The organism is Caldanaerobacter subterraneus subsp. tengcongensis MB4 (assembly GCF_000007085.1).
GTDB classification, from domain to species: domain Bacteria; phylum Bacillota; class Thermoanaerobacteria; order Thermoanaerobacterales; family Thermoanaerobacteraceae; genus Thermoanaerobacter; species Thermoanaerobacter subterraneus.
Genome location: NC_003869.1, coordinates 1,298,598 through 1,413,940, shown reverse-complemented (window position 1 = coordinate 1,413,940; position 115,343 = coordinate 1,298,598). Strand labels below are relative to the sequence as shown.

The following is a 115,343-nucleotide window of genomic DNA, read 5'->3' as shown; positions in this document are numbered from 1 at the left end:
CAGAAAAAATAAGGGAAGGGCTTTTGAAGGTGTCGAAAGAGAAAAAGGCCTTAGAAAATTTAAAGGAAAGACAGTTTTCTGAATATCTTTATCTACTAAATCTCGAACAGTCAAGAGTGATAGATGAGCATGTGAGCTACAAAGTTGCTAAATCCTATTAGGAGGACATTTCCATGCAAAATGAGCAGGTTCAGGAGAAAAAAAGGTCGAAAGCAAAATGGGTGATAATTCTAGCACTGATTTTGGTCATAATTTTGTCTTCTGTTCTGGTGTACTTCAATATAGGCGGGAGTCAAGTTTTCTTGACAAAGCAAATATCAAAAATTCCTCTCTTAAAAGGGATAGTTTCTCCTCCTAAAACAGAAGACAAAGATGCAGTGATTGCAAAGTTAAATGAGGAACTGAAGAAAAAAGAAGCTACTATTTCTAACTACGAAGAAAAGATAAAAGAGCAAAACGCTCAGATAGAAGAGCTCAAAAAGCAAATTGAGGAACTGCAGAATGAAAAATTAACCTTAAAACAGCAGTTTGAAAGCAGGCAAAACAGTTTGAAAGACATAGCCACGTACTATCAGAACATGGACCCTCAAAATGCTGCCCAAATTTTAAACAACATGTCAGATGAAGAAGTGATTAAAATACTGACTTCTATGAACAAAGACAGCGCATCAAAAATAATGGAGGCACTAAAGCCTGAAAAGGCTGCAAAAATAACAAATATGCTCTTAAAGAGTGCCACAATGGTGCCTTAGAAAGGAGGTGAAAAATTGAGTGAGCAGGTCGTAGTCCAGGAATTGCTCCCTTTTTTAAAAGCAGTTGACAGTAAGATGGCAAAAGGAGGTGAAAATGGGAAGGAAAAAGTAAGCTTTTTAGACCTTCTCTTAAGTGAACTCACTGAAACAAGAGAGGGAAATATAAAAGAAAATCCCCTGAATCTAAAAAAAGAAGAATTCCTCTCTCAAAAAAATGGGCTAAAAAATGTAGAAATTTTTCAAGAAAAAGTAAAAGAAGATAAGGATATAATGGAGGATTTAAACAATTTTATTCCAGCATTAATGCAGACTATAACTTTGAGTTTAGAGACGATTTCAAGTGAAAAAGGTGCATCAGACTTTGAAAAGGTCAGAGAAAAATTAGAAGTTGCTCTACAAGGTTTTATAAAAGAAAGGAATTTTACTTTTAAAGAGATTGCAAAGAAAATAAGCGATTTTTTGAAGGAGAATTTCAACATTGAACTTTCTCCAGAAGTGATTGAACGCCATATAAAGCTTGCGAAGGTAAAAGACTTGGACAAGCCTTTTTTACAGGATTTGAATCAAAAGGATTTTGCAGAGGAAAATGTTCAAAAGAATCAGGATAAAACTTCGCAATTAAAAATTGACAAAGAAGCTTTCATTGCTGCAAAGGAGGCAAAAGAAGAAAAGACAGAGAAAAAAAGTTTTGATGTAAAACAGGAATTTGTTTTTTTCAAAAATGAGGGCAAGCCTGTTAGCAATTTAACCTACAATTCCATCAAAAAATCTAATGATCCTGTTGACAGACTCTTTCGTCAGATAGTAGATAATGTATTTGTGGCAAAAGAAAAAGGGGCTTCATCTGTGACTGTCAATCTAAAACCGGAGATACTCGGCAAACTTCAAATCAGCTTAAAATCAATTGATGGCAATATAGTAGCTACAATCGTTACAGAAAGCGAGAAGACAAAGCACCAAATTGAATCAAATCTTTCTCTGCTGCAGGCTCAGCTGGATTTAAAAGGGATAAAAATTGAAAGTGTGAATGTAGCAGTAGATAAAAATTTTCAATTTACACCTCAGTACACTGGCGAAGGAAACTATCAGGGAAGTTTTTATGGAGAAAATGAAAACCTGCGCTATTTCCACCATTACGGAAGTAAAAAGTATTTGCCAAGTGAAGAGCTAGACCTTACTTCTCAAAATTATTATTTCAAAGATGGCCATCTTGACCTGATGGCATAGAAAGGAGAGGCTTTAAAGTGAATGTAAATACAAACTACAGTGTACTGCCTCCTTCCAATCAGAATAAAGTCACTACAAAAAGCAAGTTAGGAAAAGATGATTTTCTGATGCTTCTTGTGACTCAGCTAAAAAATCAGGACCCTTTAAATCCTGTAGATGACAAGGAGTTTCTTGCACAGCTTGCGCAGTTTTCTGCTTTAGAGCAAATGCAGAATTTGAATGAAAGTTTTAACTCTGTAAAAGCTATAGCGCTTATAGGCAAAAACGTGTACGCTACTATAAATGACGGGAATGGAAATTACAAAGAAGTTTTTGGAAAAGTTGATGCTGTGTACAGAGAAAATGGGCAGTACTTTCTCAAAGTAAAAGGCTTAGATATACCTTTGGACGCTGTGAGAGCTGTCACTGAGTGAGGTGATACTTTGAAAGTCCATTTTAATTCGCTGAATGGACCTTCTATACAGAAGCCCCAGCCTTCTTACGGGGAAGCTTTTAAACAGGTTTTTGAAGAAAAGCTTGCAGAAATTAAATTTTCAAAACATTCCCTTCTAAGGATGGAAGCGAGGAATGTAAAGATTACACCTGATGAGTACAAAAAGCTTTTAGAGGCTGTTGAAAAAGCCAGCAGTAAAGGGATAAAGGATTCGCTGATAATAATGGATAATAAAGCTTTTGTGGTGAATTTGAAATCTAGGACAGTCATAACTGCTATGGACGAGAGCATGTTAAAAAATAGCGTTTTTACAAACATAGACGGCGCTGTGATAATATAAGCCGGACCTTAACAGGGGGCTTATCCGCTTTCGACTGACAGAGAAAGCGGGCAGCGCTTAAAATAAAAGGAGGAGAGAGAATGTTAAGGTCAATGTATTCTGCCATTTCAGGTTTACAGGCTCATCAGGCAAGGTTGGATGTTATTGGAAATAATATAGCCAATGTAAATACAGTGGGGTATAAGGCAAGCAGGATGACTTTTAAAGAGATATTCAGCCAGACCATAAAAGGAGCTTCGGCTCCTCAAGGAAATGGCGGAGGAACAAACCCTCAGCAAATTGGTCTGGGAGTTGCCATAGCTTCTATTGATACTTTATTTACAAGAGGAGGAGCCCAGAGAACTGACAACCCAACAGATTTGTCAATTGACGGAAATGGATTTTTCATAGTTTCAAATGGGGAATCAATTCTTTACACGAGGGCGGGAAATTTTAGTTTTGACTCTAATGGAGACTTGGTAACTCCTGATGGATATAAAGTTTTAGGATGGATGTCAACTGATGGCAAGACAGTGAACACTGACACCGGGAATTTGGTTCCGATAAGCCTTAAAAACTGGTTTGGGATGGAGCCTTCTACCACTACTCAATTAGAAATAGGCGGAAATTTGAATGCTTCTACTGGAATAGGTCAGAGCATAAGCTACAACATAATCGTCTATGACACACAAGGTGGAAGCCATGTGGCTACAATAACTTTCACAAGGCAAGACCCCAATACCTGGAACTGGAGTGTATCTTCTCAAGACCCGTATATTTCTTCTGTCTCTGTCGCTGGTTCAACGGCAATCACTTTTGGAGCTGATGGAAAGATAGCTCCTAATACGCAGGCTACCGGAACTTTAACCTTTAACATGAACACAGCAGTTACAAATGCTCAGATTGGCCCTGTCAATATTGACCTTTCAAAGCTTACAATGTTCTCAACAGAAACAGATTTGAGAGAATTAAGCAAAAATGGCAATGAGGCAGGGTCTTTGCAGAGCATCAACATTGACAAGTACGGGGTTGTATCCGGTATATATTCAAACGGCAGAAGACAGGTAATAGGGCAGATAGCTCTTGCTGACTTCCAGAACCCCATGGGTTTAGAAAAAGTAGGAAATACGATGTTTATAAATACAGTTAACTCAGGAGAACCCATGATAGGAGCAGCAGGAAGTGGAACCAGAGGCAGCATAAACCCAGGGACTTTAGAGATGTCAAATGTCAACTTGGCTAATGAATTTGTAGACATGATTACAACTCAGAGAGGTTTTCAGGCTAATGCTAAGGTTATAACCGTCTCCGATGAAATGCTGCAGGATTTAGTGAATATGAAGAGATAAAGTTTAGCCTGCTGGGGGTACCCCCGGCAGGCTTGATGGAGGAAAAACATGATTTATGTGACAAGGCTCAATGATGAAGAGTTTGTCGTGAATGCAGACCTCATTGAATTTATAGAAAAGACGCCAGATACAGTTATAAGCCTTACTACAGGCAAAAAGATCGTAGTAAAAGAGACGCCAGAAGAGGTCATAGAAAGAGTAATCCAATACAAAAGAAAAATTTTTGCAATAGAAAGAGGTAAAGAGGTGTTAGAATGAATACAAAGACGATTCTTATAGTAGTAATAGCGATGGTTTTATCCTTTGGCGCAGCTTTTGTGTACTTCAACAATTTTGCTCACCCGAATAAAACGCCGGAAGTCACCTATTACAATTATTCTCCAGGTGGAGAATTCATAACAAATTTAAAAGGAGACGGCAAGTTTATAAAAGTGGTGGTAGAACTTCAAGTGACAGACCCTAAAGTGTTAAAAAAGCTGGAGGAAAATACACCCCAGATCAGAGATGCTATAATTCAGATCTTAAGGAGTAAAACAGCACAGGAGGTAGAAGGACCCCAAGGGCAAGAAATGCTTAAAAATGACATAAAAAATGAGATAAACAAAATAATAGGCGAAGGAAAAGTAGTTAATGTGTACTTTAACGACTTTATCGTGCAGTAGGGAGGAGGGGGTCTTTTGGCAGAGATACTTTCACAGAGTGAAATAGATGAGCTTTTAAAGGCTTTTAGTCAAGGGGAAGTAAAAGACCTAGAGAAAGTAGAAGAGAAAAAGACAAAAAAAATTCGATCCTACGATTTCAGACGGCCCAACAAATTTTCAAAAGAACAGCTCAGAACCTTACAGATGATTTTTGAAAATTTTTCAAGGTCTCTCACGTCTTTTCTATCGGGCTATTTGAGGACCATTGTGAATGTGGCTGTTGTATCTGTGGACCAGCTTACATATTACGAATTCAGCAATTCTTTAAACAATCCTGTGTTCATCGCTATAATTGACGCATCCCCTCTGGAAGGGCCATTCCTCTTAGAACTTAACAACAATACCACTTACGCCATATTGGATAGGCTCTTAGGAGGGATGGGCAAAGGAGAATTTTTAGACAGAGATTATACAGAAATAGAAGTCAATTTGCTCACCAAAATTGTAAAGCAGATACTGCCTTTGTTAGAAGAGCCTTGGAGCAATATAATTGACCTCACTCCTTCCCTGATGAGAGTGGAGACCAATTCTCAGTTTGCGCAGATCATTTCGCCAAATGAGACAGTGGCTTTATGCACGCTTTCAATAAAGATCAACGAGACAGAGGGAATGATGAATTTTTGCATGCCTCATCTGACGCTGGAGCCAATTGTGCCAAAACTTACAACTAAGTTTTGGTTTTCGAGCATGAAAAAAGAAGAAAAAGTGAATCCCGAACTTATAAAAGAGAAGATTGACAAGACTTACATTCCTTTGACAGTGCAATTGGGAAGCACAACCGTCACGGTAGGAGACCTTTTAAAGTTTGAAGTAGGAGATGTGATAATGCTGGATAAAAGATACAACGAACCTGTAGAGGTGATAATAGATAAAAAAGTAAAATTTAAAGGAATACCTGGAATTAAAAGTAAGCGATACAGCGTCAAAATAACAGAAGTTATTTACAAAGGAGATGAAGAAAGTAAATGAGTTCTTGTCGCAAGAGGAAATAAACGCTCTCTTAAAAGGGCTCCAAGAAGAAACACAGGAAAAAAAAGAACTGACTGATGAAGAAAAGGACATATTGGGGGAAATAGGAAATATAAGCTTTGGTACATCTGCTACTACTTTGTATACTCTTTTGAGGAACAAAGTTACCATCACAACTCCGAAGGTTTCCGTGCTCTCATGGGACCAGTTAAAAGAAGAATTCAACATACCTTATGTTGGAGTACAAGTAGAGTACACAGAAGGATTAAAAGGGTATAACCTTCTTATTTTGAAAAAAGAAGATGCGTTAAAAATCACTGACCTCATGATGGGAGGAGATGGTAAAGTAGAAGAAGGAGAGATAACAGACCTTCACTTAAGCGCTGTCGGTGAAGCAATGAATCAAATGATTGGTTCAGCTGCTACATCTCTTTCAACTCTTTTGAACAAGAAGATAAACATATCTCCTCCGAAGGCCTTTATAGTGGATTTTTCAACAGCTTTGCCGGAGGATGTAGCATTTCCTCAAGGAGATGTTGTCAGAGTTGCTTTTAAGATGGAAGTGGGAGATATAATTGACAGCGAAATAATGCAGCTTATACCTTTTGACTTTGCTAAAGAGCTTGTTAAGAGCGTTCTTCAACAGGCTACTACTTCTACTTCACCGCCTGCAGAAGTTAAAGAGATGAAAAAAGAAAGCAAAGGAGAATCTGAAGAGAAAATGGCTAGTGAAAAGGCCATTAAAAAGGAAGAAAAGGTAAATGTAAGTCCTGTAATTTTCCAGAATTTTGATGAAGAGCCTCAGCAGGAGGCGAAAGGAGAGAGTAAGAATTTGGATTTGATACTGGACGTGCCCCTTACTATCACTGTTGAGCTTGGCAAAACTAAAAAGTTAATAAAAGATATACTAGAACTGACAGAGGGTTCTATAATAGAGCTTGACAAACTGGCAGGAGAGCCTGTAGATATACTGGCAAACGGCAAGTACATTGCCAAAGGAGAAGTAGTGGTGATTGATGAAAATTTTGGGGTGCGGATTACAGACATTGTTCATCCGGGCAAGAGAATTGGCAATATAGAATAAAAGACAAGGAGGAATCATTGTGAGCAAAATATTGATTGTCGACGATGCTGCTTTTATGAGGATGATGATAAAAGATATAATTTCAAAGAACAATCTTGGAAGTGTCATAGAGGCTGAAAATGGGGCAGTAGCAGTGGAAAAGTACGTCCAAGAAAAGCCTGATCTGGTCATAATGGATATAACCATGCCGGAAATGGATGGCATTCAGGCAGTAAAAGAAATTCGCGCTAAAGACCCAAATGCGAAGATAATAATGTGTTCTGCTATGGGACAGCAGGCAATGGTCATAGAAGCCATACAGGCAGGCGCAAAAGACTTTATTGTGAAGCCTTTCCAACCGGATAGAGTGGTAGAAGCCATCAGAAAATTGTTAAAGTGAGGCGTTTAAAGTGCCCTACTGGATTCAGCTTATATGGTATCTTGTTGCGTTTTTTCTTGTGATTGGTGCCGCTTTCTATATAACTCGTTTTATCGGACAAAGCTCCATAAAGCTAGGTCGCAGTTCAAACTTAGAGGTCATAGATTTTATCTCTTTAGGGAGAGAAAAAGGGCTTTATATTATAAAAGTGGGCAATAGATTCATGCTAATAGGAGTGACTAATAGCAACATAACTTATTTAGCCGAGATAGAGAGAGAACATGTAAAAATAGAAAAACCAAAGAACTTTGCATCTGAACTAAACTTTTCTCTAGAAAGATTTAGAAACCTTTTTAAAAAAGATGGTGATAAATGATGGATTTAAGTAATTTGGTGTCCTCTGTTACTTCTCCTTCTAATTTATCTACGAGTTTGCAAATTGTACTTTTGCTCACAGTTTTGACCCTTGCACCTTCTATACTCATAATGATGACCTCTTTTACGAGAATAGTCATTGTGCTGGCCTTCTTGAGAAATGCTTTAGGGCTTCAGCAGATGCCGCCTAATCAGGTGTTGATTGGGTTGGCTTTGTTCCTCACCTTTTACATAATGGCACCTGTTGGATATGACATAAACAACAATGCCATAAAACCCTATGTGGAAGGTCAAATAAACCAGTATGAAGCTTATCAGAGAGCAATCAAACCCCTAAAAAACTTTATGTTAAGGCAGACAAGGCAAAATGACCTTGCGCTTTTTGTGAATCTCGCAAAGATTAAAGTAGACAAGGTAGAAGACCTCCCCATGAGAGTTGTAATACCTGCTTTTATAATAAGCGAGTTGAAGACAGCTTTTGAGATAGGATTTATAATCTACATCCCGTTTTTAGTAATAGATATAATTGTTGCCAGTGTGCTCATGTCAATGGGAATGTTCATGTTGCCACCTGTTTTGATATCTCTGCCATTTAAAGTGCTTCTTTTCATTCTTGTAGATGGGTGGAATTTGGTAGTTAAGTCTCTCATTTTAGGTTTTAGATAAGGGGATGAAAAAATGTCAAGTAGTATGGCGGTTGACCTTGGAAGAGAGGCTTTATCTGTTGCCTTGACAGTGGCAACTCCTATGCTGGCAGTAGCCCTTGGAGTTGGACTTCTTATAAGCATTTTTCAAGCAACAACGCAAATTCAGGAGCAGACTTTGTCTTTTGTGCCAAAAATCGTAGCTGTGCTTTTAAGTTTGATACTGTTTGGACCTTGGATGCTTACTACCCTTGTAAATTACACACAGCGCCTGTTTCTCAATATAAATAACTTCATAAAGTGATGTGCTATGGATGCGATGAGCTATATTTTGCAGAATGTACAGGTTTTTATATTACTTTTTGTAAGGATGCTAGGAATTTTTATACTCGCTCCTTTTTTTGGGACAAAGCATGTTCCAACTGTTTTTAAAATAGGTTTGGGTTTTTTTGCATCTCTCATAGTGTTTGATGTAATGCCACCTGTTTCTATATCCATAGACAATGTTTTAACATATTTTTTGCTAGTGATTTCTGAATTTTTAGTGGGACTTACAATAGGGCTTGCCTCCATGATATCTTTTAGCGCGGTGTATTTAGCAGGTCAGCTCATAGATTATCAGCTTGGCTTTGGGCTTGTAAACATTCTGGACATTCACAGTGAAGCACAGGTGCCACTCATGGGCAATTTTATATACATCATGACAATTTTGATATTCATGCTGATGAATGGACATTATCTTCTTTTTACCTTTTTAGCAAAGAGCACCGAAATAATACCTATTGGGAAAATTTATTTCGATTTATCAGGAATGTTACAGGTCTTAACTAAAATGGTATCAGACATGTTTGCGATAGGCTTTAGAATAAGCGCTCCTATAATTTTAACCACTGTTTTGACAGATTTAGTTTTGGGGATAATTTCCCGGACCATCCCGCAGCTTAACGTATTTATGGTGGGAATGCCTGCCAAAGTTTTTGTAGGGATTTTTACACTGATTATTATGTTGCCAATGTACCTTACCATAGTGGATTTTATATTCAACGGCATGAATGCAGATATTTTCAGGCTGATGAAATTAATGACAAGGTGATGACTTTGAGCAAAATAAATCTGCAGCTTTTTGCTGGGGAGAAGACGGAACCAGCTACTCCAAAGAGAAGGCAGGAGGCTAGAAAAAAAGGACAGGTTTTTCAAAGCAGGGAGATAACCTCTGCCCTTGTCGTTGTGACAGGATTTTTAATGATAAATTTGTTTTTGCAGAGTTTCCTAGGTAGAGTGGGAAACCTTTTGAAGTTTCTTCTTATCACGTATTCTGGGGCGAATGACGATGTGTTTAACACAGCAGGGATATGGAAAATTTTCTATTATGTGGTAAATCAGATAGTTTTAATCTCGGTACCTGTTATACTGGCAATTTTTGCAGTATCTCTCATATCCACTTACTTTCAAGTTGGGTTTGTGTTTACTGCAGAGCCTTTGACTTTAAAGTTTGAAAGGCTAAACCCTGTAGAGGGATTTAAAAGGATATTCTCAAGAAGAGCTTTAGTGGAACTTTTGAAATCTGTAGCAAAAGTGGTCGTGTTATTTTACATAATGTATTCTTTCTTAGCTTCCCAGTACAAAGGAATACCGATGCTTCTCGATATGTCTGTTCAGGACCTTTTGAGGTATACTTCAAACATTCTCTTCGGTATTACTATAAGAATTGGAATTGTGCTAATAGTTTTAGGAGTTATTGATTACTTTTTCCAGTGGAGGGAGTATGAAAACAGTCTCAAAATGAGCAAAGAGGATATAAAGGAAGAATTTAAAGAAACAGAGGGGAATCCGCAGATAAAAGCAGAAATACGCAAAAAGCAAAGACAGATATCCACTCGAAGGATGATGCAGGACTTAAAAAAAGCGGATGTTGTCATCACAAACCCTACTCACTTTGCGGTTGCTTTGATGTATGACAGCGAGGTAAACGACGCTCCTGTAGTTGTAGCAAAAGGAAAGGATTTGTTGGCTTTAAAGATAAAGGAAGAAGCAGAAAAGCTTGATATACCTATTGTAGAAAATAAGCCTCTTGCCCAAGCCCTGTACAACTCTACAGAAGTAGGACAGATGATTCCGCCTGAACTTTATCAAGCAGTAGCAGAAGTGCTGGCGTACGTGTACAGCCTACGGGGAGAATAAGGAGGGATATTTTGAAAGCCTCTGAACTTACAATAGCTCTTTTTGTAGTTGGAATAGTTTTTCTTGTAATAATTCCTGTTCCTCCTCTTGTAATGGACTTTTTGCTGATATTCAATATTACTCTGTCCATCATAATCCTTTTGACCACTATGTACGTAAAAGACTCTCTGGACTTTTACGTGTTTCCTTCGATACTTTTAGTGACTACTCTTATAAGGCTTGCTCTAAACATATCTAGTACAAGGCTTATACTGACTCACGCTTACGCAGGAGGAGTCATACAGGCGTTTGGAAGTTTTGTAATAGGCGGAAATCCCGTTGTAGGTTTCATAATCTTTCTCATCATTGCGATTGTTCAGTTCATAGTCATAACAAAAGGTGCTGAGAGAGTGTCAGAGGTAGCGGCACGCTTTACACTAGATGCCATGCCTGGAAAGCAAATGGCTATTGATGCTGATTTAAATGCCGGCCTCATAACAGAAAGAGAAGCTTTAGAGAGAAGAAAACAAATACAGCAGGAAGCAAAGTTTTACGGGGCTATGGATGGTGCGAGTAAATTTGTCAGGGGAGATGCTATAGTTTCAATAATCGTAATAATTATCAACATTGTCGGTGGCTTCATAATTGGAATGGCAATGAAGGGCATGGATGCAAATACTGCTCTTCACACTTACACCCTTCTCACTGTGGGAGAAGGGCTTGTGAATCAAATACCTGCGCTTTTAATCTCTACCGCGACAGGCATAATTGTGACACGCGCTTCTTCAGAGTTTAATTTGGGTGAGGACATAGTGAGGCAGATTTTCAGTGAACCTCGCATTTTAAAAATGGCTTCTTTATTGCTTTTTGCCCTAGTTCTGGTACCACTTTTGCCAAAATTGCCTCTCATTTTGATGGGCAGCTTGTTTGCGTACCTGGGATTTGCTACTACAAAGAGAGTGGAAATAAAGGAAGAGGAGCAGGAAGAGAGCATAAGGGAATTAGAAAGTATAAGAGACCCCAAAAAGGTGTACGAACTTTTGCAGATTGACCCCATTGAACTTGAATTTGGATATGAACTCATTCCCCTTGCAAGCGGAGAACTGCTGGACAGGATTGTGATGATAAGGCGGCAAATTGCTTTAGAACTAGGCATTGTAGTTCCAATGATACGCTTGAGGGACAATATACAGTTAAAGCCAAATGAATATGTGATAAAAATTAAGGGAAATGAAATAGCCCGCGGTAAAGTTTATGTAGACAGGTATATGGCGATGACAGCAGGTGAAATTGAAGAGGACGTAGAAGGAATAAGAGAAAGAGAGCCTGCTTTTGGTCTTCCGGCTATTTGGGTTGATGAAAATGAAAGGTCAAAGGTGGAAGCAAGAGGGTATACAGTGGTAGATGTGCCTACTGTGATAGCTACCCACTTGACGCACATCATAAAACAGCATGCTCATGAACTTTTGGGGAGGCAGGAAGTGCAAAACCTCATTGACAATATAAAGTCAACGCATCCTACGCTGGTGGAAGAGCTTATACCCAAAATTATGACAGTTGGAGAAGTGCAAAAAGTGCTTTCAAACCTTTTAAGAGAGGGAATTCCCATAAGAGACCTTGTGACTATTTTGGAGACTCTGGCAGATTATGCTCCTATTGCAAAAGACACAGATGTATTAACAGAGTATGTGAGACAAGCCCTTGCCCGCACTATTTCCAATAGATATGCTTCAGGCGGCAGAATTGAAGTTATAACCCTAGACCCTGCAGTGGAACAGATAATATCTTCTAGCATCACTCAGACTGAACACGGGTCTTACCTTGCAATTGAACCTTCAACTGCTCAAAGAATTTTAAGGAATATACAGGAAGTTTCAAAAAACGTGAGCTTAAGAGGGATACAGCCGGTGATTCTTACAGCTCCTGTCACAAGGTTTTACTTAAGAAAACTGGTGGAACAAATTTCTCCGGACATTGTTGTGCTGTCTTACAATGAGCTTTTGCCTAATATAGAAGTAATTTCTGTGGGGACGGTGAAACTGGGTGAAAATTAAAAAATACATAGCCGATGACTTTCAAGAGGCTTTAAAGATGATAAAGGCGGAAATGGGGAGCAATGCTGTAATCCTTCATCAGCACAGGATAAGGGAAAGGGGAATAAAAGGGCTTTTTAAGAAGAGCAAAGTAGAGGTGGTGGCTGCTGTAGAAGATAATCCTTACAATTTTCCCAAGGAAGTGATTACAAAAAGCGATATAAATGAACTTAAGAATCTGATAAAGACGATAGCTACGAATAAGAGCAGTGAAATTTCTGAAAATGGTGTAAAGTCTATCACTTTAAAGCTTGTGGAATATGGCATTGAAAAAGAGTTATCACAGCTTTTGGGAGAAGGAATTGATAAATTGGACGATGTAGGAAAAGAAGTTTTGAAAAAGAGGATAAAAGCCTTCTTGGGAGCCCCTCAGCCACTTGATAGCGAAAGAAGTAAAAAGGTGCTCTTCATAGGGCCTACTGGAGTGGGGAAAACTACGACCGTCGCTAAAATTGCCTCTCATCTTATTTTGAACGAGGGGAAAAAAGTGATGCTTGTGACAGCGGATGTCTTTAGAATTGCTGCTGTGGACCAACTTAAGAGTTATGGAGATATTTTAGGGGTTCCTGTAAAAGTTGTGGGCAATATATTTGAATTTCACAAACTTCAGCCCGAATTTGAAGATTATGATGTGGTTTTGATAGATACTGCTGGGAGAAGTCATAAAGACGAAAAGAGGATAAACGAACTTAAGACCTTTGTAAAATACGCTGAATGCGATGAAATTTTCCTCTGCTTAAGCGCTACTACCAGGTCTCAAGACTTAAAAGAAGTTATAAATAGATACGACTTTGCAGGCAATTACAAGTTGATATTCACAAAACTTGATGAAACAGACAACTACAGTTCTATATTAAATGCCGTGTATTACTCTGGGCGACCAATTTCTTATTTTACAAACGGGCAAATAGTACCTGATGACTTGATGTTAGCGGATGGGGAAATCATCTTTTCTAACATAGTAAAGGGGAATTGAAATGATGGACCAGGCTGAAAGTTTAAGAAGATTGGTTTCCCAAAAGAAAGGCATAAAAAAAAGCCGAGTTATAACTATAAGTGGCGGAAAAGGAGGGATAGGCAAAACCTGTATTTCTGTAAATTTATCTCTGGCCTTGAAAAAGCTTGGTTACAATGTGACAATAATTGACGCTGATTTAGGTTTTTCAAATGTGGAAATTGAGCTGGGAGTCACTTCTAAATACACCCTCTTTGATGTACTCTACAATAACAAAATGATAACTGAGGTGATAAGTGAAGGACCATTGGGGGTAAAATACATTTCTTCTGGTGGAGATTTTACCTTAATTGACGAAGGAGTGGATTTAACACTTTTTCTCAGCAACATTAAAATTTTAGACTATTATTCCGATTTTATTATTATAGATACCGGTGCAGGACTTAACAAGGTAGTACACCAGTTTCTGCAAGCTGCAGATGAAATTGTGTTAATAGTTACTCCTGAACCTACTTCTATAATGGATGCCTATACACTCATTAAACATTCGTTAGTAGGCGAAAAGAAAAAGATAAATGTGCTCATTAACAAGGTAAAAAGTTTTGAAGAATACAGAAAAATTTATAAAAGATTTGAAACTGTAGTCAATAACTATCTGGGGGTTTCTCTAAACGACCTAGGATATTTGGAAATTGACGAAAAGATGACAGAGTGCATAATTGAGCAGACTCCTATCGTGATTAAGTATCACAATGGCAAAACTGCGAAGCAGCTAATTCAAATTGCAGCTAAATTAGCCAATCAATCTCCTCCCGAAGAACCGCAAGGGTTGTGGGGGATTTTTACAAAACTTTTAAAACAGAGATAAGAGGGAGAATATAGATGAACCAGGTGAATTTACAACCAGGGCAGAAGATTAAGATAGGCCTAAATGAAGGAAAGACCATGTATTCTTCTCAAGTGCAGGATGTGTCAAAAGACGGCACCCTTTTAGTTGATACTCCTGTTTACAGTGGACATCTCGTGCCAATTAGAGTAGGTTCCATCGTGCAGGTTATTTACTTCACAAAACAGGGATTATTCATCTTTTACGCGAAAGTGTTAAATAGATTTTCAGGAAAGCTCCCCCTTTTAGAGATCATGCCTATAAGTGGCGTGGAGAGATTGCAGAGGAGAAAGTACTTTAGGCTGGAAAAAGTAATACCTTTCACCTACAGAATAAGGGGTGAAGAAGAGAAGGAGTACAAAGGTGTAATACAGGATATAAGCGGGGGAGGATTGAGGTGCCGGGTAGATAAGAAATTAGAAATAGGCACTATTATAGATTGCAGCTTTACTTTAGATGAAGAAATACAGGTTTCTGGAAAGGTAGTGAGATACGAAGAGTCCATGGAAGAGGGGTATGAGGTGGGAGTGTGTTACGTAGACATTGAAGAGAGAATGAGAGAAAAGATAATCCGCTACATCTTCGAAGAACAGAGAAAAATAAGGCAAAAAGGGATTGAATAAGATATGAAGAATAAATGCATTGTGCTCATTGGGTCTTCTACGGGGGGGCCAAGAGCTTTAGAGTATCTGCTTTCAAGTTTACCTGAAAATATAGGGGTACCTTTTATAGTGGTTCAGCACATGCCTCAAAAATTTACAAGTCTTATGGCAGAAAGACTTGATATAAAGTGCAAGATAAAAGTGAAAGAGGCGGAAGACGGAGAGGTAGTAAGAAGCGATGTGGCGTATATTACTCCAGGAGATAAACACCTTCTTCTTGTAAAAGAAGGGGATGAAGTCAAAATAAAACTTTTGGAACAGTTTGACTCTATTTACAAGCCTTCAATAGATGCTACTTTTATTAGCGCATCAAAGCTTGATTCCTGCATAATAGCTGTAATACTCACAGGGATGGGAAGTGATGGCTCAAAGGGAATCAGATTTTTAAAAGAGAAAAAAGCTTTCATAATCTCTCAGGATGTTGAATCTTCTATTGCAAAAGGAATGCCGTATAGTGCCATCAAAACAGGGCTGGTAGACAAAATTCTACCGCTAGATAAAATTCCACAGGAGATAATAGAGAAAGTGAGGGAGTTTTATGGAAACCAATCAATATATTGAGATATTTATAGAAGAGTCACAGGAACACATAGAAAATTTAAACAGCAACTTGCTCCTTTTAGAAAAAGACCCTCAGAACAAGGGAGTAATTGATGAAATCTTCAGGTCTGCCCATACCTTAAAAGGAATGGCAGCTACTATGGGCTTTGAAAACATGAATAAGTTAGCCCACAAGATGGAAGATGTGCTTCAAGAAGTAAAGAACGGTAAACTGTCCATTACCAGCTCTATAATGGATATACTTTTTAAAAGCGTAGATGTTTTAGGTGAAATGCTAAACTCCATATCTCAAACAGGAGAAGATTTTCCGGCAGACGACGTGATATTCTTGCTTTCGGGCATAAAGAAAATGCCGGGAAATGAAGAAAAGGCTATTACCTATAGTGGCAGTCTTTCTATTAACGAATACGAGGAAGATATAATAAGAGAAGCCTATAAAGAAAATTACAAGGCTTTTAAAATAACTGTGCATATAGACAAAGGCTGCATGATGAAGTCTGCAAGGGCTTTTGTGATATTTAACAACCTCGATAAAATGGGAGACATAATAAATTCTTTTCCTCCTGTTGAGGATATAGAGGATGAAAAATTTGATTATAGCTTCACACTCCATTTTCTCACAAAAGAAGAAAAGGAAAAGTTAGAAGAAATGCTCCTTGCCATTCCTGAAGTAGAAAGAGTAGAGATAGAGGAAATAAATGTGACTCCTTCCAAGGAGGAAACAGAAGACACTCAGATTTTAGAAGCTGCTAAGAAGACGATAAGCCAGAATAAAACTTCAAAAAGCGTCAGGGTAGATATAGACAGACTCGACAATCTCATGAATTTGGTCAGCGAACTGATAATCATAAAGACCAGGTTAGAAGGGCTGGAAGCTGATAACAAAAATCCAGAAACAGCAAATGCAATTGAATACTTGGAGAGAATTACTACCAGCTTGCACGATGCAGTTATGAAGGTGAGGATGGTACCTGTAGAGAGGGTATTTAATAGATTCCCGAGGATGGTAAGAGACCTCTCCCACGAGTTAGGGAAAAAAATTACACTCAATATGTATGGCCAGGAAACTGAGGTAGACAGGACTGTAATAGATGAAATTGGGGACCCTCTTGTTCACCTAATAAGAAATTCCATTGATCACGGAATAGAGCCGCCGGAGGAGAGGATAAAAAAGGGCAAGCCTGAGGTGGGCACAATCAATTTAAAAGCCTATCACGAAGGAAATAACGTCATAATCGAAGTGAGCGATGATGGAAGAGGAATTGACATTGAAAAGGTGAAAGAAAAAGCCATAGAAAGAGGACTTTACACTCAAGAGCAAATTGCTAGTCTTTCGAAGGACAAGATATTTGAAATTTTATTTAAACCCGGCTTTAGCACAGCAGACAAAGTAACTGACATTTCTGGAAGAGGCGTAGGATTAGATGTTGTAAAAAATAAGATTGAATCTTTGAATGGAACGATTGAGGTGTTCTCAGAGCCAGATAAAGGAACAAAATTTGTTATAAAGCTTCCTTTGACTTTGGCTATAATACAGGCTCTATTGGTGAAAGTAGGAGATGAAAAGTTTGCAATTCCTCTAAATTCAATCTCCGAAATAGTCCACAAAAAAGAGGATGAAGTGAGAAATGTCCAAGGAAAGGAAATAGTTCTCTACAGGGGTCGAGTCATTCCAATAATTCGATTAAACGAAATACTTCAGACGAAAAAAGTGGAATCAAATGGAAATTTAATTTGCGTGATAATCAAGAAAGGAGAAAATCTGGCCTGCTGCACAGTGGACGACTTAATTGGACAGCAGGAGATAGTCATAAAGCCTTTAGGCAAATACTTATCCAACGTAAAGGTAATTGCAGGAGCAACTATATTAGGTGACGGACAGGTAGCGCTTATTGTGGACGCCAATAATTTATTCTGAATAGGAGGGAAGAATTTTGAGCCTATTTGTTGTGGCAAAGATTGAAGATGAAGAATACGCCATAGGAATTGAAAAGGTGCAGACTATAGAGAAGATTTTGCCCATAACAAGGGTACCTCAGACTGAAAATTATGTGAAAGGAGTTATCAACTTAAGAGGAGAAATCATACCCGTAATATCCCTGAGGCTAAAACTGGGGCTTCCAGAGAAAGAGTACGATGAAGATACGAGAATAGTGGTTTTGAAGGATTACGATATGGCTGTAGGACTTATTGTGGATAACGCCAATGAAGTTGTAGAGATAAGGGAAGAGGATATAGACAGGCTTTCTTTTAGTGAAGGAGAGGAGGAGTATTCGAAATTTGTCAGCACAGTCGGTAAGATTAAAGACAGGGTGCTTTTGATACTGGATTTGAACAAACTTTTGGGAGTCGGGATGTGAGAAATGTGGATATAAACAGGTTGAATGAGATATACTTGGATGTACTAAAAGAGCTGGGCAACATCGGAGCTGGAAACGCCATAACTGCTCTTTCTACAATGATAGGCAAAAAGGTAGACATGAAAGTACCTACTGTAAAGATATTGGAGCTTGTAGAAGTCCCAGACATATTTGGGTCACCTGATACCGTGATAGTCGGGATATATTTTGGTTTGGACGGAGATGTGAAAGGGAACATACTCTTTACCTTAGACCTTGATAGCGCATCTTCTCTTATATGGAATTTAATGGGGATTGAAGCGAAAGAGGAATTTGACGAGCTTGAAAAGTCTGCGCTAGAAGAGATTGGAAACATAATGGCTGGGAGCTATGTAGCATCACTTTCTACTCTTACCTCTCTCAATATGAAAATCTCACCGCCTGCTTTGAGCATAGACATGGCAGGAGCAATTTTGAGCGTCCCTGCAATACAGTACGGCGAAATTTCTGACAAGATTTTATTCATAGAAACTCAGTTTGTAGAAGGAGAAAGGTTAATAAGAGGAGATTTTTTCCTGATACCTGATATAAACTCTTTTGATTTAATACTAAAAGCGCTTGGAGTTGAAGTAAATGGAGAGCAAAATTCTTAGGGTTGGAATGGCGGATGCAAAAGTCACAAAGAGCCCGGGCATTTTGACTACAATTGGGCTGGGGTCCTGTGTGGGGATTGTGCTTTACGACCCTATCGCAAAAGTTGCAGGACTTGTTCACATAATGTTGCCTTACAGCAATAAAATATCTGACAATTCTAATAAGCTGAAATTTGCTGATACTGGAATAGAGATTTTGATTGAAGAGATGTTGAAGGAAGGAGCTAATCCGAAAAGGTTGATAAGCAAGTTAGCTGGAGGCGCGCAAATGTTTTCTTCAAAGATAAATTCTGACATCATGAACATAGGGGAAAGGAATGTAATCGCTACAAAGGAAGTGCTCAAAAAGCTCGGCATACCTATTGTAGCTGAGGATACAGGTGGAAATTACGGAAGGACTATAGAATTTTATTCTGAAGACGGCAGACTTTTAGTAAAGACTATAGGCCATGGAGTCAAGTACATTTAAAATAAAAAACTGGGGGAATTCATATGTCAGTAGTGGAGGAGGATGTTTGGAAAGTTTACAACCTTCAAAAAGACCCTGATGCGAGAAATGAGATTATTGTCAAATACCTTCCTTTGGTAAAACATATAGTGAAAAAGCTTGTAATATCAGATATCGCCCAGTCAGAGTATGAAGACCTTATCCACCAAGGGATTTTAGGACTCATAGATGCTATTGAAAAGTATCAGCCTGACAAAGGGGTAAAATTTGAGACATACGCTACTTTGAGGATAAGAGGCGAAATAATAGATTACCTGAGAAAAAGGGACTGGATGCCGAGGAGTTTGAAGAAAAAGTACAAGAAAATTGAAGAGACGGTAGAGAAGCTTCAGCAAAGGTACAACAGAGAGCCTACAGTGGAAGAAATTACAGAAGCTTGTGGATTAGAGGAAGAAGACGTGCTAAAGACTTTGAGCTACATAAATGTCTCAAACATTAATTCCCTTGAAGAAGCCATTGAGAATAATTTAAAGATTCACTCTATTTCAGAGATAGACCTGAAAAATCCTGAAGAGGAGCTTCTTTACAAAGAACTAAAGAAAAAGCTCGCCCATGCGATTGAGAAGCTTTCTGAAAAAGAAAGACTGGTAATTACTCTGTACTACTATGAAGACTTAAACTACAAGGATATAAGCAAGATACTCAATTTGACGGAGTCGCGCATTTCTCAAATTCATTCCAAAGCTATAAAAAAGATAAGGGAGATGCTGGGCGAGTACTTTTAAATGGGGGCTTTGAAATGGATGAAAAAAGGTATAGGGTGTTAGTAGAGGTTTCAAAGGACAAGCAGCAGGCTTACATTTCTCTAATTGAAGACCCCAATGGGATCAGCGCAACAAAAGAAGAAATTCTGAAGGAACTATCTAAGCACAGAATAACCTATGGGGTAAAACTGAATATTGTAGAAGAAATTTGTAAGAATCCCCAGAATGCGAAGTACGTTTTAATTGCGGAAGGGAAAAAGCCTGTAAATGGAGAAGACGGGAAAATAGCGTTTGAAGTGGACATTCACTCTGCTGCTATCCCTAAAATATTAGAGGATGGGACAGTGGATTACAAAAACCTCAACCTCTTCAAAAATGTAAAAAAAGGGCAAGTGATAGCGAGGAGAATTCCTCCCACCGAAGGAGAGCCTGGGGTGAATGTTTTTGGAGAACTCGTGCCTGCCATTAAAGGGAAAGATGTACGCCTTCCCTTAGGCAAAAACACTTACGTAGAAGGAGACACTTTGGTGGCAGCAGTAGATGGACACATTGTGGCAGTAAACAACAAAGTAGAAGTTCGCACCCTTCTTGAAGTAAAAGAAGTAGATACTTCTGTAGGGAATATAAAAACTGTCGCCAGTGTAAAAATTACTGGAAATGTGAAGTCGGGGTTTGTTGTTGAAAGCGAAGGCAATATTGAGATTTTTGGGGTAGTAGAAGCTGCCACTATAATTGCCAAAGGAAATATAAATATTCACAAAGGCATTCAAGGAGGAGGAAAAGCAAAAATTCTCGCGGAGGGGAACATAACCTCTCGCTATTTTCAAAACTGCAGCGTAGAGGCTGGGGGAGACGTTTTTGGAGAAGCGATAATCTACTCGGACGTAAAGGCAGGAGGAAGTGTGAAACTTCTAGGCAATAAAAGCCAAATTATCGGGAGCAGGGTGGTGGCAGGGAGAGAAATTTTTGCTGCAAACATAGGTTCAAAAATGGGAACGTATACGGAACTTCAAGTGGGGGTATTGCCCCAAAAGCGGTTAAAGATCGCAGAGCTCACATACCAGATAGAACAGAACAGATCTGCGATTGAAAAACTTGAGAAAATAATAAACTATCTGGAAAAGTTTGAAAAACTTCCTCCTGACAAAGAAGAGGTGTATCAAAAGGCAAAGAAATCCCTTGAGGAGCTAACTTCTGTCAACCATCATCTAGAAGAAGAACTAAGACTTTTAAACGAGGAGATAAAAACTTCTAGCTCTGGGATAGTAAAAGTCCTCGATACTATTTTTCCAGGAACTAAGCTTGTCATTGACGATGCAGTGCTAAAAATTAGAGAACCTATCAAATACGCCATGTTTGTAAAAAAAGAAGAAGAAGTAAAATTCTTCCCTTTAAAGTGAGGAGATAAAAATGGCTGGAGGTAATCCTATTGATTTAAAATCCATATTGCCTCGGACAGTAGAAGTGGGGAACTTAAGACAGGTAGACCTTCAAAGGCCTGATGTGTATTCCCACCAGTTGTCTCTTTCTGCAAGCAAAGAAAACGAAGTAAAAAAATCAAAGACCAATGAGTTGGAGAAGTCAGAAAAAGCCTACATAAAAGAAAAGGGCTTTCAGGGCAAGGAAGACAGGCAAAAGGAGAAAAAGAAGGATAAACAAAAAAATGTGGGACATATTGATATTAAAGTGTGATACGGATATTGACATTTGGGAGAATATATAATATAGTATTCATTGGCAGTCATCACACACGCCTGAGGATTGCAAAAAGGGTGCCCGTGAAAAGGGTCTTTTTGCAAGATGAATCGGGCGGAGGAATAACCATTCAGGAGGTGTATTTATGTCAATAGTTTCAATGAAGCAGTTATTGGAAGCAGGAGTTCACTTCGGTCACCAGACAAGAAGATGGAACCCCAAAATGGCCCCTTATATTTTTACGGAGAGAAATGGAATTTATATCATCGACTTACAGCAAACAGTAGAAAAATTGGAGCAGGCTTATGAGTTTGTGAAAAAACTGGTGATGGACGGGGGTACCATACTTTTTGTCGGGACTAAAAAACAGGCTCAGGAGTCCATAAAAGAAGAAGCAGAAAGATGCGGCATGTTTTATGTAAATCAGAGATGGCTGGGCGGGACTTTGACTAACTTCAAAACGATTAAAACCCGAATTCAGCGTTTAAAAGAGCTCAAAAGAATGGAGGAAGACGGCACTTTTGAAGTGCTTCCTAAAAAGGAAGTAATCAGGCTTAGAAAAGAAAAAGAGAGATTGCAGAAGTTTTTAGGCGGAATTGAAAATATGGAGTCTCTGCCTTCTGCTTTATTCATCGTCGATCCAAAGAAGGAAGCTATAGCAGTATCTGAAGCTAGAGCTCTTGAAATTCCTATAGTTGCCATTGTGGACACCAACTGCGACCCTGAGCTTATAGACTATCCAATACCAGGAAACGATGATGCTATAAGAGCAGTAAAATTAATTACTTCTAAAATTGCTGATGCTGTTTTAGAAGGCAAGCAGGGCGAGCAGTTTGAAGCAGCTGAAGAATAAAATACTCTTTTGGTGGTAGGGAAGCTTCCTTACCACTAAATTTATACTAAAAAGCACAAGGAGGTACTTCTTGCATGATATCTGCACAAGCTGTAAAAGAGCTGAGAGAGAGAACCGGCGCTGGAATGATGGATTGCAAAAACGCCTTGATTGAAGCAAATGGAGATATAGAAAAAGCTATAGATATTCTAAGAGAAAAAGGGCTGGCTGCAGCAGCTAAGAAAGCGGGCAGAACTGCAAATGAAGGTTTGGTAGAAGCCTACATACATGGGGGCGGCAGAATTGGCGTGCTTGTAGAAGTGAACTGTGAGACAGATTTTGTGGCAAATACAGAGGAATTTAGAAATTTTGTGAAAGAGATTTGCATGCAAATTGCTGCTGCAAATCCGAAGTACATCTCGAAAGAAGATGTGCCTCAAGAAGTATTGGAAAAAGAAAAAGAGATCTTAAGAGCTCAAGCTTTAAATGAAGGAAAACCTGCCAATGTGATTGACAGAATAGTGGAAGGGCGATTGGAAAAATTCTATAAAGAAAATTGCCTTCTCGAGCAAGAGTACATCAGAGACCCTGAGAAAACTGTAAAAGATTTATTGAACGAGATGATAGCAAAGCTTGGGGAGAATATTGTAATAAGGAGATTTGCAAGGTTTGAGAGAGGAGAAGGCATAGAGAAATAAAGGGACACTGATGTGTCCCCTTTTTATAGAAATTTCGAAATTTCAGAAGGATTTTTTGAAATTGTATAGAAACTTATATAAGAATGGGGTGTTATTGTGTCATCAGTAGTGTATAAAAGAGTAGTTCTGAAAATCTCAGGGGAGGCCTTGGCCGGAGATAAGGAATTTGGAATAGACTTTAATGTAGTAAATAGAATTGCAGACGAGATAAAAGAAGTGAGAGACTTAGGAGTACAAATTGGTCTCGTGGTAGGAGGCGGAAACATCTGGCGGGGCAGAGACGCTGTAGGGATGGACAGAACTACTGCAGACCACATGGGGATGCTTGCAACTGTCATAAACGCTCTGGCTCTACAGGATGCTTTAGAACAAAGGGGCGTACCTACAAGAGTGCAGACGGCAATAGAGATGAGGGCCATTGCAGAACCTTATATCCGCAGAAGAGCCATAAGACACCTGGAAAAAGGGCGAGTAGTCATATTTGCAGCAGGCACAGGTAATCCCTTTTTCTCGACAGACACTGCTGCTTCATTAAGAGCTGCTGAAATAGATGCAGAAGTAATACTGCTTGCTAAAAAGGTGGACGGCGTTTATGACAAAGACCCTCTAAAGCACAAAGATGCTGTAAAGTTTAAAGAATTAAGTTATCTGGACGTGTTAAACAAAGGATTGGGAGTCATGGATTCTACTGCAACTTCCCTCTGCATGGACAATAAAATCCCCATCATAGTGTTTGACCTGACCACATATGGAAACATTAAGAAAGTGGTAATGGGAAATGATATCGGTACGATTGTGAAGGAGGGTTAACATGAGCGATTATTTGAAAGACAGTGAAGAGAGGATGAAGAAAACTTTAAACGTCTTAAAAAGCGAACTTGCGGCAATACGTGCTGGAAGAGCGAATCCGGCCCTTTTAGACCGCATTACTGTGAATTACTACGGAACTCCTACTCCTTTAAACAGACTGGCTACCATTACTGCGCCTGAGCCGAGGGTATTGGTAGTTCAACCGTGGGATGTATCTCAGATAGGAGAGATAGAAAAAGCCATACAGAAATCTGACCTAGGAATTAACCCTGTTTCTGACGGAAAAGTGCTAAGACTGGTCCTTCCAGAGCTTACAGAAGAGAGAAGAAAAGAGCTTGTAAAGCTGGTCCACAAAAAAGCTGAAGAAGCCAGAATTGCTGTAAGGCAGATAAGAAGAGATGCCAATGACCTTGTCAAAAAAATGGAAAAAGATGGAGAAATATCAGAAGACGAGAGAAAGAGAAGGGAAGAAGAAATTCAGAAACTCACAGATAAATACATCAAGGAAATAGACAAAATGGTAGAGGCTAAAGAAAAGGAGATAATGGAAATTTGAAGTATTACGACTTGATTGGAAGAGACCTTGAAGAGGTTCTTGATGCATTGTTCGGAAAAAAATGCAAAGTAGTAGAGACAAAATCAATTTTCAGGTATGAAGGAAAAACATTAAAGGCTGTGCGAATTAAAGAAAAGGGTGAATTTGTCGAAATTACCGTGATTCGCATATAATCCCCCTCTTTAGAGGGGGTCCTTGTCCAAATGAGGAGGAAAATTTATGATTTTTTTTAATGAAGAAAAACTTATAAAAAAGTTGGACAAAACCCGGTTGCCACAGCACGTAGGCATTATAATGGATGGAAATGGAAGATGGGCTCAGAAGAGAGGAATGCCTAGGGTTTACGGGCATAAAGCGGGAGTAAATGCAGTAAGAGAAGTTATAAGGTCCTGCAGAGAGCTTGGAATAAAGTACCTCACTTTGTACGCTTTTTCTACAGAAAATTGGAAGAGACCTAAAGAAGAAGTGGACTTTTTAATGGACCTCTTGGTAGAGTATCTCTCTAAAGAAGTTGATGAACTCAATAAAAACAATGTAGTAGTAAAGTTCATTGGAGACATATCTAGATTGCCAGAAAAATGCCAGATTGAAATAGAAAAGGCTCAAAAACTCACAGAAAAAAATACCGGTCTTGTGGTCAACATCGCTTTAAATTACGGAGGAAGGGATGAAATTGTAAAAGCTACCCAAAATATATGCAAAAAAGTGCTCAATCGCGAGTTATCACCAGAAGACATAACAGAAGATACTATAACTCAGCACCTTTACACTGCATCTCAGCCAGACCCCGACCTCATCATACGTACTAGCGGGGAAAAAAGACTTAGCAATTTTTTACTATGGCAGTCGGCTTATTCAGAGTTGTGGTTTACCGAGGTCCTCTGGCCTGATTTTAAAAAAAGGCATTTGATTGAAGCTTTGCTTTATTATCAAACTCGGAAAAGAAGGTTTGGGGGAGTTTAAATATGTTAAAAACTCGAATAATAAGCGCTCTGGTAGGACTGCCCCTTCTATTTTTAGTCTTAATAAAAGGGGGGGCTCTTTTAACTTTTTCACTGGTAGCTTTAAGCATTCTGGGGTTAAATGAGTTTTACAATGCTACCAAAAACATAGGAATTAGGCCTTTTAAAATATTTGGATATTTGTCTGCTATTTTTTTGTATTTAATTTTTGACAAGATAAAATTTGCTGAAATAGACCTCTTTGTGGCCCTTTCTATGCTGTTGTTTTTGCTTTTTTTAACTAATAAAAAATACACTTTAAAAGACTATGCAGTGACTTTGATGGGGATTGTGTACATACCTCTGCTATTTTTGTACATACAGAAAATAAGATGTCTCCCTCACGGCCTTTATACTGTTTGGCTTGTATTTATTGTGTCATGGATTACAGATACTTTTGCCTATTTCACAGGAAAGTTTTTGGGAAATCATAAATTAGCTCCTGATCTAAGCCCAAAAAAGACAGTTGAAGGGGCAATAGGGGGGCTTTTAGGTTCTACTTTAGCAAGCTTTTTATTTGTATGGATTTTTCCTCAGACAAATATGACTCCTTATGAAGCCCTTATTGTGGGAAGTTTTGGCAGTCTAATTGCCCAGGCAGGGGATTTAGTAGCTTCCTTTATAAAGAGAAATTGCTACATAAAAGATTTTGGCAATGTGATTCCCGGCCATGGGGGGATTTTAGATAGATTTGATAGCATATTATTCGCTTCGCCCTTCGTATATTTTATTTTCAAGTACTTTTTGTAAAGAGGGATAAGTATGAAGAAACTCATAATACTAGGTTCTACTGGATCGATTGGTAGACAAACTTTGGACGTAGTGAGAAGTTTAAAAGAAGAGTTTGAAATTGTAGGGCTTACAGGATATAACAATGTGTCTTTGCTCTCAAAACAGATAAAAGAGTTTAGACCCAAGGTAGTAGCAGTAAAAGACGAGGAAAAAGCAAGAAAGCTAAGAGAAAATTTAGATGAACCGATAGAGGTTTTGACAGGTAAAGAAGGGCTCAAAGAGATTGTGAAATACGAGGCTGACATGGTGGTAGTTGCGGTAGAGGGCATTGCAGGCCTTATACCTACAGTTGAAGCTATAAAATTGGGGAAAAACATAGCTTTAGCAAATAAAGAGGTTTTAGTTACTGCAGGAGAAATAGTAATGGGGCTTGTCAAAGAAAAGAAAATTGAATTTTTGCCTGTAGACAGTGAACATTCTGCTATTTTGCAGTGCCTTAAAGGAAATAATAAGAGAGAAGTTTCAAATCTCATTTTAACTGCTTCTGGAGGACCTTTCAGAGGAAAGAAAAAGAAGGATTTGGTAAATGTTACAGTAGAAGAGGCTTTGAAACATCCCAACTGGAAGATGGGGAAAAAAATAACAATAGATTCTGCTACCTTGATGAACAAAGGTTTTGAAGTTATAGAAGCCAGATGGCTCTTTGACATGCCTTTAGATAAGATAAAAGTGGTAATACATCCTCAAAGCATAATTCATTCGATGGTGGAATATGTAGATGGAAGTGTCATAGCTCAGCTTTCTGTGCCAGACATGAGGATTGCGATCCAGTACGCCTTGAATTACCCTGACAGAAAATATGTGGAAGGTGTAAAATTTTTAGATTTCTATGCATTAGGCCAGCTGACATTTGAAGAGCCTGATTTTGAAACTTTTAAATGTCTTTCTCTGGCGTATCATGCGGCAGAATGTGGCGGAACGATGACTGCTGTTTTAAATGCGGCAGATGAAGTAGCAGTGTCTTTATTTTTGCAGAACAAAATAAATTTTTTAGAAATTGCAGAGATTATAGAAGAAGCTTTAGAGAATCATAAAAATATACAAAACCCTACTTTGGATGATATAATAAGTGTAGACCTTGAAACGAGAGAAAGGATAATGAGAAAGTATTTGAGGTGATAGGAGTTGACTATAATTTTAAGCATCATAGTCTTGAGTGTTCTAGTGATGTTTCACGAGTTTGGTCACTTTATAGTAGCAAAACTTTCTGGAGCAAGAGTAAACGAATTTTCAATAGGATTTGGTCCAAGGCTTTTTAAAAAGAAATACGGTGAAACTGAATATTCTTTTAGAGCGCTTCTTTTCGGAGGATATGTGGCACTGGAGGGAGAGGATGAGAAGTCTTCTGACCCGAGAGCCATAATAAACAAGCCCTGGCCTGTAAGGCTTGCAGTATTTGCAGCAGGACCTTTAATGAACATACTGCTGGCTTTTTTGCTTTTGTTTATAGTATTCTTCTACATCGGGAGCCCTGTTCCTAAAGTGCAAACAGTGATGGAAGGTTACCCTGCAGAAAAGGCTGGCATATTGCCGGGAGATAAAATTTTGATGATAAACGATATAAAGATAAACTCCTGGGAACAGTTAGAAAAAGCCATAAGTTCAAGCAATGGGAAAACTCTTGTGATGGAAATTGAAAGGGACAATAAAATAATAAAAAAGGAAGTCACTCCTGTATTTGATAAAAAAGCTTCTAAAGTGATGATTGGGATAGTTCCAGCCTACGAAAGGTCTTTTTTGCTTGCTGTTAAAACCGCTGTTGATAGAACCATTTATTTCTCCAAGTTAATAGTTTTGTCACTGGCAATGTTAATTTCTGGAAAAGTATCTGTGAACGAAATAATGGGACCGGTGGGAATCGTCCAGGCAGTAGGAACTGTAGCTAAGACAGGCATGATAAACTTATTAGCTTTTTCTGCTTTGATAAGTGTAAATCTGGGGCTTTTCAACCTCTTGCCTTTTCCTGCTTTGGACGGCGGAAGAATTCTATTTGTGCTGGCAGAAGCTGTAAGGGGCAAGCCACTGCCACCGGAAAAAGAAGGTTATATCCATTACTTAGGCTTCTTGCTGTTGATCGCTTTGCTCATATTTGCTACTTACAGGGATATAATGCGAATTTTCTAAATTAGGTGATAAAGATGAGGAAATTGACCCGCGAAATCAAGATAGGAAATAAGAAAATAGGAGGGAATAACCCGATCCTCGTTCAGTCAATGACAAACACTGATACTCACGATGTGGAAAAGACGGTAGAGCAGATAAAGAGGCTGGAAGAAGAAGGATGTGATATAATAAGGGTAGCTGTACCAGATGAAAAGGCTGCTTACTCTATAAAAGAAATAAAAAAGCATATAAATATCCCTTTGGTGGCAGACATACACTTTGACTACAGATTGGCTATTAAATCTATAGAAAATGGCGCTGATAAAATACGAATAAATCCCGGAAATATCGGAAGGGAAGAAAATATAAAAAAAGTAGTAGAAGCTGCAAAGGAAAGGGGTATACCTATACGGATAGGAGTAAATGCAGGGTCTTTAGAAAAGGAGATATTAAATAAATACGGCGGTATAACCCCTGAAGCGGTAGTAGAGAGCGCTTTAAAAAGTGTGCGCCTTTTAGAAAAACTTGGCTTTTACGATATAGTGATTTCTTTAAAAACTTCCAATGTGCCCCTTACAATAGAAGCATATAAATTAGCTTCTTCCAAGGTGGACTATCCACTCCACCTTGGAATTACAGAAGCTGGAACTTTGGAAAGCGGAACTATTAAATCAGCGATCGGCATAGGCACTCTTCTTTACATGGGAATAGGGGATACAATAAGGGTTTCTTTGACAGGCGATCCCGTGCACGAAGTTAGGGTAGGAAGACAGATTTTGCGCGCTTTAGGACTGCTCAAAGAAGGGGTAGAGGTCATTTCATGCCCTACCTGTGGCAGGACAAAAATAGATGTCATTAAATTAGCTACTGAGGTTGAAAGAAGAACATCTCATATAAAAAAACCTCTTAAAGTGGCTGTCATGGGCTGTGTGGTAAATGGACCTGGAGAAGCAAAAGAAGCAGACATTGGAATTGCAGGAGGAGATAGAGAAGGGGTTATATTCAAAAAAGGAAAGATATACAAGATAGTTAAAGAAGAACACCTTTTAGAAGAACTTCTCAAAGAAATTGAGAAGATGGTCAAGGAGGAATAAAAATAATGATTTCTGTCATCGTGCCTGCTTACAATGAAGGGAAAAACATTGGAAGAGTACTTTCTGTCCTTGAGAAAATTGATGTGATAGACGAAATTATTGTGGTAAATGACGGTTCAACGGATAACACAGAAGAGGAAGCGAAGAAATATAAAGTTAAAGTGATAAATCTAGAAAAAAATCAAGGCAAGGGAAAAGCGCTAAAAGAAGGAGTTTTAAATGCAAAAGGAGATATAATAGTCATGCTGGATGCAGATTTAATAGGCTTTACTGAAAAGCACTTCTATTCCCTTGTCATGCCTGTAGTAAAAGACGAGGCGGATATGACTGTGGGCATTTTTTCAGGGGGCAGGAAGTCAACTGACTTAGCTCAGAAGATAGCACCCTTTCTCTCTGGGCAGAGGGCCATAAAAAAGAAATTTTTAGAAGATATAAAAGAGATGGAAATCAGCAAATTTGGTGTAGAAGTTGCTTTGAACAGATATGCCAAAAAAAATAATTTAAGAGTTGTGACCGTTCCACTAGAAAACATGACTCACGTAATGAAGGAGGAAAAATTGGGATTTGTAAAAGGATTTGCTGCCAGAATGAAGATGTACTTTGAAATATTGAGAATGTGGGTTTAGAAAGAGGGATAGAACATGGTTCCAGCGACTTTCTTGGAAAACATGCAAATAAAAAAAGTAAGAGTTGAAAAAAAGAGCCGAAAACTCACTGTGGTTGTCTCCTCTTTCTCATCAAATGCACAAAAGCTCTCAGAATTTCAGTCTTTTTTGGAGGAAAGCTTTCCTTCTCTAAAGGAGATAAAGATTGTGGTGGAAAGCCCTTCTTTATCAACAGTAGAAGAGGTTTTGGAAAACTGGGAGAAAGTAGTATTAGAGCTTAGCGAAGAGTACCCTTCTTCCTTAAGTTTTTTAAAGACCTGTGATGTCGCAAAAGAGGGACAGAATAGGATAACTGTAAAGGCTCCAACTTACGCAATTTACGAAATGGCTAAAAGCAGCAAATTAGATTTTGCAATAAGAGAATTTTTAAGGAACAGGTATGAACTTAATTTAGATGTAGAACTTATTTTTTCAGAAGAAGGGGAAGAAATTGCAGAAAAAATAATCGAAGAAGACATAAAAGCAATTGAGGAAGTTATCCAAAAAGATGAGAAGTCTAAAAAGGAGAAGAGTAGGTCTGAAGAAAATAGAGTTCTCCTTGGCAAAGAAATGAAAGCTAAACCTATCTCTATTAAGGATGTAAGTGCAGAAACCGATGAGGTAGTGATTGAAGGAGAAATATTTTCTATTGATTTTAAAGAGTTGAAGTCAAAAGTTCTCATGGTGTTTGACATTACAGATTATACTAGTTCAATACTTGTCAAAACCTTTTTGACAGAAGAAAAATATGAAATTTTGAAAGATGAAATAGATGTAGGAACTTTTGTCAGGTTAAGAGGAAATGTGATATACGATAAGTACGAAGGAGACCTTGTAATTGATTTGAAAGACTTAGAGCTCATTCCTCCAAAAAAGAGAATGGATTTGTCCGAAGAAAAGAGAGTGGAGCTTCACCTTCACACCCAGATGAGCACTTTAGATGCCGTCCCTTCTGCTACTGAAGTGATAAAGAGAGCGGCAGAATGGGGACACAAGGCTGTTGCAATAACAGACCACGCAGTGGTTCAAGCTTTTCCAGAGGCAATGGAAGCATCTCGAGAGTATGGGGTTAAGGTTATATACGGAATGGAAGGGTATATGGTGGATGACGGAATACCAATTGTCACTGGAGAATCCGAAGCTAGTTTGGAAGGCGAATTTGTGGTATTTGATATCGAAACCACAGGCCTTTCAAACATAAATGACGAGATAATAGAGATTGGTGCTGTCAAGATCAAAAACAAGAAAATAGTAGATACTTTTGAAACTTTTGTAAATCCTCAAATACCCATTTCTTCTTTCATCACAAAACTCACAGGAATCGATGAATCAATGGTTAAAGATGCTCCTTTAATAGAAGAGGTGTTGCCTAAATTTTTGGAATTTGCAAAAGGAGCAGTTCTGGTAGCACACAATGCCAATTTTGATGTGTCCTTTATTAAATCAAAGGCTAAGAAACTAGGTTTGACTGTTGAAAACACTGTCTTAGATACGCTTGAGTTGAGCAGGCATCTGTACCAAGATCTTAAAAATTACAAACTCGACACTCTTGCTGAATTTTTTGAAGTAAAGCTTTTGCATCACCACAGGGCCGTGGAAGACGCGAAGGCTACAGCAGAAATTTTCATTAAGATGCTAGAAAAGCTGCAAGAAATAGGCATAAAGAGTGTAAGCGAAATCAACTCGGTTTTGATGGAAAGGGAAGTGGACGTAAAAAAATTGCCTGTATACCATGTGACAATTTTGGTAAAGGACCAGAAGGGTTTAAGGAATTTATACGAGATAATATCTAGGTCAAACCTGGAGTTTTTCCACCGCACCCCCAGAATACCAAAGAGTCTGTTGGTGAAAATGAGAGAAGGGCTGATCATAGGGTCTGCCTGTGAGCAGGGAGAAGTGTTCAGAGCCTTGGTTTCTAACTTGGAGGAAAAGAAGCTCGAAGATATAATCAACTTTTACGACTATTTGGAAATTCAGCCTGTGGGGAACAACGAATTTTTGATTGAAAGAGGAGAGGTAAGAAGCGTAGAAGAACTTAAAGAAATAAACAGAAAGATATACGAACTTGGGAAAAAGTACAACAAGCTGGTAGTAGCAACAGGAGATGTGCATTTTTTAGACCCGTGGGACGATGTGTACAGAAAAATATTAATGGCGGGCAAAGGGTATAAGGATGCGGACAGACAGCCTCCTCTTTACTTTAGGACAACTGAAGAAATGCTTATGGAGTTTGAATATCTAGGAGAAGAAGCTGCCAGAGAGGTAGTCATTGAAAATCCAAATAAAATTGCGGAAATTGTGGAAGATGTAAAGCCTATTCCTGAGGGAACTTTTCCGCCTGTCATCGAAGGGGCAGAAGAAGAATTAAGAAGGATTACCCTTGAAAAAGCTCATGAGATATACGGTGACCCATTGCCTCCAATTGTGCAGGAAAGGCTTGACAGAGAGCTAAACGCCATAATAAACAACGGTTACGCTGTAATGTACGTAATAGCTCAGAAGCTAGTATCAAAGTCGCTGCAGGATGGATATTTGGTTGGTTCAAGAGGCTCTGTAGGGTCTTCTCTGGTAGCTACTATGAGCGGCATTACAGAGGTAAATCCGCTGCCTCCTCATTACGTGTGTCCAAAATGCAAACACTCAGAGTTTGTGACGGACGGGTCTTTTGGCTGCGGAGTTGACATGCCTGACAAGTACTGCCCTAACTGCGGCACTTTGATGAAAAAAGACGGCTTTGACATACCTTTTGAAGTGTTTATGGGCTTTGAAGGAGATAAGGAGCCGGATATAGACCTAAACTTTTCTGGAGAATATCAGCCCATAGCTCACAGGTACACTGAAGAACTTTTTGGAAAAGGCCATGTTTTCAGGGCAGGTACTATTGGAACGCTGGCGGATAAGACTGCTTACGGATATGTGAAAAAATACTTTGAAGAGAGGAATTTAACTGTACACAAGTCAGAAATAAAAAGGCTGACAATGGGATGTACAGGCATAAAGAGAACCACAGGACAGCATCCCGGAGGAGTCATGGTGGTTCCAAAGGACAAAAGCATTTACGACTTTACTCCAATTCAAAGGCCTGCAGATGCGGAAGATACCGATGTCATAACTACCCATTTTGATTACCATTCTTTGAGTGGAAAGCTTCTAAAATTGGACATACTGGGGCATGATGACCCTACTGTAATAAGGATGCTGGAGGATTTGACAGGTGTAAATGCCAGAAAAATACCTCTGGACGACAAAAAGACCATGAGCCTTTTTACAAGCGTAGAAGCTTTGGGAATAGACCCTGAGGAACTTGGCACTCCCGTTGGAACGCTAGGGCTTCCTGAGTTTGGAACAAAGTTTGTGAGACAGATGCTAATTGAGACCCGTCCCACAACTTTTGATGAGCTTGTCAGGATAAGTGGGCTTTCTCATGGAACAGATGTATGGTTAAATAATGCGCAGGATATAATAAGAGAAGGGATCGCTACTTTAAAGGAAGTAATTGCTGCAAGAGACGACATAATGCTTTACTTAATAAGCAAAGGAATGGATAAAAAGCTTTCCTTTAAGATAATGGAAAATGTTAGAAAAGGAAAAGGCGTTACACAGGAAGAAATTGAAGAGATGAAAAAACACGGCGTGCCCGACTGGTTTATACAGTCCTGCCAGAAGATAAAATACATGTTCCCAAAAGCTCACGCTGTAGCCTATGTGATCATGGCATTTAGAATTGCGTATTTTAAGGTGTATTATCCTGAAGCTTTCTATGCTACCTATTTTACTGTGAGAGCAGATGACTTTAACTTAGACATAGTTTTAGGGGGCAAAGAGAGCATAAAAAGGGCAATAAAAGAAATTGAAGCGAAGGGCAACAACGCTACACCAAAAGAGAAAAACTTGTTGACAGTATTAGAGGTAGCACTTGAGATGTACTTAAGGGGCATCAAATTCACAAATGTGGACCTATACAGGTCCGATGCCGAGAAGTTTTTAATTACAGAAGAAGGACTTTTGCCTCCACTAAATTCTCTTGAAGGAGTGGGAATACAGGCCGCAAAGGCAATTGCCCAGGAGAGAGAAAATGGCAAATTTATATCCATTGAAGATTTCAGGAACCGAACCAGGGTAAGTAAAACTGTTATTGAAATATTAAAACAGTATGGATGTTTAGAAGATTTGCCAGAATCTAATCAATTAAGTTTATTTTGATATTGCTTTACCAAAAGGTGTATGGTATAATTAGTATGGCAACCTAGAGGACTTTAAAAAGAGTGGGAGTTTCCCACTCTTTAGTTTATATTTAAGGAGGATCGGAGATGTCTAGGATTGAGGAAATTACAAAAGAATTGGTGATGCCAATATTGGAAGAGAATAATTTTGAACTGGTGGATGTGGAGTATAAAAAAGAAGGCAAGCACTGGTATTTGAGGGTGTATATAGACAAAGAAGGCGGGATAACGCTTGATGACTGTCAGCTGGTGAGCGAGTACTTAAGCGATAGATTGGATGAGGTAGACCCGATAGATCACAGCTATATTTTGGAAGTATCCTCGCCAGGGCTTGACAGGCCCTTAAAGACTCCTCGAGATTTTAAGAGAAACCTCGGGAAAGAAGTTGAAGTATCTCTTTACCAGCCCATTGACAAGAGAAAAAAATTTACAGGAGAGCTCCTTGAGTTCACAGGAGATAAAATAATCCTTCTATGTGAAGGAGAGAAGAGGGAGTTTGAAATGAAGAATGTAAGGCTTGTTAAACCTGTGATAAAGTTTTAAAATTAAGGAGGGAGAGTAAGCGCAATGAATGCAGAATTTATTGAGGCATTGAATTCAATATGCGAAGAAAAAGGAATACCTAAAGAGACTATGTTTGAGGCTATAGAGGCGGCTTTGGTTTCTGCCTACAGAAAAAATTACGGAACAGCCCAAAACGTGAAGATTGTAATGGACAGAGAGACAGGAGATGTTAAGGTATATGCCCAAAAGACTGTGGTGGAAGAAGTAAAAAATGACCTTTTGGAAATAAGCTTAGAAGATGCGAGGAAGATAAATAAAAAATACCAGATTGGTGATATTGTAGATATAGAAGTGACTCCCAAAAACTTTGGCAGGATTGCGGCACAGAACGCAAAACAGGTGGTAATACAGAGGATAAGGGAAGCAGAAAGAAATGTGATTTATGAAGAGTTCCTGGCAAAAGAGACAGAAGTAGTAACTGGGATTGTGACAAGAGCAGCAAAAAATAACGTGCTCATCAATCTAGGAAGGGTGGAGGCGATACTTACTCCTTCAGAGCAAATTCCGGGAGAAACTTTTTCACCTGGAGACAGGATAAAGGTGTACATCGTAGAAGTAAAAAAAACCACAAAAGGACCTCAAATCATAATCTCTCGGTCTCATCCTGGGCTGGTTAAAAGGCTTTTTGAACTAGAATCGCCCGAGATTCAGCAGGGTATAGTTGAAATAAGGAGCATTGCGAGAGAACCAGGTTCCCGCACAAAAATGGCTGTGTTCAGCAGAGACCCCAATGTAGACCCTATTGGAGCCTGTGTAGGCTACAAAGGTTCTAGAGTTCAGGCTGTTGTCAATGAATTAAAAGGAGAAAAGATAGACATTGTGAAGTGGAGTTCAAAACCTCAGGAGTTTATCATGAATGCACTAAGCCCTGCAAAAGCTATAAGCGTGGAGATTGTAGATGAGAAAGAAAAAGTGGCAAGGGTAATTGTACCAGATTATCAGCTCTCTTTGGCAATAGGTAAAGAGGGGCAGAATGCGCGGCTAGCAGCGAAGCTCACTGGATGGAAGATAGATATAAAAAGCGAGTCGATGGTCAAAAGTTGAGTGAGGTGGAAAAATGAAAGTAAAAAAAGTTCCGATGAGAATGTGCCTTGGCTGCCAAGAGATGAAGCCTAAAAAAGAGCTTATACGGATAGTAAGACGCGCACAGGACTTTTTAGTTCAAATAGACCCAACAGGTAAAGTGGCAGGAAGAGGTGCCTATATATGCAGGGATGTAAACTGCCTTGAAAAGGCTTTTAAGCATAAAAGGCTTGAGAAGGCGCTGGAAGTCCCTATATCACAAGAAATATACGAACAATTGAAGAGGGAGATAATGGATGAGGAATGACAGATTTCACTCTATACTCGGTTTGGCAAAAAAGGCGGGTAAATTGGTTTCAGGCAGTTACAGTGTAGAAAAATATTTAAAAACCAGAAAAGTTTTTTTGGTGGTCATAGCTGAAGATTTTTCTAAAAGAAGTTCAGAAAAATTTATTAAACTATGTGAGGACAAAAAAGTCCCCTATCTTGTCTATTCGAACAAACAGGATTTAGGTAGAGCGATAGGAAGAGAAATAGTCGGAATCATAGCTATTACTGATGAAGGATTTATGAAACTACTCAAGGAGGCGGCAAAGGGGGAAAATTATGGAGGTGAATAATATGTCCAAAACAAGGGTATACGAATTAGCAAAAGAACTTAATATTTCCAGCAAAGATCTTCTCTCCAAATTGAGTGATTTAGACATAAAAGTAAAAAACCACATGAGCACTTTGGAGGACGAAGAAGTAGAATTAATAAAAGACCTGCTTGCAGAAAAACCTAAGGAAGAGAAGCAAAAAGATCAAAAAAATCATGAACAGGAGGCACAGGACAAAGAAGAAAAGGAAATAGAGGAAGACTCTTTTTATGAGGACAGAGAAGAGAAAAGAGCTTACAAAAAGAGTTTTAAAAAGGGCGGCAAAAAGAACAAGAAGCTGCAGAAAAAATTTGTCTCAGAAGAAAGCGCTAAAGAAGATGAAATTAAAATAATAACAATTCCTGAATTTCTCACCGTCAAAGAATTGGCTGAAAAAATGAAAGTAAATCCTACTGAAATAATAAAGAAATTGATAGCACAGGGAATAATGGTTACTGTAAACCAGCAAATAGACTTTGAAACAGCTTCAAAAATAGCGGAAGAGTACGGTTTCCTGGTGGATAAGGAAGAGGTTAAAGATGAACTGGAAGCCATATTTGAGGATACACCTGATAGAGAAGAGGATTTGAAACCTCGTCCTCCTATAGTTACAGTGATGGGGCACGTAGACCACGGAAAGACTTCTCTGCTTGATGCCATCAGAAAGACAAATGTAACTATGAAAGAGATGGGCGGAATTACGCAGCACATAGGAGCTTCTGTGGTGGAGATAAACGACAAAAAGGTAGTATTTCTAGATACTCCTGGTCACGAGGCTTTTACTGCGATGAGAGCGAGAGGCGCTAGTGTCACTGACATAGTTGTGCTGGTAGTGGCTGCTGACGATGGAGTGATGCCGCAGACAATTGAAGCCATCAACCACGTAAAAGCAGCAAATGTGCCTCTGATTGTGGCTATAAATAAGATTGATTTGCCTACAGCCAATCCAGATAGGGTAAAAACAGAGCTCAGTGAACTGGGACTTGTGCCAGAAGAATGGGGAGGAAACACAATCTGTGTTCCCGTCTCTGCTAAAAAGAATATAGGAATTGACGACCTTTTAGAGATGATACTGCTGGTAGCAGAAATGGAAGACCTAAAAGCAAATCCCAACAAACCAGCCCGTGGAACTGTAATAGAGGCAAAACTGGAAAAAGGGAAAGGGCCAGTGGCTACAGTAATAGTCCAGAATGGAACACTTCAGGTGGGAGATGCTGTAATTGCAGGAACTACTTATGGAAAAGTAAGAGCGATGTTTGACGACAAAGGAAGAAAGATTAAAAAAGCTGGTCCTTCTATGCCTGTAGAAATTTTGGGCTTTTCCGAAGTGCCAGAGGCTGGAGATAAATTTGTAGTGGTGGAAAATGAGAAAAAAGCGAGAGAACTTGCAGAGAAAAGAAGAGAGGTTCAAAGAGAGTTAGAACTCAAGAAAAAGCAGAAAGTCTCTCTGGAAGACCTCTTCAGACAGATACAGGAAGGTACTGTAAAGGAGCTTAATGTGATCATAAAAGCTGATGTGCAAGGTTCTGTAGAGGCATTGAGAAAGTCATTGGAGGAACTGAGCAATGAAGAAGTCAGAATAAGAGTCATACACGGAGCAGTAGGAGCCATCACCGAGACAGATGTAATGCTGGCTTCGGCTTCAAATGCAATAATAATAGGATTCAACGTAAGGCCTGAGACAAACGCAAAAGCGCTTGCAGAAAAAGAGAAAGTAGAGATAAAGCTTTATAGAATAATATACGATGCTATTGAGGATGTAAAAGCAGCAATGAAGGGAATGTTAGAACCCAAGTACAAAGAAGTAGAGCTGGGAAGAGCTGAAGTAAGAGCTGTATTCAAGATACCTGGTGTGGGAAATGTCGCAGGTTGTTATGTTCTAAATGGTAAAATAGCAAGAAATGCAGATGTGAGAATAGTAAGAGATGGCATAGTCATATATGAAGGCAAAATAGCTTCTTTAAAGCGGTTTAAAGACGACGTGAGAGAAGTACAGCAGGGATTTGAATGCGGAATAGGCATTGAGAAGTTCAATGACATAAAAGAGGGAGATATCATAGAAGCATACACAATGGAAGAAATCCCTCGTTAAGAAGAAAGGATGAGAAAAATGCAGTACAGAAGCCATAGGTTATCCGAGGAATTGAAAAAAGAGATAAGCAAAATGATATTGGAAGAAATAAAAGACCCGAGAATTAAAGCTATGGTCAGCATAACGGATATAGAAGTGACTAAAGATTTACGATATGCAAAAGTGTATGTAAGCATATATGGCAGTGAAGAAGAAAAGAGAGAAACTTTTGAAGGATTAAAAAGCGCAGCTGGATACATCAGGCACGAAATAGGCCGCAGAATAAAGATGAGATATACCCCGGAAATAATATTTGAACTGGATCACTCTATAGAATACGGCGCAAAAATTTCAGAAATTTTAAAAGAACTGAACAAACAAGAGGGTGATGACAATTGATACTGATAGACGTAGTTAACGAAATAAAAAAGGCAGAAAGCGTAATTCTCCTTACACATGTAGCACCTGATGGAGATGCTATAGGGTCTGTCACTGGAATGTACAAAGTCTTAAAAAAGATGGGCAAGGACGTATCTGCTTTTATAGACGACCAGCTGCCAGAGATGTACAGCTTCGTCCCAAATGTAGACAAGATATCCCGCCCTTTTGACAAAAAAGCAGACTTAGTGTTGATATTTGACTGTGCCGATGAAGAAAGGTTAGGGTCTTCAAAAGAATTCCTTGACAAAGGACCTATCACAGTCAATATTGACCATCATATTTCCAATACCCTTTACGCAAAGTTAAATTACGTAGACACAAACGCAGCTGCTACTGCCGAAATAGCTTATCAATTGGTGAAACTTCTCGGTATAGACTTTGATGAAGAGATAGCTACAAGTTTTTACACTGCTATTTTAACTGATACAGGTGGTTTTACTTATGAGAGCACCACTTCTATGACTCATCACATAGCAGGAGACTTGATAAACAATGGGGCAAGGTTTAGAGAAGTGGCAGAAAAAGTCTTTAATTCCCTCAAGTTCAACAAAGCGAAACTTTTAGGGAAAGCTTTAAACAGCCTTACTTTGTACAAAGATGGCCTGGTTTCATATATGGAGATTTTGAAAAAGGATTTTGAAGAGACAGGAACAGATTTATCTCATTTAGAAAACATAGTAAGCTATGGAAGAAACATTGAAGGAGTGGAAGTAGCAGTGCTCCTTGTAGAAAAAGAGGGTGAAGTGAAAGTAAGCTTAAGGTCAAAGGAAAGAGTAGATGTAAACAAAATCGCCAGCACTTTTGGAGGAGGAGGGCATGTAAGGGCCTCTGGCTGTACAATAGAGGGGACTATCGAAGAAGCAAAAGAGAAAATTCTTAAAGAAGTCTTTAAGGAGTTAGAAAAATGAGTGTGGACGGCGTTTTAAATGTGCTAAAACCTCCTGGCATGACTTCTCACGATGTGGTGGATTTTATAAGAAAAATTTACGGTATAAAGAAAGTGGGCCACACAGGAACTCTTGATCCAGATGCAGCTGGAGTTTTACCTGTATGCATGGGAAGAGCTACTAAGTTCACTTCTTACCTGATGGAACATGACAAAAGGTACAGATTTGAAATAACTTTTGGTTTTTCTACTGATACCCTAGATAAAAGTGGCAAAATCGTTGAAAGTGGCCCTGTTCCCTTATTTACTTTGGAAAAATTACAGGAAGTTTTAAGCCAGTTTAAAGGGGAAATACAACAGATACCACCCATTTATTCTGCAAAAAAAGTAAAAGGAAAGAAGCTCTATGAATATGCGAGAAAAGGCGAAGAAGTGGAAATTCCACCCATAAAAGTGACAGTTTATGAGTTAGAATTAATAAAATACGATGCTCCGCACCATCTGCTGTTAGATGTAAAGTGTTCCAAAGGCACTTATGTAAGAGCTCTTGTGAGAGATATATGCAAGAAACTTGAAGTTCCAGGCCACATGTCTTTTCTCATAAGGACAGAGGTCGGAGACTTTGACATTGAATCTTCATATACGCTGGAGGAGATAAAGGAGGGAAAGGCAGAAGTACAGCCCGTAGATAAGTTTATAAAATTTCCTTCCGTGGAACTTGATGAAGTTTCTTCCAATAAAATTTTAAATGGCCAATTTATCAGAAATACTTACAATGTTGAAAATTCTTTAGTAAAGTTGTATGATAATCATGGAATTTTTATAGGAATTGGAGTGGCAGAAGGGGAAAAAATACGACCAAAAAGACTTTTCTAAGGGGGAAAGAATTTTGATAATACTTGACGAAACCAATTTCTCAGCTAATCTAGAAGAAAAAGTGATAGCTCTTGGAAATTTTGATGGAGTACACATTGGCCATCAAAAGCTCATTGAGGATGCAGTTTCCATAGCCAGAGATAAAAAACTTAAAAGCGCTGTATTCACTTTCAAACAGCATACTTCTAAAATCTTAGAACCTGACAAAGCTCCTGAACTAATTACTACTTTGTCACAAAAGATAGAAGTTTTAAAGTCATTTTCGCTGGACTACGGGATTTTTTTTGATTTTACAAAAGAACTTTCCCTCCTCTCTCCTGAAAGGTTTATAAAAGATATTCTAGTGGATAGTTTAAAAATGAAAGTAGCTGTGGTAGGCCCTAACTACCGCTTTGGGCATAAAGGCTTAGGAGATGTAGAAATGCTCAAGAAGTATTCTTTTATTTGTTCTTATGAGGTACATGTAGTGCCTAAAGTGACTTATGGAGGGATTACAGTTAGCAGCAGCCTCATAAGGGAGCTTATAAAGGAAGGGAATATTGAAAAGGCCAATGTGCTTTTAAACCGCTATTTTTCAATTGAAGGGAAAATTGTAAAAGGAAAGGGAATGGGAAGAATTTTGGGATTCCCTACAGCTAACGTAGAAGTCCCTGAAGAAGTGGTCTTGCCAAAAAGAGGGGTATATGTCACAAGAGCAAAAATAAAAGGAAATAATTTTATTTCTGTGACAAATGTCGGATTTAAGCCGACTTTCGGCGAAACAAGATTATCAGTTGAAACTCATATTCTCGATTTCGAAGGATATATCTATGGGGAAGGTATAGAAATTGAGTTTATAAAAAGGATAAGAGATGAGATTAAATTTGAAAGTCTACAGGCCTTAAAAGAGCAAGTCCTTAAAGATATAGAATATGCAAAAAGCTTTAAAAATATTTTACAACAAAAACATTATGTGATAAAATAAAATAGCGAATTTACCTTATGCTCAGATTATCCGCACCTCCGGCGGTATTCTGTGCATAGGGCGTATTCTAGAAAATGGAGGTGAGAACGTGCTGGACAAAGAAAAGAAAGCAGAAATAATCAATAAATTCAAGCTGCATGAGACAGATACTGGTTCACCCGAGGTTCAGATTGCCCTTTTGACGGAGAGAATAAACAGGTTGACAGAGCATCTTCAGGTGCACAAAAAGGACCACCATTCAAGAAGAGGTCTTCTTAAAATGGTAGGCCAGAGAAGGGCGCTCTTAAACTACCTGATGAAGAAAGACATAAACAGGTACCGCGCTATAATTGAAAAATTAGACCTCAGAAAATAGAGCGACTTTTTCGCTCTATTTTCTGATAAAAATTTACAAATGAAAGGAGGAAAATGAGGAAGGTATGGAAGAACGAACTTTTGAAATGGAACTAGCAGGCAGGAAGCTTGTAGTCCAGACCGGGAAAGTGGCACAGCAGGCCAATGGAGCAGCATGGGTGAAATACGGCGATACAGTTGTGCTGGTTACTGCCTGTGCTTCAAAAGAGCCGAGAGAAGGAATTGACTTTTTCCCCTTGACGGTTGAATACGAAGAGAGATTGTATTCCATTGGGAAAATTCCCGGCGGTTTTATCAAAAGAGAGGGGAAGCCCAGCGAAAAAGCTATTTTATCAGCTCGGTTAATAGATAGACCTATAAGGCCTCTATTCCCAGAAGGATACAGAAATGACGTGCAGGTCATAGCTACTGTGTTATCAGTGGACCCTGATGCGCAGCCAGAAATTGTAGCTATGATAGGTTCTTCTGTTGCGCTCTCTATATCCGACATACCCTTTAACGGCCCCACAGGTTCTGTGGCAGTAGGCCTGGTGGACGGAAAGTTTGTCATAAATCCCACCTATGAGCAGAGAGAAAAGAGCTTAATGCACTTAGTAGTTTCTGGAACAAAAGATGCAATTGTAATGGTGGAAGCTGGAGCGAAAGAAGTGCCTGAGGAGACAATACTTGATGCGATAGTGTATGCTCATCAATATATAAAACAGATTGTAGAATTTATAGAAGGGATTGTAAAAGAAGTAGGAGTTCCTAAGGCAGAAGTCGTACTGCACGAAATTGACAAGGAGCTGGAGGAAAAAGTAAGAGCATATGCTACAGAGAAAATATATAACGCTTTAAGAACTCCTGAAAAGAAAGAGAGAAATGACAACTTAGACAAGGTAGAACAGGAAGTACTTGAGCACTTTAAAGATGAGTACCCCGATAATCTAGCAGATATTGACGAAGTCCTCTACAAAATAATGAAAGAACAGATGAGAAAGATGATAAAGGAAGAAAAGATAAGGGTAGATGGAAGAGGGCTTGACGATATAAGGCCGATATGGTGCGAAGTAGGAGTACTGCCAAGAACTCACGGTTCTGCTATTTTTACAAGAGGACAAACTCAAGTGCTCACAGTAGCTACTCTTGGAGCAATAGGTGATATACAGATTTTAGAAGGAATTGGAGATGAAGAATTCAAGCGTTACATGCACCATTACAACTTCCCACCCTATAGTGTAGGAGAAGTAAGGCCACTGAGAGGCCCTGGAAGAAGGGAAATTGGACACGGAGCCTTGGCAGAAAGGGCACTAGAACCAGTAATTCCTTCTGAAGAAGAATTCCCATACACAATACGCTTAGTGTCTGAAGTATTGAGCTCTAACGGTTCTACATCACAGGCGAGTGTGTGCGGAAGCACTTTGGCTTTGATGGACGCGGGAGTGCCAATCAAAGCACCGGTTGCTGGAATTGCAATGGGACTCATAAAAGAAGAAGATGAAGTACTAATTCTGACTGATATACAGGGAATTGAGGACTTCCTCGGAGACATGGACTTTAAAGTAGCTGGAACAGAAAAAGGCGTAACTGCTATTCAGATGGATATCAAAATACCTGGCATTGATAGAGATATCCTGCAAATGGCTTTGGAAAAGGCAAGGAAGGCGAGACTATACGTGCTCCAAAAGATGCTGGAAGTCATAAAAGAACCGAGGAAAGAACTCTCCAAGTATGCTCCTAGAGTAGTGAGAATGGTAGTCAACCCTGAAAAGATAAGAGATATCATAGGCCCTGCAGGAAAGACTATCACAAAGATCATATCTGAGACAGGTGTCAAAATCGACATAGAAGAAGACGGTCGACTGTATATAACAGCTCCTAACCTTGAGGCCGGCGAAAGAGCTAAACAGATGATTGAAGCTATAACAAAGGACATAGAAGTTGGGGGAATCTATTTAGGAAAAGTGTTGAGAATCGCGCCTTTTGGAGCTTTTGTAGAGATCGCCCCAGGTAAAGAAGGATTAGTTCACATTTCTAACTTGTCCAAAAAGAGAGTCCGCCGGGTAGAAGACGTAGTAAAAGTGGGAGACAATATATTGGTTAAGGTAACAGAAATTGACAAACTCGGAAGAATTGTATTGTCTCGCAAAGACGCTATGCCTGATGAAGAAGAAAGTGATAACAGGAAAAGTGATAATAGAAAAAAGTAAAGGCATAAACCGCCCCCACGGTTTATGTTTTTTATTTTTTAGTAATATAAACGCCGCCTGGCTGAATAAAATTAGAATGAGAATACCAGACAGGTGGTGTTATAATGAAAATCTTTTATATAAAATACCCTAGCAAGAAAACTGTATGGCTTCTTGCAATTGCGGCTTTGCTCGCATTGATACTTTTAATTTTCGCTCTCATGAAAACTGTCTCTGTATTTAACACCAATGAGCCCATATACAGAGGCGATACAAAAGAAAAGAAAATAGCTTTTGCCTGCAATGTAGCGTGGGGAGATGAGTACATACCCAAAATGCTGGATATTTTTGAAAAAAACGATGTACATATAACATTTTTTTTTGAAGGAAAATGGGCAGAGAAAAATCCTGATGTAGTAAAGGAAATTTATAAAAAAGGGCATGAAATAGGAAGCCACGGTTATTCTCACATCAAGTATACTAGTTTGTCAAAAGAGGATTGTGAAAAGGATATAAAAAAGAGCGAAGAAGCTTTGGAGAAAATAACTGGGGAAAAGCCTACTCTCTTTGCACCCCCTTATGGCGACTTCAACGAACAAGTAGTGAAAATTGCGGAAGAACTGGGATACAAAGTGATTTTATGGAGTTTAGATACCATAGACTGGAGCAATCCATCTCCACAAACCATTGTAGAAAGGGTAATGAATAAGTGCCACAATGGAGCTATTGTGCTCATGCATCCTACAAAAAACACTGTGGAAGCACTTCCTGAAATAATAAAACAGTTGAAAGAAAAGGGTTTTAAAATAACTAAAGTTTCAGAGGTGATTGTAGACAAAAAATAAATTTGCTATAATAATAGTAAATTTTTTAAGACAGAGGGGATGAAGTTGTATCAACAGAAGATGATAGCTGGAGTGAAAGTTGCAAGTTGCAAAATACCTTATGCTCATTCAGTTTACGTAGGTATTTGGATAAAAGCAGGCTCAATGTACGAAACCAAAAACATAAATGGTATATCTCACTTTATAGAACACCTTGTGTTTAAAGGGTCTAACTTGCGAAGCGCAAGGCAGATAGCTGAAGAGATGGACAGCATAGGTGGACAGCTAAACGGCTTTACTGAAAAAGAAGACACTTGCTTTTATATAAAAGTTTTAAATAGCCATATAAAAAAAGGCATTGACATTCTCTTTGACATGGTTTTTAATCCTGCGTTTTGCGAAGAAGACATTTATAAAGAAAAACAGGTGGTCTTTGAAGAAATATTGACAGAACTTGATTCACCTGAAGACGTAGCTTACAACCTGCTTGCCAAAACAGCCTGGAGAGGACATTCTCTATCCCTGCCCGTGCTGGGAACATTTACTACAATTAAGAATTTGAGCAAAAACCATATACTAGAATACTATGAGAGGCACTACACTAAAGACAACATAGTAGTATCTATAGCGGGAAATTTTGACGATGAAATATTTGAAGTGTTGGAAGGCTATCTTTCAAAAATTAAGCCAACTACTTCTAATTTTTCTCTTATCCCTCCCTTATGGCACAAAGATGTCTCTCTTTACGAAAAAGATTTTGAGCAGGTTAACCTCTGCATCGGCCTCCCTGGAATACCCTATGATTTAAAGAAGGTATATGCTCTTGCAATTGCAAACAATGCTTTTGGTGGGGGCATGAGTTCAAGACTTTTTCAAAAAATAAGAGAAGACAAGGGCTTAGTCTATTCCATCTATTCATACCCTGCAACTTATCCGACCGGAGGAATGTTTACAATTTTTGCAAGTATGACTCCGAGCAATTTTAGAAAAGTCTATGACTTGATAATAAAAGAAATTGAAGAAATTTCAAAAAAAGGCCTTACTAAAGAGGAATTTGACAAGTTTAAAGAACAACTCAAAATAAATATCTTGATGGACCAAGACAGCATAAGCACCAGAATGAGCAGTATAGGAAAATCCCTTCTACTTTTTGATAAAGTGCATCTTATTGAGGATGTTTTGAAGATAGTGGAGGAAATATCTTTTGAGGAAGTAAACCAGCTGGCAAAAGAGATAATAAGGCCAGAAGAAATGACTGTATCTGTCGTGGGTAAACTTAATAAAAAAGATAAAAGGTGGTTGGAAAATGTCAATAGTGCTTAAGATAAAGAGAACAGAAGATGCAAAAGATTTACCTTTACCCGCTTATATGAGCGAAGGAGCTGCGGGAATGGACTTATACGCCAATGTAAAGGGTGAGGTAACTATCAATCCAGGTGAAGTAGAACTCATACCTACAGGAATACAGATTGAACTTCCTCCGAATTATGAAGCGCAGATAAGGCCTAGAAGCGGTCTGGCCTTAAATTACGGTATAACCTTATTAAACACTCCGGGAACTGTGGATTCTGATTACAGAGGAGAAATTAAACTGATTGTCATAAACCTCGGTAAACAGCCTGTCACAATTAAAAGAGGTCAAAGAATTGCTCAAATGGTGATAAACCAAGTAGTAAGGCCTAAAATAATAGAAGTAGAAGAACTTTCAGAGACAGAGAGGATGGACAGAGGATTTGGCCATACAGGGGTATAAGGGGGGGAATGTCTGTGAGACTGAGTGAGTTTGGTAGTAAAGAGATTGTAAATATTGTAGACGGCAAGCGCTGGGGCTTGGTGGAAGATTCCGATTTGATAATCGATGAAGATACGGGGAAAATTCATTCAATAGTGCTTTACGAGCCAGGAGGATTTTTTAGAGGAAGGGGAAATTATATAGAAATTCCCTGGGACGCTATAAAGAGAATAGGGGATGACATGATCATAGTTGAGTTCGAAGGGAAGCCAAGAAAATTTTATTAAAGTACTTTTCTTTGGTGCCGTAGTAAAGTATAATAGTAACTGATACTAAAAAAGAAAGGATGAGACTGTGAAAATATTGGTGCAAAAGTTTGGAGGAACATCTGTGTCTTCAGAAGAAAAAAGAGAGAAAGCTGTTTCAAAAGTAATAGAAGCAGTAAAAAATGGCTATAACGTGGTAGTAGTAGTGTCTGCTATGGGGAGAAACGGCGACCCTTATGCCACAGATACTTTAATAAACATGGCAAAATCAATTTACAGTGATATTCCAAAAAGAGAACTTGACTTAATAATGAACTGCGGTGAAATAATATCTAGTGTGCTTTTCGCTGCAACTCTGTCCAATAAAGGATATAAAGCAAAAGCTTTGACAGGAGGACAAGCTGGAATCATAACGGACGATAATTTTGGAAATGCAGAGGTCATAAATGTAGATCCTTCTAGAATTTTAGAAGTTTTAAGAGAAGGAATAATCCCTGTAGTAGCAGGCTTTCAAGGAATCACGCAAAAAGGAGAGCTCACTACATTGGGGCGCGGTGGAAGTGACACTACAGCAGCGCTTTTAGGAGTGGCTTTAAAAGCAGAAGCTGTAGAGATATACACTGATGTAGATGGGATAATGACAGCAGACCCAAGAATTGTATCAACTGCTCATATCATAGATAAAATAAGCTACAATGAAGTTTTTCAATTCGCTGAACAAGGGGCAAAAGTAGTCCACCCGCGAGCTGTGGAAATAGCCATGAGGGGAAATATCCCTTTAATTATAAAAAATACTATGTCAGACAGCGGCGGGACTATCATAACTAATTACAGTGATGCCTACGACAGCATATATGAAGTAGACAAATTGGTAACGGGCATTGCCAATATGAACAACAGGGTCCAGATTACAATTGAAAGTACAGAAAATGTCCAGGATATATTTGAGAAGATAGGAGAAGAAAAAATTAGCATCGACTTGATAAGCATATTCCCTGACAAACAGGTGTTTACTATATCTGAAGCTGATTTTGAAAAACTTAGAAGGCTTTTTGAAAAATACGGGGTGAAATACTCCTACAGGACAAATTGCGCAAAAGTTTCTATCATAGGCAACAGAATAAGAGGAGTGCCAGGTGTCATGGCTAGAGTCATCAAAGCATTATCTAAGCGCAATATTGAAATATATCAGACAGCAGACTCACACAATACCATCTCTTGTCTGGTAAGTCAGGATAAGGTAGAAGAGGCCATAAGAGTTCTCCACGACGAATTTAGCCTGTAAATATGCATACTCTCCTTCTTTTTTTTTTATACTAATATCTAGGAGAGTGATGCAGATGAAATTTGTAAACGAGGAAGGAACAGAACAACCACAAGCCCTTCCACCAGTGCAGGAGAATATAAAAAACCTAGGTCAGACTAATCTACCTAATTTTGAGAGCAATATTCACTGCCTAACTATAATAGGACAGATAGAGGGACACATGATTTTACCTCCTCAAAACAAGACTACCAAATACGAACACATAATTCCCCAGCTAGTGGCAATAGAAGAAAACCCTAGTATAAAAGGGGTTCTTGTACTTTTGAACACTGTGGGAGGAGATGTTGAAGCAGGACTGGCTATAGCAGAAATGATTGCAAGCCTTTCCAAACCTACAGTTTCAATCGTCCTAGGAGGAGGACACAGCATAGGAGTTCCTCTGGCTGTTTCTGCAAATTACTCCTACATAGTTCCAAGTGCTACCATGACAATCCACCCCATAAGGATGACAGGACTTGTAGTAGGGGTCCCTCAAACTTTTGATTACTTTAACAAAATGCAGGACAGAATAGTGGAATTCATTGTGAGAAATTCAAAAATAAAAAGAGAAACTTTTATGAGTTTAATGCTAAAAACAGGAGAACTCGCCAATGACATTGGGACAATCCTCGTAGGTAAAGAAGCTGTCGATTATGGCTTAATAGACGAAATTGGGGGCATAAAAGAAGCTTTGAAAAAGCTTCACAAACTGATTGAAGAAAGAGAAAAGAAAGGGGATAATTAAAAGATGCTGTACACTATAATCCCCTATGAATTAATTTTTGAAAAAAGAGAGGATGTACCAGTAAGTTATATTGAACTAAAAATGGGTAACAAACAGCTTTTAGTGGAAAGAGTTTCAGAAGGCAAATACCTCATACGGCAGATGTACTCTACCAATCCTTTTGATTACCTTGATAAAAATTATTCGCCAGGAAGTATCATAACCTTATAGATGAGTTTTTACATGCTCATCTATCAGACTGTTGACAAAATATCGGGAACCCGTTATTATGAGAAGGGTTCCTTGTTTTTTTAACGGTACAAAGCAAAAGAGGAGAGGAGAAGAAAGATGTTATCAAAGAAAGAGGATGCAAGACATCAAATAGAATTTGTAAGCATAGATCAATTAGTACCACAAGACCACCTTTTAAGAAAGATAGAAAAAGTCATAGACTTTAGCTTCATATACGATTTAGTAAAAGACAAATATTCCGAGGGTCACGGCAGACCAAGCATAGACCCAGTAGTACTCATAAAAATACTTTTCATTCAATATCTTTTTGGCATACCATCGATGAGGAGGACAATAGCAGAAATAAAAACAAATGTAGCGTATAGATGGTTTTTAGGGTATGGGCTGACAGAAGAAATACCTCATTTTTCAACATTTAGTCAGAACTACATAAGAAGATTCAAAGGGACAGACATATTTGAGAAAATATTTACGAAGATTTTAGAAGAAGCAATAAAACATGGGCTAGTAAATGCAGAGGAAGTATTCATAGATTCAACCCATGTAAAAGCAAGTGCCAACAAGAAGAAATACACCAAAGAAATAGTAGAACAAGAAGCCAGGACTTATCAAGAAAAACTAGAAGAAGAAATAAACAAAGATAGAGAAGCTCATGGCAAAAAGCCATTAAAGAAAATCAAGAAGATAAAGACGAAAGAAGTGAAAGTAAGCAAAACAGACCCAGATAGCGGAATGTTAAACAAAAACGGAAAAGAAAAAATCTTTGCATATTCTTTTCATACAGCCTGCGATAAAAATGGATTTGTATTAGGAGTAAAAGTAACAGCAGCAAATGTACACGACAGTGTGATGTTTCAAGAAGTATTAGAAGAAGTTGAAAAGAGGGTAAGAAAACCGAAAGCAATAGCAGTAGATGCAGGCTATAAAAATCCGTACATATTAAAGACAATATTTGATAGACAAATAATACCAGCAGTACCATACACAAGGCCAAAAACAAAAGATGGTTTCATGAAAAAACATGAATTTGTTTATGATGAATACTATGACTGTTACATATGCCCGCAGAATGAAATATTAACATATGTTACAACCAACAGAGAAGGATATAGAGAATACAAATCAAACCCAGAAAAATGTAAAAACTGTCCTCTAAGAGAAAAGTGTACCCAAAGTAAAGACTACACAAAGAGGATATTCAGGCACATATGGGAAGGATATGTAGAAGAAGCAGAACACCTAAGGCATACACCTTACTGTAAAGAAGTATATGAGAGAAGGAAAGAGACAATAGAGAGAGTATTTGCAGATTTAAAGGAGAAGCATGGTTTGCGATGGACGACGTTAAGAGGGAAGGAAAAATTGTCCATGCAAGCGATGCTTGTTTTTGCTGCCATGAATTTAAAGAAAATGGCCTTATGGTTATGGAGGAAGGGCAAAGGGCCCTTTGACATTTCAAAACTTTATCCATTATTTGGAGTTTTAAAGAAAATTTTATCCAGATATATACAGCCCCTGCTTTCGGTACTAAGAAAACAGGGGCTAAAATTTTGCTTTGTCAACAAACTGATAGATGAGTTTTTACATGCTCATCTATTTTTTTGTTGCTATTTTGTATAATTAATACTAAAATTTTTATAGGGAGAGAAATTGCTAGTTAGGTGATAAGAGATGATAGATAAAAAGCAAAAGCCGGTGAAAGAAGAAATTGTGGGAATAATTTTTCTAGCCTTTACTCTTATTTCTTTTTTAAGCCTCTATACTGACTCAACAGGAATAATTGGCAAACACATAGGAATTTTTTTAAAAGGCTTTTTCGGGACAGGTTCCTATGTAATCTCTGCCCTGCTTTTGGTATTTGCCTTGATGTTTTTATTTACAAACAAAAACTTTATAAAGCTTCATCGTTCGATGGCTCTTTTAGGGTTATTCCTCATGTTTATAAGTTTAAATCAACTGTACTATTTTCCTGTGCTGACTGATTTTAAGGACTATCTTTCTGTAGCATATATAAGTGGAATTAACAACACAGGCGGAGGAATAATCGGCAGCCTGATAGTGTATTTTCTTGTTAAAATGGTAGGCATAATTGGAAGCTATATATTATTAATATCCTTTACTGCCATTTTTATAGTCCTCATAACAGATATTTCTCTTGTCAGTTTGATAAAGAGCTCTTATGACAAGTTAAAAGACCGCAAGAAGGTTTCAGCAAAAAACAAACTTCAAGACAAAATGGCAGAAAAAAAGGCAGAAGAGGTAGAATCTACTGAAGAATTAGTTGAAGTCGAGAAGAAGGAAAGAATTGATGTTCCAATTGAGATAGTAGAACAAGTTGAAGAGGAAAGAAAAGTTTACGAAAAAGCTTTTTTAGAAAAGGAAGAAGGGGAATACACGCCTCCCCCCATTACTCTTTTAAAGGAGGCAATTCCTTCTCCTAAAATAAAGAACGAGGTACTTTTAGAAAAAGCTAAAAAGATAGAGGAGACCTTAAGAAACTTCGGCATAGAAGCTAAAGTAGTTCAGGTAACCAAAGGACCTGCTATCACCCGCTTTGAACTTCAGCCCAGCGCAGGAGTTAAAGTAAGCCGAATTGTGAGTTTGACAGATGACTTGGCCTTAAGCCTAGCTGCTCCTTCTGTAAGAATAGAAGCTCCTATACCTGGCAAGTCTGCAATTGGAATAGAAGTTCCAAATGAAAAGATAACTCCTGTATATCTAAGAGAAGTAATTGACAGCAAAAAGTTCAGAAGCTTTAAATCAGAACTTGCCATCGGCTTAGGAAAGGATATTGCCGGCAATATCGTGATAGCCGACCTTGCCAAGATGCCCCATCTTTTAATTGCAGGAGCAACTGGCTCAGGTAAGAGTGTTTGCATAAATTCTCTGATAGTGAGTCTTCTTTACAAAGCTTCTCCTAAACAAGTTAAAATGATACTAATTGACCCAAAGGTAGTAGAACTTAATATCTATAATGGCATACCTCATCTTTTAACTCCTGTAGTTACAGACCCTAAAAAAGCAGCAGGGGTTTTGAACTGGGCAGTGCAGGAGATGATAAGGAGGTACAGTCTTTTTGCAGACCACGGAGTGAGAGATATAGAGAGCTACAATGAAAAGTACAAAGAAGAAAGGCTATATAAAATAGTCATAATCATAGATGAGCTCTCAGACTTGATGATGGTATCTCCTGCCGAGGTTGAAGAGTATATATTTAGACTCGCTCAAATGGCAAGAGCTGCTGGAATACACTTGGTCATTGCTACTCAGAGGCCCTCTGTTGATGTCATAACAGGAGTAATAAAGGCAAACATTCCTTCTAGAATTTCCTTTGCTGTTTCATCACAGATTGACTCGAGGACTATTCTAGACATGACAGGGGCCGAAAAACTGCTGGGGAAAGGAGATATGCTTTTTGACCCTATCGGAGCTTCTAAACCTATAAGGGTACAGGGAGCTTTCATCTCGGAAGAGGAAGTAGAAGCAGTTGTGAACTTTTTGAAAGAAAACTATAGCTCTCATTATGAAGAAATAAAAGTTGAAGAAAAAACAAATGGGAAAAATCTCGATGAAGAAGAGGACGAACTCTTGGAAGATGCAGTCTCTGTAATCTTGGAGACAGGTCAAGCTTCTATTTCCCTCCTCCAGAGAAAGTTAAGAATAGGATACGCTAGAGCTGCAAGAATTATAGACCAGCTTGAGCAAAAAGGAATAATAAGCGGATACGACGGAGCAAAACCGAGGCAAATTATACTGCCCAGAGAAGAAATACAAAAGATTCTAGAAAGGAAGTCGGTATGAGAAACGTTGGAATTATCTCATTAGGGTGCCCGAAAAACAGCGTTGACTCAGAAAAAATGCTAGCTTTACTGAAAGAAAAGGGGTACAATATAGTAAATGATGAAAAAAAGGCTGATGTCATAATAATAAATACTTGTGCCTTTATTGAAGATGCCAAAAAAGAATCTATCGAATATATAATCCAAATGGGGGAGCTTAAGAAGAAGAGATTAAAATATCTAATTGCTACTGGATGCCTCTCTGAAAGGTACAATAAAGAACTTATAAAAGAATTGCCTGAATTAGACGCAGTTATAGGAACAGGAGATTTTACGCAAATTGTAGATGTGATTGAAGAAGTAAAAAAAGGAAAAAAAGTTTTAAAATATGGACATCCAGACCTTTTAAACGACGAAGGAATCCCACGAATTCTTACCACTCCCCCTTATTACGCTTATTTGAAGATTGCAGAAGGCTGCAGCAACGCCTGCTCTTTCTGCATAATTCCCAAACTAAGGGGAAAATACAAGAGCCGAAAAATGGAAAATATTATTGAAGAGGCTCAAGAACTTGCTAGAAAAGGTGTTAAAGAGCTTATCATCATTGCACAGGATACAACAAAATATGGCATTGACCTTTACAAAAAGTTAATGCTTCCTCAACTTTTAAGAGAATTATCTAAAATAGAAGAACTAAAATGGATTAGATTGCTTTATGCCTATCCTGATAGCGTGACTGATGAATTGATAGAAGAGATAAAAAACAATCAAAAGATAGTAAAATATATAGACATCCCTTTGCAGCACTCTAGTGAATCTGTATTAAAAAGAATGAACAGAGGTACAACAAGGCGTAAAATAGAAGAAGTCATATCAAAACTACGAAGTATACCAGGAATGGTTATGAGGACTACTTTTATGGTAGGATTTCCAGGAGAAACAGAGGAAGAGTTTGAAGACTTGAAAAACTTCATAAAGGAAAAAAGGTTTGAGAGAGTAGGAGTTTTTACTTACTCTAGAGAAGAAGGAACCAAGTCCTATTACATGAAGCCACAGATAAGAAAAAAGGTTAAGTTAAAGCGACAAGAAGAACTTATGGAAATTCAAAAGCAAATTTCCTACGAATTCAATATGTCAAAAATAGGAACTAAGTTAGAGGTTTTAATTGAGGGATTTGAAGATGGGGTGTATTACGGAAGAAGTTACATGGATGCTCCAGAGATTGACGGTCTTGTATATGTGAGAAGCGACAAAAAACTCTTTCCAGGCGATTTTGTTACAGTAACAGTAGTAGATGCGTTTGAATACGACCTTGTGGGGGAATATTGATGAACCTAGCTAATAAACTGACTATGTCGCGACTTTTTTTAATACCCGTCTTTATGGTATTTATGCTGGTAAAAATTCCGTATGGAGATTTCATAGCTGCTTCTATTTTTGCCATTGGGGCTTTAACTGACAAGTTGGACGGGTATATTGCAAGAAAATATAAACAAATAACAAACTTTGGCAAATTTATGGACCCTTTGGTTGACAAAATAATGGTCACTTCTGCTCTAATTGCCTTAGTTCAGATGGGAAGGATTGAAAGCTGGATAGTCATAGTCATAATTGCAAGAGAGTTTCTAATCACTGGCATAAGGACAGTCGCTGCAGACAAAGGAATTGTAATAGCAGCAAGTAACTACGGAAAATACAAGACGACTTCTCAGATGATTGCAGTTATCGCTTTGATGCTGAACAATTATCCTTTTAGCCTTGTCAACTTCCCATTTGACAAGATAATGGTGTATATAGCGCTAATTTTGACAATTTACTCGGGTGTGGACTACATTGTAAAATCAAAAGACCTTTTTAAGGATTGAAAAAGAGGTGTTTGTATGAGAGGAGAAATAATTTCTGTAGGCACAGAGCTTTTATTAGGGCAAATTGTAAATACAAATGCCAAGTATCTATCTGAAAGACTTGCCCTTTTGGGAATTGACATTTATTTTCACACAAACGTAGGGGACAATGAGGAGAGGCTCAAGCAGTGCCTTAAAATCGCCTATGAGAGGTCAGAGTTGATAATAACCACAGGAGGGCTAGGTCCCACTGTAGACGATATAACAAAAGAAACAATTGCTTCATTTTTAAATCTTCCTCTTGTAGAAAGTGAGGAAGCAAAGCAAGAGATAATCAACTTTTTTGAAAGGATAGGACAGAAGCCGACAGAAAACAATTTTAAGCAAGCTCTTTTCCCTGCAGGTTCAAAAATCCTTCCAAACAAGAATGGAACTGCTCCCGGCTTTATACTTGAAAAAGAAGGAAAAATCTTTGTGGTCCTTCCAGGACCTCCTTCCGAACTCATACCGATGTTCGAGGAACACGTCTATCCTTACCTAAAAAGATTTACCAGTGAAACAATAAAGTCGCGAGTTTTAAAGATATTTGGTTTAGGGGAATCAAAAGTGGAGGAAATGGTAAGACCCCTACTTCAAGGAAGTAACCCGACTGTGGCACCTCTTGTAGGAGATGGATATGTGACTTTGAGGATAACCGCAAAAGGAAAAGAAGAAGAGGTTTATGAGATGATAAGCCAAGTAGAGAAAAAAATAAGGGAGATTTTAGGGGAGTATATTTATGCTGTAGACGATGAAGAGATGGAAGAGATAGTGATTAAGTTACTTCAAAAGAGGGGATTTACTCTGGCTACCGCAGAGTCCTGCACAGGAGGACTTCTGGCGAAAAAGATAACAGATGTACCTGGGGCTTCAAAAGTCTTCAATCTAGGAGTTGTGACATACAGCAATGAAGCAAAAGAAAAGGTGCTGGGAGTGAAAAAAAGCACATTAGATGCCCACGGCGCAGTAAGCCCTGAAACAGCAAAAGAAATGGCTGAAAATGTAAGAGTATTAGCGAAGTCCGATTTGGGCCTTTCTACCACGGGCATAGCAGGGCCCTCAGGAGGTAGCCCTGAGAAACCTGTAGGACTTGTATATGTGGGATTTGCAACTCCGGAAAAAACTTATGTCAAAAAATTAATGTTAAGCGGTAACAGAGACAGAATACGTACAAGGTCAATGCTTCACGCGTTTGACATGGTGAGGAGGTACCTTGAAGGAAGGCAAATTGATTAGTATAATTATTTTAATACGGAGTATAAAATAATTAATTTGGTCAGGAGGTAAAAGGTTGATGATTGAAAAGCAAAAGGCTTTAGAAATGGCCATTAGTCAAATAGAAAGACAATTTGGAAAAGGCGCTATTATGAGGCTTGGCGATACTGCAAAGTTAAACGTAGAAGTTATTCCTACAGGGTCATTGGAATTAGATATTGCATTGGGAGTTGGAGGAGTACCAAGAGGCAGAATAATAGAAATTTTTGGACCTGAGTCTTCTGGTAAGACCACTTTAGCACTTCACATGATAGCAGAAGCTCAGAAAATAGGAGGAACAGGTGCTTTCATAGACGCAGAGCACGCACTTGATCCAGTATATGCAAAAAATCTCGGGGTAAACATTGACGATCTACTTGTTGCCCAGCCTGACACAGGAGAGCAAGCTTTAGAGATAGCAGAAGCTTTAGTAAGAAGCGGAGCAGTAGACATAATTGTGATTGACTCTGTTGCAGCTTTGGTGCCAAAAGCTGAAATAGAAGGAGAAATGGGAGACAGCCATGTAGGTCTTCAGGCAAGGCTCATGTCACAAGCTTTGAGGAAGTTGGCAGGTGTTACCAGCAAGTCGAAATCAATTGTTGTGTTCATAAACCAGTTGAGAGAAAAAGTGGGTGTAATGTTTGGCAATCCTGAAACTACTCCTGGTGGAAGAGCTCTAAAATTTTACGCTACCATAAGATTGGATGTAAGAAAAGTGGATAACATCAAACAGGGCAATGAAATTGTGGGAAGCAGGACCCGCGTAAAAGTGGTGAAAAACAAAATAGCACCTCCTTTCAAACAGGCTGAATTCGACATCATGTACGGAGAAGGAATATCAAGAGAGGGAAGCATACTTGATTTAGGAACAGCTCTTGATATAATAGAGAAAAGCGGTTCTTGGTACTCCTATAAAGACATAAAACTGGGCCAGGAAGAGAAAATGCAAAGCAGTTTTTAAAAGAAAATAAGGAGATCGCAGAAGAGATTGAGAGGAAAATCAGGGAAAATTTCAATCTTGCTTACAATAAGATCAAATCAGCTCCTGATGCTATAGTAGAATAGCCCCTGTAAGGGGTTATTTTGTTAAAAGGTGAAGAAGTATGCTAATTACTAGAATCATAAAGAGAGAAAAAAGTTCAAAGTACGATGTATTTATTGACGGAGAATATGCTTTTACCTGCGATGCTGAAACTTTCTTTATGCTGGGAATTGAGGAAGGAAAAGAGATAACCAGTGAACAGTATAAATATTATGTAAACTACATAGAGGCTAAAGAAGCTAAAAACCACGCTTTTAGACTCCTTTCGAGAAAAATGCTTACAGAAAAACAGCTTGCAGATAAACTCAAATTAAAAGGCTTTTCTGAGGAAGCAATAGGAGAAGCAGTATCAAAAGCAAAAGAATACGATTATGTAAATGATGAGAATTACGCTAAATTTTTTGTGGAAGAAAAAATGCAAAGTCTGTACAGCAGAAGAAGGATATACTATGAGCTTTTGAAAAGAGGCGTAGAGAAAGAGATAATAGAAAAGGTATTAGAAAGTATTTACCCTCACGAGAAAGAAGTGGAAGTAATAAGGCAGATTGTGGAGAAAAAGAAAAACTCCCACAGAGAAATTCAAAAATTAAAAAAATATCTCTATACCAATGGCTTTGAAATTGAAAATATTGAAAAGGCATTGAACTTGACATAATTTTGTAAAGGGTCTAAAATAGAATATGAATCATCTACTAAGGAGGTGTAGGAGTATAAGCTATGTTGGATTGATAATCACAGCACTTATTGCAATACTAATCGGCTTTCTAGCAGGTTTTCTGGCACGCAAAGTCATTGCAGAGTCTAAAATAAAAAGTGCCGAAAACCTGGCGCGGACTATTCTAGAAAGCGCTAAGAAGGACGCTGAGAATAAAAAGAGAGAAGCCTTACTGGAAGCCAAAGAAGAAATTCACCGCTTAAGATCCGATTTTGAAAAAGAAGTAAGAGACAGAAGAGGAGAGCTCCAAAGACTTGAAAAAAGGCTTCTCCAAAAAGAAGAGATACTTGAAAAAAGAGCCGAAAGTCTCGAACAAAAAGAAATCTTATTAGAACAAAAGCAAAAAGAAATTCAACAGCTAGAAGAACAAATAACTCTGCTTCACAAAAAACAACTGGAGGAATTGGAAAGAATCTCCGGTCTTACTCAGGAAGAAGCGAAAAGTATACTGTTAGAAAGTGTACAGAAAGAAATACAGCATGACATGGCAGTAATGATTAAAGAAATGGAAAACAAAGCCAAAGAAGAAGCAGACAGAAGAGCAAGAGAAATCGTGGGATTAGCTATACAGCGATGTGCCGCTGACCATGCGGCAGAAACAACTGTTTCAGTAGTTACACTGCCCAACGATGAGATGAAAGGACGCATTATTGGAAGAGAAGGTAGAAACATAAGGACAATTGAAACTCTTACAGGAATTGACCTAATAATTGACGATACACCTGAGGCAGTAGTAATCTCTGGTTTTGACCCGATAAGAAGAGAAATAGCGAGAATTGCCCTTGAGAAGTTGATTGAAGATGGCAGAATACACCCAGCAAGGATAGAGGAAATGGTAGAAAAAGCCAAGAAGGAAGTAGACAACATGATAATAAAGGCTGGAGAAGAAGCGGCTTTTGAAGTAGGCGTACACGGATTGCACCCTGAACTCATAAAACTTCTGGGAAGACTCAAATTCAGAACTAGCTATGGTCAAAATGTTCTCAAGCATTCCATAGAAGTTGCTCATCTTGCTGGGCTTATGGCTTATGAATTAGGGGCAGATGCCTCAATTGCTAAAAGAGCAGGGCTTTTGCACGACATAGGAAAGGCTGTAGACCATGAAGTGGAAGGCCCTCACGTGATGATAGGTGCAGAGCTTGCAAAAAGATATCACGAGTCTGACGCAGTGGTACATGCGATTATGGCTCATCACAATGATGTTGAGCCTCAAACGATTGAAGCAGTTCTGGTTCAGGCAGCTGATGCGATTTCGGCGGCCAGACCGGGTGCAAGGCGGGAGGCTTTAGAGGCTTATATAAAGAGGCTTGATAAGTTAGAGCAAATTGCTAATTCTTTTGAAGGCGTGGAAAAAGCTTATGCTATTCAGGCAGGAAGAGAAATAAGGATAATGGTAAAACCTGAGGCTATAAGCGATGACGAACTTGTGATATTGGCTAGAAATATAAGCAAGAAGATTGAAGAAGAAGTGGAATATCCTGGACAGATTAAAGTGACAGTCATAAGGGAGACGGTGGCTATTGATTATGCAAAATAAAGATTTTGAAAAAAAGCGTGCGTTTCGCACGCTTTAAAAGTTTATAAATTTGTGCAATAATAATTGGTAGGAGTTTTTCTAAAAAATTTTACTCGGAGGTAGAAAATGAGAATACTCATTATAGGAGATATAGTTGGAAGACCTGGTAGAAATGCCTTGAAAGAACATCTAGAAGAGTTAAAAAACTTTTATAATGTAAATTTGGTAATAGCAAATGGTGAAAATGCAGCAGGAGGAAATGGAATAACCAGAAAAGTAGCTGACGAACTTTTTGAAATGGGAATTTCTCTTTTAACTACTGGAAACCACGTATGGGACCAGAAAGAAATACTTCAGTTCATAGATGAGGAACCTCGAATTTTAAGACCTGCCAACTATCTAGAAGGGACTCCTGGCAGAGGTTCTGCTGTGATAAACCTCGATGGAGTAAAAGTGGGCGTGTTAAACCTTCAAGGGACTACATTTATGCCCTGCAATAGAAATCCCTTTTTTGTGGCAATAGAAGAGGTAGAAAAATTAAAAGCCGAGACAAACATTATACTGGTGGATTTCCATGCAGAGGCTACTTCGGAAAAGATAGCGATGGGTTATTTCCTAGATGGAAAAGTGAGCTGCGTTTTTGGAACGCATACTCACGTTCAGACAGCCGATGAAAAAATCTTACCAAATGGCACTGCTTATATCACTGATATAGGGATGACAGGGCCTTATGAATCTGTCCTTGGAATAGATAAAGAACTGATAATAAAGAGATTTACTTCTTCTGTACCTCTCCGCTTTGAAGTAGCAAAAGGTCCTGCGCAAATAAATGGGATAGTGATTGAGGTGGATGAAAATACAGGCAAATCTTTGAGCATAGAAAGAATTAATAAAATTTGTACATAAAAAAGAAGGATTTTTTAAATTGGTGTAGAATATTTAAACCATGAGAAAATTATTTTTAAGGGGGAAAAAATAATGGAAGTATTAAAAGTTTCAGCAAAATCTAATCCAAATGCTGTAGCAGGGGCATTGGCAGGAGTGATAAGAGAACGGGGTGGTGCAGAAGTACAGGCTATAGGGGCAGGGGCAATAAATCAAGCTGTAAAAGCTGTCGCAATTGCAAGGGGGGTTGTGGCTCCCAGCGGGATCGACTTAATTTGCATTCCTGCTTTTACAGATATTGAGATAGACGGGGAAGAAAGGACAGCAATAAAATTGATTGTTGAACCTAGATGAGGAATAACCTGCGCTTCGCAGGTTATTTTAAATTTTTAGAAAAAATTATGCTAAAAGAAAGGTTGGAGGAAATGTTTGCCGATTTGCACATGCATTCAAAAGCTTCAGATGGCACAAACTCTCCTCGCGAAGTAGTTAGATTAGCAAAAGCGCATGGACTTTCATGTATTGCATTGACAGACCACGATACAGTGGACGGCCTTCAAGAAGCAATAGAAGCATCTTTTGAACTTGGCATAGAAGTCATCCCCGGTATTGAATTTAACTGCTACTATAAAGACCAGGAAGTGCACATTTTAGGCTACTACATAGACTATGAAGATAGAGGCTTTGTTGACAAACTTGAAGAGATGAAAAAGCTTAGAAATGACAGAGCAAGAGCGATATTAAAAAAACTTAACGACTTAGGGATTAAAATCACTATCGAAGATGTGCTGGAGTTTACAAGTGAAAAGTTTATAGGAAGACCTCACATAGCAAGGGCCATGGTGAAGAAGAATTATGTGGGAAGTGTAAAAGAAGCTTTTGAGAAGTACATAGGAGTTGGAGGCCCTGCCTATGTAGAAAGATACCGCATCACTCCTATGGAGGCTATAGACTTGATCTTGGAAAATGGAGGAGTGCCTGTACTCGCTCATCCAGGACTTCTTTCTGATGACAGTGTCATTGAAGAGTTGGTAAAAAGAAACCTTGTAGGTATTGAGGTGTTTCATTCAAAACACACAGAAAGAGATGTTGAGAAATATTTTGAAAAAGCAAAGCAATACAATTTAATCATCACGGGAGGTTCAGATTTTCACGGGATAGAAGTTGATGGAAGAGACTTACTAGGTACAGTAAAACTGGATTATAAAAACGTAGAAATTTTAAAAAGTAAAGCTAGAAATTTGGATAGAAATTTGAAAACTTATAAGTTAAAATAATAATTGTGATTCATATGACAATTTGGAGGTGTAAAAATTGAATTTATCTCAAAATGCTTTACAAATTACTCCTTCAATGACTTTAGAGATAACGGCAAAAGCAAAACAGCTGAAAGCCCAAGGAGTGGATGTCATAGACTTTGGAGTCGGTGAACCGGATTTTGATACTCCTTCCTACATAAAAGAAGCTGCTATTGACGCTATAAAGAGAGGATATACTAAATACACTCCTTCATCAGGAATTCCCGAGTTAAAAAAGGCTATATGCGAAAAATTGCTAAAAGATAACGGACTTAGTTACACTCCCGAACAAATTGTGGTTTCAAACGGCGCAAAACATTCGATATACAATGCTCTTTCTGCAATTTTAAATCCTGGCGATGAAGTGATAATACCTGTACCTTACTGGCTCAGTTATCCTGAAATGGTAAGATTAGCCTACGGAAAACCTGTTTTCGTTCATACAAAGGAAGAAAATGATTTTAAAATAACCGCTGAAGAGTTAGAAAATGCCATAACTCCAAAGACAAAAGCTATAATTTTAAATAGCCCAAACAATCCTTCAGGAGCTGTCTACACTAAAGAAGAGTTAGAAGAAATTGCCAGAGTAGTTGAAGAAGCAAATATTTTTGTGATTTCTGATGAAATATACGAAAAACTCATATACGAAGGAGAACACGTTAGCATTGCTTCATTTGGAGAAAAAATCAAAGAACTCACAATTGTAGTTAATGGCATATCAAAGGCCTATGCCATGACTGGATGGAGAATAGGCTATACGGCTTCTTCACTAGAAGTTGCAAAAGTCATGTCAAATATTCAAAGTCACACTACATCAAACCCCAATTCAATTGCCCAGTACGCTAGCGTTGCTGCTTTACAAGGAGGAGAAGAAGAAATAGAAAAAATGAAAGAAGAATTTAACAGAAGAAGGCTTTATATGGTGGAGAGGGTAAATAAAATAAAAGATTTGAAATGTTCTACTCCAAAAGGAGCCTTTTATGTGATGGTAAATATAGAAAAATACATTGGTAGGGAGTTAAATGGAAAGACAATAAACGGTTCTTTGGACTTTGCAAGTGCTTTGATTGACGGAGCAAATGTAGCTGTGGTACCTGCTTTGCCTTTTGGAATGGACAACTATATAAGGATGTCCTACGCTACATCTCTTGAAAATATTAAGAAGGGCCTTGACAGAATTGAGGATTTTTTAAGTAAAAGCTAAATAAAGCGAATAAAAACGTAAACAAAAGCCCCTGTTTTTACATCTTACAGGGGCTTTAATAAATATTTTAAAAGCAGGAGGAAGGAAATATGAGAGAGGTTTATGAAACACCTTTGGTCACAAGGTATGCGAGTAAAGAAATGGCACAAATTTTTTCTGATGATGAGAAGTTTAAAACCTGGAGAAAATTGTGGGTGGCTTTAGCCAAAAGTGAAAAGGAATTAGGTCTTAATATAACTAATGAACAAATAGAAGAAATGGAAAAAAATATAGAAAATATAAATTATGAAGATGCGGAAAGGTTCGAAAAAGAATTCAGGCACGATGTAATGGCTCATATTCACGCCTACGGGCTTTTATGCCCAAAAGCAAAGCCTATAATTCACTTAGGCGCAACTTCTGCGTTTGTAGATGACAATACGGATATTATTTTAATGGATAGAGGGCTTCAGCTAATTGAGAAAAAGCTTTTAAAAGCGATAAAAGTCCTCTCTGAATTTGCACTAAAATATAAAGATTTACCAACATTGGGTTATACTCACTTTCAGCCTGCTCAGCTGACAACTGTAGGTAAAAGAGCCTGTCTCTGGATACAGGACCTGATCCTTGACCTTCAGGATTTAAGATACAGGCGTCAAAACATGATGCTGAGAGGAGTAAAAGGAACGACAGGTACTCAAGCTAGTTTTATGGAACTTTTTGATGGAGATGAGGAAAAGGTAAAAGAGCTTGACAGGTTGGTTGTAGAAAAGATGGGGTATAAAAAATCCTTTCCTGTAACAGGTCAGACTTACACTCGAAAGTACGATTTTATGATTTTATCTGTGTTAAGTGGGATAGCTCAAAGTGCCCACAAGTTTAGCAACGACATAAGGCTTTTGCAACATTTAAGGGAAATCGAAGAACCTTTTGAAGAAAAGCAAATTGGTTCTTCTGCTATGGCTTACAAAAGAAACCCTATGAGAAGTGAAAGAATGGCAGCTTTATCTAGGTATGTAATTGTGACATTATTAAACTCTTCTATCACGGCCTCCAACCAGTGGTTTGAGAGGACCTTGGATGATTCAGCTAACAGGAGAATTGTAATTCCCGAGATGTTTTTGGCCACGGATGCTATTTTAAACCTTTATATAAACATAGCTTCCGGGTTGAAAGTGAACGAAAAAGTGATTGAAAAAAACGTAAAAAGAGAACTTCCATTTATGGCAACAGAAAAAATTTTAATGGCGGCTGTGAAAAAGGGCGGAGATAGACAGGAATTGCACGAAGCCATAAGAGTATATTCCTTAAAGGCTGCTGAAGAAGTAAAAAATGGCGAAGACAATAGACTGCTTGAGTATATCAAGCAGGATAAAAGATTTGGCCTTTCTCATGAGGAAATTCTTGACCTTACTGATCCAAGAAAGTTTACAGGCAGATCTGCAAATCAGGTAAAGGAATTTATTGAAGACCATGTAAGACCTCTTCTTGATGGGATAGAAGACATAGAAGTCAAAGTAGAAGTTTAAAAACTTTCACTTTCCACATCCCAATATCATAAAATAGGATTGAAAATGATATTGGGATGTGGTGTGATATGGGAATATGGCCCGTATTTTTTGAAGGGTATAGAATTGAAAAGAAGGCAGAAAAAGAGATATCTAAGGAATTGGAACAGGTGGATGAGAAAAAGCTGCAGGAAGAGGCTTTAAGAGAATTAAATTCTCTCATAGGGCTTCATAAAGTGAAAGAGATTATTTATGAAATTTACGCTTTTTCTCAACTTCAGATGAAGCGCAAAAAAGAAGGCCTTGCCACTGACCCCATAGTGCTTCATATGATTTTCAAAGGCAATCCCGGGACAGGGAAGACCACTGTGGCGAGGATTCTTGGGAAGCTCTTAAAAGGCATAGGTGTGCTGGAGAAGGGGCATGTGGTAGAAGTTGAAAGAGCAGACCTTGTGGGGGAGTACATAGGACATACAGCCCATAGGGTGAGGGAAAATGTGAAAAAAGCCTTGGGAGGCATTTTGTTTGTAGATGAAGCGTATTCTCTGGCAAGGGGTGGAGAAAAAGACTTTGGCAAAGAAGCCATAGATACTTTAGTAAAAGAAATGGAAGACAATAGAAACAAATTCATTTTAATTCTGGCAGGTTACAAATACGAGATGGAATATTTTTTGAACACAAATCCGGGCTTAAGGTCCAGATTCCCGATACAAATAGATTTTCCAGATTACACAATTGAAGAACTCCTGCAGATTGCTGAAGTTATGGTAAAAAACAGGCAGTACAAACTGACAGAAAGTGCAAAGAGAAAGCTTATGAAGATACTGATAAAAAATGATGCCTCTAGAGAGATGGGGAATGCCAGAATGGTGAGAAATATCATTGAAAAAGCAATAAGAAAGCAGGCTGTGAGGGTTTTGAATAAAGTAAATATAACAAAGGAAGATTTAATAACAATAGACAGCATTGACATACGTGAAGATTAAGTCTTAAAAAAGATCCTGTAGGCATTTTCGCCTTCTATTTTTATTTTTAGCTGTTCTTCTAAATCTACTTTTTCCCATTCTTTGTAATAGCGCAAAGGAGAGAGCAAAGGAAAGTCACTCCCAAACAAAATCTTGTCTTCTATTCCAATTATTTTTACTGCACGGTATATTTGTGGAATATAAAGATAAGGAGAAGCAGCAGTGTCATAATAGACATTTTTTAAAGTCTCTTTAACTTCAGGCATTAATTCATAAAAAAGAAGTCCTCCGCCCCAGTGAGCGTAAATTATCACATTGTCTGGATTGTTTAAAGCAAAGGAATAAGCCTGCTCGGGGCCCATTTTACCTTTTCCTGGATAGTAATGTCCTACCAGCTCATTTACATGCATCAATATTGGGAGATTTAATTCGCGGCAGATAGAAGCAAATTTGCCTATTTCATCTTGCTTGCTTATATCCACCCTCACAGCTTCGGGAATTATCTCGCCAACCCCTTTTAGTCCTTTTTCAACACACCTTATGATCTCTTTTTCTGTGTCTTTGTGATTTAAAGGTACGACAGCAAAACCTATAAATCTATCTGGGTACCTTTTTACTACTTCTATCACATAATCATTAAATTCTCTTGCAAGCCCCATATCCAAACAGGAGAAACCAAAAACCACTGCTTTATCTATACCAGCCTTTTTCATCTCTTCCAACACATCTTCTGCTGTTGCGAATTTTGCTTTAGGGCTTGAGTGCAGCAGTTTGAAATGTTCATCCCTCTCCATGTTTTTATCAATATTCTTTATAAATTCTGGAGGCAATATATGTACATGGGAATCTATTCTCACATACACACCTTCTTTTCTTGGTAAATTGCTTTTATAGATAAATTATATCACCTTTTCGTGTTTTCACAAACTCTTTTAAGTGCTATAATAGTATTGCTTGTAAACTTAAGACTAGAGAGAGGTTGATAAAATGACATCGCAGGAATTTTTAAAAAACAACTTTAATATTCCGCCAAAAGTCATTGAATTGATAGAAAGCGCTGAAAAGAGCTGTTTAGATATATTTAAAAAAATTGATGAAATAGTCGAGTACAACCAGTACAAAGTGATATACCATTTTCAAAAGAATAAATTGAGCGATATTCACTTTAATGGAACCACAGGTTATGGATACGGCGATATTGGAAGAGATGTGATAGAAAAAATATATGCTGGCATTTTTGGAGCAGAAGACGCCTTAGTAAGGCCTCAAATCGTTTCTGGAACCCATGCCATATCAATTGTACTTTTCGGCAATTTAAAACCAAATGAAGAGCTAATTTCGGCTTCTGGAAAGCCCTATGATACATTAGAAGAGGTGATAGGTATAAAAGGGGAGGGGAGGGGAAGTTTAAGAGAGTGCGGTATTATTTATAAGGAAGTTCCTCTTCTTGAAAATGGGGAAATGGATGTAGAAGGCATAAAAAAGGCCATAACTTCAAAAACAAAGATGATAATGATTCAAAGGTCAAAGGGATATGATTATAGAAAGTCCTTTACTATAGCGGAAATAGGGGAAGTGATTAAAGAGATAAGAAAAGTAAAAGAGGACATAATAGTCTTTGTAGATAATTGTTATGGTGAGTTCACAGAAAAAAAAGAACCTACGGAAGTAGGGGCTGATATCGTAGCTGGTTCTCTCATAAAAAACATAGGAGGAGGGATTGCACCTACAGGAGGCTACGTGGTGGGTAAAAAAGAACTTGTGGAAAATGCTTCTTATAAGCTTTACGCTCCAGGAATAGGAAAAGAAGTAGGGCCCTCCCTTGGCTTTAATAGACTGATACTTCAAGGCCTGTTTTTTGCTCCAAAAGTAGTTGGAGAAGCTTTAAAAGGGGCAGTACTTCTTTCAAAAGTCATGTCGGATTTGGGTTATGAAGTACTGCCGGAATACAATGAAGAGAGGACAGATATAGTACAGGCTGTAAAATTTAGAACAGAGAAAGAGCTCATATCCTTTATTCAAGGAATACAGTTGGGCTCTTATGTTGATGCTCATGTACTTCCCGAACCTTGGGACATGCCAGGCTATCAGGACAAGGTGATAATGGCAGCAGGCGGATTTATTCAAGGTTCTTCTATAGAGCTAAGCGCCGATGCGCCTATAAGAGAGCCTTATACTGCCTATGTACAGGGAGGCTTGAGTTATCCTCAAGTTAAATTGGCCATATCCATAGCTCTCAGCAGAATTTATTCTTGAGATAAGGGGTTTTTATTCACAGCCTCTCTAAGCTGTGAGTCGTCCACATGTGTGTAAATCTGCGTGGTTGAAACGTTAGAATGCCCCAAAAGCTTTTGCAATGTACGTATATCTACGTTTCCGTACCTGTACATTAAAGTAGCTGCTGTGTGGCGAAGTTTGTGAGCAGAGTATTTCTTGCCTTCTAAATTAGCATGTTTTAAATGCTTTTTAACCAAGTATTGAACAGTTTTTACGCTTATCCTCTTCAGTCTTTTACTCAAAAACAGGGCCTTTTTGTCTTTCACGCCTTCTTTGGGCCTTACTTTGAGGTAATCGCTTATAGCCTTTATACAAGCCTCATTTAGGTAGATAGTCCGCTGCTTATTTCCTTTTCCTATGACAGTCAATTTGTCTTCTTTTATATCATCAAGATTTATATTTACAAGCTCTGAAACCCTTAAACCACAGTTTAGAAAAAGAGTTATAATAGCGTAATCTCTTTCCTTAAAAGGACCATCTATAGAGTTTAAAAGCTTTTTGCTTTCTTCTAAGGTCAGATAAATAGGATGCCTTACTGAAAGTTTAGGAGATTCTAATTCCTGTGTAGGATTTTTACTTATGACTTTTGCTTTTCTGTAAAGGTAATTGTAAAAAGACCTTAGACTTGCAACTTTTCTTGCGCGAGCAGGGGGAGTATTAGACCTTTCATTTGTCACAAAAGAAAGATAGGCATAAAGGTCGTTTAAATCAACAGACTCTATAAGGTCAATATCAACGTCAGAAATGTCTATTTCATCAAAGGGAATATCATCGCTTACTTTTCCGCGCCTTTTCTTTAAAAAGCGGAAAAATAAAATAAGGTCATAAGCGTAAGCCTTTATAGTATTAGGTGACCTGGCTTTTACAGTGGAGAAGTAGTTCAGAAACTCTTCCAATATAGGGGGATACTTTAAAGCCTCCATAAATGAAAGCTCCTTTCTTTTTATAGTCCAAAATCTAATTATACGAAATAGATATTTCGTATAATTACATAATCTATGGTACCACACAAACAAGGAAAAATCAAGCACAAAAACTAAAAGAGAATCCCAAAACTTAGGGATTCTCTTTTATGTGTTTTTTTATTTGTTCTGTGGCCAGTCTGTCGCACAAGTTGTTGTACTCATTATCAGAATGACCTTTAACCTTAATCCAGTTTATCTGATGCGGTTTAGAAACTTCTAATAACTCTTTCCATAAGTCCTGATTTTCTACTGGAGTTTTGTCAGATTTAAGCCAGTTGTTCTTCTGCCACTTTTCAATCCATCCCTCATTAAAAGCGTTTATTAAATAACTGCTGTCGCTATATAAATTCACCTTACAAGGCCTTTTTAAAGCCTTTAAACCCTCAATGGCTGCCTTTAATTCCATCCTGTTATTTGTGGTGTTTTCTTCAAACCCTGATATTTCTTTTTTTATTCCTTTATATATCAAAACTGCCGCCCAGCCGCCTGGTCCAGGATTGCCGCTGCAAGCCCCATCTGTGTAGATTTCTACTATTTCGTTATTATTTTTCATTTTATTTCAGCCCTTTTGCCTTCTGATAAGCTGCAATCACAGCTTCAATCACCGCACTTCTCATACCGCTTTTTTCCAAAACTCTTATGCCTTCTATAGTAGTTCCCCCCGGAGAAGTGACCATGTCTTTTAACTGTCCTGGATGAAAGCCTGTCTTAAATACCATGCTTCCCGCTCCAGATACCGCTTTAGAAGCCAGTTTATAAGCTACATCTCTTGGCAATCCCAGCAGGACTCCTCCGTCTGCTAAGGCTTCTATAAACATGTATACGAAGGCTGGGCTGCAACTTGACACGGCCATTGCCACATCTATTAACTTTTCTTCTATCTCCACTATTTCTCCACAAGTGCTAAAAATCTTTCGCACAAGTTCTTTGTCTTCTTCTTTTACTTCTTCGGAATATGTAACGGCCGTTATGCCTTCTCCTATTAACGCAGGAGTATTAGGGATTGTCCTAACTATTTTCCCCCTGCCCAAAAGCTTTTTTACATGGTCTATAGTAATCCCTGGAGCTATCGTGATTATTATTTTTTCCTCTGTCACTTTTTCTCTAATTTCCTTGAGCACTTCATCGTAAACATTTGGCTTTACCGCTACTATTACTACATCCGATTTTTCAGTTAATTCTAGATTGTCTTTAGCAGTAACTGTCCCAAACTCTCTTTCCAATCCTTCTACTTTTTCTCTTACAGGGTCATAAAGTATCAAGTCTTCTGCTTCCACAAAGTCTGACTTCAAAATACCCTTTATAAGGGCCATGCCCATGTTCCCGGCACCTATAAAGCCAATTTTCATCCTTTAAAACTCCCCTGTTTTTTAAATTATTTCAAAAAAACAGTATTAGTTAGGCCTAATACTGTTTTTTTGATCTTACTCCTCCTTCTTATCATCTTTCTCAGAACCTGAGAAGATGACAGGCTTTTGAGGAGAGATAGTAGAAATCGCATGTTTGTAAATTAGAAGCTGCTGTTTGCTTTCAGATTCTAACACAACTGTAAAATTGTCAAATCCTTTCACTGTACCTTTGAGCTGAAACCCATTTATAAGGTATACTGTGACTGGTACATGCTCCTTTCTCACTTGATTTAAAAAGATGTCTTGTAAATTAATAGCTGCTTTTGAACTTGCCATCTTTATCCCCCTTCTTTAATATGTATCATTTAGTTATATTCTATCAAAATTTCAATTTTCCTGCCAAGTATTCAAAAATATTTTCTCGAAGTTCCTCATAGGTTTTATAGTCATCTACAAAAAACCATTTGATAAAGTCATAAGCCTTAAACCACGTGATCTGTCTCTTCGCATACCTCCTTGTCCCCTTTTTGATTTTCTCTACGGCTTCCTCTAAAGAAATTTCCCCATTTAAATACTCGACAATTTCTTTGTAACCTAAAGCCTGCATTGAAGTGCCATATTTATTATACCCGATTTTTAGCAAGTTTACCACTTCTTCGACTAAATTATTTTTTATCATCTCATCTACTCTTCTATTAATTTTTTCGTACAAAAGCTGCCTGTTTTTATAGTTTAACCCTATCATTATCGGATCATATTCGGGATTTTTTCGCATTCCGCTCATCTTCTGATAATGAGAAATAGGTTTTCCCGTAAATTCGTACACTTCTAAGGCCCTTATAATTCTCCTTAAATCATTGGGATGAATTTTCCTCGCTGCCTCTGGGTCCACTTCTTTTAACTTTTCATACAAATAACTGGTACCGTAAGTTTCAGCGAGTTTTTTCATCTTTTCTCTAAATTCCTTGCTGCCTTCAAAATCAGAAAAGTGCATGATGTAAACGATGGAATTTATGTAAAGTCCCGTGCCTCCAACAATTATGGGAAGTTTTCCTCTTTCATGGATGTCTTTAATGATAGCCTTTGCTCTCTTTTCATATTCTGCTACGCTAAATTCTTCGTTAGGTTCCACTATGTCTATCATGTGGTGAGGTATGCCTTGCATCTCTTCCTTTGTAATTTTCGCTGTGCCAATGTCCATGTATTTGTAAATCTGCATGGAATCAGCAGAGACTACTTCACCGTTAAATCTCTTTGCTACATCAACAGCCAATCTTGATTTTCCAGTGGCAGTAGGCCCTACAATAAGAACAATTTGTATAGCCATCCCATCACCCTTACTTGATTCGTTTAAACATCTTCTCAAGCTGGGTCTTAGTCATGGAAATTATGACAGGCCTGCCATGTGGACAGGTATAAGGATTTTCAGCTATTTTTAAATCCTCAAAAAGCTTATAGATTTCATTTTCGGAAAGGGTGTCCATGGCTTTTACTGCAGCCTTGCAGGCCATTGTCGCTATTTCTTCCTCTTTAAAAGAAACCTTACTAGAAAAATCTTTGTCCCGCAGCCTTTCTACAATTTCTACAAACAGTTTTTTAGCCTCAGGTTGACCTAAGATTACAGGAACCTCTCTTAACACAACAGAATTATTCCCAAATTCCTCAAAAACATACCCTAGCTTGTATAAAAGCTCCCTTTCCTGGCCTACAATTTCCATGTCGCCAGGCTGCAATTCAACAACAATTGGGAAAGTCACCTGTCTTGACTGCACTCTTTCGTATTGAGAGACTAACTTTTCGTATAAAATTCTCTCGTGAGCAGCATGCTGGTCAATTATATAAAATACATCACCTTTTTCTACAATCACATAAGTAGAAAAGAGAGTCCCTACTATCCTTATATCGCTGAGTCTTTTTACATTTCTTTCACTGTCAGAAGAACTCTCATGTTTAGGCGCTTTGTCAATCTTTTCTTCAGTTTTTACCTCTTCTCTTACAAAAATAGCTCCATCATCAGTTTTTTCTTTTACTTCAAAAAGAGGTAAAGATAATTTTACCTGCTCTCCTATTTGCCCTTCCTCATTTTTTAAGTCTTTTTCCAGCTTTACCTCTGGTATTAAGTTGCTTTCTCTGAGAGCTTCCCTTATGGTCCTGTACACAGACTCAAAAATTCTTCTATCGTCAGAAAATTTAACTTCAAGTTTTGAAGGGTGAATATTGACATCTATAAAGCGAGGATTTATTTCAAGGTATAAAAACACCCCTGGATATCTGTCAGAAGGCACATAAGTTTTAAAAGCCTCATCAACAGCTGCCGACAAAGTCTTGTTTTTTACGTACCTGCCATTTACATAAAAAAACTGCATATTTCTGTTAGAATAATTTAGAAAATTCTTTGTGGCAAAAGCCTTTACCTTCAAATCCTCCGCTTCAAATTCTGAAAAAATAAGGGCAGAATGTACCTCCTTGCCAAAAAGCCTCAAAATTACGTCTTCTATACTTCCATTTCCAGAAGTGATAAACTGTACCTTTTTGTCTTTCACGTACTTAAAAGAAATGCCAGGGTTTGAAAGACACAATCTAGTAACCACTTCTGTTACGTACATCGCTTCTGTAGAGGGCCTTTTTAAAAATTTTCTTCTCGCAGGCGTGTTAAAAAACACATCTTTTACTTCAACAGAAGTCCCCTTTTGGCATCCACATCTAGTCTTTTCTAATATTTTTCCACCCTCTACTACTAATCTAGTGCCAAAAGTCTCATTTTCTTCCTTCGTCTGTAATACAACTTTTGAGACAGCTGCAATGCTGGCGAGTGCTTCTCCTCTAAACCCCAAAGTTGTTATATTGAAAAGATCTTCATCGGATCTTATTTTACTCGTAGCATGTCTTTCAAAAGCCAGAACTGCATCAATCTCATTCATTCCGCATCCATCGTCCGTAACCTTTATATAAGGGATACCTCCTTCTAAAATTTCTACTGTGATGTTTTTACTTCCTGCATCAATAGAATTTTCTACTAGCTCTTTGACAATTGAGGCAGGTCTTTCAACCACTTCTCCGGCAGCTATCTTGTTTACCGTTTTTTCGTCGAGAAGATGAATTTTATTCATATCACTCCGCTCCTTAATGAGGCAGCCTTCTCTTTCAGCTTATAAAGATAAGTCAATGCCTGAAGAGGAGTCATATTGTCAGGATCGCAATTTGCAATCTCTTCTATCAGAGCATCTTTAGCAGAAGAAAATATGTCTATCTGAGTAAAAGCAAACTGAGAGACTGCCTCTTCTAACTCGTTTTTGACTGCTTTATCCCTTTCTAAAGCTTCAAGGATTTCTTTAGCTCTTTCAATTATGCTGTAAGGTAGCCCTGCTAATTTCGAAACCTGTATCCCATAACTTCTATCTGAACCGCCTGGGACTATTTTGTGAAGAAATATTATGTCATCTTCCCTTTCCTCTACTGATACATTAAAATTTCTCACTCCTCTTAACTTGCCTTCTAACTTGGTAAGCTCATGGTAGTGGGTAGCAAACAAAGTTTTGGCCTTTATCTTTTCATGGATATACTCAATCACAGCCTGTGCAATGCTCATCCCATCGTAAGTGCTAGTACCTCTTCCAACCTCGTCCAAAATAATCAGGCTTTTACTTGTAGCAGAATGAAGTATGTTTGCCACCTCAGACATTTCTACCATAAATGTGCTCTGGCCAGCAAAGATGTCATCAGAAGCCCCTACTCTTGTAAATATCTTGTCTACTATCCCTATCCTAGCGTAGGAAGCCGGTACAAAGCACCCAACTTGAGCCATGAGAACTATAAGAGCTACCTGTCTCATGTAAGTAGACTTACCTGCCATATTAGGGCCTGTTATTATCATGATTGGGTTTTCTGGCCCTATGTCTATGTCGTTTGCCACAAATCCTTCATCAGAAATCGTCTCAACGACAGGATGACGGCCTTCCTTTATGACAATCCTGTCTTCATAATCCACAATCGGCTTCACGTATTTATTTGTTTCAGCTACTTCTGCGAAAGATATTAAAACATCTATTATAGCTATGTATTTTGCAGTGTTTTGAATTCTCACTATCTGAAGTTCTACTTTTTCTCTTATTTCATTGAAAAGCTCATATTCCAGCTCAATTAGCTTTTCCTCCGCTCCCAGTATTGTCTCTTCAATTTCCTTAAGCTCTGGCGTCACATACCTTTCTGCATTAGCCAGTGTTTGTTTTCTGATATACCTATCTGGTACCTGAGGAATGTTTGACTTTGTAACTTCAATGTAATACCCGAATACCTTATTATAGCCTATCCTCAAGTTTTTAATTCCTGTCTTTTCCCTCTCATCAGCCTCTAAATTTGCAATCCAGTTTTTACCTTCAGTTGAGGCCTTTCTCAATTTATCTACCATTTCATTGTATCCGTCTTTTATGATATTTCCCTCTTTCAACTGATTGGAAGGGTCGTCTTTTATAGATTTATCTATAAGTTCATATACGTCTTGCAAAACATCTAATTTTTCATAAATTTCTTTTAAAAGCCTGGAAGAAAATTTTGATAAAATATTCTTTATCTTTGGCAAGTTTTGTAAAGAAAGCTTTATAGAAATGAAATCTTTAGGCGTAACACTTTGATACACTATTTTGCTCGCTAGCCTTTCTAGATCGTATACTTTATTGAGGAGTTCTTTCAACTCAATTCTCTCTCTGTAATTGTTGAAAAGTTCTTCTACTGCATCAAGCCTTTTTTCTATCTCATCTTTGTCGATTAAAGGCTCTTCTAGCCATTTTTTTAGAAGCCTGCCTCCCATAGGAGTAACAGTTCTATCCAACACTCCTAAGAGAGAACCTTTTTTTGACTTGTTTCTGTTAGACTCCAGAATTTCCAGATTGCGTATTGCGTTACTGTCAAGGCCCATATAGGAATTATCCTGGTATAAAGTCAATTTATTTATGTGTTTTAAAGAAGTTTTTTGAAGCTCTTTTAGATACGAAAGTAAGGCTCCAAGGGAATGAATTACAAATTTTTTATCCTCAAGCTCTAACTCTTCTACTTTTTTGTCAAATTGCTTTTCAATGAGCTCAGAACTTGCCTCATAGTTTAAAGGCTTATAGGCATTGACAGCACAGTTGTTGTTTTTAAATACTTTTATGTATTTATTGTTTTTTAAAAATTCTTCATTGGAAATTATCTCAGAAGGACTGTATTTGGCTATTTCATCGTATATTCTCTTCCCGTTTTTACAGTTTTTAATTTCTGTAGCATAAAGCTCTCCTGTTGTCACATCAACAGCACAAATACCGTAATTGTCTTTTTCTCTATATACAGAAACTAGATAATTGTTAGATTTTTCATCCATGGACTCAGGATTTATTATAGTCCCTGGAGTGTATATTCGCACCACATCTCTTTTTACCAAGCCTTTTGCTTTTGATGGGTCTTCTAATTGCTCACATATGGCGACTTTATATCCCTTTTTTACAAGCTTATCAATGTAGAAATCTGCTGCATGATATGGAACTCCTGCCATGGGAGCCCTTTCTTCTGTTCCTGCATCTCTGCCAGTTAAAGCAATTTCAAGTTCTTTTGCTGCAATTTCTGCATCTTCGTAAAACATCTCATAAAAGTCACCAAGGCGGAAAAAAAGTATCGCATCCTTATATTTTTCCTTTATTTTAAGGTACTGTTCCATCATTGGAGTTACAGACATTTTTAGCACCTCCGACTCCTCTTTATTATACCATAAAACTGCGCTCTTTCTAGAGCGCAGTTTTACCTTAGAACTTCTACCAATTCTCCTTGCATTGTCCAGGCTTTAGTCTCGGTTATTTTCACGTTTGCCAACTTGCCAATAAGACTTTCGTCTCCTATGAAATGGACGACTTTATTTGTTCTAGTGCGTGAAGTGAGCTTATTGGGGTCTCTTTTGCTGACTCCTTCTATAAGGACTTCTACTACTTTCCCTTTGAGTTCTGCACTTTTTTCAAGGCTTATTTTGTTCTGAAGCTCTATAAGCCTTATCAAACGATCTTTTTTCACTTCGTCATCTACCTGGTCTGGCATGGAGGCTGCTGGAGTCCCTGCCCTTTTAGAGTACATAAAAGTGTAAGCGCCGTCAAACCTTACTCTTTCTACCAAATCAAGAGTCTGAAAGAAATCTTCTTCTGTCTCTCCAGGAAATCCTACAATTATGTCTGTTGTAATTGCTATGTCAGGAATATTGGCTCTGACTTTATCAATTATTTCCAGGTAATGCTCTCTAGTATAACGCCTGTTCATTCTTTTTAATATTTTATTGCTGCCCGCCTGGACAGGAAGATGGAGGTGCTCACATACTTTGTCGAGGTCTCTCATAGCGTATATTAATTCATCTGAAATATCCTTTGGGTGGGAAGTCATAAACCTTATTCTCTCTATCCCTTTGATGTCATTTAACATATAAAGGAGCTTAGCAAAATTGATGTCTCCCCCCAGGTCCTTTCCGTATGAATTTACATTTTGACCCAATAATGTGATCTCTTTGTACCCTTTTTCTGCTAGTTCTTTTACCTCTGCTATTATGTCTTCAGGCCTTCTGCTCTTTTCTCTTCCTCTCGTGTATGGAACTATGCAGTAGGTGCAAAAATTGTTGCACCCGTATATTATATTGACCCACGCTTTAAGATTGCTATCTCTTCTTATAGGTAACCCTTCAATTACATTTTGAGTATTTTCAATCACATCTATCACTTGCACACGAGAATTTAAGGCTTGCCATAGAAGTTCCGGGAATTTATAAATATTGTGAGTGCCAAAAACAATATCTACATGAGGATACTTTTCTCTTATAGCCTCCACTATATGCTTTTCCTGCATCATACATCCAGAAATACCAATGATGAGATTGGGATTTCTATTTTTTAGTTCCTTTATCTGGGACACTCTTCCTAATACCCTTACCTCCGCGTGTTCTCTCACAGCACAAGTATTAAAAAGTAAAACATCTGCTTTTTCTAAATCTTCTGTATATTTATAGCCCATTTCCTCCAGCATACCAGCCAATTTTTCAGAGTCGTGCACATTCATCTGGCATCCGTAAGTTTCAATGTGATAATACACTTCTTTTCCTCTGTTTTCCCAAGCAATTTCTTCCATTATTTCTCTCTGTTTTTTTAGCTCTTCTTCAGAAACATAGTAGGAATTACGCATCTTTATGACACCTCTTCATTTTTGAAAACTGATTTTTTTGTAGAAAAAAGTCCTGACAGGTTCAAAATTATACCTATAAGGCAATATTATCTGCTCGGTACTTCCGACGAAAAATATACCGTCTTCATTTAAAGACTCATAAAATTTTCTATACACTTTATCTTTAGCAATGTCATTAAAATATATTAGCACATTTCTGCAGATTAGCAAATCAATATTTTTTGGATACTCGTCTTTTAAAAGGTCATGCTTTTCAAAGCGGACTGCCTTTCTTATTTCTTCAGAAATTTGATAGTATTTCTCGTCTATTTTTTTAAAAAATTTTTTTACATACTCCGGATAAGGAATTTTACTTACCGCATCCACAGAATAAATGCCCTTTTTTGCTTTTTCCAATGCCCTTATATCAATATCAGTTGCAATTATCGTTACATCCTTTAAATCTATGAATTTTGTCAAAAGCATTGCAACGGAGTAAGGCTCTTCTCCAGTAGAACAAGCAGCGCTCCAAACCCTAAATCCTTTTTTTACAATTGTAGGCAGCAAATCTTTTTCTAAAATTTCCCATTGATTTGGGTTCCTAAAAAACTCCGTGACGTTTATGGTTATATAATCTAAAAATTCATCGTATAATACTTTATCAGTGAGCAATGCGTTATAGTATTCGTCGTAAGATTTAAATTTTTTATTGGCAATGAGAGATTCCAAACGCCTTTTCATCTGCTTTTCTTTGTAGAGGGATAGGTCGATTCCAGTAAGTTTGTATACTTTTTTAACAAATTCCTCATAGCCTACCATAAATATCTTCACTCCTAATTATAGAAAAAAGTGGCTATAAAAGCCACACAGGATTAGAAAATCTTATATGTTAGAAGTTAGCAACTTTAACTGGTTTCTCAAATACCCCCCGCTTGACCTCTGTTGCAGTCATATTCTCTGCCTTTAACATTCTCGCTATATAATTAACGCCATCCCACGGGTTGACATGGTCACCGCACGTGAATACGTCAACCGCGGCATAGCCCAGTTCTGGCCACGTATGAATGGTTAAATGAGACTCTGATATGACTACTACTCCGCTTACGCCCTGGGGATTAAATTTGTGAAAAGCCACTTCTCTGACTTCTGCGCCAGTTGCTATTGCAGCTTGGACCATGATATCTTCGATCATTTCCACATCGTCTAAAATCCTGCTGTCACAACCGTAAACTTCTGCCAAAATGTGGCGACCCAAAGCATTCATTTTGTATCGTGCCTCCTTTACTAAAATTTTGTTCCCATTCAATGACTTTAATTTTATCAAATTTTTCTCTTTTGTCAAGGCTTTTTACATGACAGTTTAATTTTATCAGATTTTTTTGTTTTGTCAAGGCTTTTTACATGACATAACTAAAATTTTTTCTTCAAAATTTCTCCCAAGTTTATTGTTAATTCCTGGTATTCAGTTTGCTTTATATCATCTTCCCCTTCAAAAGGAGGCACTTCTTTTAAGCTTATTCTATCGGAGGATACTTCCAATACTTCTACTGTTATAATATCCTCTGGAGAATAAGATTTGATACTTTTTTCTAAATTATTTTTGTGCACCAAACCTTCAACTCCAGGCTCTAGTTCTGCAAATACGCCAAAAGGCATAATCCGAGTAATCTTGGCTTTTAAAATATCTCCTTCGTGATACTTTTCCTTCACATTTTCCCATGGGTTTGGTAGAAGTTTTTTAAGGCTTAAAGTAATCTTTCCTTCTTTTTTATCCACTTTAAGCACATATGCAGACACTTTATGACCAGGTTTTATTACTTCTTCAGGAGATTTAATCCTTCCATGCCCTAACTCACTTATGGGTATAAATCCATCCATTCCTCCCAAATTCACAAAAGCTCCCTTTGGTATTATCCTGCTGACTTTCCCCTCTATTACATCCCCTTCTTCAAGCCTTTCAAGAAGCTCAGCCTTCATCTTTTCCTCTTCTAATTTGATGACTTCTTTGCGGGAAGCTATAATTTTTTTGCCAGGAACATATTCAATTATTAGAAGTTCTAATATTTTTCCCAAGTACTCTTCCAAATTTTCCACTCTTTTTGTTGAAAGATGGGAAGCAGGTATAAATAGCCTTTTACCTAAAGAATAAGCAATAACTCCTCCCTTTACAACCTTAACAACTTCCCCTTTTACTATCTCTCTATTTTTATAGGCTTTCTCAATTTTTTCTTCCCCTAATTTCTCTTCTGCTTTAATCTTTGAAGCAACAACGCTTCCCTCTTCGTTTTCTACCATCACTATATATAAATCAAGCTCTTCTCCTTCATGAAAATTAGAAAGCACGTCAAATTCGGGATTTAAAGAGAGTTCTTCTTTGGGCACAAAGGCTTCTCCTTTATATCCTATGTCTGCAACAACTCCATCTTCCAGTACTTTTACTACCTTGCCTTTCACAATGTCTCCCGCCTTAATGGGCCTAAAAACATACCCTTCTAAAAAATCATTCATTCTCATCTTCTCCTTTTAATGATTTAATTTTCTCTATGACTTCTTCAATCACATAATCAGGTGTAGAAGCTCCAGCGGTTATGCCGATAATATCATGCCCTTTTAACATTTCGAAAGTAATTTCATCGGCCCTTTCTATGTGATAGGTGTTTTTACAGTTCTTTTCACATATTTTTCGCAACTTCTGAGTATTGGAACTGTGTTTGCCACCTATCACAAACATCACATCCACCTTTTTAGAAAGGGCATCTGCTGCTTCCTGCCTCTTTTGTGTAGCATTACAGATTGTGTTAAAGTAAACCAGCTCTTTGGCCTTGCTTTTTAAAACTTCAAGTATGTCTTCCCAGTGCTTTTCAATCAGGGTAGTCTGAGATACTGCGCAAGCTTTTTCAAAAAAAGGTAAATTCTCTGCTTCCTCTACAGAATTTACTATGTAAGCTTTATCTTCACACCATCCATTTACCCCTATAACTTCTGGATGGTTCTTATCTCCCACAATCACTATATCATACCCTTTTTTATAGTACTCTTCAACTATGTTCTGCACTTTCTTTACAAAAGGACAAGTTACATCTATGATTTCTACACCCTTTTGTTCTAGGAATTCGTACAACTTTTTTGAAATTCCATGACTCCTTATTATCAACCTATCCCCTTTTAAAAGCTTTTCTAGCTCCTCTTCTTCTATAACTCTTACCCCTTTTTCTTCTAAGTCTTTCACCACTTGAGGATTGTGAATGATTTCTCCTAAGGTGTATAGCCTTGTATCTTTTTGTTTGTTTAGTTCCTCATAAGCTATTTCAATTGCCCTCTTTACACCAAAACAAAATCCCGCGTGTTCAGCAATTAAAATTTCCATCTCAATCCTCCTAAATTAATTTAGCAATCTCTTTCATTATTTCTTCACCAATTTCTGCTAACTGTTGGGAGGAAAGCTTGGAATCATAATATTTCTCAAAAGTCATTGGCTTGCCAATATTTATAATAACTCTTGAAAACAGTCCGTATCTCCCCTTAATTCCTACAGGTACAACAGGAGCCTTTGACTTTATGGCCAACATTGCCACCCCTGGCTCTGCCCTCTGGAGCTTGCCTGTTTTGCTTCTCGTCCCTTCAGGAAAAATTCCCACTGCCCTTCCTTTTTTCAAATGGTTTAAAGCAGTTTTTATGGCGGATAAGTCCGCAGTGCCTCTTTTTACAGGAAAAGCTCCAAGGCCTGTCCCTAAAAGAAGCTTTAAAAAAGGATTTCTAAAAAGCTCTTCTTTCGCCATAAAATATATGCGCCTGTTTAAAAGTGCTCCGACAACTGGCGGATCCAGCAGGCTTATGTGATTAGGGCATATTATGACAGGCCCTTTTTTAGGGATATTTTCAAGGCCTTTTACCTTAATCCGAAATATGACTTTTACAATTGCTCTCACTATGACTTTCGCAAAATAATAAAACATATCAGATTTCCCCTTTTGTATTCTTCCTTATTGCTTCATAAACTCTTTCTACAACTTCTTCCTCTGTAAGGTCAGTAGTATCGATTAGGATTGCGCCTTCTGGAATTGTCAAAGGAGAAGTCTTGCGACCTGAATCCAAACTATCTCTTTTTTTTATTTCTTCTAACACTTCCTCGTATTTTACCTCTGTACCTTTATTTTTCAACTCTTCATAGCGCCTTCTTGCCCTCTCTTCCAGAGAAGCTGTAAGAAAAAATTTAAACTGGGCATCTGGGAGCACGACAGTGCCGATGTCTCTGCCGTCCATTACGACATTTTTTCCCTCTGCAATCTTTCGCTGTTTCTTCACTAGAATTTCTCTTACTTCAGGTATTTGCGACACAACGGAGACTTTTTGTGAAATGATGGGCTTTCTAATCTCCTCTGAAACATCTTCCCCGTCTAAGAATACCCTTTCTCCATCGAGAGAAATATCGCTTTTACGAGCTACTTCAACTATTCTTTCCTCATCCTCCAGAGAAATGTTCTCCCTTAAAACTTTTAAAGTAATTGCCCTGTACATTGCACCTGTGTCTATGTAGGTAAAACCTAAAAGCTTTGCAAGTTTTTTTGCTACAGTGCTTTTTCCTGCCCCTGCAGGACCATCAATAGCTATTTTTACAGTCAAGTTTATCACCTCAGGCCAAATCAGGTCTTAAATTTTTTGCTTCCTTAAGATATACATGTTTTACTTCCTGTTTTTCATCTATATTTGTAAAAATTGCCACTCTTATGCACTTAGGTAAACTTCCATTAACCTCCATTTCCTGAAAACACATCATGGGAACGTCATCAAATTCCATCTCTTTTCTCACAGCCTCTGCTGGATACGCAGCAGTTAGGTCTTTTGTAGCACTAAAAAAAATGCTTATCAAGTTTTCTTTTTTTAGCCCGTTCCTTCTCATAATTTCTTCTATCAGAATAACCGTATCTTTAAAAATATCTTCTCTTGTGTTTTCAGTAGTGATAGCACCTCTTATAACCTTTATAGCACATTCTCCTTTCTTCTGCTTCTTCAGTTTTATTATACCATAAACGCTATTTTAGTTTAACCATGCAGACTTTTTGTACATTTTTATCTACCCTTACCACTGTAGTATTTTGAGGCTCAATCACATTGTCACTTATGGCTGTTACTTTAAAGTGGAGAGGTTCGCTCTCTTTCGTCCCATCTATCTCCAAAATTTGGTTTGGCTTTACTTTAATTGTTATAGATTTCTTATAAAAATTAGAAACTGGCTCTCCATTTACCAGAATATAAGAATTTGGGGCTTTGTCCTTTTCTACTACTTCAATTGTGACTTTTCCTTCTTGAGATAAATTAGAATCTAAAAAGACGTGAGCATCTTCTTTTCCAATAAAAAGCTGGGCAATTGCAATGCTCAAAAGGCCCATCATTATAAGAATTGCCAGCACTACTTCGCTGTCTACATACCTTTTTAAAGTCCTTTTTCTCCTTTTCCCCACATCCACCCCTCCTTTTCTAGTCTATATATTATGCCCTGTAAACAAAAAAATGCAGGAAAAATGGTTTTCACGCATTAACCCCTGCTACATATCCTGTAGAAAAAGCAATTTGAAGGTTAAATCCTCCTGTAAGTCCATCTACATCTATAACTTCTCCGGCAAAGAAGAGCCCTTTTATTATTTTAGACTCCATAGTTGAAGGGTTTATTTCTTTTACAGAAACTCCTCCGCCCGTGACAATAGCCTCTCTTATTGGTCTTAACTCTCTCACTTTAAAAGTCAAATTTTTTAAGGTTTTTACAAGCTGTTTTCTTTCCACCTTTGTTATACTTCTCACTTTTTTATCAGGGTCTATATCAGACCTTTTCAAAATGTATAAAATAAGAGATTGAGGGAGCAAATCCTTTAAAGCGTTTTTTATATCTTTATTCGGGTACTTCCCGAAATCCCTTAAAACTCTTTCTTCCAGCTTTTCTTCTGTTAAAGCTGGTTTTAAGTCAATTTTTATAAAAACCTCACCTTTTTCAAGGTAATCATAAATAAATCTGCTCAAAATAAGTATTACAGGGCCTGAAAGCCCAAAATGAGCAAAAAGCATCTCTCCAAATTCCTCTTTTATCACTTTTTTGCCCTGTATAGCATAAACTTTTACATTTTTAAGAGAAACGCCCATTATCTCTCTCACATTCTCCTGAGTTACTATAGGTACAAGGGCAGGAAAAGGTTTCACAATGGTGTGTCCCAGCTTCTCAGCCATCGCATATCCGTCTCCTGTAGACCCGGTGGCAGGATAAGACAAGCCTCCTGTTGCCAAAATCACACTGTCGCAGGGTAAAAAGTCATCCCCTACCCTTATACCGGCTACCTTTCCATCCTCTGCTATTATTTCTTCAACTCTTGAATTATAAAAAATTTTTACTCCGTTCTTTTCAAGCAGGTTTTTAAAAAAATCTCTCACATCTATCGCTCTATCAGATGCTGGAAAAACTCTCATTCCCCTCTCTACTTTCAATTTGAGCCCATTATTTTCTAAAAATTCCATGAGGTCTCTGTTGGAAAACTGGCTAAAGGCACTATAAAGAAATTTACCGTTTCCAGGAATGTTTTCAAAAAAAGCATCTTTCTCCGCGAAATTTGTAATATTGCATCTGCCGTGTCCTGTAACCAGCAATTTTTTGCCGAGTATATTGTTCTTTTCAAAAAGGCTCACCTTTTTTCCTGTCATTGCTGCTGCCAGTGCCGCCATCATTCCAGCAGCTCCGCCGCCTATTACGAATACTTTTTTCATTTCTACTTCCTCTCTCCTAAATGGCAGGTATCGTTATACAAAACTAGAACTGCTTTTTTGTTTTCTTTTATATCTATTATGCTAAGAGAAGCATTATCCATTCTAAAGCTAGGGTAAAAGCTCAAATCGATTTCCAGCAATCCTAAAATTAGAGCTTTAATAGAAGTGCCATGAGATACAATTAGAATATTTTTTCCCCAATTCTCTTCTACAATCTCTTTTGTCTTTGTGAGCATTCTCTTTTGGACCTCTTTTAATGTTTCCGCATTTTCTATAAGGACATGTCTAGGGTCTGTTTTCCAGAGGTCATAAAGTTCTTGATAGTTTTCTTCTATCTCCTTCGCAGTAAGCCCTTCCCAAACTCCAAAGGACATTTCCCTAAATTCCTCTATTTTTACTATGGGGGCATTTATTTCTTTTGAAATTATTTCTGCGGTGGTATAAGCTCTTTTTAAGTCACTAGAATATATACAATCTATGTTTTCACCTTTCAGTCTTTTTGCAAGCAATTCAGCCTGTTCCAACCCTAATTGGGTCAGTTCAATATCTTTCATACCCTGCATTCTGCTCTCTAAATTCCACTTTGACTGGCCGTGCCTTGCTATATAAAGTCTTGTAACCATTTACTTTTCATTTCCTCCCAGTTATGCAAAATTAAGATAAAAGATTTGGTCTCCATAGGAAAGCTTAGATACTTTCCATTCTCTAGGACTTATTCCCACCTCATGATAAAGCAATCCCAAACTGTTCACAAATCTCACAAAATCCTTGTCCAGCCACGGAGGAGTCCAAGCTCCAGACCTAGCGATGTGAATTACGCTTATTAAGCTATCTTTTGGCAACTTGTCCACTGAAAACACAAAGTCTATTCTGTATAAATTTATGAACTCTTCAAAATCAGAAGGTTTTTCTAAAGAATAAGGGCTATACACAACCATGGCTTCTTTTATTATATCATCTTTAAAAAGTTTTCCCAACCAATTGGCACAGTTTACTTCAAATTCCAAAGAAGCCAAACCACTGTATCCTAAATCAGAGTGGCTGTCAAAAGATATAACTCTGTCACAGTTAAAATTTTTTGCTAAATAATAAGCAAATTTGTGGGACTCAGATACAAATACCTTTACTCCTTTGTGAAAAGGCAGAATATTTTTTATACTTTTCCAGAACTCTAGCCTTTCAGAACTTGCCCTTACGCTTTTTTCCAAATCTTCTCCTTGCAATTTTGCCATTATATACCTTTTGTACCAGAGCTGAAGAAAATTTCTCTCATTTTCTATATAAGAAAAAAACCATTCTTTTTTAAAAGGAATGAAGTAGTCCCAATCTACTGTAAGGAGAGTTTTTCGCATGCAAAACCCTCCTTGTAAAAAACTTCATATTAATATTTTATCACATAAAAAAAAGACCTTCAACGAAGGTCTTAGACTGTTGACAAAGTCCCTCTCATTTAAGTGGCATTTTGTGTTAATGCTCCAGAGTTACAAAGGGACAAAACTAAGGCTCGCTTGAGGGCTTAGGCGGGGTCCCGGCCAATTCGCCTTTCAGGCTCAACGTGGCCGCTCGCTTTCGCTCGCCCCGCCTTCGCTCCTCAAGCTCGCTAAGTTTTGTTACCGCTTTGTAACAAGTCGCATTTACACACAAAATGCCACTTCTCTAATTTTGTCAACAAACCGAGACCTTCAACGAAGGTCTTTACAGCCAACCTCTGACTTTCATGGCCTCATATACTCTCTTTATTGAAATCATGTAGGCTGCAGTTCTCATGTCTACTTTATACTGCTGTGCTAAATCATATATAGAGTTAAAAGCATTTACCATCATGATTTCCTGCCTCTCTTCTACTTCTTTCTCAGTCCAGTAATAGTTCATCAAATTCTGTACCCACTCAAAGTAAGAGACTATGACTCCTCCAGAATTAGCAAGTATATCAGGCACTACAAAAACACCTTTTTCAGAAAGTATCTTGTCGGCTTCTGGAGTTGTGGGTCCGTTAGCACCTTCACATATTATCTTTGCCTTTACTTCATTTGCATTAGCAGAGGTAATCTGGTTTTCTAAAGCTGCCAACACTAATATGTCCACCTTCATCGTCAAAAGCTCTTCATTTGTGATGGGAGTGGTTCCCTCAAAATTGCACACAGTTCCTGTTTTGTTTACATGTTCTACTAACTTCTCTGCATCAATTCCTTTTTCATTGTATATTCCTCCGTACACATCGCTCACTGCTATAATTTTAGCTCCTAACCTCTGGAGACTTAAACCGGCATGGCTTCCAACATTTCCAAACCCCTGAATTGCTACAGTACAGTCCTTAAAATCCATGTTTAAACGTTTTACTGCTTCCCTTGCCATTAGAGCAACTCCGTAGCCTGTAGCTGCCACTCTCCCTTTTGAACCGCCGTAAATGAGGGGTTTTCCCGTAATCACAGCAGGGCTGTTGTAACCCACAATTTTATTGTATTCATCTACCATCCAAGCCATAATCTGGGCGTTTGTTCCAACATCAGGAGCTGGTATGTCTTTTTCAGGTCCTATTATGCTTGCTATAGCCCTTATATAACCCCTGCTCAGCCTCTGAAGTTCATCATTGGAGAGTTCTTTTGGATTTACAACCACTCCACCTTTAGCTCCGCCATAGGGAAGACCTACTACTCCGCATTTAAAGGTCATCCACATGGATAAAGCTTTTACTTCATCTAAAGTCACATCCGGATGGAATCTTATTCCTCCTTTTGTAGGACCTAGTGCATCGTTGTGCTGCGATCTATATCCCTTGAAGACTTTTATGCTTCCATCGTCCATTTGCACAGGGATGGAAACCTCCAGAACTCTCATTGGCTCTTTCAAAAGCTCGTAAACTGACTCCTCAACTCCTAAAATGTCACAAGCTTTCTTTATTTGCTTTTGAGCAATTACCAATGGATTTAATGATTCTGTGGACATTTTTCATCCTCCTATTCTTTATTTTAAAATCAAATTTTTAGCCTTGCTTTGAAATATATACGCCATATTCATCCCAGATGCTCTCCAGTTTTTCAAAAGTATCAGCCACTTTTTCCCTTTCTTTTAATCCCACTGCTACCACAAGAGCATTGACCAAGCTCAAAGGCGCCACAAGAGAATCCACAAAAGAAGCCATGTGGCTTTTAGCAATTAAAACCTCATCTGCCACAGAGGTCAAAGGCGAAATTAAGCTGTCTGTGATAGCCACAATTTTAGCCCTTTGAGTTTTTGCGTATTTTAATACTTCTACTGTTCTCTTGGAATACCTGGGAAAACCTATACCTATTACAAGGTCATTTTCGCCAACTCTTAAAATCTGCTCAAATACGTCTGAAACTCCAGGCTTTACAACAGAGACATTTCCGCGAATTAGATTGAGGTAAAAAGCCAGGTATTCAGCAATTACTATAGAGCTTCTAGAAGCGACTATATAAATCTTAGAAGCCTCCAGAATTTTTGAAACGACTTTTTTAAAATCTTCTTTATCTATCTCGTGAAGAGTCTCTTTTATGTTTTCTATATCAGATTTTAAAACGTTATTTAAAACAGCTATCTCATCTTTTTCTTCTGTCATCTCTAGCCTTTGGACAGTAGTCAATTTAGTTTTTATAAGCTCTTGGAGTGCATTTTGCAGTTCAGGATATCCATTATACCCTAAAGCATTCGCAAATCTGACAACAGTGGACTCGCTTATATTTATAGTAGCTCCAAGTTTAGCTGCTGTCATAAAAGCTGCTTTGTCGTAGTGGTTAATGATGTACTCAGCAATTATCTTTTGGCTTTTAGAAAGCTTCGCATAGTTGTCCTGTATCCTTTTTATCAAATCATCTGCTCTACCCATTTATCTTCCACCTTCCCCAACTTAAAACCCTCTTCTAAAGCTTTTCTGTTAAGTTCTTCTGTGCCAGCCGGCACTCTCTTTAAAACAGCTTTTTCTAAAGATTCTTCACTAACTATCTTTGTAAGCTCTGCTATAACACCTAGAGAGACTATATTGGCAACATATGCTTTTCCTACAACTTCCTGTGCTGTCTTTAATATCGGGAATTTCAATGTCTTTACTTTGCTCTCTTTTTCTACCTCTACAGAATCGTCAACTATTATAAGCCCTGTCTCTTTTACATCCTCTTTATAGCTTTTATAGGCAGAACTCGTCAAAGCCAGCAGTACATCTGGCTTTAAAACTTTTGGATACACAATGGGTCCATCGCTTATTATTACCTCTGCTTTGCTGGAACCTCCTCTCGCCTCAGGCCCATAGGATTGGCTCTGCACGCTTACCTTCCCATCCAGTATTGCCGCTTCTGCCAAAATTATTCCTGCAAGAATTAACCCCTGTCCTCCAGACCCTCCTAACCTTATTTCAAGCGACCTCATTTTACACTCACCTTCAATCTCTCTACCATCTTTTGATACTCTTCTGTGTACTCAGGAGCCTCTATGTTTACAAATTCGCCTATTATTATCTTGCCTTCCAATTCTTCCGGCTTCATTTTAGCTGCCTTGTTTATGTCAATCGAATTATCTTTAAGCCACTTCAACATGTCTGCTGGGCTTCCCTTTTTGTTCCTTCTGCCATAGTAGGTGGGGCATATGCTCATGGCTTCAATGAAAGAAAAGCCTTTGTGGGAAATCCCTTTTTCTATGAGTTTTACAAGTTGCTGTACGTGATAGGCTGTGCCTCTGGCCACATAAGTTGCTCCTGCACCTATAGCCAATTTGCATATGTCAAAATCCCTGTCTATGCTGCCATAGGGTGCTGTTGTGGCTTTATCGTACCTTGGTATTGTAGGTGATGCCTGACCTCCTGTCATGCCGTATATGTGGTTGTTGTACATGACGACCGTTATGTCTATGTTCCTCCTCGCTGCGTGGATGAAATGGTTTCCACCTATAGCCGCATTGTCCCCGTCCCCTGTTATCACTATCACTGTAAGTTCTGGATTTGCAAATTTTACTCCTGTGGCAAAAGCTATTGCCCTGCCGTGAGTGGTGTGTAAGGTGTTAAAGTCTAAGTAACCTGAAGCCCTTGAAGAACATCCTATCCCTGATACTACTACCACTTTGTCTTTGTCAATTTTTAAGTTGTCTATCGCTCTCACTATTGCCATTGTCACTATTCCATTGCTACAGCCTGGGCACCATATGTTTGGTAACGTTTCCTTTCTGAAGTATTCCTCCACAAGCCTAGAAGCCATTTTTTATTCTCTCCTTTACCTTCTCTACAATTTCACAAGGAGTAAAAAATTCCCCGTTCGCCTTGTTTATATTCTCTACCGCCCCTTCCCTCTTTACTACCCTGTCCACTTCATAGTATAGCTGCCCTCTATTCATCTCTACTACAAATATTTTTCTGAATTTAGGGTATATCTTTCTAAGTCTTGTGTCAGGAAAAGGCCATATCGTTATTGGTCTAAAAATGCCAACTTTAAAGCCTTCTTTCTTAAGTTCTTCTTCTGCTGCTTCTACTGACCTTGATGTTGAACCAAAAGAGATAAAGAGAATGTCTCCTTCTTTTTCGCCTTTTTCCTCGTACATGACTATGTCTTCCTTGTTTTTTTCTATTTTGTCAACCAATCTTTTTATTAGTCTCTCCGCAATTTTTGTGTCATTTGTGGGAAGGCCTTTTTCATTGTGCACAAGTCCCGTGACGTGGTATCTTACTCCCTTTCCAAAGGGAATTAAAGGAGCAACTCCATTTTCTATATCTTTGTAGGGAAGGTAATTTTCTATATCCTCTGGGATTTTTCTTTCAATTATTTCAATATCCCCGTACTCGTCTAAATTTACCGTCTCCCTCAGATGACCTATCACTTCATCCATGAGGATTACAACAGGAGTCCTGTACTTTTCTGACAGATTAAAAGCCTGTATTGTGACATAATAGGCTTCTTTTACTGAGGATGGCGATAGAACTATTATGGAATGGTCTCCATGAGTTCCCCATCTTGACTGCATTACGTCTCCCTGCGCAGGTAATGTAGGCATACCTGTGCTGGGTCCCATCCTCTGCACATCCACCACTACGCATGGAACTTCTGCCATTGCTGCAAAGCCTATATTCTCCTGCATCAAAGAAAACCCAGGCCCTGATGTGGCTGTCATGGCTTTTAACCCAGCCAGTGATGCGCCGATTATTGCAGCCATGCTGGCAATCTCATCTTCCATCTGAATGAATTTCCCGCCTACAAAGGGGAGTTTTTCAGCGCACAATTCGGCGATTTCAGTAGAAGGAGTTATTGGATACCCTGCATAAAACCTCATCCCGGCTCTTATAGCGCCTTCCACTACTGCCTCATTTCCCTGCATTAACACCCTCGACATCTTTCTTCACCTCTAAATAAATAGCAAAATCGGGACATCTCATCTCACACAGTCCGCATTTAATGCACCTGTCCTCATCTATTAGCCTTACTTTGCCATCTTTTATCTCAAGTACTCTCACAGGGCAAAACTCGACACAGATACCGCAACCTTTGCACCAATCTTCGATTATTACCAGTTTTTTCTCCAATATATCACCTTCATCTCAATTTTTTCGCAATATATATATTCTATAAAAAAACAAAAATTCCTTCATAAAATGAATAGCAACTGTCAAGAATATTTTTGATACAAGTCTTGCGTCATTTAGAATATTTAAAATTATATGTCAATTTTCCAGGAACTCAATTTCTTAACTGCCTCATAGTCTGTAAGGTCAAAATGAATGGGAGTAATCGAAATGTAACCTTTTTTGACTGAAACAATATCTGTTCTTTCGTCATTGTCAATTTCCGAAATTTTACCGGCCATCCAATAATACTCTTTTCCCCTAGGGTCGTAGTTCTTTTGAAAAGTCTCTGTGTAAATTCTTTTTCCTAAAATTGTAATTCTTATTCCATTAATTCCTTTTCTAAAATCTGGGATGTTAACATTTAATAAAGTGTTTTTTGGCAATCCTTCTTCCAAGACTTTCTCTATCAATTTTTTTAAAAAAATGTACATGCGCTGTTCTTCAAAGTCTCCGTCTTCTTCTAAAGATACGGCAAGAGCAGGTATGCCATAAAGTGCCCCCTCTATAGCAGCAGAAACTGTGCCAGAGTACAATATGTCTGTGCCCATGTTTAGTCCATTGTTTATTCCAGAAATTATGATATCAGGATTTTTCTCCATCACAACTTCAATCCCCATCTTGACGCAATCGGAAGGGGTTCCATTTATCGCATATATGCGTAAATTTTCTTCTTCTCTAACGGGTTTTAGTCTCAAAGGTTTGTGAAGCGTTATTGCATGACTTATGGCACTTCTTTCTTTTTCTGGAGCTACAACTACTACATCAAATCCGTTTTCTTTCAAATATTCTGCTAAGTAGAGTATCCCCTTTGCCTGTACTCCATCGTCATTTGTGAGCAGTACTGAGGTTTTTCCCATTTTTCATCTCCTCCAAATCTTTTGTATCATATCCATTTTATTATAAACTGAAAAAAGAGGCAATAAAATAAAAAGGCGCACAAAGGCGCCCTTTTACGGAATACATATCTGTTGTCCTGGATATATCAAGTTAGGGTCTGGAATTTGAGGATTTGCCTTGATTAAAGCCTCTAAACTTACTCCAAACATGTTGGCGATTGACCACAGACTATCACCTGCTTTAGCAGTGTATATAGTTCTGCAGGTTTGAGGAGACGGCGGTGGGCAGTAGAAAGGTATGCAAATTTGCTGCCCAGGATATATTAAATTTGGGTCAGATATTTGCGGATTCGCCTTGATAAGGCAATCTAAACTCACCCCAAACATGTTAGCTATTGACCACAGAGAATCCCCAGGCCTTACCGTGTAAATTGTCCTGCACTGTTCATAGGAGACGGGTGGACAATAGAAAGGTATGCAAATCTGCTGTCCAGGATATATCAAATTTGGGTCTCTTATTTGGGGATTTGCCTTAATTAAACAATCAAGGCTTATTCCGAATTTATTTGCAATGGACCACATCGAATCCCCGGGCTGCACGGTATAAAAACTCCTGCAATGTTCGGGGTGAGGATGATGCGGGTAATAAGGGGTGTATCCATCTATTGTCATTAGGCTTCCCTCCTTTAAACTTTCTAATACATGTTATGAATTATGAAAAGATGTGTTACAGGAGGGAAGCCAAAATACAAATCAAACAGGATATGTCATGTACTCTGAATTGATAAGTGTCGAATCTATATAGTATTTCCTTGCTCTTCTGTATTCAAAAAATTTTTTAGCTATTTGTGGGAAGAGGACATATGTTAATACATCTTCTTCTTGTTCGTAATACTCTTTTATCTCTTCTTTGGCCTCTTCAAATTGGGGCTTTAAGAGGTCTGCTGGCCTCACCTGTATTGTCTCTTCATCCCCCATTATTTTTCTCTTTACTTCCTCGGAAATGGGCGCAGGAGGCCTCCCGTACAATCCCTTCACATAATCCTTTACCTCTTTTGGAACCATTTTATACCTCTCACCAGTTATCACATTTAAAACCGCCTGAGTTCCCACCATCTGACTCATGGGAGTGACCAGAGGCGGATAACCTAAGTCTTCCCTTACTTTTGGAATTTCTTTTAAAACTTCCTCATACTTATCAAGAGCTTTCTGCTCTCTTAACTGGGCAATGAGGTTTGAAAGCATTCCTCCTGGCACTTGATATACAAGGACATCTGTGTCAACTCCCATAACCATTGAAAACTCTGTTTCTTTATAGTGATTTCGCTTTACTTCCTTAAAATATGAAGCAATTTCTGAGAGAAGTTCAAGGTCAAGCCCTGTATCATATTGAGTTCCCTTCAAAGCTGCCACCATGGTCTCTGTAGCAGGCTGAGAAGTGCCCAAAGCTAAAGGAGAAATTGCTGTATCTATCGCATCCACCCCTGCTTCTATGGCTTTTAAATAAGTCATGGAAGCCATTCCACTCGTGTAATGGCTGTGCAGCTGTATGGGAACATTAACTGTCTCTTTGAGCCTCTTCACCAGTTCATAGGCTACATAAGGGCTCAATATGCCCGACATGTCCTTTATGCAGATAGAATCTACACCTAATTCTACCAGTTCTTTTGCCACTCTTATGTAGTGGTCTATAGTGTGGACAGGGCTTATAGTATAGACAAGAGTCCCTTGCGCATGGGCTCCTACCCTTTTTGTCGCCTTTATGGCAACTTCTAGGTTCCTCACATCATTTAAAGCATCAAAGATCCTTATTATGTCTATTCCATTAGCTACAGCCTTTTCTATAAATTTTTCTACAATGTCATCCGGATAATGTCTGTATCCTACCAGATTTTGCCCTCTTAAAAGCATTTGCAGGGGTGTATTTTTTATCCTCTTTTTTAACTCCCGCAGCCTTTCCCACGGGTCTTCATTTAAAAACCTGAGACAAGCATCAAAGGTAGCTCCTCCCCAAACCTCAAGAGAATGATATCCCACCTTATCAAGCTTTTCTGCAATAGGCAGCATTTCCTCTGTAGTCATGCGAGTAGCCATCAAAGACTGATGGGCATCTCTTAGAACTGTTTCTGTTATTTTAACTTTATTGCTCATATTAATACCTCCTCCTAATATATTATACTAAAAAAGTCAAAATAAAAAAAGGCCTTTTTGGCCCCAAACTTAAAAGAAAGAGAGAATAGCTTCTCTTACAAGTTTTGCCGCAAGTATAGATGTAATACCTGCGACGTCATAAGGAGGAGATACTTCTACTAAATCCATCCCTATCACATTAAAATCTTTTAAAAGGTGGATGGCTTCTAAGGCCTCTTTTGCCGTTATCCCACCGGGTTCTGGCGTTCCAGTCCCTGGTGCAAAAGCAGGATCTAATACGTCTATATCAAAGGTTATGTATATAAAATTTTCTTTTATCTCCTTCATCACATTTTTTAGAGGTTCTACCACCTCATACAAAAACATATTTGTATTTTTTTCGGCAAATTCAAACTCCTCTTTTTCTCCAGACCTTATGCCAAAGTGATATATTTTAACTTTAGGGCTTAGTTCCCATACTTTTCTTAATACAGTAGCGTGGGAATAGGGCTCATCAAAAAATTCTTCTCTTAGGTCTGTGTGAGCGTCAAAGTGTAAAATAGCCAACTTATCTCCGTATTTTTTTATATAACTTTTTAAAATCCCATAAGTAATCAAATGCTCTCCGCCTAAGAAAATGCCCTTTTTTCCATCTTTGACTATTTTTTCAGCAACTTCCTCAATTAATCTCAAGCTTTTCTCTATATTTCCATAAGGCAGCACCAAATCTCCCAAATCACATATTTTTTTGTCTTCTAAGCGCCTGTCAAGGTAAACGCTGTAAGTTTCAAGCCCATAGGAGGCCTGCCTTATAGAAGAAGGACCAAAGCGGGTACCAGGCTTAAAGCTGACGCTGTAATCCATAGGTACCCCTACCAAGACAATGTCTGCCTCCTCATATTCCTTAGTAGCGGTTAAAAACTTTCCTGTATCTATGAAATTTACTCTCTCTCCCATTTTACACCTCATCAAAAATATCTTTTACAAATTTAGGAAGCACAAAAGCCGCCTTATGGATTTCCGGTGTATAATACTTGGTTTGAATTCTAGGTATAGAATTTATATCGACTTCCTCTGGGTCATATTTTTTAGAACCCATTGTAAATGTCCACAAGCTACCGGGATATGTGGGAACTGTAGCAATGTAAGCTTTTGTTATCGGATAAATCTCCTTGAACATCTTGCTTATTTTGTTAATCAGTTTTCCGTATATAAAAGGCGATTCTGTTTGAGCTACAATAATTCCATCTTCTCTGAGGCACTCGTATACAGCTCTGTAAAAGTCTGAAGTAAAAAGTCCTACTGCAGGCCCTATTGGGTCAGTGGAGTCAACAATTACTACATCAAATTCGTTTTTATGCTCATTGACATATTTTATCCCATCTCCAATCATTATTTCTACTCTGGGGTCATCTAGAGCACTGCTTATGGTAGGCAAATATTTTTTTGAGTTTCTTATAACTGCCTCATCAATTTCAGCCAAAACAACCCTCTCAACAGATGAATGCTTCAAAACCTCCCTTACTGAGCCTCCATCTCCTCCTCCTATTATAAGCACATCTTTAGGATTTTTATGGGTAAATAAAGGCACATGGACTATCATTTCATGGTACACAAATTCGTCTTTTTCCGTAGTCTGGAGGATTCCATCCAGTACTAAAACCCTCCCAAATTGATAGCTGTCCAAAATTGCTAGATGCTGATAAGGAGTTTTTTCAACAACTAGCGTCTCCTTTACCTTAATAGAAAACCTCAAATTTTCATCTTGATGTTCTGTAAACCAAAGTTCCACCAAAAGCACCTCCAGTAATTTTTATTCTTTAAAAAAATTTTTTAAATTGACAACTTGAAAATTTCCTTCTCTCACAAAGCCAATCTCACAAAAAAAATCCTCCCAAGCCTTAAGGTCAGTAGCTGCCCTTTCAAGCCCCATGTCTAAAGCGTGGTTTAATATCACTCTTATTATCAAATTTTCAAGATTTTTGTCTCTATGAGAAGGAAGCAGCACAAAATTGGTTATATAAACTGTATCATCTTTTATACTCATAGAAATAAATCCAAAAGGAATAGAATCTTCTGCAATCATAAAAATTTCACTCAAAAAATCCAAATCGGAAGTTACCCCACATTCTTTTGCCAATTTTTCAATTTTGGGAAAGTCTTCTCTTTTGGCAAATCTCAAATGAAACATAATTCACCTCAGGCTTTTTAAATATCTTATCTCATCTTCTGTTAAATAACGCCATTCTCCCGGCTTTAAACCTTTTAATTCTAGTTCACCTATCTTTGTCCTTTTAAGAGCTATGACAGGATGTCCAATCGCTTTACACATCTTTTTCACTTGTCTGTTTCTCCCTTCGTGGATCTGTATCTCAACCACGCTTGTCCCATTTTTTACATTCAAAATGCGTATTTTAGCTTTTGCCGTTTTCCTTCCGTCAATAATCAACCCATTTTCAAACCTTTCCATTTCTTCTTTTGTAGGAATCCCTTTAATCTTGGCCACATAAGTCTTGACTATTTCGTGTTTTGGGTGCATCAATATATTTGCCAATTCTCCGTCGTTTGTAAGAAGAAGCAAACCAGAAGTATCAAAGTCAAGACGGCCAACAGGATATATCCTTTCTTTTACCTTCACTAGGTCCAAAACAGTAGGTCTGCCAAAAGGGTCCTTTACAGAAGTGATATATCCTGCTGGCTTGTAGAGCATTATATACACTTTCTTTTCTTCTCTTCTCACAATTTTATCATCAAATTCGATTATGTCAACATCCGGGTCTATTTTTGTACCTAATTCTTTCACAACTTTTCCATTTACTTTTACCCGTCCTTGTAAGATATACTCCTCACATTTTCTCCTTGAAGCTATACCACATTCTGCTAGGTATTTTTGCAATCTTACCATTTGTTGTCACCCTATTTTATTTTACACCAATTTTTCTTCGTAAATTCCTAACAAGTTATCTTTCATAACTTTCTTCTTTATTGCTTCCGTGTCAGTGGTGTAAAGGCCAAGTTGTTTCATCCTTTCAAAGTACTCCGCACCTGCAAAAGTATATCTTTTCTTGAGGCCCTCTTTAGTCCTTATACTTTCATTTGCGTAGGCAATTAAATCCCCTGAGGCTAGATTCCTAGGAAGCTCTAAAGTAGGCATCCCTAGGGCAACCCTCACGCTGTTGTGTCCTGCAAGACATCCAGTAACCATGGCTTCTGTATGGCCTGTGAAAAGGCCTGATTTTTCCCCTGCACAAAGTAGGTTATCCAGGCCTATCACTCTCATAGAGTTATCTCTAGGGGCCATAGAGAGATACCTGACTGAATTTCCTTTGCCTCCAGAGTAAGGGTCGTCATATCTTGCCCTCTCAAGCCCAGGAATTTTTCTTAGCTTTTCCAAAGGATAAAAAGGAGTCATCAATTTCACATATCCAGTATCTAATAGTATAACATTTTCTGCGTATTCTGGCAATGCGTATTGTTGACATACCTTTAAATTTAATTTTTCCATATTGACATCTTCCTTCGGAACAGGCAATATTACTACACCCTCTTTTTCAAGCCTTTCTCTTATTTCAGGGACTTAGAGATTCTTTGCTAAGCTTGGTAGAGCCGCTAAAAGCACCGTATACCTCATCTGCCCTCATTCCTAAGATGTCCTCTACACCTGCCCTATAACTTATGCTTATGCGAGGTCCAAAGGAAGGGCAGCGCAAAATACACATAGCACATCCATTTCCATATCTTAAGCAGTTACCCATAGGTCCCGTGGAACCTGTAGCTTCTACAAAGACATCTCCATACTCTACAGTGTCATCTGCTAGCACTATTCCTTTTATCCGCCTTTTGCTTTCCATCACCACATCAGTAGCTCTGGCCATCAGTTTTATCGTCACATCCTTTTTAAGCAACATCTCTTTAACCATCGGCTCTACCATTGTCACGTCGTAAAGGCTGGCATGGCGATGCCCTGGAAAATTGACGTTTACGTGTCTAGCAGCTTTGTCAGTTATTTCTATAAGTTCGTTGCAACCTAAATATATCAATTCCTCCGCAGCAGTGTATCTGCCGTTGTTCCTCATTATCCCTCCAACCAAACCACACCCTAAAAGCATGTCAGTTTTTTCTAATAACACAACCTCTGCACCGGCTTTCCTCGCCGCCAAGGCAGCAGCACATCCTGCCCATCCTCCACCAATGACCACCACTTTAACCACGCAGCATCTTCCTTTCCAATGCTTTTCTTATATCTACCTGGACTTTACAGGTTCTCATCTTTTGTCCCTCTATTTCAATTTCACAGCTCCCACATATCCCTTCTCCGCAGCATATCTTGTTATTATTAGACACAGCTAAATACGCTTCACTGTTGTATGTATCTAAATACTCTAAAATGTTTAGATGCTGTTCATCAGACCCTCCGCTGTAGACAACAGTGATCTCTTTGTCCTTTATGAATTCTTTTAGAATCCTCTGCCCTTCTTCTGTTAAAAGGTCTGTCTCTATAAAAGTTATGTCAAATTTTTCAAGGTACTCTTTTATAAAATTGGCCTTAACTTTTCCTTTATCCAAAAGTACGATGACTTTGTTTTTATTTTGAATTAGTTTTAAGATTACAATCACTCCAGGTGCTTGAGCAATCCCTCTTAAAACTACTAAAGCCTTAGAATTATGTGTCCCTTTTATGTACCTGTGACCAAACATCCCATTCCAGTAAGGTCCTCTTATGTACACCTCTTGCCCCTCTTTCGCGTTAGCAATAAGCTTTGTCTTAGGTCCAGTTACCTGAACAGCTATCTTAATAATTCCCTCCACCTCGTCTGCCCACATTACAGACATAGGTGTGTCGAAAAAAGAAGGACTCAAATAGCCTCTTATAAAAACAAAAGAACCAGGTTCATTCAGGTCCCTAGCCATTTTATTGGGCACTTTGAGAGTAAGAACTATCACCTCGTCGTTTATCTCTTCCCTCTTTACAACTTTAGAAAAAACGGTACTCCTAGTGGCCTTTGCCTTGTAACCAGCCCACACAAATTCCTGAAAAATGCATACACCCCTCCAATTGCAATCGCAAAATTTCTTTCCCTGAAGTTGAGAGCACACTATGCATTCATTAAGTTCAGCCAAGTAGCAGGGGCAATATTCTGTCCCTGCATCTACGCATTCCAGCCTATTTGCCAATTTGTTCACCTCCGATTTTTACATTAATAAAATATTCTCGGAGGTTCAAAACTATTACAAAATAAAACCCCTCTTGAAAAGTCAAGAGGGGTTAAAAATTTCAATCCACTTTTTTATTATCCTTTTAAAATTGTACACAAAATCTTGCCTATCCACTTCTTGAAAAGAAAGGCAATTAACCTCGCAGACTTTCTCCTCCCCTATTTTTACAACTACATGCCCTATTTTTTCCCCTTTTTTGATTGGAGCTTCTAACTTATCAGGAATGTGAAACTCTAGATTAACTTTCCCAATTTCTTCCTCAGAGACAGGTATGATACAATCTTTTTCTACTGCAACTTCAATTTCTTCTATTTTTCCTTTTTCCACTTTTACCTTTTTCACCACATCATTTCTTTCAAATACCTTAAAAGGCTTGAATCTAGAAAATGCGTAATCTAGAATTTTCATGGAGTCTTCCCACATAGGGGGACTGTTTAAAACTACTGCAATAAACCTCCGCCCCTCTCTGGTAGCCGAAGAAACAAGGCACCTTCCAGCTTTATTAGTAAATCCTGTCTTTACGCCATCAGCTCCTTCGTATATCCACAAAAGCTTATTTTTATTTCTCAAATACCTGTCCCACTCTTTTCCTTCACATGGAATCGTCTTTTCTTTTGTTGACACAATCTCTGCAAATTTAGGATAATTTAAAAAAGCATATCTTGTTATGAGTGCCAGGTCATAAGCAGTCGTGTAATGGTCATCAATGCCAATGTCAAGCCCTGATGGCGTTACAAAATGTGTATTGTAAGCCCCTATCTCTTTCGCCTTTTGATTCATCATCTCAACAAAATTCTCTACAGTTCCTCCAATATGTTCCGCTATAGCAGTCGCAGCGTCATTTCCTGAATTTAACATGATACCGTAGAGCAGGCTTTCCATATCTATTTTTTCTCCAGGAGAAAGCCAGATAGAAGAACCTCCCACACTCGCTGCCTTTTGACTCACCGTCACAATGTCATTTAAATTTCCTCTCTCTAAAGCTATAAGAAGCGTCATTATTTTAGTAGTGCTGGCCATTGGTAATTTCAAATGGGCATTCTTTTCATACAAGACTCTACCTGTATTCTGGTCCATAACTATAGCAGCCTTCGCAGAAACAGAGGGAATATCACTTCCATAAACCTTAGAAAAAGTGACAAAAAACATCAAAATTAAAAGCAAAGAAAAATATTTCTTCATATTTCAACTCCCCTGTATATACAAAAAAGTGGGTTCCCCCACTTTTAAACATCATTTCCAGTAGTAATGATTTGACTCTGAGGTTTTTTTGCCGTTTTCCCCTTACTAAAGAGATTCTGAATTTCTTCTAAAAGTTTAGGAGTCAAATCTATAATTCTCTCTAACATAGCGCTCTGAGTGACAGGTAAAAGCCTAATTTGTCCTTGTCCTACTACCATGAACGCCACCGGCTGTACAGATACTCCTGCTCCGCTCCCTCCAGCAAAAGGCATACTCTGAGAAGATTCTTGGTCAGTGCCTTTTTTATCTCCTTTAGAAAGGTTTATCTCTCCTCCTCCTGCAGCAAAACCAAAAGTGACCCTTGAAATTGGAATTATTATAGTTCCATCAGGAGTCTCTACTGCATCTCCTACGATAGTATTTACATCAATCATGTCCTTTAAGCTTTCCATTGTGGTTTTCATCAGGGCATCTATTGGGTGGTCACTCATCTTTTCACCTCCCCTTTAAATTATTCCACAACTTCATTCCATTAATAATAATATTACCACACCTCGTCTTAAATATGCAAATTAAATCTCCCTCTACTCTGTTTTCTCCATAGATAGGCATGATATGCACCTCTGGAGGGTTTAAAAATTTTGCGTTGTTATAAAAGGGCATAATGGCTGTGTATACCATTCCCCACAGCGAACCTGTCAGAATAGCTGTGTAAGCTGCATCTTCCAGTCCAACCTTTATGGCAAGGTAAAATCTATATACTACAGTTCCTTTTAGCATATCTTTAAAAATCCTCAAAATTTCAAAAAAATCCATGTTTTTTGCACTTATTCCTAAACTCTCTCCACTTTTCTTGTAAAGGTCTTTCCCTCTTTTTTCTATATTTAAATTTATCCCCAGAACTTTCAAAACGCTACTCTTACTGCCTTCAAAAGAATGCAAATTAAATCTCAATATTTTTACAAAAAATATATTTATTTCTATTTCCAGGGAAATAGTTCCTCCTTCTTTCCTGCTTTTGACTTTCACTTTGAGAGGCAAAAAATATAAGGCAACTAAAAAAATAAAAACTAGAAGGCCAAAAGATATATATTTCATCATTCCACCTCTATAAAATGCCCGTAAAACTAAGAAGTAGGTTCAATTTCGGGCAATTCTTTTAAAGAAGATATGCCAAAGTATTTCAAAAAATCCTCTGTAGTTGAATAGAGAATAGGTCTACCTGGAGATGAAGCTCTTCCGCTTTCTTTTATCAAATTGTATTCCAATAAGGTATTGATAGGTTTATCACTTCTTACTCCTCTTATTCTTTCAATTTCTGCTTTTGTAATAGGCTGGTTATAGGCAATTATCGCTAAAACCTCTAGAGCTGCCTGAGATAACCCTTGGGTTATTTCCATCTTCAAAGCCTTTCTTACAATGTCTCCGTACGAATCGTTAGTGCACATCTCAACTTTATCTTCAAAAATCACTATGTCTATTCCTCTATGATTCTTTACATATTCTTCCTTTAACCTTTTAAGCAACTCCCTTACTTCTTCTTCAGTAACTTCTAATGCTTCTGCAAGAGTCCTTATTTTTACTGCTTGTCCTGCTGCAAAGAGGATAGCTTCAATCTTGCCTTCCTGGGTCATGTTTTCTCCCTTCTCTTCCTAAAAATCTAATAAATATATCCCCATAAGCTGTTTGCTGCTCTGCCGCTACTCTGTTTAGTTTTATGAGCTCTAAAAGGGCAACAAAAGATACCACCACTTCTAACTTGCTTCTACTTTTTCTTACAATTTCACTAAACCATAGAGCAGGCTTTTTCACAAGATAGGTCAGCAGTTCTTTAATTTTGCTTACTACTGTATATTCTTCCTTCTTTATCTCAATTTTATTTTCTTTTTCTTTATTTCTTTCAAGAATTTTTCTGTACACATTTACTATATCTTCAACCGAATAGTTTAAAGCTACTCTTTTGTCTATATAATTTAAATCTGGCTCCTCTTTAAAAAACCTGCGGTTTATCCCGCAAATTCCGCTTAAAAGCTGCGCAATTTCTTTGTATTTTTTGTACTCTATAAGTTGCTTTACAAGTTCTTCTCTCGGGTCCTCTTCTATTTTTTCTGCTTCTTCTTCCAATCTAAATTTCGGTAGAAGCATCCTCGACTTGATTTCCACCAGCGTAGCAGCCATCACTATAAATTCCGAAGCTACGTCAAGGTCCATTTCTTGCAGACTTCTTATGTACTCCATATATTGGTCTAATATTATAGATATGGGAATGTCCATCAAATCTATTTCGTTTTTTTCAATCAAATGAAACAAAAGATCAAAAGGTCCTTCAAAAATTTCTAGTTTTACTGTGTACATTTCTACACCCCAAAAGGTTTTAGTAAGAGAGTTATGAAATAGTCAAGTCCGTTTATGAGAGGCCACATAACTTTGCCAATAATTCCTGTAAATACTAAGACAAGCAGGAGGACCTGTCCGTACATTTCATACTGGGAAATTACATAAGCCTCCCTTGGAGGAAGCAAGCTCCACAGCACTTTTGAACCGTCTAAAGGAGGAACGGGAATTATATTAAAAGCAGCAAAAATTAAATTGTAAACGTACAGTAAATATAGTATGGGTGCCAGAACAGGGACATGCCCAAATGGCACTAATAAAATCCTGGTGACGATCGCTAGTAAAACATTAGACAAGGGGCCTGCCAAAGCTACGAGAAACACTCCCTTTCTTCTATCCTTGAAGTAAAGCGGATTTATTGGAACAGGCTTCGCCCATCCAAACTTTAAAATCCAGAGCATTAAAAGTCCAATGGGGTCTATGTGAGCTATAGGATTTAACGTTAGCCTTCCGCTTTGCCGCGGAGTAGGGTCTCCTAGCCTGTCAGCCACATATCCATGGCTGAACTCGTGAAAACTCATCGCCAAAAGCAAAGCTGGAATTCTGTATATAAAATCTAGCAGCAACTTGTATTCTCCTTTCCAACTCGTAAGATGTTCTTTACAAACGAAATCTCTTCTTCTTTGCTTTTCAGTCTTCCTTCAAGTTTAGCTTTAAATACCTCATCCAGCAATTCTCCGTATAAAGGGCCAGGTGAAACTCCCAAGTTTTTAATGTCTTTTCCTTTTATATAAGGCTTGCTTTCAATTATTTTTTTCGCCTTATCTCCTTCCATGACTTCGAGAACTTTCAGCACTTCATTTCTAGCGCTTTCCAATGTTTCTCTTAATTTTCTAATCCACCTTCTGTATTTTATCTCTTCCCTTAGAAAAATCAGTTCTCTAAGAGCTTTCAAATGTTCTTTGTTCAACTTTAAAGCCTTCTGCACTTTCTCCACGTCTTTTTCAGCAATTTTATAAAACAATATTAGAAGACGGAATAAACTTAAGTCTAAATCTTCAACAAAAACATCTAGCTTATCTACATTTACAGGAACATCTTTAAAGATTACTTTATCAATCCCATATTCTATAACTTTTTCTATCATTTCCTTTGCTTTAGGTTCTTTTAGTATTAAAAAAAGTTCATTCCTTATCCTGTCTTCTGATAAGAGGGAAATATTTTTTATGGAATCTTTCATCAAAGCCTCTGTATTAGCTTCAATTTCAAAAGAATATCTCACAGAATATCTTATAGCCCTAAATATCCTCGTGGGGTCATCTATAAAGCTCTTTTCATGGAGAACCCTTATTATCCCTTTTTTTAAATCTTCGATTCCCCCAAAATAGTCAAGTATCTTTTCCTCCAGCACATCGTAAGCCAAAGTGTTAATAGTGAAGTCTCTTCTTCTCATATCTTCATATATATCAGCAAATTCAATCCTGGGCAAGGCTGCTGGATAATCGTAATATTCTCTTCTGGCAGAAATTACATCGATTGAAATGCCACTTTTTTTAATAGTAGCAGTTTTAAAAGCTGGATATTCTATCAATTCGCCCTTTATATATTCATTTAACTCATAAGCAAAATCTATTCCATTTCCCTCTACTACTACATCGATGTCCCAGTTTTCAACCCCTAGTAAAAAATCCCTCACAACCCCTCCAACTATATATGACTTTACACCTACTTTTTGTGAAATTTCTTTTAAATATGAGATCAATTCTTTGCCTTCAATTTGTATGCGCAAACAACCACCCTTTTTACCTAAATTTCCCCTTACTCTTTATATTATATCACAGCCTAAAATAAAAAAAAGCTAAAACTAAGACTCTACTTCTTAGTTTTAGACTGTTGACAAAGACCCTCTCATTTAAGTGGCATTTTGTGTTAATGCTCCAGAGTTACAAAGCGACAAAACTATGGCTCGCTTGAGGGCTTAGGCGGGGTCCCGGCCAATTCGCCTTTCAGGCTCAACGTGGCCGCTCGCTTTCGCTCGCCCCGCCTTCGCTCCTCAAGCTCGCTAAGTTTTGTTACCGCTTTGTAACAAGTCGCATTTACACACAAAATGCCACTTCTCTAATTTTGTCAACAAACCGAAACTAAGACTCTATTTCTTAGTTTTAGGGTTAAACATGAGAGCAAAAATGTATCCGAAAAATATAGCAGCAGAAATCCCTCCTGCTGTAGCCGTAAGTCCTCCAGTAAAAGCTCCAATCAACCCGTCCTTTTCTACGGCCTTTATCACTCCCTGTGCTAAAGAGTTCCCAAAACCTAAAAGAGGAATAGTAGCTCCAGCTCCTCCTATGTCGATCAATTTTTTATAGACTCCTATCCCTCCGAGAATAGCTCCAAGTGTAACATATGTTACAAGTATTCTTGCAGGAGTCAATTTTGTCTTATCTATCAAAATTTGTGCGATGGCACAAATTAAACCGCCCATCAAAAAAGCTCTGATATAATCCATAGCTACCTCCTAAGAAAGTATTGTAGATATTGTTATTGCATGGGCAATCCCTGGAATAGATTCACCCTGATAGGTACTGGTGGGAGATAATAATGCTCCTGTTGCCATAAAAAGCACTTTTTTATATACTCCATTTCTTATTTGGGAAAGCAACCATCCATTTAAAACAACGGCTGAACAGGCTGCCCCACTTCCTCCCGAGTGAACGTCCTGAGACTCATAAAAAATTTCTATCCCGCAGTCTTTATACTTATCGGCAATGTCAAACCCTTCTTTATAAAGCAATTCTAAAAGTATGTCTCTCCCTACTCTCCCCATATCTCCTGTCATAATTAAGTCATAGTCTTCTATGGTAAATCCCGTATCCTTGAAGTGAGTTATTATAGTATCTGCTGCTGCAGGTGCCATGGCAGCACCCATGTTATTAGCGTCCTTCATGCCGAGGTCAACGACTTTCCCAGTTGTAGCATGCGTTATATACGGTCCTTCGCCTGTAGATGCCAAAATAGTTGCACCAGCTCCAGTTACAGTCCACTGCGAAGTGAAAGGCCTTTGAATCCCCTGTTCAAGCGGATACCTAAACTGCCTTTCTGCGGTGGAAAAATGGCTAGAAGTAGCGGCTATCACATAATCCGCATACCCACCGTCAATTAACATCGCTCCAAGAGTTAAACCTTCGGTCATAGTGGAACAAGCTCCATAAAGCCCAAAGTGAGGTACATTTAACTGCCTTGCCGCAAAATTAGCACTTATAATCTGATTCAAGAGGTCCCCTCCTAAAAGGTAGTCAATATCAGAAATTTTTAAATTTGCCTTCTTAAGAGCCAAGTTCACGGCATCCTGAAACATTTTAGACTCTGCCTTCTCCCAGCTTTTTTCTCCATACGTGTCATCTATCAAAATCATGTCAAAATAATCTCTCAAAGGACCTTCTCCCTCTTTTGGACCTACAATTGTACCTCCTGCAATTATGGAAGGAGGATTTTTAAATTTTACTGTTTGAGCACCTAATTTCTTTTCTGCCATGCCTTTTCCCCCTTTACTTCAGGAAGTAGTATATTATTCCTATCAATATTGAAGTGCTAACGCCGTAAACTATAACAGGGCCTGCAATAGTAAACATTTTTGCAGCTGCGCCAAACACAAAGCCTTCTCTTTTAAATTCCATTGCAGGTGACACAATGGAGTTCGCAAAACCCGTTATTGGAACTATGCTGCCAGCTCCCGCAAATTTGCCAATATCATCGTATACTCCTATGCCAGTTAAAAAAGCCCCTATAAACACCATTGTTATTGCCACCAGTGTGTTGGCATCTTCCATAGAAAATCCCTTTGAAAGGTAAAAATTCAAGAAAAATTGGCCTATATCACTTATCAGCCCTCCTACAATAAAAGCCATAACCACATTTTTCAGGAGTGTGGGTTTTGGTTCATACTTTTGAGCTATGTTTTTGTATTCCTGCTCTTTTTTTACATCTCTTTCCATTTTTCTCCCCTTTCCATAAAAGAGCACCAAAAGCGGTGCTCTCAAAGTTAATCTAGTTGTCCATCTGCTCTGTAAGCTATCTGTATGTTGGCTTTATACTCCACTATCTTTCCATTTTTAACATTTGCCGTCTGATTTACGACTTCTATTCCTGAAATATTCGGAACGCTTTTAGCGGCTTCTTCAACAGCTTTGTGAATTGCATCTTCCCAGCTTACTGTGGAGTCTCCAACTACGTTTAAGACCTTCACCACAGCCATACTATCTCCTCCTTTATACACTAGATTGGCGCTGTCTGGTATTTTCTTACCAGACCTGTGCAGATAAAAAATAGCTACAATTATAAGTAGCACAGCGATTGCAATTAAAATTTTTTTCATCTCATTTCACCAGCCAGTATTAGTATGTGAAGAACAAGTTGAATTAATTCAAAAAAAGTGTAGCATTCATGCCAAATGCTACACTTTTTCTAATTCTTTCCTTATCTTTTCCAAAACTTTTTTCTCTATCCTTGAAACCTGCACCTGAGAAATTCCCAGGATGTTCGCTACCTCCGTCTGAGTCATGTCTTTAAAATACCTCAAAAATATCACTTGCTTCTCCCTAGGTTTTAGCTTGTCTATGATCATGTGAAGTGTAAGCTTTTCTTCTAAATCTACACTATCTTCTTTATCTCCCACCATTTCAATAAGCTGCCTGTCCTCTTCTTCATGGCTTATGCTGTCATAAAGAGATTCCGCTGTGGCAGCCGATTCAAAAGCCATAGCAATTTCTTCCGGGGTTACATTGAGCCTTTCTGCAATTTCGTTAATAGTAGGCTCTCTATTCAGCTCATTGCTCAACACTTCTTTCATGTAAAAGGCTTTAGAAGAAAGTTCTTTCAAAGACCTACTGACTTTTATCAATCCATCATCTCTTAAAAACCTCTTTATCTCCCCCATTATTATGGGAACAGCATATGTAGAAAACTTCACATTGTAAGATTCGTCAAACTTCTGCACAGCCTTTACAAATCCTATACACCCTATTTGATATAAATCTTCTAATTCATAGCCTCTGTTAGCAAATTTTTTTACAATGCTCCAGATAAGGCCGCTGTTTTCCAAAATCAATTTTTCAAGACTAGCTTTGTCATTATTTTTTGCAAGCTTTATAAGCTCAAGATTTTCCTCCTCCTTCATGGGATGGTCACCTCATCTATTTCGCCCTATGTATTTAGTCATTCTCACTAAAGTTCCTTTGCCTGGAGTAGACTCTACTTCTAGCTCATCCATAAAGGTCTGCATGACTGTAAATCCCATTCCAGCTCTTTCTTCCTCCAGACGAGTTGTAAAAAGAGGCTGCATGGCTTTTTCTACATCTTCAATTCCCTTTCCTTCATCTATGACCTCAATGGTGATTTTATTGTCCAAGATAAAGGCTCTTATAGTAATAATTCCTATTTTATTTTCATAAGCATGAATTATGCAATTGGTTACAGCTTCAGATACTGCCGTCTTTATATCTGCAATCTCTTCAATCGTCGGGTCCAACTGCGCGGCGAATGCAGCCACTACAGTCCTAGCAAAAGATTCATTTTGTGACTTGCTTAAAAATTTCAATTCCATCATGTTGTTGTATTCCATTCTTATTATCCCCCTTACATGTCCTTTATGGCTTCCTCAAGGCTATTATAACACTTAATTATTCTCAACAATCCAGAAACCTCAATTACTTTTTTTAAATGTTGATTTGCATTTACAATTGCCACTTTCCCACCATTATTTTTTACTTTTTTGTATCTTCCGATTATGACGCCAATTCCTGAGCTATCCATGAAAGTGAGGTTTTTTAGCTCAAAAATCATATTCTTACAGCTCTTCTTTTCATACTCTTCATCAATTGCCCTTTTTACTCTCTCCGCCTCATGGTGGTCCAATTCTCCTTCAATCTTTACAACTAAAGTGCTGTCTTTTTTAGAAAATTTTGCTCCCATTCATATCAACCTCCCTCTATTATATTCGATACAAATTTAAAAAATCCTCCTTTTTTAGAATAATTTTCTAAAAAATAAATGGACGGGATAAAAACCCGCCCGCCTTAACTCCCTTTCTTAATCCAGTAGTTTATCACCTTATTAAAATTCTCAAAGAAATTCGCCTTCTTCACATCAGTGGCAGGGTATATGTCAACTGTCTTTATCAGTTTTCCTTCCTGCAGGATTTTGAGCACTCCTAACGGATTATTTTTACTTACAGGAGCAGTGAGAAAATTCTTAAGCTCCACCTCTTTTTTAATATTTTTCCCTTCGCCTTTTTTCACAACTACATATTCATCTTTTAATGAAATTCCCTCTACCATCTCCTTATTCCCTTTTAAAACCTTTATCTTTCCTAGTACTTCCCCTTTTGAAGCTACTTTCACCGTTTCGAAATTTGCAAACCCGTAATCCAGCAATTTAGCCGTCTCGTTGAACCTAGTCTCCGAATCGGGAGCTCCAAATACCACAGCAATCAACCTGGTATCTCCTCTTTTTGCGGTTGCAGCCATGCAGTAAAGAGCCTCAGAGGTAGAACCTGTTTTTATTCCATCAACTCCTTTGTACCTCCAAAGCAGTTTATTTGTGTTTATAAGGCTGAATTTCCCATTCCTCAAGGAGTCAATTTTATTAGTCAAATACTTAAAAATTGACGGATGTTTTACAAGTTCTCTGGAAATCATTGCTATATCATACACCGTGGTTAAATGTCCTTCTTCAGGAAGACCTGTAGCGTTTTTAAAAGTGGTATTTTTGGCTCCCAGTTCCTTTGCTCTTTTGTTCATCATTTCCACAAAATTTTCCTCTGTACCGGCTATATATTCAGCCAAAGCTACAGATGCGTCATTTGCTGAGTTCATCGCAATAGCTTTCATCAAATCGTCTACAGTCATTTCTTCTCCTACCTCAAGGTATATTTGAGTACCCCCCATGTCAAAAGCGTGTTTGCTGGTGACCACTTTGTCTGTGACTTTGATCTTCCCTGAATCTATCGCCTCAATCGCAAGGAGCAAAGTCATTACTTTCGTCACACTAGCAGGAGGCAAAGGTTTGTGAATATCTTTTTCATATAGAATCTCTCCAGTTTCTGCTTCCATAAGTATTGCAGATTTTGCTTTTAAATTCATGACATCCGCATATGCCGTATTAAACAGCAAAAATGTGCTTATCAATAATGCTAAAAACTTTTTTGACATAAAAATTCACCCTCCTTCGTTGCTATTTTATATTGTGTACCGGAGGGTGAATTTTATGCCTTTTCAAGCTCTTGGATGAAATTTATTGTAAACTTCTTTCATTTTTGACCGCGAAACCAGAGAAAGTAAATTATTTCCAAAATTTACTTCATATCCCAGCATCTCTTGGACAGTCTTTAAATCCGCTCCATTTTGAAGCATGTGCTGGGCAAAAGATTTTCTCAAAATGTTTGGAGTTAAAGGCAAACCCGGACTTATTTTGTCAGCGTATTCTTTTATTATCTTCCAACATCCCTGCCTTGTAAGCCTTTTCCCTCTCAAATTGAGAAAAAGGGCTTTTTCTCCTTTTCTGGGTTTTCTTCCTTTTTCAATATATTCCTGAAGTGCAGCAACTGCGTAAGAACCTATAGGAATAACCCTTTCTTTTCCAGAGCGCACTACAATGTAGCCACTGGCCAAATTTACATCCTCTATCTTCAAAGATATCACTTCAGAGACTTTAAGGCCGGAAGCGTACATCAATTCTATCAACGCTTTATCTCTCAACCCTTTCTCATCTTTACCAAAATCAAAAGATAAAAGCATATCTACTTGTTCTACTGTCAAGGTAACAGGCTCCTTTTTTTCTACTTTGGGGGCATTTATACCATAAGAGGGGTCTTCCTCAATTTTTTTCTTAGCAAACAAATAGTGATAAAAAGCTTTTATTGAAGAAAGAGCTCTAGATATGGTAGCCTGGGATTTTCCCTGCTGTTTTAGAAAATAAAGGTAATTTACAATGGTGGACTTTTTAGCAGAACAAAAATTTATCCCATGTTCATTCATGTAAGTTAAAAATTGTTCTACATCTCTGGAATAGGACTCTAATGTATTTTTAGATAGCCTTTTATTTTTCTTTAAAAACTCCAAAAACTCCCCAACCACGCTTTCAGCCATACCCTTTTACCCCTACAATTTTCTATATAAGTTCATTAATTATAAATATTCAACATAAATCGTCAATTTCCTTCTTTTCTACAGCGAAAAAATAGGAAGAAGTAATACATACGGGGTAAGGTAAGACTCTATCAGGCATCCCAGCATTATAAACAGAAAGCCTGCATAAATTGCAAAAGTGTAGGAAATAAATTGGGAAGCTAATTCCTCAAAGTAAAATTTTTTATTTTTCAAAAGATATACAGAAAAATTGATTGCAGTAACTGAAGTAAACAAAATCCCTAAAAGTATAAAAATATTCTGAGGCAATACCCCCAAAAGCGTTAGAAGTACTCCCTTCATTTGCATTTCCTTAATCAGTACGCCTATTGAAAAGCCTAACGTAAAACCTCTCATGCCAACGATTAGAAATATAAAAGGAATGCCTATTATGGTGGCTCCCAAAATCCAGAGCAAAAAGACTGTCACAAAATTGTTTAAAAGAGATTGCTTAAAAATCTGCACGGGACTTAGTTCTATAGTCTTTGCAATTTGATAAAACTTGGAAATATATTCTCTTATCTGCTCCCTTTGAATGTCAGTTATATTGTTTACTGTAAAGGCCCCTGTAGTAGTGCCAATCATCAGAGCAGTTAACACCAGCACATATAGAAAAAAATTTCCTCTGATATGGGAATAAAATCCTGCCTTTACAAATTTCAAGAATATTGCCCCCTATTTTTTCTTTGCTAATTTAAATTTATGAATAAAAAGGGGACAATATTCCTCAACTATTCTAACAATACCTTCCCGTATATTCCGCCTCCACCCGAAGAAACAGTAAGTTCTCCATTTCTCGCCTTTAAAATATTGAGAGCGTTTTTCTCACCTACGACCTTCTCTAGATCTTCGTAAGAAGCCTCATGAAGAGCGTAAAGTTCACTTCCAAAGTGATGTACAAGCTTTTCTACTGTTCTTTTTCCTATATTAGGAATAAATTCCAAAGGAATCTGATAGATATAGGGGGGTCTAAAATCAGGATGTCTGGTATCATAGTCTTTTATTTCTTCTATTCTGTCTCTTACCCCCATCAATACTTTATCACTTCCACATCTGGGGCATCTTCTAACAGGGGGAGTTTCTTTCGCTATATAACCGCATTCAAGGCAGAAAGTCCTGTGGTACTTCCCCAATTTAGGGTCTAAGCCGTAATTTTTTACAACTTTTCTTCCCTTTTCTCTCTTTAGAGCCATTAAGATTTCTTCAAAATTTGCTTCTTCTACCTCAAAGACATTAAATTCCCTTCCAATTTTGTTTAAAGAATGGGCATCTGAATTAGAAAGAAAAATCTTTAATGATAGCTCTTCAATTTGGTCCGCCATATCCGAGTCAGCGCTCAGTCCCAATTCTACTGCCTCAATTTCCTTGTAGCGGTCTTTAAAGACCTTGTGCAATCTATCAGTACAGCTTCCGTAATAGCTTTTAAAAGGAGTAAAAACGTGGGCAGGAACAGCTATACCGTTACAGCTTTTTATAACTTCTACTGCCTGTTCGCTGTTTAGGCTTACTCTTTGGGAACTCAATCTTATATTTTTCATGTACTTGCCTATTTTTTCAGAAAAAGAGAAAATGTCTTCTATGCTTTTAAAATATCCAATTAAATGGGGAGAGCCTTCTTCTTCTCCCCCAATTTCAATTTCACTTCCTAAAATCAGCGTAACTTTTCCCTTGTACTTAAGTCCTCCTCCTTCAATGCAAGATAGCACTCCTTCTTCGCAATATCTTTTTATCTCGTGAATTACAGGTGGAGATGCACAATCTACTATACCGACAACGTTTATCCCCTTTAATAAGCTTCTTTCTAAAATGTTTAAAACAGTCAAATCCTTCGAAGCAGCGACTTTTACAGAAATACCCTTTTCAGTTCTACCTATGTGGATGTGCAAATCTCCATAAATCTTCATCATATTTTTTCATTCCTCATTTTCAAATAGTACAGAACGCCTATTATCGTTTTGGAATCTTTTATCTTATTTTCTAAAATCATCTTCCACAGTTCTTCTGGAAAATATTCGCCCACTTCTAAAAACTCATCTTCATCAGGATGTACCTTGCTTTTCTTTAAATCCTTTGCAAAATAAAGGTACATCTTTTCATTGGAAAAGCCAGGAGTAGTGTAAAAAGTAATCAAATGCTCTATGTGACCCGCTTCATACCCTGTCTCTTCTGAAAGCTCTCTTTTGGCACACTCCAAAGGGTCTTCTCCTTTTTCCAGCTTTCCTGCAGGTATCTCTAGCAAAACTTCTTCAGCCGGTTTTCTGTACTGTTTTACTAAAAGGATTTTCCCATCATTTGTGACTGCTACTATTGAGACACCGCCAGGGTGCTCTACTATTTCTCTCGTAGTTATTTTCCCATTTGGAAGCCTTACCTCATCAACTCTTAAGTTTATTATCTTCCCTTCAAATACCTTTCTAGTGCTTACTGTAGGCTCTTTTTGTTCCATTTTTACCTTCCTTTCTATGTATAATTTTTACTCCAAATACATACTATAGAAATGAGGTGAAAAAAATGATTGTGCTCTTATACACAGGGAAATTTTCAAATCTGCTTGTCTTTTTAAAAGAGCTAAGCATGAGATATTCCACTTTGAAAGACCTGACAAATTCAGTTAAGTAATTCACTAGCTACATAAATAGCAGCAGCACCGCAAGCATTAAAAAATTCTTTTTCCTCTTCATAACTTCTTCCCATTGTGGTTACATAAAATCCTGCTTCCTCTAAATACTTAGCTGTGTCGCAAGCGTTAATAAAGCGAATATCGAATCTAGAAAAGACCGTATTTGAATTTATCTGCCTCTTCACCAATTCTTCCTTCTCAGAGTCCATAGAAGGAAAAGTTATGACACAGGAAGAATAGCACAATTCCAGCACAGTAACAGTGTGGTGACTTATGCCCTGATGCCTCCCCCTTGCGTCTTTAAAACTTATCCTTGGAATTAGCACAGGCTTTCCTCCCATTTTGTTAACAGCATCTATTATGTGGGCTTGTTCCACACCTGAAAAGCCATATTTTGTACCTGTCCCCACAATGCCAGGCCCCATGGCAACTATGGCCACGTCTGAATTTAAAATTTCCTTTGAAGCTATTAAAGCCGTGTAGATGTTGACACATTCATAATCCCCGCCAAAGGCATGTCCAATGGTAATTGTGTTGTCAATTGCTCCTATTTTTTTTAGTTCGTAAATTGCGTTGCTGAAGTAAAGAGGAAGTGCACCTCCATCTGTCATTATGTAAGTAATTTTGACATCAGGAGCTAATTTTTTGAGGACCAAAGCAGCAGGAGCTACCATGCTGTGGAGCTCCCCCACTATGACAGGAAATCCTTCTAAATTTCTGAATTTATCAAATTCCTTATGATAGGGACTTTTTTCCTCTTCCATTGTCAAAAGGTTTATCTGAAAAGGGGTATACCTCAATTTCATTATGTGACCTTTTTTAATATTATCAAATTTTTCATACCTTAAGTTTGCGACAATAAAGTCATACCCACCTGTACCCAAATTGAGAAGGCGGGCAGTCTTATTCACATAGACAAAATCCCCTTCTTTTACCTCCCCTGTAAGCTCGTCGTAATTTATAGCTAAGGCTTTTTCATTTTTGGTACTTATTTCCACTACAGAAATCTTTTCTCTTTTTGATATCACTTTGCTGACTTTTCCAAGGTAGGTGCTTATCACATCACTCTTCCCCTTTTCTTCCTAGCATGTCTAGATAATTTAAAAATTTATTTTTCTCAATTATAGCAGTTAAAGAATACTTCTCAGTAAAAAGGTGAAATAAAATCAGTGCAAAAAGTAGTATCAGCTTTTCATAAAAGTTGAAAAGCAAAATGGCCGCTATCCCACTAGCCATTCCCAAAACGTTAGAACCTGTATCTCCCATCATAAGCTGTGCCTTTAAATCTTCCGGCAGATATACGAGTACAATCACAAAAAGGATAAACAAAAACTCTGGCTTTCCCCTGCCAATCAATAAAAATAGCAATGAAAGGAGTAAAAAGCCTTTGGCACATCTTCCTGGCCTTAAATCAAGAAGGTTTAAAAGGTTAGTAAAAAGTGCTATGATGAGAGAATCTATAGTGACCTCTATTAGACTTATCCCCGCTATTTCGTAACTTACAAAAGCAGCAATTAAAAGCCCTCCCAAAGCTTTTAGACTGCCAGTGGTAGGCTTACCTTTTATAAGCCTTAGGATGTGCCCTTTTAAGCCTTTTACTTTAGTATCTCCTATGAGGTCATCTGCAAATCCTACAAATGAAATGAGAGAAAGAGCTATTAAAATTACTTCCTGGTATTCTACGCTATGCCCCAACAAGTTTATCAAGAAAATAGAAGCAAAAAAGCTTGGAACAAACACTATGCCGCCACAAACTGGAATCAACTTTTTCTTGTAATTCTCCTTTAAACAATAAGGGTGGTAAAGCAGTTCTCTAAAAAACTTTTTTACAGCAAATGTCACAATGAGAGGTATTGATATTAAAACTATCCATTTCACTTCTTCCACCTGCTTTTGAAGAATTTATAGAGAAGCACTTTTAATATGTCCCAAAATTGCCTTCCTCTGTGCAAAAATCCCTTTAAATTCCTCCCTGTAAAAGAGTGAGTCATATTGACTTCTACTTCTTTTACGCGGTAACCCTTTTGCAAAATGTCTATTGTCATTCCCACTTCTATCCCAAAACCTTTATAAAAAGTATCCAAACTTTCTAAAACTTCTCTTTTAAAAGCCCTTTGCCCTGAAAGGACAGATTCAATTTCCTTCCCAGTAAAGTACTTTACTCCCTTTCTTGCCAGGCTTTTTACAAGCCCAAAGCCGCCTTTTACTGGAGTTTTAGGAAATTTTGCGATTACCACATCAGCTTCATCTAAAAATACAGGCTTTATCAGCTTTTCAACTTCTCTGGAGGTAAGACCCACATCGGCATCTAGGAAAACCACAATATCATTTTTTGCATATTTTAGCCCCTCTCTCAAAGCCGCGGCTTTCCCCATATTTTCCTTCATGTTCACCAATTTCGCTCCTGCCTTTTTTGCCCTTTCCGCAGTTTGGTCCGTGGACCCATCGTTTATTACAATTACTTCATCCACCTCTTTCAC

Annotated in this window: 128 protein-coding genes and 2 pseudogenes (2 of these 130 cut by a window edge); 73 read left to right on the top strand and 57 right to left on the bottom strand. The window is 38.1% G+C overall.

Annotated elements, in window-relative coordinates; genetic code table 11:
- The 72 genes and pseudogenes from fliJ to spoVK form a co-directional block, all read left to right on the top strand.
- A protein-coding gene (gene fliJ, locus TTE_RS06870) for a flagellar export protein FliJ (protein WP_011025711.1) crosses the window boundary here: on the top strand, nt 1-161 show its 3' end. 283 nt of this gene lie to the left of the window's left edge; only the last 161 of its 444 coding nucleotides appear in the window; its start codon lies off the left edge, out of view; the stop codon is at nt 159-161.
- Between the two features lie 12 nt (nt 162-173).
- Nucleotides 174-752, top strand: coding sequence for a MotE family protein (locus TTE_RS06865; RefSeq protein ID WP_009610449.1), 579 nt, complete (start codon nt 174-176; stop codon nt 750-752).
- A 15-nt stretch (nt 753-767) separates the two neighbouring features.
- On the top strand, nt 768-1,979 hold the full coding sequence (locus TTE_RS06860) for a flagellar hook-length control protein FliK (RefSeq protein ID WP_011025710.1): 1,212 nt from the start codon (nt 768-770) through the stop codon (nt 1,977-1,979).
- Between the two features lie 17 nt (nt 1,980-1,996).
- Nucleotides 1,997-2,392 (top strand): flagellar hook capping FlgD N-terminal domain-containing protein, encoded by a 396-nt coding sequence (locus TTE_RS06855; RefSeq protein ID WP_011025709.1) that lies wholly within the window; start codon nt 1,997-1,999, stop codon nt 2,390-2,392.
- Between the two features lie 30 nt (nt 2,393-2,422).
- The gene (locus TTE_RS06850; protein WP_050724090.1) at nt 2,423-2,752 is read left to right on the top strand and encodes a TIGR02530 family flagellar biosynthesis protein; all 330 of its coding nucleotides are present in this window, start codon (nt 2,423-2,425) and stop codon (nt 2,750-2,752) included.
- A gap of 80 nt (nt 2,753-2,832) precedes the next feature.
- Complete coding sequence (gene flgF, locus TTE_RS06845; protein ID WP_009610442.1) at nt 2,833-4,080, top strand: flagellar basal-body rod protein FlgF; 1,248 nt, start codon at nt 2,833-2,835, stop codon at nt 4,078-4,080.
- 48 nt (nt 4,081-4,128) lie between these two features.
- Nucleotides 4,129-4,338 (top strand): flagellar FlbD family protein, encoded by a 210-nt coding sequence (locus TTE_RS06840; protein WP_011025707.1) that lies wholly within the window; start codon nt 4,129-4,131, stop codon nt 4,336-4,338.
- The gene (gene fliL / locus TTE_RS06835; protein WP_011025706.1) at nt 4,335-4,742 is read left to right on the top strand and encodes a flagellar basal body-associated FliL family protein; all 408 of its coding nucleotides are present in this window, start codon (nt 4,335-4,337) and stop codon (nt 4,740-4,742) included. The genes TTE_RS06840 and fliL overlap by 4 nt, the downstream gene beginning before the upstream one ends.
- Nucleotides 4,743-4,757: 15 nt before the next feature.
- Nucleotides 4,758-5,750, top strand: a complete 993-nt coding sequence (gene fliM, locus TTE_RS06830; protein WP_011025705.1) for a flagellar motor switch protein FliM — start codon at nt 4,758-4,760, stop codon at nt 5,748-5,750.
- The gene (gene fliY / locus TTE_RS06825) at nt 5,734-6,834 is read left to right on the top strand and encodes a flagellar motor switch phosphatase FliY (RefSeq protein WP_011025704.1); all 1,101 of its coding nucleotides are present in this window, start codon (nt 5,734-5,736) and stop codon (nt 6,832-6,834) included. Before fliM ends, fliY begins: the two co-directional genes overlap by 17 nt.
- Nucleotides 6,835-6,853: 19 nt before the next feature.
- On the top strand, nt 6,854-7,213 hold the full coding sequence (locus tag TTE_RS06820) for a response regulator (RefSeq protein ID WP_011025703.1): 360 nt from the start codon (nt 6,854-6,856) through the stop codon (nt 7,211-7,213).
- Between the two features lie 10 nt (nt 7,214-7,223).
- A complete protein-coding gene (fliO, locus tag TTE_RS06815; RefSeq protein ID WP_011025702.1) occupies nt 7,224-7,568 on the top strand; it encodes a flagellar biosynthetic protein FliO in 345 nt (114 codons plus the stop codon).
- Nucleotides 7,568-8,233 carry a flagellar type III secretion system pore protein FliP gene (gene fliP / locus TTE_RS06810; protein ID WP_011025701.1) on the top strand — a complete coding sequence of 222 codons (666 nt, stop codon included), beginning with the start codon at nt 7,568-7,570 and terminating at the stop codon, nt 8,231-8,233. The genes fliO and fliP overlap by 1 nt, the downstream gene beginning before the upstream one ends.
- Before the next feature lie 12 nt (nt 8,234-8,245).
- Complete coding sequence (gene fliQ, locus TTE_RS06805; protein ID WP_011025700.1) at nt 8,246-8,515, top strand: flagellar biosynthesis protein FliQ; 270 nt, start codon at nt 8,246-8,248, stop codon at nt 8,513-8,515.
- Nucleotides 8,516-8,521: 6 nt separating this feature from the next.
- Nucleotides 8,522-9,304, top strand: coding sequence for a flagellar biosynthetic protein FliR (fliR, locus tag TTE_RS06800; protein ID WP_011025699.1), 783 nt, complete (start codon nt 8,522-8,524; stop codon nt 9,302-9,304).
- Complete coding sequence (gene flhB, locus TTE_RS06795) at nt 9,301-10,392, top strand: flagellar biosynthesis protein FlhB (RefSeq protein ID WP_041587162.1); 1,092 nt, start codon at nt 9,301-9,303, stop codon at nt 10,390-10,392. The genes fliR and flhB overlap by 4 nt, the downstream gene beginning before the upstream one ends.
- 11 nt (nt 10,393-10,403) lie before the next feature.
- Nucleotides 10,404-12,425, top strand: a complete 2,022-nt coding sequence (flhA, locus tag TTE_RS06790; RefSeq protein WP_011025697.1) for a flagellar biosynthesis protein FlhA — start codon at nt 10,404-10,406, stop codon at nt 12,423-12,425.
- Nucleotides 12,415-13,440, top strand: a complete 1,026-nt coding sequence (locus TTE_RS06785; protein WP_011025696.1) for an AAA family ATPase — start codon at nt 12,415-12,417, stop codon at nt 13,438-13,440. The genes flhA and TTE_RS06785 overlap by 11 nt, the downstream gene beginning before the upstream one ends.
- Before the next feature lies 1 nt (nt 13,441).
- On the top strand, nt 13,442-14,287 hold the full coding sequence (locus TTE_RS06780) for a MinD/ParA family ATP-binding protein (RefSeq protein ID WP_011025695.1): 846 nt from the start codon (nt 13,442-13,444) through the stop codon (nt 14,285-14,287).
- Nucleotides 14,288-14,301: 14 nt separating this feature from the next.
- The gene (locus tag TTE_RS06775; protein WP_011025694.1) at nt 14,302-14,928 is read left to right on the top strand and encodes a flagellar brake protein; all 627 of its coding nucleotides are present in this window, start codon (nt 14,302-14,304) and stop codon (nt 14,926-14,928) included.
- 3 nt (nt 14,929-14,931) lie between these two features.
- Nucleotides 14,932-15,528 (top strand): CheB methylesterase domain-containing protein, encoded by a 597-nt coding sequence (locus tag TTE_RS06770; RefSeq protein WP_011025693.1) that lies wholly within the window; start codon nt 14,932-14,934, stop codon nt 15,526-15,528.
- A complete protein-coding gene (locus TTE_RS06765) occupies nt 15,506-17,446 on the top strand; it encodes a chemotaxis protein CheA (protein ID WP_009610452.1) in 1,941 nt (646 codons plus the stop codon). The genes TTE_RS06770 and TTE_RS06765 overlap by 23 nt, the downstream gene beginning before the upstream one ends.
- Nucleotides 17,447-17,462: 16 nt before the next feature.
- The gene (locus TTE_RS06760; RefSeq protein ID WP_011025692.1) at nt 17,463-17,888 is read left to right on the top strand and encodes a chemotaxis protein CheW; all 426 of its coding nucleotides are present in this window, start codon (nt 17,463-17,465) and stop codon (nt 17,886-17,888) included.
- Nucleotides 17,885-18,520 carry a chemotaxis protein CheC gene (locus TTE_RS06755; protein WP_011025691.1) on the top strand — a complete coding sequence of 212 codons (636 nt, stop codon included), beginning with the start codon at nt 17,885-17,887 and terminating at the stop codon, nt 18,518-18,520. Before TTE_RS06760 ends, TTE_RS06755 begins: the two co-directional genes overlap by 4 nt.
- A complete protein-coding gene (locus TTE_RS06750) occupies nt 18,501-18,989 on the top strand; it encodes a chemotaxis protein CheD (RefSeq protein ID WP_011025690.1) in 489 nt (162 codons plus the stop codon). The genes TTE_RS06755 and TTE_RS06750 overlap by 20 nt, the downstream gene beginning before the upstream one ends.
- Before the next feature lie 23 nt (nt 18,990-19,012).
- Complete coding sequence (locus TTE_RS06745) at nt 19,013-19,753, top strand: FliA/WhiG family RNA polymerase sigma factor (protein ID WP_009610462.1); 741 nt, start codon at nt 19,013-19,015, stop codon at nt 19,751-19,753.
- A 14-nt stretch (nt 19,754-19,767) separates the two neighbouring features.
- Nucleotides 19,768-21,132: a DUF342 domain-containing protein gene (locus tag TTE_RS06740; protein WP_009610456.1), complete on the top strand. Its 1,365-nt coding sequence runs from the start codon at nt 19,768-19,770 to the stop codon at nt 21,130-21,132.
- A 10-nt stretch (nt 21,133-21,142) separates the two neighbouring features.
- The gene (locus TTE_RS06735; protein WP_011025689.1) at nt 21,143-21,424 is read left to right on the top strand and encodes a hypothetical protein; all 282 of its coding nucleotides are present in this window, start codon (nt 21,143-21,145) and stop codon (nt 21,422-21,424) included.
- Nucleotides 21,425-21,572: 148 nt separating this feature from the next.
- Nucleotides 21,573-22,280, top strand: a complete 708-nt coding sequence (rpsB, locus tag TTE_RS06730; RefSeq protein ID WP_011025687.1) for a 30S ribosomal protein S2 — start codon at nt 21,573-21,575, stop codon at nt 22,278-22,280.
- Nucleotides 22,281-22,354: 74 nt separating this feature from the next.
- Entirely contained in the window at nt 22,355-22,957 is a 603-nt protein-coding gene (gene tsf, locus TTE_RS06725; RefSeq protein ID WP_011025686.1) for a translation elongation factor Ts, read from the top strand.
- 96 nt (nt 22,958-23,053) lie between these two features.
- A complete protein-coding gene (gene pyrH / locus TTE_RS06720; protein ID WP_009611037.1) occupies nt 23,054-23,767 on the top strand; it encodes a UMP kinase in 714 nt (237 codons plus the stop codon).
- A 1-nt stretch (nt 23,768) separates the two neighbouring features.
- Entirely contained in the window at nt 23,769-24,323 is a 555-nt protein-coding gene (gene frr / locus TTE_RS06715; RefSeq protein ID WP_009611042.1) for a ribosome recycling factor, read from the top strand.
- A complete protein-coding gene (locus tag TTE_RS14030; RefSeq protein WP_011025685.1) occupies nt 24,320-24,496 on the top strand; it encodes a hypothetical protein in 177 nt (58 codons plus the stop codon). Before frr ends, TTE_RS14030 begins: the two co-directional genes overlap by 4 nt.
- A gap of 46 nt (nt 24,497-24,542) precedes the next feature.
- On the top strand, nt 24,543-25,286 hold the full coding sequence (locus TTE_RS06710) for an isoprenyl transferase (protein WP_009611041.1): 744 nt from the start codon (nt 24,543-24,545) through the stop codon (nt 25,284-25,286).
- A gap of 2 nt (nt 25,287-25,288) precedes the next feature.
- Nucleotides 25,289-26,074, top strand: a complete 786-nt coding sequence (locus TTE_RS06705) for a phosphatidate cytidylyltransferase (RefSeq protein WP_009611036.1) — start codon at nt 25,289-25,291, stop codon at nt 26,072-26,074.
- Nucleotides 26,075-26,086: 12 nt separating this feature from the next.
- Entirely contained in the window at nt 26,087-27,235 is a 1,149-nt protein-coding gene (locus TTE_RS06700) for a 1-deoxy-D-xylulose-5-phosphate reductoisomerase (RefSeq protein ID WP_009611039.1), read from the top strand.
- A 6-nt stretch (nt 27,236-27,241) separates the two neighbouring features.
- A complete protein-coding gene (gene rseP / locus TTE_RS06695; protein ID WP_009611038.1) occupies nt 27,242-28,240 on the top strand; it encodes an RIP metalloprotease RseP in 999 nt (332 codons plus the stop codon).
- A 14-nt stretch (nt 28,241-28,254) separates the two neighbouring features.
- Nucleotides 28,255-29,313, top strand: coding sequence for a flavodoxin-dependent (E)-4-hydroxy-3-methylbut-2-enyl-diphosphate synthase (ispG, locus tag TTE_RS06690; protein WP_009611035.1), 1,059 nt, complete (start codon nt 28,255-28,257; stop codon nt 29,311-29,313).
- A gap of 5 nt (nt 29,314-29,318) precedes the next feature.
- Nucleotides 29,319-29,939: a glycosyltransferase family 2 protein gene (locus TTE_RS06685; protein ID WP_009611043.1), complete on the top strand. Its 621-nt coding sequence runs from the start codon at nt 29,319-29,321 to the stop codon at nt 29,937-29,939.
- A gap of 15 nt (nt 29,940-29,954) precedes the next feature.
- A complete protein-coding gene (locus tag TTE_RS06680; protein WP_011025683.1) occupies nt 29,955-34,160 on the top strand; it encodes a DNA polymerase III subunit alpha in 4,206 nt (1,401 codons plus the stop codon).
- 107 nt (nt 34,161-34,267) lie between these two features.
- Complete coding sequence (gene rimP, locus TTE_RS06675; RefSeq protein ID WP_011025682.1) at nt 34,268-34,723, top strand: ribosome maturation factor RimP; 456 nt, start codon at nt 34,268-34,270, stop codon at nt 34,721-34,723.
- Between the two features lie 24 nt (nt 34,724-34,747).
- A complete protein-coding gene (gene nusA, locus TTE_RS06670) occupies nt 34,748-35,788 on the top strand; it encodes a transcription termination factor NusA (RefSeq protein ID WP_011025681.1) in 1,041 nt (346 codons plus the stop codon).
- Between the two features lie 13 nt (nt 35,789-35,801).
- The gene (gene rnpM, locus TTE_RS06665; RefSeq protein ID WP_011025680.1) at nt 35,802-36,074 is read left to right on the top strand and encodes an RNase P modulator RnpM; all 273 of its coding nucleotides are present in this window, start codon (nt 35,802-35,804) and stop codon (nt 36,072-36,074) included.
- On the top strand, nt 36,064-36,387 hold the full coding sequence (locus TTE_RS06660; protein ID WP_011025679.1) for a L7Ae/L30e/S12e/Gadd45 family ribosomal protein: 324 nt from the start codon (nt 36,064-36,066) through the stop codon (nt 36,385-36,387). Before rnpM ends, TTE_RS06660 begins: the two co-directional genes overlap by 11 nt.
- Nucleotides 36,374-38,497 (top strand): translation initiation factor IF-2, encoded by a 2,124-nt coding sequence (gene infB, locus TTE_RS06655; RefSeq protein ID WP_011025678.1) that lies wholly within the window; start codon nt 36,374-36,376, stop codon nt 38,495-38,497. Before TTE_RS06660 ends, infB begins: the two co-directional genes overlap by 14 nt.
- A gap of 18 nt (nt 38,498-38,515) precedes the next feature.
- Nucleotides 38,516-38,875 (top strand): 30S ribosome-binding factor RbfA, encoded by a 360-nt coding sequence (gene rbfA / locus TTE_RS06650; RefSeq protein WP_031314026.1) that lies wholly within the window; start codon nt 38,516-38,518, stop codon nt 38,873-38,875.
- Entirely contained in the window at nt 38,872-39,825 is a 954-nt protein-coding gene (locus TTE_RS06645; RefSeq protein WP_009610673.1) for a DHH family phosphoesterase, read from the top strand. Before rbfA ends, TTE_RS06645 begins: the two co-directional genes overlap by 4 nt.
- Complete coding sequence (gene truB / locus TTE_RS06640; RefSeq protein ID WP_009610688.1) at nt 39,822-40,679, top strand: tRNA pseudouridine(55) synthase TruB; 858 nt, start codon at nt 39,822-39,824, stop codon at nt 40,677-40,679. The genes TTE_RS06645 and truB overlap by 4 nt, the downstream gene beginning before the upstream one ends.
- 13 nt (nt 40,680-40,692) lie before the next feature.
- Complete coding sequence (locus tag TTE_RS06635; protein ID WP_009610683.1) at nt 40,693-41,643, top strand: bifunctional riboflavin kinase/FAD synthetase; 951 nt, start codon at nt 40,693-40,695, stop codon at nt 41,641-41,643.
- Nucleotides 41,644-41,734: 91 nt separating this feature from the next.
- Complete coding sequence (gene rpsO, locus TTE_RS06630) at nt 41,735-41,998, top strand: 30S ribosomal protein S15 (protein WP_170270799.1); 264 nt, start codon at nt 41,735-41,737, stop codon at nt 41,996-41,998.
- A 64-nt stretch (nt 41,999-42,062) separates the two neighbouring features.
- Entirely contained in the window at nt 42,063-44,186 is a 2,124-nt protein-coding gene (pnp, locus tag TTE_RS06625) for a polyribonucleotide nucleotidyltransferase (protein WP_011025675.1), read from the top strand.
- Nucleotides 44,187-44,290: 104 nt separating this feature from the next.
- Complete coding sequence (locus tag TTE_RS06620) at nt 44,291-45,010, top strand: polysaccharide deacetylase family protein (RefSeq protein WP_011025674.1); 720 nt, start codon at nt 44,291-44,293, stop codon at nt 45,008-45,010.
- A 45-nt stretch (nt 45,011-45,055) separates the two neighbouring features.
- Nucleotides 45,056-46,312, top strand: coding sequence for a M16 family metallopeptidase (locus TTE_RS06615; RefSeq protein WP_009610676.1), 1,257 nt, complete (start codon nt 45,056-45,058; stop codon nt 46,310-46,312).
- Nucleotides 46,296-46,742, top strand: a complete 447-nt coding sequence (dut, locus tag TTE_RS06610) for a dUTP diphosphatase (RefSeq protein ID WP_011025672.1) — start codon at nt 46,296-46,298, stop codon at nt 46,740-46,742. The genes TTE_RS06615 and dut overlap by 17 nt, the downstream gene beginning before the upstream one ends.
- A 14-nt stretch (nt 46,743-46,756) precedes the next feature.
- Nucleotides 46,757-47,008: a YlmC/YmxH family sporulation protein gene (locus tag TTE_RS06605; RefSeq protein ID WP_031314030.1), complete on the top strand. Its 252-nt coding sequence runs from the start codon at nt 46,757-46,759 to the stop codon at nt 47,006-47,008.
- Nucleotides 47,009-47,075: 67 nt separating this feature from the next.
- Nucleotides 47,076-48,272 (top strand): aspartate kinase, encoded by a 1,197-nt coding sequence (dapG, locus tag TTE_RS06600; protein WP_011025670.1) that lies wholly within the window; start codon nt 47,076-47,078, stop codon nt 48,270-48,272.
- Between the two features lie 49 nt (nt 48,273-48,321).
- The gene (locus tag TTE_RS06595) at nt 48,322-49,038 is read left to right on the top strand and encodes a ClpP family protease (RefSeq protein ID WP_009610687.1); all 717 of its coding nucleotides are present in this window, start codon (nt 48,322-48,324) and stop codon (nt 49,036-49,038) included.
- Nucleotides 49,039-49,041: 3 nt separating this feature from the next.
- Nucleotides 49,042-49,248, top strand: a complete 207-nt coding sequence (locus TTE_RS06590; protein ID WP_011025668.1) for a YlzJ-like family protein — start codon at nt 49,042-49,044, stop codon at nt 49,246-49,248.
- Nucleotides 49,249-49,365: 117 nt separating this feature from the next.
- Nucleotides 49,366-50,889, top strand: a complete 1,524-nt coding sequence (locus tag TTE_RS06585; RefSeq protein ID WP_011025667.1) for an IS1182-like element ISTte1 family transposase — start codon at nt 49,366-49,368, stop codon at nt 50,887-50,889.
- 51 nt (nt 50,890-50,940) lie between these two features.
- Nucleotides 50,941-53,070 (top strand): FtsK/SpoIIIE family DNA translocase, encoded by a 2,130-nt coding sequence (locus TTE_RS06580; protein WP_011025666.1) that lies wholly within the window; start codon nt 50,941-50,943, stop codon nt 53,068-53,070.
- Nucleotides 53,067-54,377, top strand: coding sequence for a 30S ribosomal protein S12 methylthiotransferase RimO (gene rimO / locus TTE_RS06575; protein WP_011025665.1), 1,311 nt, complete (start codon nt 53,067-53,069; stop codon nt 54,375-54,377). Before TTE_RS06580 ends, rimO begins: the two co-directional genes overlap by 4 nt.
- The gene (pgsA, locus tag TTE_RS06570; RefSeq protein WP_009610685.1) at nt 54,377-54,913 is read left to right on the top strand and encodes a CDP-diacylglycerol--glycerol-3-phosphate 3-phosphatidyltransferase; all 537 of its coding nucleotides are present in this window, start codon (nt 54,377-54,379) and stop codon (nt 54,911-54,913) included. Before rimO ends, pgsA begins: the two co-directional genes overlap by 1 nt.
- 15 nt (nt 54,914-54,928) lie before the next feature.
- Nucleotides 54,929-56,167, top strand: coding sequence for a competence/damage-inducible protein A (locus TTE_RS06565; RefSeq protein ID WP_009610686.1), 1,239 nt, complete (start codon nt 54,929-54,931; stop codon nt 56,165-56,167).
- A 58-nt stretch (nt 56,168-56,225) separates the two neighbouring features.
- Nucleotides 56,226-57,250, top strand: a pseudogene (recA, locus tag TTE_RS06560) (recombinase RecA).
- Between the two features lie 38 nt (nt 57,251-57,288).
- Entirely contained in the window at nt 57,289-57,882 is a 594-nt protein-coding gene (locus TTE_RS06555; RefSeq protein ID WP_009610678.1) for a regulatory protein RecX, read from the top strand.
- Between the two features lie 70 nt (nt 57,883-57,952).
- Entirely contained in the window at nt 57,953-59,479 is a 1,527-nt protein-coding gene (gene rny / locus TTE_RS06550; protein ID WP_041587160.1) for a ribonuclease Y, read from the top strand.
- Nucleotides 59,480-59,584: 105 nt separating this feature from the next.
- Nucleotides 59,585-60,364: a TIGR00282 family metallophosphoesterase gene (locus TTE_RS06545; RefSeq protein ID WP_011025662.1), complete on the top strand. Its 780-nt coding sequence runs from the start codon at nt 59,585-59,587 to the stop codon at nt 60,362-60,364.
- Between the two features lie 72 nt (nt 60,365-60,436).
- Nucleotides 60,437-60,697, top strand: a complete 261-nt coding sequence (locus tag TTE_RS06540; protein ID WP_011025661.1) for a stage V sporulation protein S — start codon at nt 60,437-60,439, stop codon at nt 60,695-60,697.
- Nucleotides 60,698-60,768: 71 nt separating this feature from the next.
- On the top strand, nt 60,769-61,620 hold the full coding sequence (locus TTE_RS06535) for a PHP domain-containing protein (RefSeq protein WP_041587321.1): 852 nt from the start codon (nt 60,769-60,771) through the stop codon (nt 61,618-61,620).
- A 37-nt stretch (nt 61,621-61,657) separates the two neighbouring features.
- Entirely contained in the window at nt 61,658-62,845 is a 1,188-nt protein-coding gene (locus tag TTE_RS06530; RefSeq protein WP_011025660.1) for a pyridoxal phosphate-dependent aminotransferase, read from the top strand.
- An 89-nt stretch (nt 62,846-62,934) separates the two neighbouring features.
- A complete protein-coding gene (gene purB, locus TTE_RS06525; protein ID WP_011025659.1) occupies nt 62,935-64,353 on the top strand; it encodes an adenylosuccinate lyase in 1,419 nt (472 codons plus the stop codon).
- 68 nt (nt 64,354-64,421) lie between these two features.
- Complete coding sequence (spoVK, locus tag TTE_RS06520; RefSeq protein ID WP_011025658.1) at nt 64,422-65,318, top strand: stage V sporulation protein K; 897 nt, start codon at nt 64,422-64,424, stop codon at nt 65,316-65,318.
- On the opposite strand, the gene TTE_RS06515 is transcribed toward spoVK, so the two are convergent.
- Nucleotides 65,315-66,154 carry an amidohydrolase family protein gene (locus tag TTE_RS06515; protein WP_041587159.1) on the bottom strand — a complete coding sequence of 280 codons (840 nt, stop codon included), beginning with the start codon at nt 66,152-66,154 and terminating at the stop codon, nt 65,315-65,317. The genes spoVK and TTE_RS06515 overlap by 4 nt on opposite strands.
- 130 nt (nt 66,155-66,284) lie before the next feature.
- Here TTE_RS06515 and TTE_RS06510 point away from each other — a divergent pair, with 130 nt between their 5' ends.
- On the top strand, nt 66,285-67,553 hold the full coding sequence (locus tag TTE_RS06510; protein WP_009610799.1) for an aminotransferase class I/II-fold pyridoxal phosphate-dependent enzyme: 1,269 nt from the start codon (nt 66,285-66,287) through the stop codon (nt 67,551-67,553).
- Here the strand turns inward: TTE_RS06510 and TTE_RS06505 are convergent.
- From TTE_RS06505 to TTE_RS06230, 56 genes and pseudogenes are all read right to left on the bottom strand, one after another.
- Nucleotides 67,544-68,497 carry a tyrosine recombinase XerC gene (locus TTE_RS06505; RefSeq protein WP_031314036.1) on the bottom strand — a complete coding sequence of 318 codons (954 nt, stop codon included), beginning with the start codon at nt 68,495-68,497 and terminating at the stop codon, nt 67,544-67,546. The genes TTE_RS06510 and TTE_RS06505 overlap by 10 nt on opposite strands.
- Nucleotides 68,498-68,630: 133 nt before the next feature.
- Nucleotides 68,631-69,092, bottom strand: a complete 462-nt coding sequence (gene rnhA / locus TTE_RS06500; RefSeq protein ID WP_011025656.1) for a ribonuclease HI — start codon at nt 69,090-69,092, stop codon at nt 68,631-68,633.
- Nucleotide 69,093: 1 nt separating this feature from the next.
- The gene (gene proC / locus TTE_RS06495; protein WP_011025655.1) at nt 69,094-69,888 is read right to left on the bottom strand and encodes a pyrroline-5-carboxylate reductase; all 795 of its coding nucleotides are present in this window, start codon (nt 69,886-69,888) and stop codon (nt 69,094-69,096) included.
- Between the two features lie 75 nt (nt 69,889-69,963).
- Nucleotides 69,964-70,224, bottom strand: coding sequence for an RNA chaperone Hfq (gene hfq, locus TTE_RS06490; protein WP_011025654.1), 261 nt, complete (start codon nt 70,222-70,224; stop codon nt 69,964-69,966).
- Between the two features lie 43 nt (nt 70,225-70,267).
- The gene (miaA, locus tag TTE_RS06485) at nt 70,268-71,215 is read right to left on the bottom strand and encodes a tRNA (adenosine(37)-N6)-dimethylallyltransferase MiaA (protein WP_009610803.1); all 948 of its coding nucleotides are present in this window, start codon (nt 71,213-71,215) and stop codon (nt 70,268-70,270) included.
- 10 nt (nt 71,216-71,225) lie between these two features.
- Entirely contained in the window at nt 71,226-72,998 is a 1,773-nt protein-coding gene (gene mutL, locus TTE_RS06480; RefSeq protein WP_011025653.1) for a DNA mismatch repair endonuclease MutL, read from the bottom strand.
- Nucleotides 72,995-75,595, bottom strand: coding sequence for a DNA mismatch repair protein MutS (gene mutS, locus TTE_RS06475; protein WP_041587158.1), 2,601 nt, complete (start codon nt 75,593-75,595; stop codon nt 72,995-72,997). Before mutS ends, mutL begins: the two co-directional genes overlap by 4 nt.
- A gap of 62 nt (nt 75,596-75,657) precedes the next feature.
- Nucleotides 75,658-77,073, bottom strand: coding sequence for a tRNA (N6-isopentenyl adenosine(37)-C2)-methylthiotransferase MiaB (gene miaB, locus TTE_RS06470; RefSeq protein WP_011025651.1), 1,416 nt, complete (start codon nt 77,071-77,073; stop codon nt 75,658-75,660).
- A gap of 15 nt (nt 77,074-77,088) precedes the next feature.
- Nucleotides 77,089-77,871, bottom strand: coding sequence for a CheR family methyltransferase (locus tag TTE_RS06465; protein ID WP_011025650.1), 783 nt, complete (start codon nt 77,869-77,871; stop codon nt 77,089-77,091).
- Nucleotides 77,872-77,941: 70 nt separating this feature from the next.
- Nucleotides 77,942-78,316, bottom strand: a complete 375-nt coding sequence (gene speD, locus TTE_RS06460) for an adenosylmethionine decarboxylase (protein ID WP_011025649.1) — start codon at nt 78,314-78,316, stop codon at nt 77,942-77,944.
- A gap of 146 nt (nt 78,317-78,462) precedes the next feature.
- Nucleotides 78,463-79,566, bottom strand: coding sequence for a 30S ribosomal protein S1 (locus tag TTE_RS06455; protein WP_011025648.1), 1,104 nt, complete (start codon nt 79,564-79,566; stop codon nt 78,463-78,465).
- Nucleotides 79,553-80,419 carry a 4-hydroxy-3-methylbut-2-enyl diphosphate reductase gene (locus tag TTE_RS06450; protein WP_011025647.1) on the bottom strand — a complete coding sequence of 289 codons (867 nt, stop codon included), beginning with the start codon at nt 80,417-80,419 and terminating at the stop codon, nt 79,553-79,555. The genes TTE_RS06455 and TTE_RS06450 overlap by 14 nt, the downstream gene beginning before the upstream one ends.
- A 10-nt stretch (nt 80,420-80,429) precedes the next feature.
- Nucleotides 80,430-81,008 (bottom strand): lysophospholipid acyltransferase family protein, encoded by a 579-nt coding sequence (locus tag TTE_RS06445; protein ID WP_011025646.1) that lies wholly within the window; start codon nt 81,006-81,008, stop codon nt 80,430-80,432.
- 1 nt (nt 81,009) lies between these two features.
- Nucleotides 81,010-81,675 carry a (d)CMP kinase gene (cmk, locus tag TTE_RS06440; protein ID WP_009610262.1) on the bottom strand — a complete coding sequence of 222 codons (666 nt, stop codon included), beginning with the start codon at nt 81,673-81,675 and terminating at the stop codon, nt 81,010-81,012.
- Between the two features lie 10 nt (nt 81,676-81,685).
- The gene (gene aroH, locus TTE_RS06435; protein WP_235619564.1) at nt 81,686-81,988 is read right to left on the bottom strand and encodes a chorismate mutase; all 303 of its coding nucleotides are present in this window, start codon (nt 81,986-81,988) and stop codon (nt 81,686-81,688) included.
- A 97-nt stretch (nt 81,989-82,085) separates the two neighbouring features.
- Nucleotides 82,086-82,514, bottom strand: a complete 429-nt coding sequence (locus TTE_RS06430; RefSeq protein ID WP_011025643.1) for a hypothetical protein — start codon at nt 82,512-82,514, stop codon at nt 82,086-82,088.
- Between the two features lie 67 nt (nt 82,515-82,581).
- Nucleotides 82,582-83,802 carry an NAD(P)/FAD-dependent oxidoreductase gene (locus TTE_RS06425; RefSeq protein ID WP_011025642.1) on the bottom strand — a complete coding sequence of 407 codons (1,221 nt, stop codon included), beginning with the start codon at nt 83,800-83,802 and terminating at the stop codon, nt 82,582-82,584.
- Nucleotides 83,803-83,804: 2 nt separating this feature from the next.
- Entirely contained in the window at nt 83,805-84,425 is a 621-nt protein-coding gene (locus TTE_RS06420; RefSeq protein WP_011025641.1) for a histidine phosphatase family protein, read from the bottom strand.
- A 21-nt stretch (nt 84,426-84,446) separates the two neighbouring features.
- Entirely contained in the window at nt 84,447-85,154 is a 708-nt protein-coding gene (locus TTE_RS06415) for a hypothetical protein (RefSeq protein WP_011025640.1), read from the bottom strand.
- A gap of 343 nt (nt 85,155-85,497) precedes the next feature.
- Complete coding sequence (locus TTE_RS06410) at nt 85,498-86,748, bottom strand: Glu/Leu/Phe/Val family dehydrogenase (RefSeq protein WP_009610260.1); 1,251 nt, start codon at nt 86,746-86,748, stop codon at nt 85,498-85,500.
- 37 nt (nt 86,749-86,785) lie between these two features.
- Nucleotides 86,786-87,649, bottom strand: coding sequence for a MurR/RpiR family transcriptional regulator (locus tag TTE_RS06405; RefSeq protein ID WP_009610264.1), 864 nt, complete (start codon nt 87,647-87,649; stop codon nt 86,786-86,788).
- A complete protein-coding gene (locus TTE_RS06400) occupies nt 87,628-88,185 on the bottom strand; it encodes a 2-oxoacid:acceptor oxidoreductase family protein (RefSeq protein ID WP_011025639.1) in 558 nt (185 codons plus the stop codon). The genes TTE_RS06405 and TTE_RS06400 overlap by 22 nt, the downstream gene beginning before the upstream one ends.
- The gene (locus TTE_RS06395; protein WP_009610233.1) at nt 88,182-89,006 is read right to left on the bottom strand and encodes a 2-oxoacid:ferredoxin oxidoreductase subunit beta; all 825 of its coding nucleotides are present in this window, start codon (nt 89,004-89,006) and stop codon (nt 88,182-88,184) included. The genes TTE_RS06400 and TTE_RS06395 overlap by 4 nt, the downstream gene beginning before the upstream one ends.
- Nucleotides 88,996-90,132, bottom strand: coding sequence for a 2-oxoacid:acceptor oxidoreductase subunit alpha (locus TTE_RS06390; RefSeq protein WP_009610244.1), 1,137 nt, complete (start codon nt 90,130-90,132; stop codon nt 88,996-88,998). Before TTE_RS06390 ends, TTE_RS06395 begins: the two co-directional genes overlap by 11 nt.
- Nucleotides 90,104-90,322 (bottom strand): indolepyruvate ferredoxin oxidoreductase subunit alpha, encoded by a 219-nt coding sequence (locus tag TTE_RS06385; protein ID WP_011025638.1) that lies wholly within the window; start codon nt 90,320-90,322, stop codon nt 90,104-90,106. Before TTE_RS06385 ends, TTE_RS06390 begins: the two co-directional genes overlap by 29 nt.
- Nucleotides 90,323-90,453: 131 nt before the next feature.
- A complete protein-coding gene (gene surE, locus TTE_RS06380) occupies nt 90,454-91,221 on the bottom strand; it encodes a 5'/3'-nucleotidase SurE (RefSeq protein WP_009610237.1) in 768 nt (255 codons plus the stop codon).
- 93 nt (nt 91,222-91,314) lie between these two features.
- Nucleotides 91,315-91,872 (bottom strand): SafA/ExsA family spore coat assembly protein, encoded by a 558-nt coding sequence (gene safA / locus TTE_RS06375; protein ID WP_011025637.1) that lies wholly within the window; start codon nt 91,870-91,872, stop codon nt 91,315-91,317.
- An 81-nt stretch (nt 91,873-91,953) separates the two neighbouring features.
- Nucleotides 91,954-93,351: an oxaloacetate decarboxylase subunit alpha gene (locus TTE_RS06370; protein ID WP_011025636.1), complete on the bottom strand. Its 1,398-nt coding sequence runs from the start codon at nt 93,349-93,351 to the stop codon at nt 91,954-91,956.
- Nucleotides 93,352-93,420: 69 nt separating this feature from the next.
- A complete protein-coding gene (speB, locus tag TTE_RS06365) occupies nt 93,421-94,287 on the bottom strand; it encodes an agmatinase (RefSeq protein ID WP_041587156.1) in 867 nt (288 codons plus the stop codon).
- A 1-nt stretch (nt 94,288) separates the two neighbouring features.
- Nucleotides 94,289-95,122, bottom strand: coding sequence for a polyamine aminopropyltransferase (gene speE / locus TTE_RS06360; protein ID WP_009610268.1), 834 nt, complete (start codon nt 95,120-95,122; stop codon nt 94,289-94,291).
- A 21-nt stretch (nt 95,123-95,143) separates the two neighbouring features.
- A complete protein-coding gene (locus TTE_RS06355) occupies nt 95,144-95,521 on the bottom strand; it encodes a GNAT family N-acetyltransferase (RefSeq protein ID WP_011025634.1) in 378 nt (125 codons plus the stop codon).
- A gap of 3 nt (nt 95,522-95,524) precedes the next feature.
- Complete coding sequence (locus TTE_RS06350; protein WP_009610272.1) at nt 95,525-96,235, bottom strand: pseudouridine synthase; 711 nt, start codon at nt 96,233-96,235, stop codon at nt 95,525-95,527.
- 21 nt (nt 96,236-96,256) lie between these two features.
- Nucleotides 96,257-97,541: pseudogene (locus tag TTE_RS06345) on the bottom strand (FAD-dependent oxidoreductase).
- On the bottom strand, nt 97,534-98,505 hold the full coding sequence (locus TTE_RS06340) for a sulfide/dihydroorotate dehydrogenase-like FAD/NAD-binding protein (protein WP_041587155.1): 972 nt from the start codon (nt 98,503-98,505) through the stop codon (nt 97,534-97,536). The pseudogene TTE_RS06345 and the gene TTE_RS06340 overlap by 8 nt, the downstream one beginning before the upstream one ends.
- 81 nt (nt 98,506-98,586) lie before the next feature.
- On the bottom strand, nt 98,587-99,729 hold the full coding sequence (locus TTE_RS06335; protein WP_011025632.1) for a D-alanyl-D-alanine carboxypeptidase family protein: 1,143 nt from the start codon (nt 99,727-99,729) through the stop codon (nt 98,587-98,589).
- Between the two features lie 44 nt (nt 99,730-99,773).
- On the bottom strand, nt 99,774-100,220 hold the full coding sequence (gene ytfJ / locus TTE_RS06330) for a GerW family sporulation protein (protein ID WP_011025631.1): 447 nt from the start codon (nt 100,218-100,220) through the stop codon (nt 99,774-99,776).
- A gap of 4 nt (nt 100,221-100,224) precedes the next feature.
- Entirely contained in the window at nt 100,225-100,830 is a 606-nt protein-coding gene (locus TTE_RS06325; protein WP_226990176.1) for a DUF2953 domain-containing protein, read from the bottom strand.
- A gap of 26 nt (nt 100,831-100,856) precedes the next feature.
- Entirely contained in the window at nt 100,857-101,363 is a 507-nt protein-coding gene (gene scpB, locus TTE_RS06320) for an SMC-Scp complex subunit ScpB (protein WP_011025629.1), read from the bottom strand.
- The gene (locus TTE_RS06315) at nt 101,341-102,084 is read right to left on the bottom strand and encodes a segregation and condensation protein A (RefSeq protein WP_009610254.1); all 744 of its coding nucleotides are present in this window, start codon (nt 102,082-102,084) and stop codon (nt 101,341-101,343) included. The genes scpB and TTE_RS06315 overlap by 23 nt, the downstream gene beginning before the upstream one ends.
- Nucleotides 102,085-102,086: 2 nt before the next feature.
- Complete coding sequence (locus TTE_RS06310) at nt 102,087-102,644, bottom strand: site-2 protease family protein (RefSeq protein ID WP_009610270.1); 558 nt, start codon at nt 102,642-102,644, stop codon at nt 102,087-102,089.
- A 35-nt stretch (nt 102,645-102,679) separates the two neighbouring features.
- Nucleotides 102,680-103,852 (bottom strand): CCA tRNA nucleotidyltransferase, encoded by a 1,173-nt coding sequence (locus TTE_RS06305; protein WP_009610258.1) that lies wholly within the window; start codon nt 103,850-103,852, stop codon nt 102,680-102,682.
- Nucleotides 103,853-104,212: 360 nt separating this feature from the next.
- The gene (gene spoVAE / locus TTE_RS06300; protein WP_011025627.1) at nt 104,213-104,569 is read right to left on the bottom strand and encodes a stage V sporulation protein AE; all 357 of its coding nucleotides are present in this window, start codon (nt 104,567-104,569) and stop codon (nt 104,213-104,215) included.
- A 9-nt stretch (nt 104,570-104,578) separates the two neighbouring features.
- A complete protein-coding gene (spoVAD, locus tag TTE_RS06295) occupies nt 104,579-105,595 on the bottom strand; it encodes a stage V sporulation protein AD (RefSeq protein WP_009610273.1) in 1,017 nt (338 codons plus the stop codon).
- Between the two features lie 13 nt (nt 105,596-105,608).
- The gene (spoVAC, locus tag TTE_RS06290; protein ID WP_011025626.1) at nt 105,609-106,055 is read right to left on the bottom strand and encodes a stage V sporulation protein AC; all 447 of its coding nucleotides are present in this window, start codon (nt 106,053-106,055) and stop codon (nt 105,609-105,611) included.
- Between the two features lie 47 nt (nt 106,056-106,102).
- Entirely contained in the window at nt 106,103-106,435 is a 333-nt protein-coding gene (locus TTE_RS14090) for a dodecin family protein (protein WP_011025625.1), read from the bottom strand.
- Nucleotides 106,436-106,513: 78 nt separating this feature from the next.
- A complete protein-coding gene (gene sigF, locus TTE_RS06280; protein WP_011025624.1) occupies nt 106,514-107,236 on the bottom strand; it encodes an RNA polymerase sporulation sigma factor SigF in 723 nt (240 codons plus the stop codon).
- Between the two features lie 12 nt (nt 107,237-107,248).
- The gene (gene spoIIAB, locus TTE_RS06275) at nt 107,249-107,680 is read right to left on the bottom strand and encodes an anti-sigma F factor (protein ID WP_011025623.1); all 432 of its coding nucleotides are present in this window, start codon (nt 107,678-107,680) and stop codon (nt 107,249-107,251) included.
- Nucleotides 107,681-107,694: 14 nt separating this feature from the next.
- Nucleotides 107,695-108,030, bottom strand: coding sequence for an anti-sigma F factor antagonist (gene spoIIAA / locus TTE_RS06270; protein ID WP_011025622.1), 336 nt, complete (start codon nt 108,028-108,030; stop codon nt 107,695-107,697).
- Nucleotides 108,031-108,134: 104 nt separating this feature from the next.
- Nucleotides 108,135-109,268 carry a D-alanyl-D-alanine carboxypeptidase family protein gene (locus TTE_RS06265; protein WP_011025621.1) on the bottom strand — a complete coding sequence of 378 codons (1,134 nt, stop codon included), beginning with the start codon at nt 109,266-109,268 and terminating at the stop codon, nt 108,135-108,137.
- A 63-nt stretch (nt 109,269-109,331) separates the two neighbouring features.
- A complete protein-coding gene (xerD, locus tag TTE_RS06260) occupies nt 109,332-110,204 on the bottom strand; it encodes a site-specific tyrosine recombinase XerD (RefSeq protein ID WP_011025620.1) in 873 nt (290 codons plus the stop codon).
- Between the two features lie 78 nt (nt 110,205-110,282).
- The gene (gene spoIIM / locus TTE_RS06255) at nt 110,283-110,906 is read right to left on the bottom strand and encodes a stage II sporulation protein M (protein WP_009610248.1); all 624 of its coding nucleotides are present in this window, start codon (nt 110,904-110,906) and stop codon (nt 110,283-110,285) included.
- Between the two features lie 68 nt (nt 110,907-110,974).
- Entirely contained in the window at nt 110,975-112,147 is a 1,173-nt protein-coding gene (locus tag TTE_RS06250) for an endonuclease Q family protein (protein ID WP_041587320.1), read from the bottom strand.
- A complete protein-coding gene (locus tag TTE_RS06245) occupies nt 112,147-112,689 on the bottom strand; it encodes an NUDIX hydrolase (RefSeq protein ID WP_011025618.1) in 543 nt (180 codons plus the stop codon). The genes TTE_RS06250 and TTE_RS06245 overlap by 1 nt, the downstream gene beginning before the upstream one ends.
- A gap of 161 nt (nt 112,690-112,850) precedes the next feature.
- The gene (locus TTE_RS06240) at nt 112,851-113,924 is read right to left on the bottom strand and encodes a DUF3866 family protein (RefSeq protein ID WP_009610271.1); all 1,074 of its coding nucleotides are present in this window, start codon (nt 113,922-113,924) and stop codon (nt 112,851-112,853) included.
- A 1-nt stretch (nt 113,925) separates the two neighbouring features.
- A complete protein-coding gene (locus tag TTE_RS06235; protein WP_009610261.1) occupies nt 113,926-114,741 on the bottom strand; it encodes a UDP-N-acetylmuramyl pentapeptide phosphotransferase in 816 nt (271 codons plus the stop codon).
- On the bottom strand, nt 114,738-115,343 hold the 3' portion of the coding sequence (locus TTE_RS06230) for a glycosyltransferase family 2 protein (protein WP_009610247.1). 81 nt of this gene lie beyond the right edge of the window; the window shows 606 of its 687 coding nt (coding positions 82-687); its start codon lies off the right edge, out of view; the stop codon is at nt 114,738-114,740. Before TTE_RS06230 ends, TTE_RS06235 begins: the two co-directional genes overlap by 4 nt.

Bases quoted from the DNA above. Each gene is read 5' to 3' on its own strand.
- rnpM (WP_011025680.1), top strand. From the start codon at position 35,802: ATGAAAGTAAAAAAAGTTCCGATGAGAATGTGCCTTGGCTGCCAAGAG.
- TTE_RS06620 (WP_011025674.1), top strand. From the start codon at position 44,291: ATGAAAATCTTTTATATAAAATACCCTAGCAAGAAAACTGTATGGCTT.
- infB (WP_011025678.1), top strand. From the start codon at position 36,374: ATGGAGGTGAATAATATGTCCAAAACAAGGGTATACGAATTAGCAAAA.
- speD (WP_011025649.1), bottom strand. From the start codon at position 78,316: ATGAATGCTTTGGGTCGCCACATTTTGGCAGAAGTTTACGGTTGTGAC.
- TTE_RS06400 (WP_011025639.1), bottom strand. From the start codon at position 88,185: ATGAGGTCGCTTGAAATAAGGTTAGGAGGGTCTGGAGGACAGGGGTTA.
- hfq (WP_011025654.1), bottom strand. From the start codon at position 70,224: ATGGCAAGTTCAAAAGCAGCTATTAATTTACAAGACATCTTTTTAAAT.
- mutL (WP_011025653.1), bottom strand. From the start codon at position 72,998: ATGAATAAAATTCATCTTCTCGACGAAAAAACGGTAAACAAGATAGCT.
- TTE_RS06445 (WP_011025646.1), bottom strand. From the start codon at position 81,008: ATGTTTTATTATTTTGCGAAAGTCATAGTGAGAGCAATTGTAAAAGTC.
- fliP (WP_011025701.1), top strand. From the start codon at position 7,568: ATGGATTTAAGTAATTTGGTGTCCTCTGTTACTTCTCCTTCTAATTTA.
- safA (WP_011025637.1), bottom strand. From the start codon at position 91,872: ATGACAATAGATGGATACACCCCTTATTACCCGCATCATCCTCACCCC.
- rimO (WP_011025665.1), top strand. From the start codon at position 53,067: ATGAGAAACGTTGGAATTATCTCATTAGGGTGCCCGAAAAACAGCGTT.
- TTE_RS06310 (WP_009610270.1), bottom strand. From the start codon at position 102,644: ATGAGTTTTCACGAGTTCAGCCATGGATATGTGGCTGACAGGCTAGGA.
- TTE_RS06405 (WP_009610264.1), bottom strand. From the start codon at position 87,649: ATGGGTAGAGCAGATGATTTGATAAAAAGGATACAGGACAACTATGCG.
- TTE_RS06735 (WP_011025689.1), top strand. From the start codon at position 21,143: ATGGCTGGAGGTAATCCTATTGATTTAAAATCCATATTGCCTCGGACA.
- TTE_RS06425 (WP_011025642.1), bottom strand. From the start codon at position 83,802: ATGAAAAAAGTATTCGTAATAGGCGGCGGAGCTGCTGGAATGATGGCG.
- TTE_RS06540 (WP_011025661.1), top strand. From the start codon at position 60,437: ATGGAAGTATTAAAAGTTTCAGCAAAATCTAATCCAAATGCTGTAGCA.
- ispG (WP_009611035.1), top strand. From the start codon at position 28,255: ATGAGGAAATTGACCCGCGAAATCAAGATAGGAAATAAGAAAATAGGA.
- spoVAE (WP_011025627.1), bottom strand. From the start codon at position 104,569: ATGGATTATATCAGAGCTTTTTTGATGGGCGGTTTAATTTGTGCCATC.
- rpsB (WP_011025687.1), top strand. From the start codon at position 21,573: ATGTCAATAGTTTCAATGAAGCAGTTATTGGAAGCAGGAGTTCACTTC.
- TTE_RS06450 (WP_011025647.1), bottom strand. From the start codon at position 80,419: ATGGAAATTTTAATTGCTGAACACGCGGGATTTTGTTTTGGTGTAAAG.
- spoVK (WP_011025658.1), top strand. From the start codon at position 64,422: ATGGGAATATGGCCCGTATTTTTTGAAGGGTATAGAATTGAAAAGAAG.
- TTE_RS06265 (WP_011025621.1), bottom strand. From the start codon at position 109,268: ATGTCAAAAAAGTTTTTAGCATTATTGATAAGCACATTTTTGCTGTTT.
- TTE_RS06590 (WP_011025668.1), top strand. From the start codon at position 49,042: ATGCTGTACACTATAATCCCCTATGAATTAATTTTTGAAAAAAGAGAG.
- flgF (WP_009610442.1), top strand. From the start codon at position 2,833: ATGTTAAGGTCAATGTATTCTGCCATTTCAGGTTTACAGGCTCATCAG.
- TTE_RS06840 (WP_011025707.1), top strand. From the start codon at position 4,129: ATGATTTATGTGACAAGGCTCAATGATGAAGAGTTTGTCGTGAATGCA.
- TTE_RS06580 (WP_011025666.1), top strand. From the start codon at position 50,941: ATGATAGATAAAAAGCAAAAGCCGGTGAAAGAAGAAATTGTGGGAATA.
- TTE_RS06505 (WP_031314036.1), bottom strand. From the start codon at position 68,497: ATGGAGGCTTTAAAGTATCCCCCTATATTGGAAGAGTTTCTGAACTAC.
- TTE_RS06680 (WP_011025683.1), top strand. From the start codon at position 29,955: ATGGTTCCAGCGACTTTCTTGGAAAACATGCAAATAAAAAAAGTAAGA.
- TTE_RS06750 (WP_011025690.1), top strand. From the start codon at position 18,501: ATGGAGAGCAAAATTCTTAGGGTTGGAATGGCGGATGCAAAAGTCACA.
- pnp (WP_011025675.1), top strand. From the start codon at position 42,063: ATGGAAGAACGAACTTTTGAAATGGAACTAGCAGGCAGGAAGCTTGTA.
- TTE_RS06455 (WP_011025648.1), bottom strand. From the start codon at position 79,566: ATGAGAATGAATGATTTTTTAGAAGGGTATGTTTTTAGGCCCATTAAG.
- TTE_RS06315 (WP_009610254.1), bottom strand. From the start codon at position 102,084: ATGTACACAGTAAAACTAGAAATTTTTGAAGGACCTTTTGATCTTTTG.
- spoIIAB (WP_011025623.1), bottom strand. From the start codon at position 107,680: ATGGAATACAACAACATGATGGAATTGAAATTTTTAAGCAAGTCACAA.
- speB (WP_041587156.1), bottom strand. From the start codon at position 94,287: ATGGGAGAGAGAGTAAATTTCATAGATACAGGAAAGTTTTTAACCGCT.
- tsf (WP_011025686.1), top strand. From the start codon at position 22,355: ATGATATCTGCACAAGCTGTAAAAGAGCTGAGAGAGAGAACCGGCGCT.
- TTE_RS14090 (WP_011025625.1), bottom strand. From the start codon at position 106,435: ATGAAAAAAATTTTAATTGCAATCGCTGTGCTACTTATAATTGTAGCT.
- TTE_RS06420 (WP_011025641.1), bottom strand. From the start codon at position 84,425: ATGGTTACAAGACTTTATATAGCAAGGCACGGCCAGTCAAAGTGGAAT.
- dut (WP_011025672.1), top strand. From the start codon at position 46,296: ATGTCAATAGTGCTTAAGATAAAGAGAACAGAAGATGCAAAAGATTTA.
- TTE_RS06865 (WP_009610449.1), top strand. From the start codon at position 174: ATGCAAAATGAGCAGGTTCAGGAGAAAAAAAGGTCGAAAGCAAAATGG.
- TTE_RS06325 (WP_226990176.1), bottom strand. From the start codon at position 100,830: ATGATGAAATATATATCTTTTGGCCTTCTAGTTTTTATTTTTTTAGTT.
- frr (WP_009611042.1), top strand. From the start codon at position 23,769: ATGAGCGATTATTTGAAAGACAGTGAAGAGAGGATGAAGAAAACTTTA.
- TTE_RS06705 (WP_009611036.1), top strand. From the start codon at position 25,289: ATGTTAAAAACTCGAATAATAAGCGCTCTGGTAGGACTGCCCCTTCTA.
- TTE_RS06370 (WP_011025636.1), bottom strand. From the start codon at position 93,351: ATGAGCAATAAAGTTAAAATAACAGAAACAGTTCTAAGAGATGCCCAT.
- spoIIAA (WP_011025622.1), bottom strand. From the start codon at position 108,030: ATGGGAGCAAAATTTTCTAAAAAAGACAGCACTTTAGTTGTAAAGATT.
- TTE_RS06245 (WP_011025618.1), bottom strand. From the start codon at position 112,689: ATGGAACAAAAAGAGCCTACAGTAAGCACTAGAAAGGTATTTGAAGGG.
- TTE_RS06390 (WP_009610244.1), bottom strand. From the start codon at position 90,132: ATGTCGAGGGTGTTAATGCAGGGAAATGAGGCAGTAGTGGAAGGCGCT.
- fliY (WP_011025704.1), top strand. From the start codon at position 5,734: ATGAAGAAAGTAAATGAGTTCTTGTCGCAAGAGGAAATAAACGCTCTC.
- TTE_RS06765 (WP_009610452.1), top strand. From the start codon at position 15,506: ATGGAAACCAATCAATATATTGAGATATTTATAGAAGAGTCACAGGAA.
- mutS (WP_041587158.1), bottom strand. From the start codon at position 75,595: ATGTCTGTAACTCCAATGATGGAACAGTACCTTAAAATAAAGGAAAAA.
- TTE_RS06710 (WP_009611041.1), top strand. From the start codon at position 24,543: ATGATTTTTTTTAATGAAGAAAAACTTATAAAAAAGTTGGACAAAACC.
- fliR (WP_011025699.1), top strand. From the start codon at position 8,522: ATGGATGCGATGAGCTATATTTTGCAGAATGTACAGGTTTTTATATTA.
- TTE_RS06535 (WP_041587321.1), top strand. From the start codon at position 60,769: ATGTTTGCCGATTTGCACATGCATTCAAAAGCTTCAGATGGCACAAAC.
- TTE_RS06585 (WP_011025667.1), top strand. From the start codon at position 49,366: ATGTTATCAAAGAAAGAGGATGCAAGACATCAAATAGAATTTGTAAGC.
- TTE_RS06775 (WP_011025694.1), top strand. From the start codon at position 14,302: ATGAACCAGGTGAATTTACAACCAGGGCAGAAGATTAAGATAGGCCTA.
- truB (WP_009610688.1), top strand. From the start codon at position 39,822: ATGAGTGTGGACGGCGTTTTAAATGTGCTAAAACCTCCTGGCATGACT.
- TTE_RS06410 (WP_009610260.1), bottom strand. From the start codon at position 86,748: ATGTCCACAGAATCATTAAATCCATTGGTAATTGCTCAAAAGCAAATA.
- spoVAC (WP_011025626.1), bottom strand. From the start codon at position 106,055: ATGGAAAGAGATGTAAAAAAAGAGCAGGAATACAAAAACATAGCTCAA.
- purB (WP_011025659.1), top strand. From the start codon at position 62,935: ATGAGAGAGGTTTATGAAACACCTTTGGTCACAAGGTATGCGAGTAAA.
- miaA (WP_009610803.1), bottom strand. From the start codon at position 71,215: ATGGCTATACAAATTGTTCTTATTGTAGGGCCTACTGCCACTGGAAAA.
- TTE_RS06685 (WP_009611043.1), top strand. From the start codon at position 29,319: ATGATTTCTGTCATCGTGCCTGCTTACAATGAAGGGAAAAACATTGGA.
- TTE_RS06510 (WP_009610799.1), top strand. From the start codon at position 66,285: ATGACATCGCAGGAATTTTTAAAAAACAACTTTAATATTCCGCCAAAA.
- rnhA (WP_011025656.1), bottom strand. From the start codon at position 69,092: ATGAAAAATAATAACGAAATAGTAGAAATCTACACAGATGGGGCTTGC.
- TTE_RS06395 (WP_009610233.1), bottom strand. From the start codon at position 89,006: ATGGCTTCTAGGCTTGTGGAGGAATACTTCAGAAAGGAAACGTTACCA.
- xerD (WP_011025620.1), bottom strand. From the start codon at position 110,204: ATGGCTGAAAGCGTGGTTGGGGAGTTTTTGGAGTTTTTAAAGAAAAAT.
- TTE_RS06595 (WP_009610687.1), top strand. From the start codon at position 48,322: ATGCAGATGAAATTTGTAAACGAGGAAGGAACAGAACAACCACAAGCC.
- TTE_RS06350 (WP_009610272.1), bottom strand. From the start codon at position 96,235: ATGGTAAGATTGCAAAAATACCTAGCAGAATGTGGTATAGCTTCAAGG.
- TTE_RS06660 (WP_011025679.1), top strand. From the start codon at position 36,064: ATGAGGAATGACAGATTTCACTCTATACTCGGTTTGGCAAAAAAGGCG.
- fliL (WP_011025706.1), top strand. From the start codon at position 4,335: ATGAATACAAAGACGATTCTTATAGTAGTAATAGCGATGGTTTTATCC.
- scpB (WP_011025629.1), bottom strand. From the start codon at position 101,363: ATGACCCAGGAAGGCAAGATTGAAGCTATCCTCTTTGCAGCAGGACAA.
- spoVAD (WP_009610273.1), bottom strand. From the start codon at position 105,595: ATGGCAGAAAAGAAATTAGGTGCTCAAACAGTAAAATTTAAAAATCCT.
- sigF (WP_011025624.1), bottom strand. From the start codon at position 107,236: ATGAAGGAGGAGGAAAATCTTGAGCTTATAAAGCTTGCAAAAAATAAT.
- pgsA (WP_009610685.1), top strand. From the start codon at position 54,377: ATGAACCTAGCTAATAAACTGACTATGTCGCGACTTTTTTTAATACCC.
- TTE_RS06355 (WP_011025634.1), bottom strand. From the start codon at position 95,521: ATGTTTCATTTGAGATTTGCCAAAAGAGAAGACTTTCCCAAAATTGAA.
- TTE_RS06565 (WP_009610686.1), top strand. From the start codon at position 54,929: ATGAGAGGAGAAATAATTTCTGTAGGCACAGAGCTTTTATTAGGGCAA.
- ytfJ (WP_011025631.1), bottom strand. From the start codon at position 100,220: ATGAGTGACCACCCAATAGATGCCCTGATGAAAACCACAATGGAAAGC.
- TTE_RS06465 (WP_011025650.1), bottom strand. From the start codon at position 77,871: ATGGTAGGCTATGAGGAATTTGTTAAAAAAGTATACAAACTTACTGGA.
- rimP (WP_011025682.1), top strand. From the start codon at position 34,268: ATGTCTAGGATTGAGGAAATTACAAAAGAATTGGTGATGCCAATATTG.
- TTE_RS06250 (WP_041587320.1), bottom strand. From the start codon at position 112,147: ATGAAGATTTATGGAGATTTGCACATCCACATAGGTAGAACTGAAAAG.
- miaB (WP_011025651.1), bottom strand. From the start codon at position 77,073: ATGCGTAATTCCTACTATGTTTCTGAAGAAGAGCTAAAAAAACAGAGA.
- TTE_RS06745 (WP_009610462.1), top strand. From the start codon at position 19,013: ATGTCAGTAGTGGAGGAGGATGTTTGGAAAGTTTACAACCTTCAAAAA.
- TTE_RS06780 (WP_011025695.1), top strand. From the start codon at position 13,442: ATGATGGACCAGGCTGAAAGTTTAAGAAGATTGGTTTCCCAAAAGAAA.
- fliQ (WP_011025700.1), top strand. From the start codon at position 8,246: ATGTCAAGTAGTATGGCGGTTGACCTTGGAAGAGAGGCTTTATCTGTT.
- TTE_RS06335 (WP_011025632.1), bottom strand. From the start codon at position 99,729: ATGAAGAAATATTTTTCTTTGCTTTTAATTTTGATGTTTTTTGTCACT.
- proC (WP_011025655.1), bottom strand. From the start codon at position 69,888: ATGAAAATTGGCTTTATAGGTGCCGGGAACATGGGCATGGCCCTTATA.
- TTE_RS06545 (WP_011025662.1), top strand. From the start codon at position 59,585: ATGAGAATACTCATTATAGGAGATATAGTTGGAAGACCTGGTAGAAAT.
- TTE_RS06770 (WP_011025693.1), top strand. From the start codon at position 14,932: ATGAAGAATAAATGCATTGTGCTCATTGGGTCTTCTACGGGGGGGCCA.
- TTE_RS06555 (WP_009610678.1), top strand. From the start codon at position 57,289: ATGCTAATTACTAGAATCATAAAGAGAGAAAAAAGTTCAAAGTACGAT.
- surE (WP_009610237.1), bottom strand. From the start codon at position 91,221: ATGGGAAAAACCTCAGTACTGCTCACAAATGACGATGGAGTACAGGCA.
- TTE_RS06415 (WP_011025640.1), bottom strand. From the start codon at position 85,154: ATGCGAAAAACTCTCCTTACAGTAGATTGGGACTACTTCATTCCTTTT.
- TTE_RS06740 (WP_009610456.1), top strand. From the start codon at position 19,768: ATGGATGAAAAAAGGTATAGGGTGTTAGTAGAGGTTTCAAAGGACAAG.
- rbfA (WP_031314026.1), top strand. From the start codon at position 38,516: ATGCAGTACAGAAGCCATAGGTTATCCGAGGAATTGAAAAAAGAGATA.
- TTE_RS06700 (WP_009611039.1), top strand. From the start codon at position 26,087: ATGAAGAAACTCATAATACTAGGTTCTACTGGATCGATTGGTAGACAA.
- nusA (WP_011025681.1), top strand. From the start codon at position 34,748: ATGAATGCAGAATTTATTGAGGCATTGAATTCAATATGCGAAGAAAAA.